The following is a 112,371-nucleotide window of genomic DNA, read 5'->3' as shown; positions in this document are numbered from 1 at the left end:
GCGCCGTCGGGCAGGAGCGACGGGCCGGACATCGTCCAGGCCAGCAGCGGCCCGAGCGCCAGCGCTGTGCACAGCCAGCCCAGGACGCTTCCGGCGAGCAGCACCACCGCGGTGCGAGGGGCGCGGACCAGGGCGGGCGCCGCGTGCCGCAGCACCCACGGTCCGGCCGCAGCCGACGCCGCCAGGGCGGTGACCAGCAGCACGACGAGGGCTCCCACGGTCACGAGGCGTCCCCGCTCTCGCGCTGCCGCAGGTAGTCGCGCAGCAGATCGAGGTCGGAGCTCGGGATCGTGTCGACGAAGTGCAGGATCGACGCGGCCCGGTCCCGGCTCGTCCCCAGCGCGTGCCGCATCAGCGCGGCGACGTGCTCCTCGCGCCCGGCCCGGGCCGTGTACAGCGTCGAGTGATGCTCTTTGCGGGCGGAGACCAGCTGCTTGCGGTCGAGGTTGGTCAGCACCGTGGCGATCGTCGTGTAGGCGAGGTCGCCGGGGAGCTGATTGATGATGCCGCGGATCGTGGCCGGCCCCTGGTCCCACAGCACATCCATGACCTGCGACTCGAGCGCGCCGAGCCGTGGCGGCTCCACCGGCCTGCTGCTTCCGTTCAATGAACTGTCTCCTTCTCACGAGCTGGGACCGGCCATGCCGAGCCGGCCGCTCCGGCGTTCGCCGGCGTCCGGCGTCGGGCCGTCGGGCCGTTGGCGGCCGGCGCCGCGGTCTGCGGCCACGACGACAGCGGGCCGGGGGAGGACGTCATGCCTCCATCATGCACGGGATCGACTATTAGGCATAGTCGACTATGTGCCATAGTAGGGCCGCCCACCACACGAACGAGAGGGACGTCTCATGTCTACGAGGACCCACCGCCGGACGAGGCGAGGCTGGGTGACGCCCGTCGCGGTTGCCGGTGTCGCGGCCCTGCTCGTCGCTCTGGTCGTCGCGCTGACGCGGACCGGCCCGGAGGCGGCAGGGGAGCCGGCGCCCGCCGGGGACGCGCCTGCGGTGATCGAGGAACCCCAGCAGTCGGACCAGCCCGACCTCACCTCCGCCGAGCGTCGGGATCCCGACGACCCCCTCGCGGCGGGACCGGTCGACGCGCCGGTGACGCTCATCGTCTTCTCCGACTACCAGTGCCCGTTCTGCGCCCGCTGGAGCCACGAGACGCTGCCGCTGATGATGGAGCACGTCGAGACCGGCGACCTGCGGATCGAGTGGCGCGACGTGAACGTCTTCGGGCCGGCTTCAGAGCGCGCGGCTCGTGCGTCCTATGCCGCCGCGCTGCAGGGGAAGTTCTGGGAGTACCACGACGCGCTCTTTTCGGGCGGGGAGAAGCGCGCTGAGGCAGAGCTGAGCGTCGTGGCGCTGACTGCCCTGGCGGGCGAGCTCGGTCTGGACCTCGAGCAGTTCGGCACCGACCTGGAGTCCTCGGCCGCGGCCACGCAGATCGACCGGAACGCGCAGCTCGGCCTGGACATGGGTGCCTTCTCCACGCCGGTGTTCCTCATGGGCGGGGAGCCGTTGGTCGGCGCACAGCCCTCGCAGGTGTTCGTCGACGCCTTCGAGCAAGCGCTCGCCGCGGCGGAGTGACCGGCATGGACATCGGGCTGCTCAGCGCCTTCGTCGGCGGGATCCTTGCGCTGCTGAGCCCCTGTGCGGCGCTGCTGATGCCGGCCTTCTTCGCCTCTACCGTCGGCGCGGGCCCGCGCCTGGTCGCCCATGGCGCCGTCTTCTACCTCGGGTTGCTGCTCGTGCTCGTGCCCCTGGGTGTCGGGGTAGGTGCGGTCGGAGGGCTCTTCGCCGCCCGTCGCCAGGAGATCGTGCTGGCCGCATCAGTGCTTCTCGTGGTGCTGGGTGTGACGCAGATGCTCGGGTACGGGTTCGACCCGGCCCGCCTGCTTCCGGGCGTCTCGACCCTCCAGACGCGTGCCCACGTCGCGACCGGCTGGGTCAAGACCCTGCTGCTCGGTGCTGCCAGCGGCGTCGCCGGGTTCTGTGCGGGCCCGATCCTTGGCGCCGTCCTGACGGTCGCCGCCGCGCGGGGTGACGCCGTCGCCGCCGGCGGGCTGCTCGCCGTCTACGGGGCCGGGATGGTCGCGCCGCTGCTGGTGATCGCCGCGCTGTGGGGACGGCTCGGCCCACGAGGCCGGAGCGCCCTGCGGGGACGGGTCTGCACGGTCCTCGGGCGCGAGCTGCACACGACTTCCGTGCTCACCGGGCTGCTGGTCCTCTGTGTCGGCGTGCTGTTCTGGACCACCAACGGACTGGTCGGCGCACCGGAGCTGCTCCCCGTCGACGCTCAGGCCTGGCTCCAGGAACGCTCGACCCTCTTGGCCGATCCCGTCCTGGACATTCTCGCGGTCCTTGCCGTCGCCGCCGCGATCATCACCGTGTGGTTCGTCCGTCGACGGAGGGGGCAGGGCCAGGCGACCGCTCATGGCGAGACGTCTGGCCAGGAGGCTCCGTGACCGCTCCCATGGCGCGGTCCAGGATCGTCGAGAGCGGCTGCGGCTGAGTGCTGGCGGTCCATGCGGTCAGCGCCGCCTCGACGCATCCCAGAGCCGCAGCGATCACGGCGTGCGTACGCGGGTCGGAGTCGTCGGCCGGATCGGCGCCGATGCGCCGTGCGATCTCCGGCCGGAGCAGCTCCTGCCAGTGCGCGTTCTTCTCCCGGTGCCGGGCGGCCAGCGCAGGCGTGCCCACGATCAGACGAGTGAGCCGCCGGGTGCGCTCGTCGTGGCCCTCGTACTGCTCGATCAGCGCGTCGAGAGCGCGTCGCATGGCGACCCATGGTGACTCGCTCGGCGGCCGGGCGGTGAGGGCGTGCTGCAGATGCTCGCCGGCGTCGGCCGTCTCGCCGAAGAGGGCGTCCTCCTTCGAGGGGAAGTATCGAAAGAACGTACTGCGTGAGATCTCGGCGGTCGCGCAGATGTCGTCCACGGTCGTCTCCTCGTAGCCGCGCTCGAGGACCAGGTCCTGGACGGTCGCCGCAACCTCGGCGCGCATGGCCTGACGTGCTCGCGCTCGCACGCCGCGCACAGCCTGATGGGGACTCATGGCTCAATGGTACTACCCGCCACTACTGGTACTGTGTCTCATGTTAGGAATTCAGTGTCGCAGAGAACGGAGAGCTCATGAGCGACAACAAGGTGATCGTCATTACAGGCGCGAGCGACGGCATCGGGGCGGCGGCCGCGCGGCGGCTGCACGGGGCTGGCCACACCGTCGTCGTCGTGGGCCGATCGGTGGAGAAGACTCGCGCCGTCGCCGACGAGCTCAAGGCCGACAGCTACGTCGCGGACTTCACCCGCCTCGACGACGTCGAGCGCCTCGCTGGGGAGCTCAGCACCGCCTACCCGCGGATCGACGTGCTCGCCAACAATGCCGGCGGGGTGTTCGGTACGCGGTCCAAGACGGTGGACGGCTTCGAGAAGACTTTCCAGGTCAACCACCTCGCGCCGTTCCTGCTCACGCGGCTGCTCCTGGATACGCTCATCGCGTCGCGGGCTTCGGTGCTGCAGACCTCCAGCACCGTGCGGTTCACGAAGGAGATCCACCTGGACGACCTCGATCACGACCGCGACTACGACCCGGTGCACGCCTACGGGGCGGCGAAGCTGGAGAACATCCTCTTCACGACGGAGCTGCACCGGCGCTACCAGGCCAACGGCCTCTCGGCGGCGTCCTTCTATCCGGGAAACGTCGCGACGAACTTCGCGTCCGACACGACCAGCCCGGTGATGCGTATCGTGCGGCGTCTCGGCCACCTCCCGGGCCTCGGGCGGTTGCTGCTGACCACGCCGGAGCAGGGCGCCGACCAGATCGTCTGGCTCGCAGAGGGAACCCCGGGCACGGACTGGCAGTCGGGCTCCTATTACTACAAGCGCGAGGCCACCACCCCTCGCAACCCACAGGCCCTGGACGCCGATCTCGCCCGGAGGCTGTGGGAGCGCTCCGAGGAACTGCTCGCGGGCCGGTTGCAGGCCCGCAGCTGAGCCGTGGTCGGTCCGCTTCGAGAATGCGATCAGGCACGCTCCGAGGCGCTGGACCATGCGCGATCGCATTCTCGAAGCGGACAAGTGCCGGGCGGTGCCACCGACGTGGTGAAAAGTGCACCAATACGCGGCATTTGTCGCTATCGTCACTTCCGTGTCAGAAGTCCTGGCCGAGCTGATCATGGAAGAGAACGATGACCAACTCGACTGCGCCTGCGGCAGACCCCGGCCTGGCGTTCGCCGGGTCGGGGTCCGGTCGGTCGCCGATGCGCCTGCACGACCCCGCGCAGCTCCCGCTCCTGGACGAGGTGCTCGCGGCACGCGACGTCGACGCCGCCTGGTCCGGGCTCCGGCGACGCTGGGGTGACGTCGCTCCGGTCGACCTGGGGTCCGGCGCGCGCGCCTGGCTGGTGACCGGGTATCAGACCATCGTCATGCTCGCCCGCGAGTCCGGCATGGTCACGACCGAGACGGACGCCTGGAACGGCGGGCCGGGGCGGTCGTTGCCCGCGCCCCTGCGGTCGTTGTTCCGGCCCTGGGCCGGACAGACGGTGGAGACGGTCTCCGGGCCCGTGCATGCTCGGCTGCGCCTCCCGCTGGACGAGGTGCTCGCTCTGGTCGACGGGGCCGAGGTCGCCCGGGTCACGCGAGCGGTGTGCGACGAGATCGTCGTGCGTTGGGGTGATCCGGCCCGGAACGACCCCGCGCACGAGGTCGACCTGATGCGCGAGTACGTGGCGCCGGTGACTCATCTCGTCTTCGGCGCCGTCCTCGGACTGGATCCCGCGACCGGCCGCCAGGTGTTCGAGCTCGCCGACGCCCTCGCGGCCGGGCACGGGGACGCCACGAGCATCGATGAGCTGAGCTTCCTGCTCGGTGGGCAGGTGCTGGGCCGCGATGCGAGCGGCGGCCCCACACCGGCCGGCCTGCTGGCGCAGCATCCGGCCTATGAGGGCGCCGACGAGGCGGTGCTCGGCATGCTCTCCCTGGTGACCGGCGCGAGCCGCGGCCTGCAGGCGTGGCTGGGACAGGCGCTGCTTCTCGCCCTGAGCGACGAAGGGTTCCTCAGGCGGCTGGCCGGCGGGAGGCTCGGTACCGACGAGGCGCTGGACGAGGTCCTGTGGAACGCGTCGCCGGTGACGGTCCTGGCTCCGCGGTTCGCCGTCAAGGACGGCCACCTGTTCGGCGAGACCGCGTACGTCGAGCGCGGGGACGCTGTCCTCCTGGCCGTCGGGGCGGCCGCCTCGGACCCGAGGATCCGTGGTAAGGGCACCTGGGACGGGCTCGGCAACCGGGCCCATCTGGCGTGGGGTGCGGGGTCGCACAGGTGCCCCGCACCGGGGCAGGCCCGCCTGATCGTCCGGACGGCGGTCGAGATGCTGCTTCGCCAGGTGGAACCCGTCCTGGCGACGGGCGTCGAGGAGATCCGCTGGGTCCCCGACGTGCGTTTCCGCCGTCCCCGGTCGCTGCCGGTGACCTTCCGTCCCACCGGCGCGGGCGGCTGACCTTGCCGTGACCGCAGTACTACTTCGATGACAACCCAGGAGAACCTTGTGAGCCGCACCCCCCGCACGACGCGTGTGCTGAACACCGTGCTTGCCCCCGTCGTCAGAGGGCATCAGGACCCTGCCCGGTCCTGGGCCAAGGCGGTCGCGCAGGTCGAGAAGGAGGCCGGCGCCGCCGACCGGCAGTTCGCCGACGACCTCGGCATGGTCGTCGAGGCGGCGGCCGAGATTCCCCGGCTGTCGCCGCTGGGCTGGTTCCTCATCATGAGCGACGTCAAGGGAAGGTACGCCAACCGGTTGCGGGTCGACCGTGTGCTGTCCGAGCACCCGGAGGTCGCGGACGAGCCGATCACCGCGCCCGTGATCGTGTGCGGGCTGCCGCGCACCGCGACGACCCTGGCACACCGGGTCCTGTCGGCCTCGCCGGACCACCGGGCCCCGCTGCTGTGGGAGATGCAGAAGACCGGCCTGGCGGATCCGCAGGCGGCTCAGAAGCTGATCAAGCAGCTGGAGCAGAGTGCCTCGATGATGGAACGGTTCGCGCCTGACATCCCGCACATCCACCCGATCAGCATCGACCGGCCGGAGGAGTCGATGTTCCTCCTGCCGCACGGGAGCCACTGGCCGATCCTGCACGGTCTTATGCCGTCCTACAGCGCCTGGGCGGCGGAGCGCGACGTGACGGGCGACTACGAGTACCTGAAGCTGGGGCTTCAAGTGCTGCAGCACGGGCGGGCACCCAAGCGATGGTTCTTGAAGTACCCGGCGCACCTGCAGGACATGGACACCATCAAGAAGGTGTTCCCGGACGCCACGTTCGTGTGGACCCACCGCGACCCCGTCACGGTCATCGGTTCGTTCTGCAGCCTCGTGGAGACCTTCTGGGGGATGTACCAGCACGACACCGACCGAGAGGTGATCGGGCGGTTCGCCCTGGAGCATCTGGTCGCCCAGGTCGAGCGTGGCCTGGAGCTGCGCAGGCAGCTGCCGCCGTCCTCGATCGTGGACGTGCCCTACCACCGGCTCAGTGCCGACCCGTTCACGGAGGTTCCCCGGCTGTACTCGGCGATCGGTGCCAACTGGAGCGCCGGCGACGAGGAGCGCCTGGCCGAAGTGATCGCCAAGCCGAAGGGCACCCCCTCCCACCGGTACGACGTGTCCAGCTACCTGGACCCGGCCGAGGTCGAGAGGACGTTCGCGTCGTACAACCGCCTGCTGGACCGGCTCGACCTGCGTGACGCGGAGCCGGCCGTGGAGCTGTGACTCGAGCAGCCGGGCCGCGGTCACGGTCTGTGTCGGAGTTGTTCCGTTTCTGTAGTTTTCAGCGGAAGGCTGCAGTCGGTACTTCTGAACCTTTCCGCGCACCAGTACGGTTGCGGACGTGACCAATCCAAGGGCTACCACAACGACCGTCGCGGAAGAGCCGTGGGACAGTGCGGACGGTGTTCTGCTGCGCGATGCCATGCAGGCCGAGCTCGCCGCCCGCTACGGCATGCCGGACCAGGAGACCGACAAGCCGACGGCGGAGACCGTCAGCGTGTTCCTGGTCGCCCGCGACCAGCAGGGTGGCGCGATCGGCTGCGGCGCTCTGCGCCTGCAGGACGACGGCACGGCCGAGATCAAGCGGATGTACGTGGATCCGGAGGCGCGGGGCACCGGTGCCGCCACGGGCATCTTGCGCGCGCTGGAGGACCACGCCCGGCAGCGTGGTGCTGACTCGGTAGTGCTCTCGACCGGTACCGAGCAGCCCGACGCGATCCGGTTCTACGAGCGCGAGGGATACCAGCTCTTCGACGGCTTCGGGCCCTTTGCCGGCCACCCGATGGCGAGGTTCTTCACCCGTCGGCTCGGCTGAGCCCGCCGATCTGGCGGAGGCTCGAGCTCCGGTCGGATCTCACGCTCGACACCGTGCGCCAGGTTCTCCAGGCCGCGTTCGGGTGGACGGACTCTCCCGAGCAGGACGTCCGTCTCGACGAGGTTCTCGGCGACCCAGGGGACGAGGTCGCGTATGTCTACGACTACGGCGACAACTGGCAGGTCTCCCTGCGCGCGGGTTCCATCCCAGGTTGCTGGAACTGCTCAACTTCCTCTCCGGCACCCCGGAAGCCCGCGATCTCGCCGCCCGACCGGCCGCGCTGCCCGCCGAGCCCTGGACACCGTCGGACGACGACCTGGTCGCAGGGCTGCGGCCCTGGCTGTGGCTCGTCCGCGAGACCGCGTCGACGACCGGCGGGATAGCGCTGACGAAGGCCGGCTACCTCCCGCCCGCGCACGTGACCAAGATCGCGACCCCTCCTGCCACGAATGGGGGACTGGCGCGGGCTCGCGAACCGCGGGGACCTGACCTGGCCCGTTGCGGAGTTCCGGGCGACCGCGGTCAAGAAGTTCGGCCTGCTGCGCAAGGCCAAGGGCCGCCTGCTGCTGACCAGAGCCGGCGCGGCGGTCGACGGCAAACCGGCCGCGCTGTTCACGCACCTCGCAGCCAGGATCGCCCCGCCGAGGGTCACGTCGGACACGTTCGCCGTCGATGCCGACCTGCCCGTCCTCGCCTATGCCACCGTCAGCTCCGGCACGGACCTGCCGGTGGAGACCATCGCACTGCACCGGCGGGCGGGGTTCTCCCCGCGGGCGGCACCGCAGCCAGATCAGCGCGGTGGCGAGTGCGCTGGCCGCCGGGCGCTCGCCGGTGACTCGCGCTTCGCGTAGTGCCTTCACCCCGGATATTCAGGACATTTTGTTGAGCTCGTAGTGACCGTCTGCCAGGCTCCTAGGGCAACCAGTCGCGTCATCCAGGGGGTACCTCGACATGGTTCGACGATGGCGGGTGACACTCATTCTGCTCGTACTCGCGGGCTGCGCAGGCACGGGTGAAGGTTCGCCCGAGGTAAGTCCGGACTCGATCGTCGTCGAGAGCTTTCCAGCCGAGGAAGTCCCCATGCGGCCACCGCCGCAGGGAGAAACTCACGCGGTCATCGACGGTGGGGTCGAGCCGGCGCGTCTTACCTTCACTGCCTGGGGTAGCCCCGGCTGCATGCGTTATCCCACGTCGGTCGCCTGGAGTGGCGAATTGGCACTCGAGATACAGACCGCACCGAGCGAGAACACCGAGTGCTCGGCGAACTACGAGCCGACGAGTCAGGTCATCGAGCTTCCGACCGGGCGTGCCGCGATCGAGGTAGCGGCCGTCGTAGTCGACGGCAAGGCAGTCCCGTTCACGTTCAAAGGAGAGCAATGAGACCCAGGCTACGCAGCGCAGGCATTGCACTTCTCAACTGTCTTTACCTGTGAACCGGCCCGGATTTGATGCCGCTGCTGTTTGAGTCCGAGAAGATGAGCAGCCTGCCGAGAAGATCGATCCCAGCCGCGTGCGAGGTGTGTACGACTCATGCGAGCGCCAGCGGGAGTACCCCACCTGACCGCAGCAGCGACAGCGATGGCCCGCCAGGAAGGCGTCTCGAAGGAGCCGGTGCGGCGTTGGCTGGCTCAGGCCGATGTCGACGACGGAACTCGGCCCGGCGTCACGAGCGAGGAGTCCGCCGACGTCAGACGCTTGAAAGCCGAGGTCAAGCGGTTGCGGGAGAACAACGAGATCCCGCTGAAGGCCTCCATTCTCTTCGCGGGGGATTTCGACCCCCGAACTGTTGATCGGCGCGTTCATCGATGAGATGCGGAGCGAGGGTCGCGCAGTAGGGGTATGCAGGCCCTCGCTCTCAAGGGTGTCGTCCGGGCGAGGGAGCTGCGCACCACCTTCTCGAGCGCGGACGGGAAACGTGCTGGTGACCTGCTGGGCCGCGATTTCACGGCCCCAGCACCGAACCCTGTGTGGGTTATCGACTTTACCTACGTCCGGACCTGGGTCGGGTTCGTCTGCGTCGCGTTCGTCCTGGACGTGTTCGCCCGGCGGATCATCAACGTCGACGAGACGACCGGCGGGCGCGGGTCTCCCCGCGGGCGGCACCGCAGCCAGATGAGCGCGGTGGCGAGTGCGCTGGCCCGCAGGGCGCTCGCCGGTGACTCGCGCCCGGCGTAGTGCCAACTCAGGGCGAAGTCGCCTCGATGCCTTGACCGCCGCGTACCGGCGTCCGTAACCTGATCCCGCACGGTGATGAATCGATTCATCACGATAGTCCGCGAGAGTGGTCCACCCGGCACAGTTCCTCGACGTGGAGGTACATCAGTGCAGCCGGAGACGACATCGACAGCGAAGCCGGTCTCGTTCCATCACCTGTTCCGACGGCACGGTCTGTTCCCACGGCCGAGCCGCACGCGGCGCACCATCCCAACGACGGGAGAACGAGATGCCACACAGGAACGAACAGGCGGTGAGCACGCGTGCCGGACGGTCGAGGAAGACGCTGGCGCTGCTTCCGATCGCTGCGCTGGCGCTGTCGGCGGGGGTGTCCCTCCCCGCGGCCGCGGGTGACGCGGCCGCGTCACCGTCGGCCGTGACAGCCACACCGACGGGATCGAGCTCCGCCTTCGTACAGGAGCTGGAGAGCAGGTACATCGACCCCGATCGCGTCTACAGCACGGACGTGCGCTGGTGGCTGGGCGACGCGTCGCACACGGACGAGACCCTGCTGGAGGAAGTCCAGGCGCTCTACGACGCGGGTTTCCGGGGCGTCGAGCTGTGCATGCAGGATGATGCCGCGGCCGCCGAGGGGGACTACGCCTATGGCACCGAGATGTGGTCCCACAAGTGGAACCTGATGATGAACAAGCTCCTCGACCTGGGCATGGGAGTCTATCTGACCTCTGGGACGAACTGGTCCACGTCCAACGTCTCCGGGCTCGACCCGACGAGCCAGGCGGCGATGCAGAACCTGACCCTCGGTACCGGCACCGTCGAGGCCGGCGAGACGCTGACGTCCCTGGTCGCCCCGGCCCAAGCGGATCGGCACGAGGGCGCCACGTTCGTCTCCGCGTACGCGTACCGGGTCGTGGAGGGTGAGACGGTCGACCCGGAATCCTTCGTGGACCTCTCACCGCAGGTGACCCAGGGCGCTGACGTCTGGGCCCAGAACCTCGACTGGACGGCGCCCGACGACGGCACGTACCGGGTGTTCGGCCTCTGGACGCAGGGCACCTTCCAGACCTCGAGCCCGTCCGCGGAGCCCAGCTATGCGACCAACTACTTCGACGAGCGCGGGGTGGAGGCTCTGAAGACCTTCTGGGAGGACCACTACCTCGCCGACCCCGCGCTCAGGGAGAAGATCCTGGACGGGGACGTCCAGCTGTTCATGGACTCGCTCGAGATGAGCACCGGGGACGGCTTCACCTGGTGGACCGAGGACATGGCCCAGCAGTTCCGCGAGCGGAAGGGGTACGACATCACGCCGTACCTCTTCCTGATCGAGGGGGTCGGCAACGTCTGGAGCAACCCGCACCACTCGGTGGCGACGGCCGGGAAGTACAAGCTGGATGGTGCCGAGGACCTGCGTCAGCGGGTCGTCAATGACTACCAGGACGTCCTGACCCAGCTGTATCGCGAGCGGATGCTGCAGCCGATGAAGACGTGGCTGAACTCCGTCGGCATCGAGACCCGGGCGCAGATCTCGTACGGTCAGCCGCTCGAGATGTCCGAGCCGTCGATGGACGTGGACTACCCCGAGACGGAGAACCGGAACCAGTACAACCAGATAGACATGTTCCGCTACTGGACCGGCGGCGCGAAGCTGGAGAACAAGGTGCTCTCCAGCGAGACCACGGCGCTCAGGTTCGGTGCGAATGCCACGCAGCAGCTGCGCCTGCAGGACGCGTACTCGCAGTTCGCCGCAGGGATCCAGCGCACCGTCTGGCACATCTGGAGCGCCGGCTACGGGTACAGCGGCTACGACTGGCCCGGGTACGAGGCCAGCCGCTTCAGAGGGTTCGCGCTGATGGCGGACCGCTTCCCCGCCGCCGAGACCTACGACGAGCTCAACGCGCACCTCGGTCGCGTGCAGCAGCTGATGCAGACGGGCGAGTCGCGCACGGACGTCGGGTTCGTCCAGCAGAAGTTCGTGCACGGCATGGCGTACGGCGGGGGCACCGGTGACGACAACCAGGCCATGAACTGGCAGCTCGCGCACCAGGGGCTGCAGTACCGCTCGACCGAGCTCCAGGACAACGGGTACACGTACGACTACTTCAGCCCGGACTTCCTGTTCGACGACGACGTGTCGTTCGACAAGAAGACGCAGACGATCGAGAAGGCCGGGTACAAGGCCGTCGTGCTGTACCAGGACTGGCTGGACATCGACGGCGCGAAGCGGATCCTGGACTGGGCGCGTAAGGGCCTGAAGGTCGTCATCCTGGAGGACGCCGCGTCGCGGACCCCGTTCAACGACGACCGCGACGACAAGCTGCGGCGCGTGATGGACAAGCTGAAGGGACTGGACACGGTCCGGGTCGCCTCGGTCGCGGACATGCCCGCCGGCGGCTACTTCAGCACGGACCCCGGCGGCTACGACGACAACGTCCTGGAACAGCTCCAGGACCTGGGGGTCGAGCCGTACAGCGGCTTCTCGGAGCCGAACCTGCAGCTGCTCACGCAGACGCGCCAGGACGACGACGGCAATCAGTACCTGTACGCCTACAACTACGACGACGGCTCCTACGCCCACAACTCGCACAAGGAGAGCGTCCGGAACGCCGAGATCGGCACGGACATCCAGACCGACATCGTGCAGGACGGGCTGTTCGTCCCGCACTCGATCGACGCGTGGACGGGCGAGGTGACCGAGCTCGCCGACTACCGGTGGGAGAACGGCAGGACGATCGTCCCGATCGACCTGGACTACAACGACATCAGGCTGCTGGCGTTCGAGAAGGTCGACGACGAGCGGTTGCACGTCGAGGCGACGAATGCCGACTCGGCCCGTGCGTCTTCCGACGGGGTAGTGGTCCGAGCCACGGAGAGCGGCGAGGTCACGACCGAGCTGAGCAGCGGCGCGTCGTTCGAGGACGTGGTCGAGGTGCCGGCCGCGTACGACATCGGCCACTGGGACCTGAGGGTGAGCTCATGGCGTCCGAACGAGGAGCCCGGCGATCTCGTCCGCACCGAGACGATCGGCGGACTGACGACGACGAACCGGAAGACCTCGACGGACATCACCCCGATCGACGTGGAGCTCGACACCTTGGCGACCTGGGACGAGATCCCCGAGGTCGGCAGAGCGGTGTCGGGGACCGGGCACTACGAGGCCACGTTCGAGTGGGACGCGGACGCCGCCAGCGGTGCCTATCTCGACTTCGGCGACACGCTCGAGTCGAGCATGGAGGTCTGGATCAACGGACGAAAGGTCGGCGGCGGCGTCTCCACGAACCCGACCAAGGTCACCCGTGATGTCGGCGGTGTCGACGGCCCGACCATCGACGACGGGACCGGCCGGCAGGTGCCGCTGGTGGGCGAGGAGCTTTACACCGGAGGGGTCAGCTGGATGAGGCCGCGCGCGGACGTGAGCGAGTACCTCGTGAACGGCGAGAACGAGATAGTCATCGACTACTACTCCGCGCTGTCGAACGTGCAGCTCGACCGCGGAGCGGCGCGCGTCACGGAGAACGCCAACGGCTGGTGGGGGTACCACATCGACTACCTGAGCTTCGGCCCGCGCCAGGCGAAGATCGTCCCCTTCGTGGAGGTCCGGTACGACGAGACCTCCCGGAGCGCGACGCCTCCGACCGGTCCTGAGCCGCAGTGACGGCCGGCGCGCCGCCCTGCTGAGGGCGGCGCGCCCCGCCGGCCGCCACCGTCGGGCCGCCAGCTTCTGTCACCATGTCGGTCATGACGGACGACGCCGGTTCCGATCGGGTGCCGCTCTGGCTCATCCCTCTGGTCATGGGCGGTCTCATGGTCCTCTTTGTCGTCGTCGGTCATGGGCTCTGGGAAGATTCCTTCCGGCTTCGTGCCGCGGCTCAGGGCACCGCCGGGACGGCCGGCACTGTCACGGTCACCGTCACGGTCACCGAGTCGGAAGCCAGAGGGGTCGGTTCCAAGCCCTGCCGAGGGACGTTCCGTCCGGACGGCGGCGGTCCCGAGCAGCACGAGGTCACGGTGACCACGGGACCGTCGGGCTGCGTCAGCGGCAGGGAGCTCAAGGTGCACCTGGTCGGCGACCAGGGCGTCCTGCTCGGAGCGCAGGACTGGCTCGCGTACCGAGCGTCCGCCGTCACCCTGTGGGTCTTCGTCCCGCTCGGTGGCGTGCTGGCGATCCTCGCTCTCAGGACCGAGCAGCGAAAGCGGGGCTGACTCGCGCGGCACAAGCCGTGGCGCAGCCGATCTGGGTCGTGACAACGAGCGCGTGGCCGGGTCGGTCAGTTCTTACCGCGGAGCTCGGCGAGTGCTTTGCCGAGTCGGCGGGCGCGGGTCTCCTCGGTCTTGGCGCCGTCGATCGACTGCGCGTGCGCCTTCTGCTTGCTGTAAGAAAGCTGGCCCCACGCTTCGGCGGCCGCCGTGTCGGTCGCGAGCACCTGCGCGAGCGCATCAGGAACCTCGACCGTGCGCGGCGCGTCGTCGAGTTCCAGGGTCACCTCGACCTCGTCGCCCGCACCTCTGCCGGTCGCTGCTCTGGTCTCGGAGTTGAACGAGATCAGGTACTGCCCGCCCATGGAGGTGATCGTGTTGCGGTAGGTGTATCCGCCGTCGATCGTCACGGTCACGGGCACACGCTTTCCGCGCTCGAACGAGCGAACGACTTCCTCCGGCACGACGATGCCGACGTTGTTGCCACCGCCGGGCCAAAGAGCGGTGCGGAACGTAGGCATGGTGATCTCCTTCTCGATCGGTTCGCAGACAACAGCAGTTTGCTGGACACAACGCTCTGCGGGCAATACTGTACCGTCTAGTTTTATGCGACGGAAGGCTCGTGATGTCGAAGGGAAGACTCGTGACCGGACCGGAGACTCAAGCGAATGCCGTGCGGCACGAGACCTTGGGCGGCAGTACCACGCTGCTCCTTCTCGCCGGGACGGTGGCAGGGCCGATCTTCGTGGTCCTTGCGCTCGCTCAGGCGGTGCTGCGTGAGGGATTCGATCCGCTGCGTCATGCGGTGAGCCAGCTCTCGCTCGGCGACGGCGGCTGGGTTCAGGTCGCGAACTTCGCCGTCACCGGGTTGCTGATGCTCGCCTGTGCGATCGGCCTGCGACGTGTCCTCGGCCGCGGGCGCGGTGGGCGGTGGGCGCCGGTCCTCATCGCGGTCATGGGGGTGGGCTTCGTGGTCGCCGCCTTCCTGCCGGCCGACCCCGGCAACGGCTTTCCTCCCGGTACGGGCTCGGAGGCCTCGTTCAGCGTGACGGGAATGCTTCACCTCGCGTGCGCCGGCATCGCGTTCATCGCCCTCATCGCAGCGTGCTTCGTGCTGGCGAGCCGGTTCTCCAGGATAGGCTGGCGTGGTTGGGCCAGTGCGGGGCGCACGAGCGGAGTGCTGCTCGCGATCGGCTTCGCCGCGGCGAACTCTGGTGTCGTCGGTGGGCCCCTCGCCATGTTCGTCGGAGTCGTCATCGCCTGGCTCTGGGTCGGCGTGTCGGCAGCGCGCCTCGCCCGGTGAGCGGTGAACGCGCTCGATCGGCATGATGAGGAGTTGGGACGGGTGATGGGAGGACGAGTGGACCTGCGCGAGGGCACTCGATCTGCTGACAAGCACCGCGCGATCCTTGAGGCGGCAACCGAGATCTTCCTCGACAGAGGATATGCCGGGGCCAGCATGGACGAGGTCGCCGCCCGCGCCGCTGTCGGCAAGCAGACGGTCTACAAGCATTTCGTCGACAAGCGTTCCCTCTTCACCGAGATCGTGCTCGGCACCACCAATCAGGTCGACGGCATGGTGCAGCTGATCGCCGAGACACTGTCCCGTACGGATCACGTCGAGCGGGAGCTCACGGCCCTGGCCCGCCGCTTTCTCCTCACTCTCATGGATCCTCAGCTACTGCGGCTGCGCCGGTTGATCATCGCCAGTGCCGGTCAGTTCCCCGAGCTGGGTCGTGCCTGGTACCAACAGGGTTTCGAGCGCGTGCTGGGGAGTCTCACGGACAGCTTCACCCGACTCGCGGAACGAGGGCTGATGAACGTGCGGGAGCCCGGACGCGCTGCCGACCACTTCGTCGGCATGCTCCTCTGGATCCCCCTGAACAAGGCCATGTTCATGGGCGAGGACAGGCCCTACACGACGGCCGAGCTGGAAGCACACGCCGACGCGGCCGTGCAGGCCTTCCTCGCGAGCCATGGCAGACCGTAGTCTCGCGCCATTGTGCCGTTGCCCGGTCAACCGGACTCCGCGGGCAGTGAATCGCCGCACGCTGTCCAGTACTGGTTTGTGTGAGCGGCAACTCGGGGTTCTGGTCGGCGCGCCGCGGCTTCACGGAGCGGTTCCCCGGAGGAACTGATCGACCGCGATCTCGACAAGCTCTTCCAGTCGTTCGGCGTCGATCAGCCCGTTGTTGACCAGCGTGGCGAGTCCGTTGATCGTCGCGTACAGGATGATTCCGATCTCCTCGACCGATCCCACCCGGAGGAGTCGCCGCTCCTGTCCTTCGCGGATCAGGTCGACGAGCGGCTCGAACGCGACCTCGGCCGAGCGAGGCACCCCTGTCCCTTCCGGCCGGTGCTTGGCCGCGTTCATCAGTTCCAGCAGGGCGCGGTTCTCCATCGCGAAGTGAGCGAACGCCGATGTCGCCCGCTGAACGCGGGCGGCGAAGTCCGGGTCGCCGCTGGCGACGGCGCGGCGGATCCGCTCGCCCAGGCGGGCGTACCCGTTCTCCGCGAGCGCGTCGAGCAGGTCCTGGCGTTCGGGGAAGTGTCGCCGGGGGGCGCCATGGCTGACGCCCACCTCCCGGGCGAGATCGCGCAGCGACAGCTGCGCAGCGCCATGGCTGCGCAGGCTGTGCTCGGCGGCTTCGAGGAGTGCGGCCCGGAGGTCGCCGTGGTGGTAGCGGCGCTGCTCGTTCTGCTCGCTCATGGGACACATCGTAGGCGGATATGTAGGCGTTGACAACACGGGTAGGCAATGCCTACATTCGTGCCGAGATCAAACGAAAGGAGCGCCATGCTTCTGCACGCCAACCCACACGAACCGACCACGAGCCTCGACATCTCCAGCCGCGACTTCTGGGCGAAGAGCCCGGTGGAGCGCGACGACACGTTCCGCCGGCTCCGTCTCGAGGCCCCCGTGAGCTGGCACCGGCCGATCGAGACCAGCCTGCCGCCAGAGGTCCACCGGCAGGCGGGGTTCTGGGCGGTCACGACGGCCGAGGACATCACCTACGTCAGCCAGCATCACACGCAGTTCAGCTCGGCATCCGGCACCGCGCTCCACCCGTACGAGTCCAACAGTGTGAACGGCGCGATCATCCTCGACATGGATCCACCGGTCCACACCGCCTATCGAAAGGTCATCAGCTCCGCGTTCACACCGAAGGCCGTCAGGCGGCTGAGCGCGCAGATCGAGACTCGTGCCGAGCAGATCATCGACCGCGTCGTCGGGGCGGGCAGCATCGACTTCGTCGAAGAGGTCTCGGCGAAGCTGCCGATGATGACCGTCGCCGACCTCGTGGGCATCCCCGAGCACCAGGTCGAGGCCTTCGCCGACGCGGGCAACCGGATAGTGCTGGTGCAGGAGCAGCTCGCCCAGTCTCCGGACGCCGAGTTCGCCGGCCTGCTCGCCGAGGCCGCGGGCGCACTCGCCGAGATCGCGTTCCCCCTGGCCGAGCAGCGCAGGAAGGACCCGAGGGACGACATCATGTCCGCCATCGTCCACGCCGACGTCGACGGGGTGCGGTTCGACGACGACGCGATCCTGAGCACGATGATCCTGCTGAGTATCGCGGGCAATGACACCACCAAGCAGACCACGACCCACACCATGATCCAGCTCGCCCGCGACGCCGAGCAGAAGGCGTGGCTGCTCGAGGACCTCGAAGGGCGAATGACCGGAGCGATCGAGGAGTTCGTCAGGCACGCCTCCCCGGTGATCTCCTTCACGCGGACCGCGACCGAGGACCTCGAGCTCCGAGGCCAGCGGATCCTCGCCGGGGACAAGGTCGCCATGTTCTACGCCTCGGGCAACCGCGACGAGCAGGTGTTCGAGGACCCGCACCGCTTCGACCTCTCCCGCGGGCGCTCCCCGCACGTCGGCTTCGGCGGGGGCGGCGTGCACTACTGCCTCGGCAACAGCGTCGCCAAGGCGCAGCTGCGTGCGCTGTTCACCCAGATCCTCACGAAGCTGCCCGACGTCACCGTCGGGGAGCCCCATCGATTGACCAGCGACTTCATCAACGGCTACCGGCACCTGCCAGTCGTCATCGGTGACGGGAGGTAACAGACCATGACCAGCACACGCATCGAGGTCGACCGAGCCCGCTGCACCGGCATCGGCATCTGCGAGTCCGTCCTGCCGGAGCGGTTCGAGGTCGACGACAACGGCGGCCTGACCGTCCACGACGAGACCGTCGCCGCCGAGGACCGTGACGACGTCGAGGAGGCGGTGCGTTCCTGCCCCGCCGCCGCCCTCAGGCTGACGACGGGAGAGGCGAGATGAACCGCGTCGTCGGGGGCTCGATCGAGGGAGGCGGCGACCTGGTCTGGGGCGTACACGACTCGTTCGTCGACTACGTCCGGGCCGTCGAAGGGCGAATCGGTGTGGAGGCTCCGGCGGCCCTCACCGCCGACGGTCGTTTCCGGTTCCCTCTCGTCGGTGTCGCCGACGGGGTGGCTTCATTCGCGGGCGGTGTGCGGTTCAGCGCCCACGGCGGCGCGCTCAGCCTGGCCCTCGAGGAGATCCGCATCGCCACGGCCCCGAACAGCGAGCTCGCGACGCTGTCCGTCAAGGGGACTGCCGCCACGAACTCGGAGGGCGGACGCCTCGCGTTCGCGCACCTGCTGCCGGACGGCGGCGCTGCGCTCAGTCAGGACGCGACCGTCGCGTTCGACTTCCGCTACGAAGCGGGGACCTCGTTGGCTCCCATCGAGCGTCAGTAAAGCGCTCTGCGCCATCGGCGCACCAAACCGGCGGCACGGTCACAGCCGCTCCCCACGCCGGCCGAGGCAGAAGGGCGGGCACACCGCCCTTCTGCCTCGAGGGGACCACCAGCTCCGGCCGACCACCAGCTCCGGCCGACCAGCGGCCGGCCACGAGATGGTCAGACGGTGGTGAACCCGCCGTCGATGAGGTAGTTGCTGCCGGTGATCATGGCGGCGTCGTCACCGGCGAGGAACGCCACGAGCGCGGCCACCTCCACCGGCTGGGCGAATCGGCCGACCGGAATCTCCGCCTTGGCCTTCTCTCCCTTCTCGCCGGCCCAAGCCGCCTTGCCGAGGGGGGTCTCGACGACCGTGGGCGACACGGCGTTGACGGTCACGCCGCTCCGTGCCCACTCGCGCGAGAGCACGTGGGTGAGGCCGATGATGCCGGCCTTGCTCGCGCTGTACGCGGCGTGCTGGTCGAGCCCGATGACCGCGGCCTGCGACGCGAGGTTGACGATGCGGCCGTAGCCCGCCTCGAGCATCTCCCGTGCGGCAGCCTGCGCCATGTAGAAGGTGCCGCTGAGGTTGACGTCCAGCGTCAGCTGCCAGCGGTCGGCCGGGACGTCGACGGCAGGGTCGAGCAGCGCCAGCCCGGCGGAGTTCACGAGGATGTGCGGCGTGCCGACGTGCGCGACCGTCTCCGCGATCGTCTCGGCCGCCGCGTCCGGCGCCGTCAGGTTCTTGACGATGCCGTGGTGCCCCGTGCCGGCGAGCTGGGCAGGAAGGTCGAGCACGCTGTCGTTGAGGTCGACGCCGACGATGCGGGCGCCGCGCTCGGCCAGATGCTGGGCGACGGTGTATCCGATGCCGCTGGCGGCGCCGGTGATGACGGCGATGCGGCCGTCGAAGGGGGACTCCATGGTTATGCCTCGTATTCCTCGATCGCGCGGACCTTTGCCCCCGAAGTGGTCTCCGGGTCGAACGTGTAGCCGAGCCATTCCTTGGCGAGTCGGCGTGCGAGCTCCAGGCCGATGACGCGTTCGCCGAGGCAGAGCACCTGGGCGTCGTTCGACAGCACGGCGCGCTCGACGGAGAAGGAGTCGTGGGCGGTGACCGCGCGGATCCCGGGAACCTTGTTCGCGGCGATCGCGACGCCGAGGCCGGTGCCGCAGACGAGCAGGGCCCGGTCGGCCTTTCCGGCCGCGATGAGCCGGGCGGCCTCGACGGCGATGTGGGGGTAGTCGGTGTGGCCGTCCGTCGCTACGCCGACGTCCACGACGGACGCGACGCGGGCGTCGGCCCCGAGGTCCTTCTTGAGGGCCTCCTTGTAGCGGTAGCCGGCGTCGTCCGCGCCGACGACCAGACGAAGCGTGGTGTCGCTCATCGGGCGTTCCTTTCTGCCAGTGGGTGGGGGGTCAGGAGAGCGCTCAGGGCGTCGACGACCAGCGCGAACGAGGTCGCGCCCGCGTCCGGGGTCCCGATGCTCTTGTCCGCGAGCGGCCGGGCACGTCCCTTCTTCGGAGCGAGGGGCGCGGTCGCGGTCGCGGCGTCCTTCGCGGCGTCGGCGGCGGATCGCCAGGCGACGTCGAGAGGCTCGCCGTCGGCCAGTGCGGCGTGGAGCGTCTCGCGGAACGGGACCGCCGCGTCGATGAGCGTCTTGTCGCCCACCTGTGCCTGGCCCAGCTCGAGGACGGCGTGGACGAAGGCGTCGACGGCGCGGGCGGCGTCGGCGGCGTCGTACCGGTCGGCGGTGTCACCGAGCGTGCTGCCCGCGGCCTCGAGGCCGGCGCCCCACAGCACGCCGGACGTGCCGCCCGCCTCGGCGGCCCAGGCGCGGCCCGCACTGCGCAGCAGCCAACCAGGGCCGGCGGTGTCGAGCGGTCGCGTGGCGCGGACCGCCGCATCGGCGCCCTTGACCATGCCGCGGCCGTGGTCCCCGTCGCCGGCGATCGCGTCGATGCGCCCGAGCTCGTCCTCGTGCGTCCCGAGGACCGCCAGCAGCTCCGCCAGCCCGGTCGCGACCAGGGGAGTGATCCGCGCGGCGGCCGCGCTGGGGGTCGGCGCGGCGGTCTCGCCGTCGGACGAGTCGCCGATGACGGCCGGGCGCAGCTCCTTGATCGCGGCGCGGTGCTTCCGGTAGCCGGGCGCATAGGCGTCCGCCCGCCAGGTGGACTCCAGCTCGTCGTCCAACCAGGTGAGAGTGAGTGAGCAGCCGCCCATGTCGAGGCTGGTCACGAGCTCACCGACCTCCGGCTCGACGGGGATGAGGCCGGCGCCGTCGAGCAGCTGTCGGATCTCGTGCCAGAGCAGGAACAGCTCCTCGTACTTGGTCGTCCCCAGGCCGTTGACGAGCACGGCGACGCGTTCGCCCGCCGGTTCACCTGCCGTGTCGGGCCGGTCGGCGAGGATGCCGTCGAGCAGCATGCGCGCGAGGTCGCGTGCGGGCACCAGCGAGGCGTCGCGGATGCCGGGCTCGCCATGGATGCCGAGGCCGACGCCCATGTGGCGGTCGGGCACGACGAACAGCGGGTCGTGGGCGCCCGGCATGGTGCAGCCAGAGAAGGCGACCCCGAACGTTCGCGTGGCGTCGTTCGCGGCCCGTCCGACACGCTCGACCTCGTCGATGTCCGCGCCGGCCGCTGCCGCGGCGCCGAGCGCCTTGAAGACGACGAAGTCACCGGCGATGCCGCGCCGCTCGTCCCGGTCGGGTGACGATGCGACGTCATCCGTCACGAGCACGATGCGGGTGTCGATGCCCTCCTGGCGCAGTCGCTCGGCGGCGATGCCGAAGTTCAGCACGTCGCCCGCGTAGTTGCCGAACGTGAGGATCACGCCGCGGCCCTGGTCGGCGGCCTTCGCGACGGAGTAGACCTGGGTCGCCGAGGGAGACGTGAAGATGTTCCCGACGACGGCGCCCGCGGCGAACCCGGGCCCGACCAGTCCCGCGAACGCGGGGTAGTGTCCCGATCCGCCGCCGACGACGACGGCGACGACCGGCTCGGGGCCGCGGTGGCTGATCACTCCGCCGGGAACTCCGCGAAGGCGGTCCGCGTAGAGGTCGGCGAACCCGGCGAGCTGCTCCTCCGCGAACTCGGCTGGGTCGTTGTAGAGGGTTGTCATGGGTGCTCCTTAGCGGGTCTGTCCGGGGAGACCCTCGTACGCGATGTTCCCGGCGTCGAGGTTCTCGTCGATCAGTGCGGGCAGCTCCTCGAGGAACGCCTCGCGGTCGGAGACGACGTTGGTCATGGCGTCCTCGACGTTCTCCGCGGTGACCGCCGGCATCGTGTACACGTACTCCGTGTCCACGTCCTCGCCGCGCGCGATGCGGGCGGCGACGGCGAGGCCCGTGGCGAGCTCCACGGTGCCGTGCTGGAGCGACGTGCCGATCAGCTCCCCGGACTCGACGGCGCGGAGGCCGTCCTCGATGCCGTCGATGCCGACCACCGGTACGTCCTCGATGCCGGCCTCGCGGAGGGCCTGGATGGCGCCGAGCGCCATGTCGTCGTTCTGCGAGATGACGCCGTCGATGTCGTCTCCGAACGCGGAGATCCAGTTCCGCGTGCGGTTGACGGCCTCGTCACGGCTCCAGTTCGCGGTGTCGTGCGCCAGCACCTCGATGCCCGGGTTCTCCGCCAGGACGCTGTCGATGCCTTCGCGGCGGTCGAGCTGCGGTGAGGAGCCGAGCGGGCCCTCGAGAATGACGACGTTGCCCTCGCCGCCGAGCGCGTCGACCATCTGGGTCGCTTCCTGCGCACCCGCTCCGACGTCGTCGGGCTGCACGCTCGCGGCGACCTCGACCCCGGAGAGGGACGTGTTCACGGCGACCACGGGGATGTCCTGTGCACGGGCGGCCTCGACCTGCGGCCCGAGCGCGTCGGCCTGCACCGGGACGATGATGATGGCGTCGACCCCCGCGCTGACGTACTGGTCGACCTGGTTGGCCTGCGTGGAGACGTCGCCACCGGCCGAGTTCCACTGCAGGGCGATGTCGTTGGCGGAGGCGTAGGCCTCCATGCCCTCGCGTCCCTGCGTGATGAACGACGACATGTCGTAGACGGTGACGCCGACGGTGACGGTGTTCGCCCCTGCGTTCGGGTCACCGGCGCCGCAGCCGGTCAGGGAGAAGGCCATGCCGACGGCGACCGAGGCCGAGGCGATGGTGGTGAGCGTGTGCTTCATGGTGCTGTGTCCTTCGTCGTTGAGGGGATTCGTATGGAATGCATCCGGGTACCCGGCTACTTGCGTCGTTTCGCGGCCCACACGTCGACGGCGACGGCGGCGACGATGATCACGCCCTTGATCACGTTCTGCCAGTAGGCAGGCACGAGCAGCAGGTCGAGACCGTTGTTGATGGTCTGGATCAGGAGCAGTCCGATCGCGGTGCCCCAGACCGTCCCGCGGCCACCCATGAGGCTCGCGCCGCCGATCACGACCGCGGCGATGGCGTCGAGCTCGTAGCCCTGCCCGAGGTTCGGGGCGCCCGTGATGACACGGGACGACAGCATGAGGCCGGAAAGGCCGGCGAGCAGCCCGCTGATGACGTAGACGCTGAACAGGATCCCCTTGGACCGCACGCCGGCGATCTCCGCGGCGAAGCGGTTGCCGCCGAGCGCGTAGACCCGCAGCCCGTACGCGGTGCGCCGCATGATGAACGCGAACGCGACGATCGCGACGATCATGAGGATGACGGGGACGGTGATCCCGCCGACGCTGGTGTTCGCGAAGACCCCGTAGGACGACGGCAGACCGTTGATCGGCGCGCCGTTCCCGATGACGTACGCGACGCCTGAGGCGAGCGTGAGCATGCCGAGGGTGGCGATGAACGGCGGCACGTTCAGCCGGCTCACGACCAGACCGTTGAGGGCACCGGCGACGAGGCCAGCGAGCACGGCGGCGCCCAGGGGATACAGCGGGTTGTCGCCCAGGTTCTTCGCGCTCCAGGCCGCGGCCATGGCGCTCGCCGCGATCACGCTGCCGACCGAGAGGTCGATGCCGCCGGTCAGGATCACCAGCGTCTGTCCGAGCGCGATGAGCGCGAACGGCGCGGCCGCGACGAGGATCGTCATCAGGTTGTCGGGGGTCGCGAACCGGGCGCTGCGGTAGGCGAAGAAGGCGATGATCGCCACCATGACCACGATCATGATGTGCCGGACGAGAAAGTTGCCGGCCGTGCCGGCCCAGTCACGTGCAGCGTGCGTCGTCGCGACGTCCGCACTGGAGGTTGTCATGATGCGTTCTCCTCGAGGATGAGACGGGTGTGCGCCTCCTGGCCGGAGGCGAGGCGGAAGATGACGTCCTGGACGTCGGCTGACGCGAGCTCCGCGCGCGTCAGGGAGCCGGCGACGGTGTGGTCGCGCAGCACGAGCGCACGGTGCGAGAGCGACAGGATCTCCGGCATGTCGCTGGAGGCCATGACCACGGCCATGCCCTGGCCGGCGAGCTCGGCGATGATGCGGTAGATCTCGGTGCGGGCGCCGACGTCCACGCCCCTCGTCGGCTCGTCGAGGAGCAGCGCGTCGACGGTGCCGGTCAGCCAGCGACCCAGGACCACCTTCTGCTGGTTCCCGCCGGACAGGTTCTCCATGTGCTGTCCGAGCCCGTCGCTCTTGAGATTCATCGAGCTCATCGCCGTGCCGATCGCGTCCGTCCGTCGGCGCTCGGCGAGAAGCCCGTACCGGGAGAAGGCGGCGATACGTGGCAGTGTCGCGTTGTCCAGCACGCTCATCGACAGCACGGCACCGGCTCCCTTGCGGTCCTCGGGCACGATCGCGACGTTGCGGCCGATGGCCGACCGGGGGTCGCCTGGCCGAAGCAGCGATCCGGCGACGGTGACCGTGCCCGCGAGCGGGCGCCGGATCCCGTAGATGCACTCGAGGAGCTCGGTGCGTCCGGCGCCGACCAGGCCGGCCAGCCCGAGGATCTCCCCTCGGCGCACGCTGAAGGAGATCGGTGCGGCGCCCGGGCTCACGACCACGTCGGTGACCTGCAGGACGACCTCGTCGCCGGGGGCCGGCAGCTCGGGGAACAGGTCCTCCAGCTCGCGGCCGATCATCGCGGTGACGATCTCGTCATCGGTGATGGTCGTCAGGTCCGCGTCCGCGACGAGCCCTCCGTCGCGCAGCACGACGACCCGGTCTGCCATCGCGCGGATCTCTTCCATCTTGTGGGTCGTGAACAGCACGGCGACGCCTTGGTCGCGAAGGCTCCTGACCACCTCTGCCAGCCGGGCGACCTCCCGTTCCGCGATCGCGCTGGTCGGCTCGTCGAGCAGCAGCACGCGAGCCCCACGGCTGGTCGCCTTGATGATCTCGATGATCTGGCGGACGCCGACCGGGAGCGAGCCCATGACGGTCCGCGGGTCGACGTCCAGCCCGAAGCCGGCGAGGTTGGTCCTGGTCTCGGCGATCATCGCCCGGCGGTCCAGCGTGCGCAGCGGCGTACGCAGCTCTCTGCCGACGAACAGGTTCTCGTACACGGTCAGCTCGGGGATCGAGGCGAGCTCCTGGGGCACGATCGCCACGCCGAGATCGGCGGCGGCCCGGATGCTGCCGGACGGCAGCGACTGCCCGCGTACCTCGACGTCGCCGGCCGTCGGCCGGTACTGACCCGAGGCGATCTTCATCAGTGTCGACTTGCCTGCGCCGTTCTCGCCGGCCAGGGCCGTGACCGACCCCGGTCGTAGCTGCAGGTCGATGCCTTTGAGGACGGGCACGCCGCCGAAGGCCATCTCGACGCCGCGGCACCGCAGCATCGGTATCTCAGGGGAGTCATCCACCACGGTGTCGGACAACGTCGGCTCCTTAGCTCGTGACATCGCCGGCACTGGCGACATCGCGACGATAAAGTGCCCGACAGCAGAATGCAAGTAGTGCTGCTCATGTGAGCACCGCGCTACAGTGAGCGACGTGGCGCACGGAAGGGCGCCGTCGGGGACCCGTGAGCGGTGCACTGCGCGTGGTTCGGGCGGCCCCCGCGGCGGACCGCGGGCCGAGTGCGGGCGCGAGGAAGCGTCGCGGACGGGCTGTGCCGTACGCGAGACCGTGCACCACGGGGCTATCGCGGCGTTGCGAGCTTCCGGGTCAGGCGGGCGTATCGGGTGCGCACCTCGGCCGTCCAGCACCTGTCGTCGGACGGCGTCTCGGCGGAGGTGAGCGGGACGCCCCACGACGGAAGCTCGCCGGTCAGTGCCCAGGCTGCCTGCCGGGCCGCCCCGAATGCCGCGTGCTCGCGCTGCTCAGGCCACAGGACGGGTCGGCCGAGAAGGTCGGAGATGGTGGCCCGCAGCTCCTGCGAGCGTGATCCGCCACCGACGACGAGCACCCGCCGGGGCTCGCCGAACGAGGCGACCAGGGCGTCGACGGCATCGGCGATCGCACAGCCCAGGCCGAGCAGGGTCGCGCGAGCGATCGTCGCGGGGTTCAGGGAGGTGCGGGAGAGGCCCTCGAACGCGCCCGCGCCGCGAGGTACGCGCGGGTTCCGCTCGCCGTCCAGGTACGGAGCGCAGAGGGCGCCGGCGGCGTCCGGCGGTGCGGAGCGGGCTAGCTCGCCGAGCCGCGTGATGCTGACGCCGAGCAGCCCCGCCGTTGCGGCGAGCACCCGGGCACCATTGAGCATCGCGACGATCGGGATGTGACCTGTTCTGGCATCCGCCATGCTGTCGATATAGCCGTTCGCGTCGTGCGAGGGCGAGCGGGACCGCATCGACACGGTAGCGCTGGTGCCGATCGAGATCACCACGTCGCCGAACTCGGTCTCCAGGCCGAGGTGCGTGGCGGCGTTGTCGCCGCACCCGGCGCCGACGACGAGCCCGGAGTCCGTTGTCCCCGCGGTCCCGTGGGGCGGGAGGATCTCGGGAACGTTCACGTCGTGTCCGAGGCTGTGTGTGATCAGCGCGTGGTCATAGGCTCCGGCCTTCGCCGACCAGTAGCCCGTCGCCGAGGCGTCCGAACGGTCTGTCGCCATCCTGTCGCTCGCCGCTCCGAGGAGCTTCCACGTGAGCCAGTCGTGCGGAAGGGTCACGCTGCTGACCTGCCGCGCCCGGGACGGCTCGTGCTCGCGAAGCCAGCGCAGCTTGCTGACCGGATGTGCCGCGTCCGGCAGCAGACCCACCGCGTCCAGCCAGGTCTGGTCGCCCAGCTCGTCCCGTAACCGGTCGGCGGCATCGATCGCGCGCAGATCGTTCCACAGGATGGCGTCGCGTACCGGAGCGCCGACGCGGTCCAGGAAGATCGTCGAGTGCTGTTGCGCCGTGATGCTGACGGCCGCGGCGCCGGTCGCACGGTCCGCGCCGACGCCTTCGAACGCGGACCACCAGCGGTCCGGCGAGACCTCGGTGCCGTCGGGGTGGGGGCGCGCGGCCGATCGTTCCAGCTCGCCCGTGACGGAGTCGACGACTACCAGCTTCGTCTGCTGGGTTGACGAATCGACTCCGGCGACCAGTCGTCTCGACATGATGGTCCTATCCGCCCAGGAGCCGGCTAGCCGTGTAGGAGTCGGTGACGAGCCCGGTCAGCAGCCGAGCGGTGAGCACCGCTCGGATCGCGCGGGTCTTCGTCGGGCCGCCTGCGATGGCGATCCGGGACTGGATCGCGCGCAGCTGTTTGTCGGTGACGGCGACGCAGCGTTCGTCGAGGTCGTGAACCACCTCTCCGGCGTCGGTGACGAGCGTGGCCGCGATCTCGGCGACGACCCCCCGGCGCAGGAGCCGCGCGCGGTCCTGGTCCGTGATGGCCGGGTTCATCATCATGAGCGAGTTCGGCGGGTCCCAGGAACCGATGGCACACAGGGCGACGGTGACCTCGTCGAACATCTCCACCGCGGCGGTCACGCCCGGCTGCCGGAGCACGCCGCCCGCGGTCTGTGCGTCGCTCATCACCAGCGAGGCGTAGATCGGCCAGGGCTGGACGTCCGGGAAGCTCGCCAGGCGGCGGATCACCTCGAGCCCGCTCTCCTGGATCGGCCCGGCGACACCGGCGAGCTGCACCACCACCCGGCAGGGGAGCCCTCTGATCTCGCGCGCCATCGCGTTGAGCGTGCGTCCCGACGTCAGCCCGAGGATGTCGTCCGGGCTGACCAGCTCGTCGATGAAGCTGGCGGCAGAGGTGCCGAGTGCCGCCTGCGCGGCCGCGTCGGAGTCGAACGGCACGTCGACAGCGATCGCGTGGTCCAGCCCGTAGCGGTTCTTGAGCTCCATGGACAGGTCGAGGTCCACCCCGGGCGTGCTCACGATCTCGAACCGGATGATCCCGCGCGACACCGCCTCGTCCAGCATCCGACCGACCTTGAACCGGCTGAGTCCCGTCTCGTTCGAGATCTCGACGCGCGACTTGCCGTTCACGTAGTGCTCACGCGCGACGTGCGCGAGCTGGACGCTCGACGGCTGACTTGCACTCACCACGGTCTCCTTCGTCTGCGTCTGCCATGTCGTGACCGACCCGCCTGCTCAGAATAGTGCGCGAGCGCTACTCTGAGCGCATCTGTTCGGTGTCCTGGACAGCGACGGTATGAACGGCGGCTGGCCACGTATCACCCAGACAGCCCGTACCCGGATAGTCCGTTATGCACCAGACTGTGGTGGCTACCACCAGACGTAGTGACCACGAGCAGAGGAGAGTCGTGAGCCGTCCCTCACGCACCACCCGAGTCCTGAACGCTGTGCTGGCCTTTTCCGTCAAGAGCCAGCGAGACCCCGCCGGGTCCTGGGCAAAGGCGGCCGCGCAGGTGGAGAAGAAGGCAGGTACCCAGGACCGCCCGTTCGCTGACGACCTCGGCAGGATCGTCGAAGGAGCGGCCGAGATCCCGCGGCTGTCGCCACTGGGCTGGTTCCTCATCTTCAACGAGGTTCAGGGGAAGTACGCCAACCGGCTGCGGGTCAACCGCGTGCTGTCCGAGCACCCGCAGGTTGCCGACGAACCGATCACAGCGCCGGTGTTCGTGTGCGGGATGCCGCGCACCGCCACGACCCTGGCCCACCGGGTACTTGCGGAGTCGTCCGACCACCGTGGCCCGCTGGCGTGGGAGCTGGCGCACACGGCTCTGCACGATCCGCGGAATGCGCGGAAGGTGGTCAAGCAGCTCGAGCTGGCCCTTTCCCTGATGGAACTGGTTGCACCGGGCCTTCAGGAAAAGCACCCGACCTATATCGACCGGCCGGAGGAGTCGGTGCTCTTCTTCGCGCACGGGGCCCACTGGCCGCTCCAGCGCGGGCCGATGCCCTCCTACAGTGCGTGGCTCGCCGACCAGGATGTGCGGTCTGAGTACGAGTACCTGAAGCTCGGGCTGCAGGTACTCCAGCACGGGCGCGAGCGTAAGCGGTGGGTGCTGAAGTACCCGGGGCACCTTGGCGACATGGAGACGATCAGGCAGGTGTTCCCGGACGCCAAGTTCGTGTGGACCCACCGCGACCCCGTCACGGTCATCGGCTCGTTCGCCAGCCTCCTGGAGACCCTGCAGGTTATGGTCCGGCATGAGGCGGACCCTGAAGTGATCGGACGATCCGCGTTGGATCATCTGGTCACCCAGGTTCAGCGCGGCCTCGAGATGCGTATGAGCCTGCCGCCGTCCTCGATCGTGGACGTGCCGTACCACAAGCTCAGCGCCGACCCGTTCACCGAGGTGCCTCGGCTGTACTCGGCGATCGGGGCGACGTGGACCACGCGCGACCAGGAGCACCTTGCCGACGTCATCGCCAAGCCGAAGGGCACTCCGTCCCACCGGTACGACCTGTCCCGCTACGTGGACCGCGCAGAGGTGGAGGCGGCATTCGCGCCGTACAACCGCATGCTGGACCGCCTCGACCTGCGCGACGCCGCCCCGGCCGTCGAGCTGTGACACGACGGGTGTGATCGCCGCGGCCGCTCTGCGCTGCTGGCTGGATGTCAGGAGGCCTGTGCGAGCAGGTGTGCGTTCTCCTGGTAGGCAGCGGTGAGCTTGACCCTGCTGAATCGCCAGCCGTTCTCGGTGCGCACTGCTTCGTTGTCGTAGAAGCCGACGACGAGCCAGCGGTTGGGTCCGCCGTCGGCGACCTCGTCCGGGACCCAGTGCTCGGCGCGCACGTGCGCGTGGGCTCGGGCGCGGTCGCCGTCGACGTCGATGACATGGCCGGTGATGGCATGGTGGGTCGCGACGAACGGGTCGAAGGACCCGCGGAGGATCTGGACGTAGTCGTCGAGGGCTGTCTCTGTCGGCGGGACGTCTGCGACGGACTGGAAGTCGACGACGAACGGGTCTGTGTGGACGAGGCGGGGCAGCTCGTCGAAGCTCTTCGTGTCTGCGATGTCGGCATAGCGGCCGAAGAGCTCGATGATCTCGCCGCGGTCGGATTCCAGGGTCATGAGTGGTGCCTTCTCTTCCTTGTCAGTGGTGCTGGGTCAGTGGTGCTGGGTCAGTGGTGCTGGCTGTTGAAGGGGAAGGTGGTGCCGGTCAGCTGTTCCGAGACGTCCCACAAGCGGCGGGCCGTGTCGGCGTCGCGCCCCCTCGCGGCGCGCCTGGCGGGCGCCGGTGCGCCGCGCAGCCCCAGCAGCCGGTCGGGGCCGATGTAGGCATCGCCGGGGACATCGGCGGTCGCGGCGTAGAGCGTCGGCAGGGCGCCGGCCTCTGCGGTGTGCGAGACCCTGCTCATCAGGGCCTTCTCCGCACGGAACCGCAGTCCTCGGCCGTCGGCGTTCATCAGGTTCGTCGTGGCGATGCCCGGATGGGCGGCGGTCGAGATCACCGGCGAGCCGGCAGCGGCCAGCCGCTTCTGCAGCTCATGGGCGAACAGCACGTTCGCGAGCTTGGACTGCCCGTACGCCGGGTATGCGCGGTAGCTCCGCCGCTGCCAGTTCAGGTCCGTGAAGTCGATCGAACCGATGAGGTGCGCGAGGGAGCCGACGGTCACGACCCGCCCGCGGACCTGGGGCAGGAGCAGGTTGGTCAGAGCGAAGTGCCCGAGGTGATTGGTCCCGAACTGCAGCTCGAACCCATCAGCCGTGCGCTCGAGCGGTGGCAGCGAGAGCCCCGCGTTGTTGATCAGCAGATCGATGGGCTCGGTGAAGGCGTGCGCGAACTCCCGGACGGACGACAGGTCCGCCAGGTCGAGGCGGCGCACCTCGGTGTGTCCGGCCATCGTGGCGGCCGCGGCGAGCCCCTTGTCCTGGTTGCGTACGGCCAGGACGACTCGCGCCCCTCGCTCCGCCAGGACGGAGGCCGCGACGCGGCCGATGCCGCTGTTGGCTCCGGTGATGACGACGGTGCGCCCGCCCATCGGCGGGACGTCGGTAAGGGTGAACGAAGTCATGGCAAAAATGTAGCCACTGACAACAGTGTTGTCAACGCCTACTTTGCTCGTGTGCTCTGTCGGCCATGAGTGACCAGTCTGAGCAGCGGCGATATCACCACGGGGACTTCGGGCCGCTCTGCTCGATGCGGCGGAGCAAGGTGGGGCATGGGCGTCGTCACCCTTGACTCGCCGCGGCGCAGACACACCGACGTGTAGTCCCGTGGACCCAGGCAAACGGAGACGAAGTGGGCCTGCAGTTAGGCCTACAGGCCGTCGTGCTGCGGTCTGCCGGAGCCATAGCGTGGGGCCTCGCGGTCGTCCCGCCGCGCCCCCGCCGAGGGTGCCGTACGCCGATGGCGGTGTACGCCGGCGCAGTCGCGGGAGCGGCCACGCCGTCCCTTGCGCGGCCTCGACCACGAACGGAGCTCTCAGCATGCATTCGCATCCGGCTGTACCGGTCGACCCGCGTCGTAGGCGTCGTCTGTTCCCAGGGCTCGTCGGGGCGGTCGTCGCTCTGGCCGTGCTCGCCACCTTCGCCCGTCTGGCACCGGTTGCTGAGGCGAGTGTCCAGCCGCCGACCCTGAGTCTTGCGTCGACCCTGAGTCTTGGCGGATTCACCATCAAGGCCTCGGCGGCCGAAGACCAGATGGCCCCGCCGATGCCTGAAGACCTGCGAGAGGGCGAGGACTACACGATCGAGTTCGATCTCGGGGACACCTCCAAGATCGACATGGATTTCCTCCGAAAGTACCTGGACGAGCTCGACGCACTGCCCCAGTTCAGCGATGGGGTCAACGAAGACGTCAGCACCCACAACACCGAAGATCCCAGACCGGAAGTCCCTGACTTCGACGCGGATATCAGCCTCGACGGCTCGGTGGTGACCGTCACTGTCGACGGCGACGACGTCCACACCTCGACGAACTGGTGGCAGGGCTTCATTGCAGGCATGGCCGGGGCCATCGCCGGTGCTCTTGCCGGGGGTGCCTGCGCCTTCCTCCTCGCGGAGTCCGGCCCTCTCATCGTCAAGAGGGTTTGCGGATTCGTCGGCGGGTTCATGGCCACCCTGGTCATCAATATGATTGCCATGGCGTTCGACGGAAAACTCCGTGACGCAAAAGCTTGGGGAAGTGCCTTGGGGCTCTCTCTCGGCGTGGGAATGATAGCGGCCGGGCTCGGCGACTTGATCGAGGGCGCTACACCCGAAGTCCTCGCCCAGATCAAGAGGGCAATCGGTTCGATGATGGAGCAGTTTCGCCAAGCCATCGGGCGCGCGGTTACTTGGGCCGGCGGGTACGGGTTGGTCGGGATCCAATTCATCTGGGATTTGATACAAAGCCTCAAGGGCAAGGTTGTAGGAGCCATCGAGAACTTCCATGCGATGTGCCAACCTCCGCCCCCGGACTACCTGGTCCCGGACGACTACCCCGGACCTCCTTACGAGCCGGTCCCCGACCACGGCGAATGGGTTGACGTCGACAGTGACGGCGCGCCCGATTATGTCGACAACGACGCTGACGGCACCGTCAGCGTCGGCGACGCTCTCGTCGTCGGCATCATTACCTACCATAATGGCGAGCCGATCTACCGGCTTATCGAGGTTGTTGGCGTCGACTAATTGTAGTTGCGGGCGTCAAAGAAGCCGGTTCGACCGCGCCCTTCTGGAGTGCTCGAACACAATCTACAGGGGTGTCGCGCATCATGTTTCTTGGAGCTGCAAAGAGAGCAAGGACCTGCCACGGGGCCGCGCCGTTGCGGGGCGAGAGATGCCCTACTTGCGGTCAGGCGGGACAGGCGGCCATAAACTACGTCGGCATGACCACTCTCGTCGTGCTGATCGTGGCGGCAGTGATGGTCGCGACCACACAGGTGGCGGCGAACGTCGAGGCACAGCTTCTGTGCGCGGTCGACTCGATCGGCGCGGAAGGCGGCGAGACCAGCTGCGGAGAGGCGGTGGACGAGAGGGGCCCGCAGGAGGATGAGGACCTCGCTGACTTGCCGGACCCCGAACCGCTGCGGATGTATCAGATAGAGGCCGGGGACGGACAAATCTATGACCTGGAGCTGAGCGGCGGTAACGAGTTCGATCTGTCCCTGGCGAATCTGGAGGGTGAGGGCGGCGATCCGGACGGTAAGGGCGTGAATGACCCGGAGGAGGACTCCGGTAAGGGCGTGAACGACCCGGAGGAGGACTCTGGCAAGGGCGTGATGGGGGACGAACTGACTTGCCAGTAGACCCACGTGGCGGGCGACGATGACAACGGGACATCGGGTTCATGGTCGACGCCCTCGTAGACGGTGCCTGGAAGTCTCGCCGGAGCACGAGCCGCTTACCGGACGAGCGAGGACGTCCAGGCATCCGGATGAGCGGCGTCATGTCATCGCGCCGAGCTGAGGTCCGATGGCCGCGAGCAGGTCCTGGGACGGGACGTCAGTTCTGCCCGTCGCGCTCGCGAATCGCCTGACGGTGGAGCTCCCGCGCGCTGTCGATGAGAGCCGCACCGTCAGGTCCCCACATCATCCGCATGATGCGACGCTCGTTCTCGGGCGCCTGCAGCTCACGGATCAGAGGCTGGGCTTCCGCGAGCGACTGCGCCGCTTCCGCGCGCTGCGCGCCGTCGAGGCCCGCACTGACTTGGATCCGTTCCGGGAAGGTCGCCAGGATCGGCGTGTGGAACTGCTCATAGACCTCCGCCAGCACGTCTACGGCGAGCTGCTGTGACGGGTGCCAGTTCCGTTTCATGGCGGCGTCCATGACCTCGTGCATGTTCTCACCGGTCTTCGGGAAGATGCTGCCGGTCTCGCTGCGCCCGAAGAGGTCCCAGTACTTGTCGTAGAGCGCGTCGAGCTCCGCCACGGTCCCCGGGATCTCTTCCTCGGCTGCGCCGACCAGACGCAGGTACGCGCCCATCTCGCGAACGTACTGTTCGCGCTGGTCGTCGGTCAGCGGCCGGGGAGCAGCGTCGCCGTGGTAAGCGAACTGCTCGTACATCCAGAGGATCGGATGCAGCTCGGTGATGGCCGCCCACATCGCGTCGCGCGGCTCGCTGGCCGCGTACCCACCGAGCTCAGGGGCGCCGACGTCGATGATGTCGCCCTTGACGTGCTGGTGGATCTTGTGCAGGTGCCCGGCCATTCGGGTCGCGGTCGGGGTGTCCCCGAGCCACATCGGCGCGTGCATCCCGGAGTTGCGCTGGGCACGCTCGAAACCGTCGAAGACGGTGTAGGTACCTGCGCGGCCCTTCCGGGAGATCGGGTCCTCGTCGCGGATCCCAGCCGAGATCGGCTTGTACAGGAGCTGAAGGGTCGCCTGCGCGACGGTCTCGAAGACGATCGTCGCGGGATGCAGCAGCACGTCCCAGACCACGCTGCCCGGACCGAAGACCCCGTGGTCGGGAGTCCCGTCGCTCTTCAGCGACCGCCCAGCGGGCACTGGCTCGCCGAACCGGCGCCAGCGCCTTTCGGTACCGAGCAGGCGCTCTTCGGTAACGACCTTGTCGACCTCGCCGTCGACCTCGGCATTCGCGCTCATCGCCGGACTCCTTCACCTCGCGGGCATAAGTTCCCGGGCGGGAACTGTTGTGCTGGCGAGGGTAGGAGCCGATCTCGTCGACGTCAACCGGCTGCCGGGGCATGCCAACGTCAGGCCCTGCGCCCGAGGTGATGCTCATTCGTCAGGCGGGAGCGAGCCCCTCGAGTCCGCGAACGAAGATCTCGATGGAGACGTCGAGCTGGCGCGCGTCGTAGGTGTTCGTCCACGAGCGTGCAGCTTCGCTCAAATATCGCGGGTTCTCTTCGGGGAGCTCGCGGAGCACTTCGTGCAGCCATTGATCGCGCATGCCGGCACCGCCCGTGGTCGTGAGTGCGACGCCCTGACCGTATGTGTCGCAGATGTCGCTCAGCATCGCGACCGCCCTCATGCCGGTTTCGAGGTCGAAGCCGGCTTCGACCAGCTTTGCGAGCACGGCCTCCGTGGCCGCGAGGAGCAGGGCGTCGGTCGACCGGGAGACGCGTACATGTCCGGCCAGGGAGCCGAGCGCGGCCACGGCCGCCGCTATGCCATACCCGTAGATCCGGCTCGCCTCACGCCAGTCGCTCTCGGCAGGGATGGTGACCGTGGCGAAGCTTCGCGCGAACGCTTCGCTCGCGACCAGCCGGAGCAGGGTCTCGCGATCCGACACATGGTGATTGACGGCTTTGCGATCGACCCCGAGCCGGTTGGCGACGGCCTGCATCGTCAGGTCTTCGGGGGCTATGGATGACGCGGCGCTGAGGATGTCGGAGAGGCTGAGGCCCGCCTTCACTCCCTGTGGGCGGCGCTTGGCGGCGTCGGCGTGTACGCGGGTCACCACTGACCTTCTTCCGTGGACAGGTGTGCATCTGTTGACGCACTTCGGGCAAGAGCCTAACCTTCTGCCATGTTCCCGCCCGGGAACAGCGGAGGTCTGGTCCGGCTCCGGGGGACCGTCGAAGGGAGAAGGCATGTGTGTCATCGAAGGGGACTGGTCCGTGGAGCTGAGCGCTCCGTCAGGCAGGCGGACAGCATGAACGTAGGTGCTACGCAGACCCGGGCGGCCGTGTTGCGTTCGCGGGCGGGAGAGTTCGACGTCGAGGCGGTCACGATCCAGGCACCCGCGCCGGACCAGGTACTCGTGCGGATCGTCGCCGCGGGAATGTGCCATACCGATTCCGTCGCACGTGCGATGGGCAGCTTCCCCATCATCCTGGGACACGAGGGCGCCGGTGTCGTCGAGGCTGTCGGAGCGGCGGTCACGAGCTTGCGGCCCGGCGATCACGTCGTCCTGACCTTTGACTCGTGCGGTGTGTGTACGGCGTGCCGCGACGGCCGGCCGTATCACTGCGCTGCGTTCGAGCTGCTGAACTTCGGGGGGCACGGACCGGACACCGAGCCCTCGGCTCGACTTTCCGACGGTGAGGGTGTCGCCAATCGTTGGTTCGGCCAGTCATCCTTCGCCGGGTACGCGCTCGCGAACGAGCGGAACGCCGTGAAGATCCCCGACGACGTCGATCTCGAGCTGGTCGGGCCGCTCGGCTGCGGGGTCATGACCGGTGCGGGATGCGTGCTGAACGTGATGCAGCTGCGCCCGGGTGACTCCGTGGCGGTATTCGGCGCCGGAGCCGTCGGTCTTTCTGCGGTCATGGCGGCCAAGGCTTCCGGTGCGGGCGAGATCGTCGCCGTCGACATCCACGAGAGTCGCCGTGCCCTCGCGCTCGAGCTGGGCGCCGACCGCGTCGTCGATCCCGGTGCCGACGGCGACCTTGCTACCCAGGTCGTCGGCGGCGGTGCCGCCTTCGACTTCTCCCTCGACACGACCGCACGCGGGGAGGTCATGGCGGCGGCGGTGGCGGTGGTCGGCCGTCCGGGGCTCGCGGTGCTGGTCGGAGCTGGTTTCGAGCCGCTCACCCTGGCTCCTGCGTCGCTTGCGGGCAAGTCGATCACTTACGCCTACATGGGCAATTCGAACCCGCAGGTGTTCATCCCGCGGCTCATCTCGTTCTGGCAGCGTGGCCAGCTCCCGTTCGACCGCCTCATCACCTTGTTCCCGTTCATGGACGTCAACCAGGCGGAGGCCGCCTCCGCGGCCGGTACCGCGATCAAGCCCGTCCTCGTGATGAACGGAGAGAACTGATGGCAGCTCAAGAGGTATCGCCCATCGCCGCAGCGCACGGCGCGCGAGCGGCCTTCACGTCCGGCCGTACCGCCGAGACGCGGTGGCGCCGCGACCAGCTTGCCGCTCTCGATCTGCTCCTGGCCGACAACGGCTCGGCGATCGAGGCCGCTCTGCAGTCCGATCTGGGCAAGCATCCGCTCGAGACGCACACCATCGAGATCGGCTCGGTCCGTTCTGAGATCGCCGTGACGCTCAAGAGCCTCGCCGAGTGGACGAAGCCGCGGGAGGTGGTGGCACCGGACTACCTGTTGCCCGCCACCGCGTCGACCGTCCTGCAGCCTCTCGGCACGGTGCTCATCATCTCCCCGTGGAACTATCCGGTGCACCTGCTCCTGATGCCGCTCGTGGGTGCGATCGCCGCGGGTAACGCCGTCGTCGTGAAGCCCAGCGAGCTCGCGCCGCAGACGTCGCACCTGATGGCGAAGCTGTTCCCGGCATACCTGGACTCCGATGCCGTCCGGCTGGTCGAGGGCGCCGTCGACGAGACGACGGAGCTGTTGGAGTTTCCGTGGGATCACATCTTCTACACCGGCAACGGCACGGTCGCGAAGATCATCATGGCTGCGGCGGCGAAGCACCTCACGCCGGTCACCCTCGAGCTCGGCGGTAAGTCTCCGGTCTGGATCGACGAGTCGGCCGATGTCGACGCCGCGGCAGGCTGGCTCGCCTGGGGCAAGCTCCTCAACGCGGGCCAGACCTGCATCGCGCCTGACTACGTGCTCGCCACGCCCGCTGTGGTAGATCCCCTCGTCGAGGCGCTCGTACGACACACCGCCGAGATGTACGGCGACGATCCGCACGCCTCGGCAGACTTCGGGCGCATCGTCAACGCCCGCCATGTCGACCGCCTCGCCGGGCTCCTCGGCTCAGGCGTCACCGTCATCGGCGGACAGTCCGACCACGAGGACCGCTTCGTCGCCCCGACCGTGCTGCGGGACGTGACCTTCGACGACCCCGTGATGAGCGACGAGATCTTCGGACCGATCCTCCCGATCGTTACCGTCGCCGACGCGGACGAAGCCATCGCCTTCATCAACAGCCGCGACAAGCCGCTCGCTCTGTACTGCTTCACCGAGCGTACGGACGTGCGCACTGCCTTCCTCGAGCGCACAGCATCCGGAGGGATCGCCATCAACGCCACGATGGCGCAGGCGGGCATCGACGGCCTCCCCTTCGGCGGGGTCGGAGCCAGCGGAACGGGCGCCTACCACGGTGAGCGCAGCGTTCGGGTGTTCAGCCACGAGCGGGCCGTCCTGCACAAGCTCGACGGCCCCCATCACGCGCAGGCCAGCTGGGCGCCGTACACCGACGAGAAGCAGCGCATGCTCCGCGGCCCGGTTTCCGGTGCCAGCCAAGAACCCTGATCCGACCGACACATCGAGAACCACGGAGACGACCCATGCCTCTGCACGCCACGCAGCACGAGCCGACAACGGCCTATGACATCTCCAGCAAAGAGTTCTGGTCCAGGTCCCCGGACGAGCGCGACGACGTCTTCCAGCGGCTGCGCACGGAGGCTCCGGTCAGCTGGCATCCGCCCATCGAGGCGAGCCTGCCACCTGAAGTGCATGGACAGGCCGGGTTCTGGGCCGTGACCAAGGCCGAGGACATCACCTACGTCAGCCAGAACCACGAGCTGTTCAGTTCGGCCCTCGGGTCGAGCGCGCTGTATCCCTACGGGCCCGACACCGGGTCGCGTGCGGTCATCCTGGACATGGATCCGCCGGTCCACACGGCGTATCGGAAGGTCATCAGCTCGGCGTTCACCCCCAAGGCGGTCGCGAGACTCAGCGGACAGATCGAGGCACGGGCGGAACAGATCGTCGACCGTGTGATCGGTGCGGGCAGCATCGACTTCGTCGACGACGTCGCCGCGAAGCTGCCGATGATGACCGTGGCCGACCTCATCGGCATCCCTGAGCACCACGTCGAGAGGTTCGCCGAGGCCGGCGACCGGATCGTCCTGCTGCAGGACCCGCTCGCCCTTCCCGAGGGCGTCGACCCCAACGAGCTGCTGGGCGAGGTCATGGGCACGCTCGGCGAGATCGGCTTGCCGCTGGCTGAGGAGCGTCGCAAGAACCCGGAGGACGACGTCATGTCGGCGATCGTTCACGCCGATGTCGACGGGGTCACCTTCGACGAGCAGGCGATACTCAGCGTGATGACTCTGCTGAGTGTCGCCGGCAACGACACAACCAAGCAGACGACGACCCATGCGGTGATCCAGCTCGCCCAGAACCCGGATCAGAAGGCATGGCTGCTCGACGACTTCGAGGGCCGCATCGCGGGCGCGACCGAGGAGCTCATCCGCCACGCGTCACCGATCATCTCCTTCGCGCGCACCGCGACCGAGGATCTGGACCTCGGCGGTCAGCGGATCCTCGCCGGTGACAAGGTCGGCATCTTCTACGCCTCCGGCAACCGCGACGAGTCCGTGTTCAAGAACCCGCGCCGATTCGACCTCTCTCGCGGGCGCAGTCCGCACGTGGGCTTCGGCGGCGGCGGCGTGCACTACTGCCTCGGCAACAACGTCGCCAAGGCTCAGCTCCGCGCGCTGTTCAAGCAGATCCTCACCAAGCTGCCCGACATCGTGGTCGGCGAACCCGAGCGGCTCAACAGCGACTTCATCAACGGCTATCGGCATCTGCCGGTCGTCATCAGCTAGACAGGAGCCCATGAGATGACCACGCAGCGCATTGTCGTCGACCGGAACCGTTGCACAGGCATCGGAATCTGCGAGTCGATCTTTCCCGAACGGTTCGAGGTCGATGATGACGGCACTCTGATCGTGCACGACACCGTCGTCACCGCGGAGAACCGCGCCGGGGTCGAGGATGCCGTGCAAGCATGCCCCGCGGCCGCCCTGTCACTCGCCTCCAGGGACGAAGAGTGACCCTCGTCGTCGTCGGCAGCTCGCTCGCCGGCCTCCGCGCCGTCGAGGCAGCACGCCGCGAGGGCTTCGCAGGAGAGATAGTGCTCATCGGGGCGGAGAGACACCTCGCGTACGACCGGCCCGCTCTGTCCAAGGCGTATCTCGTCACAGGCGAGCCGGTTCGGCACTTTCAGACCGTGCAGGTGCTCCGTGATGACTTGCAGGTCGACGTCCGGCTCGGGGTGACGGCGACCGGTCTCGACCCTGCAGCCAAGATCGTGCGCACCTCGACCGGCGTTGTCCCGTATGACACCCTCGTCATCGCGACCGGTGCGGCTCCGCGTGTGCCGCCTGACATTCCGGCCCTCGACGGTGTCCTCGCGCTCCGCACGATGGAAGACGCCGCCGCACTGCGCGAGCTGCTGCACCCGGGCACCCGCGTGCTCGTCCTGGGCGCGGGCTTCATCGGCTCCGAAGTAGCGTCGTCGTCCCGGCAGCTCGGTGCGGTTCCTACGGTCATCGACTCGGCCCCCGTACCACTGGTCCGTGCGGTCGGCACCGACATCGGTAGAGCTCTGGCGTCTCTCCACATGCGCAACGGCACTCCGCTGCGTCTGGCGACGGCGGTGGAAGAGTTCATCGGACGTGACCGCGTCGAGGGTGTGCGCCTGACGACTGGCGAGATCCTGCCGGCAGACCTCGTGGTGGTGGGAGTGGGTGCCGCGCCGGCGACCGGCTGGCTCACGGAGTGCGGGATCGAGCTGGACCCACGAGATCACGGCATCGTGTGTGACGCGTACCTCCGCACGTCGCTTCCTGATGTCTTCGCGGCCGGGGACGTCGCACACTGGCCCAACGCCGACCTCGGGGCGACGATGAGGCTCGAGAACTGGACGAATGCCTCTGCCCAGGGCGCTCACGCCGGCACCAACGCTGTCACCCCCGACGCAATGACCCCGTACCGCACGGTGCCGTACTTCTGGAGCGACTGGTACGGCCAGCGGATCCAGTTCGTGGGAACCGGAGCCGGTGACGACGTCGAGTTCGTCTCGGGCGGGCCTGACGAGGAGCGTTTCATCGCGGCCGTCTGGCAGGGCGACCGCTTGGTGGGAGCCGCCGCGCTGAACGAACCGCGAAAGGTCATGAAGCTCCGTCGCCTGATCGCGCTGCGTGGGACCCGGCAGGACGTCCGGGAGCTCCTCGACCCGGTCCCGCAGGCGGTCGGCTTCGCCGGCCGCGAGGAGTCCCTTCCGTCCGTCTCGGGCACAACCTCTGAAAGGCGCCAGTCATGACGCAACCGAACAAGAACGAGCTCATGGTCGTCTCCGGGGCCGCGACGGGCATCGGGGCTGCGACGGCACAGGAGCTCGCCGCGATGGGATACCACGTCCTTGCTGGAGTGCGCACCGATGGTGAGGCGGACGGCGTCCGGGCCCCAGGTGTCGAACCAGTGACCCTGGACATCACCGTCCCGGAGCACATCGAGTCCATCGCGGAGCGCATCGCGGACGACCCGGAGGAGCGACCGCTGCGCGCCGTGATCAACAACGCGGGGATCGAGATCAACGCCCCCGTCGAAGTGCTGCCGCTCGATCTGTGGCGCAAGCAGTTCGAAGTCAACCTGTTCGGGCATGTCGCCGTCATCCAGGCACTCCTGCCGTTCCTCCGGACGAGTCGAGGCAGGATCGTCAACATCAGCTCGGTGGGTGGAGCCGCCGCACTCCCGATCTTCGGCGCGTACGCAGGAACCAAGTTCGCACTGGAAGCAGCGAGCGACGCACTGCGTCGAGAGGTCACAGCGCAAGGCGTACAGGTCGTGGTGGTCCAACCCGGTGGAGTCAGGACCGAGATGGCCGCGCACAGCGGAAAGATCTCCCTCGAACGCGCCGACAAGCTGAGCGTCGAGCACCAGCGCCTGTACGGCGACCTCATCAAGTCAACGGTCGCCGCGAACACTGCCTTCCTGAAGCGCGCTCTGCCCGCTGCGAGAGCCGGAGTCAAGATCGCCAGAGCAGCCACGACGGCCCGCCCCCGGGCGAGATACACGCTCGGCATGGACGCTGCCTTCACCATCCCCCTCGCTCGCGTCCTTCCTGCCCGCCTGATGGACAGGGTGCTGTCGGCGAGTCACCGGTCCCAGCGGAACACGTCCTCGCACTGACACTCACGATGCACTGACACGCACGATGCGCTGACACGCACGACGAGGAGCTGAATGATGGATATCGGGCTGCACTACTTCACCTTTACGCATCCGGAGTGGGAGACCACCCTGGCTGACCGCCTCACCGAGACCGCGCAGATCGCTGACGAGGGCGGTGTGAACCTGCTGACGGTCATGGACCACTGGTTCCAGATGCTGCAGTCGGGCGGACCGTACGAGCCGATGCTCGAGGGGTACACCTCGCTCGGGTACCTCGCCGGCGTGACGAAGAACGTCCGGCTGAGTCTCTTGGTCACCGGGGTCACCTACCGGCACCCTGGGCTCCTGGCCAAGACGGTCTCCACGCTGGACGTGCTCTCGCGAGGGCGCGCGATGCTGGGCATCGGGGCGGCCTGGTACGACCGTGAGCACGCCGGCCTCGGTGTGCCGTTCCCGCCGATCGCGGAGCGTTTCGAGCGTCTCGAGGAGACCTTGCGGATCTGTCGGCAGATGTGGTCGGACAATGACGGAGCCTTCGACGGCAAGCACTATCAGCTGGCGGAGACGATCAACCTCCCGCAGCCGCCGCGCGGTACTGTCCCGGTCATGATCGGCGGGGGAGGTGAGCGCAAGACGCTGCGGCTGGTGGCCCGGTACGGGCAGGCGTGCAACCTGTTCGGCGGGCCGGGCGAGGAGGCGTTCGAGACGGTCAGGCACAAGCTGAGGGTGCTCCGGACGCACTGCGAGACGCTCGGCACCGACTACGACGCGATCGAGAAGACGATGATCTACCAGGGCGACGTGCTCGGCGATGTCGATGCCTTCCTCACGGACATGGACCAGTACAAGGCACTGGGTATCTCGCTGGTCGGTCTCATGCCGACGCCGTACGAGAACCCGGTCCCTTGGGCGACCGGACTCGTCGAGGACGTCGTGCCGCGGCTGAACCAGGTCTGAATGGTCGAATCGATGACGATCATGCCCGGGCGCGGCCGGCGATCATCGCAGGCACCGCCATCGCCACCGATGTGATGAGCACGACTGCCCCGGCCAGTGCCCCGTACACCGGCCAGTCGATCGCCAGCGCGAAGCGGCCGAGCATGCCGTAGGTAACCCCCACGAGCGCCGGAACTACGGACAGCGTGCCGAGTGCCAGGGCCGTGACCATGACGAACAGCGATTCGATCGTGATCATCGACGTCAGCTGGCGGCGGGTGGCGCCGATGCGGCGCAGGAGGGTGAGCTCGGGCTTGCGTGCGCTGGTGACCATGGCCAGGGTGTTCGCGGCGGCGATCGCGATGAAGAGGATGAGGACGAGCAGCAGGATCGCCCCGAGCTCTTGCTGCGATGCCGCACCGGCCACCGCCTCTTCGACGTAGTCGTCCACGGAGAGGGTCTGCAGCCCGGGGGGCGTCAGGTCAGCAGGCCCTTGCACGAGCAGCAGGTCTGCGGCTGCCGGCCGGTCGGAGCTGGGCAGCGACGATTCGTCGATGATGTAGTCGCCGAAGCCCAGGCCCCGGTCGTAGACGGCCACGATGGTCGGGGTGAGTACGGCGCCTTCGTCGAACCGTAGCTCCACGGTGTCGCCGACGCTCTTGCCGGTAGCGAAGATGCTCTCGCCGCTGACGGCGATCGTGTCGGGGCTGGTGAGGTCGTCCAGGGAGCCGGCGGTGATGCCCACGTCGAGCAGGTCCGGCGTGCCGCCGGACACGGCACGGAGGGCGGTCGGCTCCCACGAGAGGCCGCCCAGGTCCTCGTCGGGGTCGACCTTGACCTCTGCGGGCACCGTCGAGCTGGTGACCACCGCGCGGACGCCCGGGGTGGACGCGACGGCGTCCGCCTGCTCGGTCGTCACGCCGTCGGGGGAGGTGATGACGACGTCGGCACCGAGGCCGGCGCGCAGCTGCATGCCGGCGGCGTCGACCATGCTGCCGTTGACGCCGGTCTGCACGGTGCCGAGCGCCAGGAAGAGGGCGAGCGGGATGATCGCTGCGGTGAGCCGGCGGGAGAAGCCACGGCTGTTGACGAGGGCGAGCGTCGTGGCCGCGTTGCTCGAGGAACGGGTGGCGTCGGCTGCCCGGCGGGCGATCGCGGCGACGATCGCCGGGCCGGCCACGGCTGCGGCGCTGATGAGCAGGAAGGCGGACGTCGCTCCGGTAGCGCTGCCGAGCGTGCCGGGCACGATGAACGGCGTACCGGCCACGAGGATGCCCGAGGCGAGCAGTGTGATGGCCGCCGTCCGCCGTCCTCGGGAGAGGCGGGACGACTCGGCCGAGGCGCCGCGGACGGCCGCGGTCGGGCTGATCTTCGTCACCTTGCGGGCCGCGAGCCGCGCGGCGAGCAGTGCCGTCGGGAACAGCAGGAGCAGCGACCCGATCACGGGGAGCGGCGAGATCGTCAGCTCGAGCCCGCCAGGCACGATGCCACCGGATTCGAGCACGGGCGTGAGCAGCTTCGCAGCGAACAGTCCCGGGACGGCGCCCAGCGGCGCCGCCAGGGCGAAGACGATCGCGACCTCGGCCGTCACCATCGAGCGCACCTGCGCGGTGGTGGCTCCGACGGTGCGCAACAGCGCGAACTGCGCGTTCCGCTGGCGCAGTGCGGCAGAGAAGGTGGAGGCGACGACGAGCACGACGACGAGGACCGCCGTGCCGGCGAACGAGGCGGCCACGGTCGTGAGCAACGGCGCGTCACCGCGCAGGCCGCTCTCCACGAGCACGCCGTTGGCGGAGAGCAGGGCGGCGGCGGACAGGGCGATGAGGAAGCTGCCGATGAAGCTGGAGCGATTGGCGCGTACTGCTGAGCGGGCGAAGAACCACATGGCGTTACCGTCCTAGCTCGACGAGGCGGGCGGCGATCTGGCTCGTGGTCGGCGCCGTGAGCTCGCCGGCCAGTCGTCCGTCTGCCAGGAAGAGCACTTCGTCTGCGGTCGCTGCTACGTGCGGGTCATGGGTGACGAGCACCAGGGTCTGCGCGAAGCGCTTGGCGGCTCCGCGCAGCACGTCGAGCACCTGTTCGCCCGTGCGGCGGTCGAGAGCGCCGGTCGGCTCGTCGGCGAAGACGACGGTGGGCCGGGTGATGAGTGCGCGGGCGATGGCGACGCGCTGTGCCTGGCCTCCGGACAGCTCGCTCGGCAGGCGCTCGGTCATGCCCGTCAGCCCGACGGACTCGATCAGCGCCTGCTGCCACTGCTCATCGGGGCGTCGGCCGTCGAGCAGCAGCGGCAGCCGGATGTTCTCGCCGACGGTGAGGTGGCCGATGAGGTTGTACGACTGGAAGACGAAGCCGATGTGGCGCCGGCGAAAGCGGGTGACGGCATCTGCTGAGAGCTCGGTGATGTCGGTGTCGCCGATGAACACCTGGCCGCTGGTGGGCGTATCGAGCCCCGCCGCGAGGTTGAGGAAGGTCGACTTGCCCGAACCCGAGGGGCCCATGATCGCGGTGAAGGCGCCGGGCCGGACAGCGAGCGATACGCCCTGAAGAGCGACGACCTGCTCGGGGCCGTTCGGGTAGGTCTTGGTGAGGTGGACAAGGTGGACGGCGGAGTCGAGCCGCGGCGGGCCGGCAATCGTGGTCGAGGTCATGAGGAGACTTTCTGTGAGGGGAATCCTTCCTCTCTCGACGGTAGGCACGGGCCGGCATCCGCTCTACGAGCCTTCGGCCCAACTCTCGATCTTGCATCTTCCGATGCAAATCTGAGAGCTCGGCCCCTCGCTCGGCGGCTACGGCGGAGACACAAACAGCCGGACCCACGAAATCGTGGATCCGGCTGTTCGGGGATGCCGTGCGGCATCACAGTGTCGGGCTGACAGGATTTGAACCTGCGACCCCCTGACCCCCAGTCAGGTGCGCTACCAAGCTGCGCCACAGCCCGCGGCGTTCCCGAGCACGCTCGGAAGTACCGGTTTCGACCCCGTAGGGACGACCGAAATACTACCCCACCTCAGGCCGTGTGCCCGACCACGGGCGGACGTCGGAGAGATCCCCGCGGTTACTCTTGGCGCCGTGCACCACTCACCGGCCGCAGGCGTCCGACGTATCGACTACTTTCCCTGGGAGTACGACCCCACGTCCCCGGAGGCCGAGGCGCAGGCAGCGCGTCAGCTCGACCTGGCGGCCGACGGGGCGAGGTTCGGCGAGGGCGTCTTCATCGCCCAGAACGCGGCGGTCTTCTGCGACCAGCTCTCCATCGGCGATCGCAGTTACGTCGGGGCGCTCGCCTACGTCACGGGTGACCTGACGATCGGCGCGGACTGCTCGATCAACCCCTACGCCGTGGTCCGTGGCGAGATCCGGATGGGCGACGGCGTCCGGATCGGTGCCCACAGCTCGATCCTCGGGTTCAACCACCGCATGGCCAACGATCTGCCGATCCATGAGCAGGGCACCTGGAGCAAGGGCATCACGCTCGGTGACGACGTCTGGATCGGATCCAACGCCACGATCCTGGACGGGGTCACGGTCGGCGACCACGTCATCATCGGTGCCTCCGCGGTCGTCACCAAGGACGTGCCGGACTGGGCGGTCGTCGCAGGCAACCCCGCGCGCGTCATCCGCGACCGGCGCGCGGAGACCCGGGCCGCCCGCGACCACGATCTCCGGGCGGAGCTCCACGACTTCGCAGCGCGGGCCCGGGAGCAGGCCGGCGACCTGCTGGCCCGCTGCTACGAGGACGGGCGCTTCGTCGACCGCCCGTCGGCGTCCGCGGGGAAGCAAGAGCCGGCCATCCGCCCCTGGGCGGACGCCGTCGAGATCGCCGACGTCCTGCTCGGCACCCCGCCACCGGGGTTCGACGCCGCAGACCTGATCCGGCGGCTGACCGCCCGGCAGGACCCGGCGACCGGGCTCATCCCGGCAGGCGACATCTCCGACCAGGGCCTGGCGCTGCCATCGACGTCGGACGAGCCCCTCCTCGCCACGGACGGCGGCGCGAGCTATCACGTCCTCAGCGTCGGCTATGCGGTCCGGCTGCTCGGCGGACGGCTTCCGCACCCCGTGCGCGCCGTGCACGAGCTGGGCGAGCACGAGGTCATCGCGTCCCTCGAAGCGCGCGACTGGGGCGCACAGGCGTGGGGGAGCGGGGCCGCCGTCGACTCCCTCGCCACCGCGTGCGCCCTCAACATCACCGACTTCTCGGCGGACCTGGCCGACGGCGGCGTCGGCCCGGTCTACGGGCTCCTGGGCTGGCTGTCCGCGCGGGCGAACCCCGAGACGGGCCTGTGGGGTGCGCCGCAGCCCGCGCCCGGACCGCGCTGGCTGCAGGCCGTGAACGGGTTCTACCGCTTGACCCGCGGGTCGTACGCCCAGTTCGGCCTACCGCTGCCGTACCCAGAGGCGGCCGTCGACACCGTGCTGGAGCACGCGAGCGACCCGTACCTCAGCACGCCGGAGGGTTACACCGCCTGCAACGTCCTCGACGTCATCCATCCGCTCTGGCTCGCGGCCAAGCAGACCGGGCACCGGCGCACCGAGGGCAGCGCGTGGGCGCACGACCAGCTCCAGCGGGCGCTCGGGAGCTGGTCGGACGGCGAGGGCTTCGCCTTCGCGCCACGCAGCGAGGGCCCCGACGGCGTCGCAGGCCTCCAGGGAACCGAGATGTGGCTGACCATCGTCTGGCTCCTGGCCGACTACCTCGGCCTGTCGGACATCCTGGGCTACCGGCCGCGCGGGGTGCACAGCCCGGACCCGCTGGTCCGGCTGGCGCCGGCCGACGAGCGCTGACACTCAGGGAGCGACGGTTTCGGCGGCCGCCGTCGACCCGCGGACGACGAGCGTCGTGGCGAGCTCCTCACGCGGCGCCTCGCGGGGCGGTTCGGCGCTGATGCGCAGCAGCATCCGCAGCGCTGCCTCGCCCATCTCGGCGATCGGCTGACGCACGGTGGTCAGCGCGGGGCTCACCCATTGCGCCTCAGGCAGGTCGTCGAAGCCGACCACGCTCACGTCGTCGGGGATGCGGAGCCCGAGGGCGGCCGCGGCGTCGTACACACCGAGCGCCATGGTGTCGGAACAGGCGAAGACCGCCGTCGGCGCCGGCGTGCCCCGCAGCAGCTCCGTCGCCAGCTCGGCGGCGCTCGCGCGCTGCCAGCCGGTGTGGGCGACCCGGCCGTCCGGAAGCTCGAGCCCGGCCTGCGTGACGGCGGACCGGAACCCGTCGACCCGCGCCTGGCTGTAGAGATGCGTGCGCCGCCCGGCGAGCACGGAGAGGCGCCGGTGCCCCAGCGAGAGGAGGTGCTCGGCGGCGGCCCGCCCGCCGGCCCAGTTCGCCGCACCGACACTGGCGACCGTGCTCGGCGGCTGGGTCACCGGGTCGAGCAGCACGATCGGTACCTGTGCCGCGGCCAGCGTCGCGAGCTGGTCGCTCGTCGTGTCCACGAGCGCGAGCACGGCGCCCCGCAGCCGGCGCGCGAGCAGGCGCGTCAGCCAGGCGTCGTCGGGCGGCCGCGCCACGGAGACGACGATGTCGACACCCGCGCCCTCGGCGGCGCGTTCCACGCCGCTGAGGGCGCGGTTGGCCCAGGTGCCCTCGACGCCGCTGAGCACCAGGTCGACGAACGGGGAGCGTCCCCCGCGCGACGGCGCGTCCCGGCCGGAGCGGCCGCGATACCCGAGCTCCTCGACGATCCGCATGACGCGCGCGCGGGTATCGGTCGAGACGTCCGACCGGCCGCTCAGGACCTTCGAGACGGTGGGCGTGGTCGTGCCGGCGGCCTTCGCGACGTCCGCGAGCGTCGTCCGACGTGAGTTCGGCATACGGGCGACGCTAGCCCCAGCGATGAAAGTTGCGCAACTATTTGCCCCTTGTTCTCACCGGTTGACTCCTGTATTAAAGGGGAGCGGTGCGGCAGTGGCCTGAATGTTGCGCAACTTTGGGAGAGCGACGAGATGACAACTTCGAGGACGAAGCGAGCCCTGATCGTGCGCGGCGGATGGGACGGGCATCAGCCCGTCGAGACGACCGACTCGTTCCTCCCCTTCCTCGGCGAGCACGGGTACGAGGTCCGGGTCGAGGACGAGACGACCGTCTACACGGACCCGGAATACATGGCCGGTGTCGACGTCGTCATCCAGACCAACACGATGAACACGATCGCCGGTGACGAGCTTCGCGGGCTGATCTCGGCCGTGCGCGCCGGCACGGGGCTGGCCGGGTGGCATGGCGGTATCGCCGACTCCTACCGGAGCAGCTCGGACTACCTCCAGCTGATCGGCGGGCAGTTCGCCTGCCATCCGCCGAAGGCCGCCCCCGACGGGCTGGCGGGCGAGGCCGCCGACAACTTCGTGCGGCACACGATCGACATCGTGCCCGAGCGGGCAGCGCACCCGATCGTCGCGGGGATCACCGACTTCGAGTTGACGACCGAGCAGTACTGGGTGCTGTCCGACGACTACAACGACGTGCTCGCGACCACGACGCTCGCCGCCCGCGACTTCGACCCGTGGCACCGGCCCGTCACCTGCCCGGCCGTCTGGACCCGCCTGTGGGGCGAGGGTCGCGTCTTCGTCTCGACGCCGGGTCACGACCTGGCCACGGTCAGCGACCAGAACGTTCGCACGATCATCGAGAGGGGCATCCTGTGGGCCAGCCGCTGAAGGTGGGGATCGTCGGCCTCGGGGCCATCTCCGGGGCGTACCTGGCCACGTTCGAGCGGCTGGAGGCTGTACGGCTCGTCGCCGTCGCCGACCTCGACCCGGCTCGTGCGGCGTCGGTCGCCGCCGAGCGGGGCGTGCGGGCGCAGACGGTCGACGAGCTGACGACGGACCCCGACGTCGACCTCGTGCTGAACCTCACGACTCCCGCCGCCCATGCCGAGATCGCCCTGCGCGCCATCGCGGCCGGCAAGGCCGTGTACGGCGAGAAGCCCCTCGCGGTGACGCTCGACGACGCCCGCGCCGTGCTCGAGGCGGGCCGTACGGCAGGGGTGCGGGTGGGGTGCGCGCCGGACACCGTGCTCGGGACGGGTGTCCAGACGGCGCGGAAGGCCGTCGACGACGGGGCGATCGGTGAGCCGGTCGCGGCGACGGCGATCATGGTGACGCCGGGCCATGAGCGCTGGCACCCCAACCCGGACTTCTACTACCGGTCCGGTGGCGGCCCCCTGCTCGACATGGGCCCGTACTACGTGACCACGCTGGTCACCCTGCTCGGCCCGGTGGTGTCGGTGGTCGGCGCCGCGAGCCACACGAGGGCGACCCGGGAGATCGGCTCGGGCGACCGGGCGGGACAGGTCATCCCGGTCGATGTCGACACGCACGTGACCGGCGTGCTCCGGCACGCGTCGGGGGTGCTGTCGACCCTGGTGATGAGCTTCGACTCGGTCGCCACCCGGGCCTCGCAGATCGAGGTCCACGGCCAGGCGGGCTCGCTCGTCGTCCCCGATCCCAACCGTTTCGACGGCGACGTGCAGCTGCACGAGCTGGGCGGCACCTGGCGGACCCTGCCGCCCGGCGCCGGCTACCGGGACGCGGCCCGCGGGTACGGGGTCGCCGACCTCGCGGCCACGCCACCGGGCGTCGCCGCGCGCGCGAACGGCGAGGTGGCGTACCACGTCCTCGACATCATGACCGCGCTGCTCGCCGCCGCCGACACCGGCACGACGGTCAGCGTGAGGAGCACCTGCGACCGGCCGGCGCCCGTCCCGCTGTCGGCCGCGCCGGCCGCGCACGTCCCTCGTTGACCCCGGGCGCCGCCGGGCTCAGTGGGCCATGCTGCGCCGGAACGACTGGACCGCGAGGTCGGCGGCGACGTGCCGGGGCAGGTCCTGGTTGCTGACCTCGGCGGCGGTGTAGAGCAGCGAGTAGAACACGGCGATGGCCCACGACGTCGGGAGCTCCTCGGCGATCGTCCCCTCGGCCCGGGCGCGGTCGACGAGCGCGCGCATCCCGTCGTCGCCGTCGTCCTCTGCCCAGTGCGGGTTGCCGGTGAACCGGTGGGGGTCCGAGAACAGGAAGATCACGCGGTCGCCGATCTCGACGCCGGTGCGCAGGTGCTGCTCGAGGGTGTCCATCGCGGAGGCGCCCGCGGTGACGCGGTCCTCCAGTGTCGCCAGCAGCGCCAGCGAGTCGAGCAGCAGGGCATCCACCAGGGCCTGGCGGTCGGTGAAGTAGCGGTGCAGCGTCGAGCGGCTGACCTCGGCCCGCTCGGCGATCGCGCTGAGCGACGCCGAGAAGTCACGCGCCCAGACCGCCGCGGCCGCGTCCAGCACGGCCTGCCGCGTACGGGCGCGCGCTCCTCGCTCGATCTGCTCGGTCGTCACCAGGCCGAGGGTATGCGGTCGGCCTGGGTGGCACAATTCAGTTGCTTCATGCGACAGACGTGTCGCAGAATGAGTCGCGCGTGTACGAACGGCTCGCGCTGACCGAGTGGATGGGGCAACGACGTGGAGCGGTCCACCAAGGACAAGGCGGGCATCCTCTGGGCCTACGCCCGCCCGCACAAGGCGGTGCTGATCGTCGCCCTCGTCCTGGGTGCGGTGGCGACCGCTGCCGAGCTGGCGACGCCGCTCGTGACCAAGGCGGTGCTCGACGGGCTCGAGGCGTCCGCCTCCCTGCGCACCCCGATCACGATCCTCGGGGTCCTGCTGGTCGCCGGGACCGTCATGGGGCTGGTCCAGGGCATCATGCTCGGCACGCTGGCCGAGCGGATCATCCTCGCGGCCCGCACCGGCCTCGTCCGTCACCTGCTGCGCGCCCGGGTCCCCGAGGTCACCGCCCGCCCGCCGGGCGAGCTCGTCACGCGCGTCACGTCGGACACCCTGCTCATCCGCGAGGCGACGACGTCCAGCGTGGTGAACTTCGTCAACGGCGTCATCGGTCTGGTCGGCGCGATAGTGCTCATGGCCTACCTGGACGTCGTGCTGCTCGGCGTCACGCTCGTCGTCCTGGTGCTCGCGGGCATCAGCGTGGTCGCGCTGATGCCGCGGCTGTCCAGGGCGCAGCAGGAGGCGCAGGAGCACGTGGGCGCGCTCGGCGGGCGCCTCGAAGGGGTCGTCCGGGCGCTGCGGACCGTGAAGTCCGCCCGCGCGGAGTCGCGCGAGACGGCCCGGGTCTCCGAGCACGCCGAGGCCTCGGCCCGCAGCGGCATCCGTGCCGTCAAGCTCGAGAACGTGTCCTGGACGATCACCGGCGTCGCGGTCAACCTGGCCGTGATGCTGCTGCTCGGCGTCGGGGCCTGGCGGGTCTCGACCGAGGCGATCACCGTCAGCACGCTCGTGGCGTTCCTGCTGTACGTGTTCCAGCTGATGATGCCGGTCATGCTCCTGACGATGGCGATGACGTCGCTCCAGTCCGGGCTCGCGGCCGCCGCGCGGATCGCCGAGGTCGAGGAGATGGAGCTGGAGACGGACGACGGCGCCGCCGGGCCGGGTGCGCGCGGCGGCCGTGGGGGAGCCGCCGGCGTCGACGTCGAGCCGCCTGTGCTGCGGCTGCACGACGTCACCTATCGCTACGCCGGGGCGGACGCCGCCGCGGCGCCGGCGCTCGACGGCGTGAGCCTCGACGTGCCGCGGCGTGGCCACACCGCGATCGTGGGTCCCTCGGGTGCCGGGAAGACGACGATCATGTCGCTGCTGCTGCGGTTCCTCAGCCCCGTCGGCGGCCGGGTCGAGCTCGACGGGCACCCCTACGAGCACTGGAGCACCGACGAGATCCGGTCCCGGATCGCCTACGTCGAGCAGGACACGCCGATCGTGCCAGGCACCCTGCGGGAGAACCTCGCCTATGCCAGGCCGGACGCCACCGACGCCGAGATCCGGGCCGCCGTCGACGCCCTGCGGCTGACCGAGCGGGTGGCGGTGCTGCCGGACGGCCTGGACACGGAAGTGAACGCGTCGCAGCTCTCCGGGGGCGAACGGCAACGGGTGGCGGTGGCGCGTGCGCTGGTCGCCCGGCCGGAGATCCTGCTGCTCGACGAGGCGACGGCGCAGCTCGACGGCCTCACCGAGGCGGCGCTGGCCGCGGCGATCCGGGACGTCGCGGGCACCGGCGCGGTCGTGACCATCGCGCACCGGATCTCGACGGTCGTCGACGCCGACCAGATCGTGCTGCTCGAGCACGGCCGTGTGCGTGCGGTCGGCCGGCACGCGGAGCTGCTCGAGGTCGACGAGCTCTACCGCGAGCTCGTGGCCGCGCTGCGCCTTGACACGAACGTCGCCGCGCCCACCTCATGAGAAAGGGCGCCGTCCACCGTGGACGGCGCCCTTCGTCGGTCTCCGTTACTCGCCGTCCTCCCACTCGTCGATGGCGTCGTCCATCGAGCCGTTGAAGTCGGCTACCTCGGCGTACACGCCGGGGCTGCCGGGCACGGCGCAACCGTCGCCCCAGCTGATGATGCCGACCAGGATCTGGCCGCCGTCGTCGTCCGGCGCCATCAGAGGACCGCCGGAGTCACCACTGCACGTGTCGACGCCGCCGTTCTCGAGGTCGCCCGCGCACAGCATGGTCTGGGCGTCGAACTCGCCCGGGTAGGCGTCGGAGCAGGCCCCGTCGTCGACGAAGGGCAGCTCGACCCAGCGCGCGACGGTCGGGAAGCCCTCGCCCGTCTCGCCCCAGCCGACGGCCTCGAGGGTCTCGAACTCGGCGGGGTCCACGCCGACCTCGATCGGCTCGACGTCGACCGGCTCGTCGAGCAGCAGCAGCGCCCAGTCGTTGGCGCCGTCGACCGGCTCGCCGTAGTCGTGGGCGATGTGCAGGTCCGCGACCTCGGTCTCGACGAGCTCGTCCGACTCCAGGTCGACCGAGCCGGAGAAGACCACGAGCGCCTCGGGGTCGTCCGCCACGTCCTCGACGCAGTGCGCGGCGGTGAGGACGACGGACTCGGTGATGACCGAGCCGCCGCAGAACTGCCGGTCCCACGGCGTGCTGTCGCCGGTGGAGCCGACCCCGACGAGCCAGGGGTACTGACCCTCCTCGGCGGGCTGGCCGCCGACGACCAGGGGGCGGACGTCGTCGTCACCGGTCGCCGCCTGGGCGCTGGCGGCGAGTCCGGTCCACGCGAGCGTCGCAGCGGCGAGGCCCGCGCCGACGCGGATCATGCGATTTCGCTTCATGTCCACTGTGATCCTTTCGGGGTGGAGGTGAGGAGCAGGCCGTCTGGCCGTCCGTGCCGAAAGGTAGCCAGTCCGTCCCGGGACCCGTCCCGCTGCGTCCGTACTCAGCTGTCTCTTCGGCGCGCCTATCGAACAGCAGTGCTATATGATGGTGCTATGACGCGAAGCGGTGAGGTGCCATCCCGAACGGCCGACGGGCCTGACCCGTCCGTGCCGTTCGACGGCGTCACCACCGACGTGGCCGGTGTCCGGGCGGTCCGCGACCTGTTGGCGGGGATGATCCTGCCAGGCGGCACCGACACGGCCTCGTCCGTCTCGAAGCAGGTGCGGTCGCAATGGGTGGATCTGCTCGGGGAGCTGGAGGCGGTGAAGGACGCCGTGACCGCGACCCAGGCGCGGTTGGCTGTCGCGCTGTCGGAGGCGACGAAGGCCGAGGAGGCCAGGCTGGGCGTCCGCGCGGAGCGGCGGGGGCGCGGTGTGCCGAACCAGGTGGGTCTTGCGATGCGATGCAGCCCGCACGCGGCGGGCTCGTTCCTCGGTACGGCCCGGGCGTGGGTCACGGAGATGCCGTTCACGTTCGACGCGCTGCGTACGGGCGTGCTCTCGTCGTGGCGCGCCACGCTGCTGGTGCGGGAGACGGCGCACCTCTCGGCCGAGGACCGGGCCCGGATCGACGAGGAGATCTGCGGGCCTGCCGGTCTTGCGGAGCTGGCCCGGATGGGGACCAAGCGGCTGGTCGCTCGCATCAAGGAGCTGGCGTCGCAGCTGGACGTGCACGCGTGTGTGCGGCGGAACGCCAAGGCCGAGGCAGAACGTTCGGTGTCCGTGCGTCCGGCGCCCGACCTGATGGTGTACCTCACCGCGCTGGTCCCGATGCGGCAGGGGGTGCAGGCCTACGCGCAGCTCAAGGCGCACGCCGACGCCGCCAAGGCCACGGGTGACGAGCGTGGTGCCGGGCAGATCATGGCCGACACCCTGATCGAGCGGGTCACCGGTCGAGAGCCCGGACACGCGGACGATGTGCCGGTCACGATCAACCTGCTGGTCTCTGACCGGACTCTGCTCGCTGACGGTGACCAGCCCGCCGTCGTGCTGGAGGGCGCTCCCGCAGGGGCGGGCGCCGTGCCGGCTCCGGTGGTACGAAGCCTGGCCGCACACGGGATCGATGCGGACGCGGCGTGGCTCCGTGCGATCTATGTCGACCCGCGTGGGCGTCTGCTGGCGACGACGTCGGCGTCCCGGTTCCACCCGCAGGGCCTGGCCGCGCTGCTCCGGGCCCGGGAACAGGGGATCTGCGGCACGTCGTGGTGCGACGCGCCGGTGCGGCACATCGACCACGTCACGCCGCACGCAGCGGGCGGCCGGACCAGCTTCGACAACGGGCAGGGGTTGTGCGCCCGCTGCAACCACGCGAAGCAAGCGCCCGGATGGGGGCAGAGGGTCACCGAGGTCGACGGCCGGCACGCCGTGGAGACGGTCACCCCGACGGGGCACACGTCCGTCTTCGTCGCGCCCGCACCGCCGGACCCGGTGCGAGAGCCGGACCCGGACAGAGAGCCGGACCCGGTGAGAGGGGAGGTTCGAGACCGTGCCGCGCAACCGGCACCGCCCTGGACCCCAGCTGTCGGCGTGTCCGGTCCCGGGGCCGGACGACTCCCACGCAGCCGGTACAGCATCGGCTGCACCGCCCCGCGTCCCCGTGGCGCGATCGCCTACCGCCCACCAGGGCACGGGCAGCCGGCCCGTCCCAGGTACCAGCGGCGGTCCCGGCCCGATCTTGCCTGGGCGCGGTAGCGTCTGCTGCATGCGTCTGGGAGTGCTCGACATCGGTTCCAACACGGGGCACCTGCTCGTCGTCGATGCCCATGGTGGCGCGGCGCCGCTGCCTGCGTCGTTCCACAAGGAGCCGCTGCGGCTCGCCGAGCACCTGGACGACCAGGGCGCCGTCGGCGAGGCGGGGGTAGAGGCCCTCGTGGAGTTCACCGCACAGGCCCTGCGGGTCGCCGAGGAGCGGGGCTGCGCCGAGACGCTGGCGTTCGCGACGTCCGCCGTGCGCGACGCCGTGAACTCCGAGACGGTGCTCAAGACGGTGCTCGACCGCACGGGGGTGCGGCTCCAGGTGCTCAGCGGCGAGGACGAGGCCCGGCTGACGTTCCTGGCCGTGCGCCGGTGGTTCGGCTGGTCGGCCGGACGGCTCGCCGTGTTCGACATCGGCGGTGGCTCCCTGGAGATCGCCGGCGGCGCCGACGAGGCGCCCGACACCGCGTGGTCGCTCCCGCTCGGGGCGGCCCGACTCGCCCGCACCCACTTCGGGAGCGTGCCCGACGCCGACGCGCTCCGGGCTCTGCGCCGCGACCTGCGCGCCGGCATCGCGCAGAACGCCGGGAGCCTGCTGCGCGGCGGACGGCCCGACCGCGCGGCCGCGACCTCCAAGACCTTCCGTTCCCTGGCGCGCATCTGCGGAGCGGCCCCGGCCGGTGACGGACCGCTGGTGCGCCGGGTGCTGTCGCTCGAGACTCTCCGCGAGCAGATCGGTGAGCTGACCCGCATGGCTCCCGACGACCTGGCCCGGCTGCCCGGCGTCTCGTCGAGCAGGACCCACCAGATCGTTCCCGGTGCGCTCGTCGCCGAGGCCTGCATGGACGTCTTCGACCTGGCCGAGCTCGAGATCTGCCCCTGGGCGCTGCGCGAGGGTGTGATCCTCGAACGGCTCGACCTGATGCCGCACATCAGCGTCTGACCGCAGGCAGGCGCCCCCCGGTGCGAGTTAGCGTGGGGACCAGGGTGCTCACGGACGCGCACCTGCCGAGGCGGGGTGACGACGATGCCGAAGTACGTGTACCGGTTCGACGAGGGGCGCAAGGACCAGCGCGACCTGCTGGGCGGCAAGGGCGCGAACCTGGCCGAGATGACGCGTATCGGTCTGCCCGTGCCACCGGGTTTCACGATCAGCTCCGAGGCGTGCCGTGCCTACATGCGCGACGGGCACCTGCCGCCCGGGCTGCGCGTCGAGGTCACCACGGCGTTGCGGCAGGTCGAGGACGCCCTCGGACGCCGGCTCGGCGCACCGCGGGACCCGCTGCTCGTCTCGGTACGTTCGGGCGCCAAGGTCTCGATGCCCGGCATGATGGACACGGTCCTCAACGTGGGGCTCACCGACGCCTCCGTACAGGGCCTGGCGGACATGTCGGGCGACGAGCGGTTCGCCTGGGACTCCTACCGGCGCCTGGTGCAGATGTTCGGCGCCACGGTCCTCGGGATCGATCCCCGCCCGTTCGGCGAGGCACTCGACGCCCGCAAGGCAGCGGTCGGCGCCGTGTCCGACGTCGACCTCACGGCCGACGACCTGCGCGGGCTCGTGGACGAGTACCTGCAGATCGTGCGGACGACGTGCGGCCGGGAGTTCCCGCAGGACCCGCGCGAGCAGCTCGACCTGGCGATCGATGCGGTGTTCGGCTCGTGGGACACCGAGCGCGCCCGCCTGTACCGGCGTCGTGAGCGCATCCCGGACCGCCTCGGCACCGCGGTCAACGTCATGGCGATGGTGTTCGGCAATCTGGGTGCCGACTCGGGAACCGGCGTGGCGTTCACGCGCGACCCCTCGTCCGGGCACGCCGGCGCGTACGGCGACTACCTCCCCAACGCCCAGGGCGAGGACGTCGTGGCGGGGATCCGCAACACCCTCACGCTCGACGACCTGCACGCGCGGGACCCGGCGTCGTACGACGAGCTCCTCGCGGCGATGCGGCGCCTGGAGACCCACTACCGCGACCTGTGCGACATCGAGTTCACGATCGAGCGGGGCCGGCTGTGGCTCCTGCAGACCAGGGTGGGCAAGCGCACGGCGGGTGCGGCGTTCCGCGTCGCCGTGCAGCTCGTCGACGAACACCTCATCACCCTCGACGAGGCGCTCGCGCGCGTCACCGGGGAGCAGCTCGGGCGGCTCCTGTTCCCGCAGTTCGACCGTACCGCCGGCGCGCCGCTGCTCACCCGAGGCCTGGGTGCCTCGCCCGGGGCGGCCGTCGGCGAGATCGTCCTGGACAACGCACAGGCGATCGAACGCACCCAGGCGGGCGCGCAGGCCATCCTCGTGCGGCGGGAGACCAACGCGGACGACCTGGTCGGGATGATCTCCGCCGCCGGGATCCTCACCGCTCGCGGCGGCAAGACGTCGCACGCCGCCGTCGTCGCGCGCGGGATGGGGAGGTGCGCGGTGGTCGGGGCGGAGGCGCTCGACGTCGACGAGGTGCGTGTCGACGACGCCGTGCTGCGACCGGGCGACGTCATCGCGCTCGACGGTACGACGGGCGAGGTGTTCCGCGGTGAGGTGCCCGTCGTCGACTCCCCGGTCCTGCGGTACGTCGCGGAGGGGCTCGACGCCGGCCTGCGGTCCGCCGCCGACGACGGCGTGCGCGAGCTCGTGCACGCCGTGCACCGCCTGCTGACCCACGCCGACTCCGTGCGTCGCCTGCGGGTGCGTGCCAATGCCGACACCGCCGACGACGCGCGCCGTGCCCGGGCCCGCGGCGCCGAGGGCATCGGGCTGTGCCGCACCGAGCACCAGTTCCTCGGTGAGCGTCGCCGCCACGTCGAGCAGGTCGTCCTCGCCGGGGGTGAGGACGAACGGCAGGCCGCCCTCGCCGCCCTGCTGCCGCTGCAGCGCGCGGACTTCACCGACCTGCTCGAGGCCATGGACGGCCTGCCCACGACGATCCGGCTCCTCGACCCGCCGCTGCACGAGTTCCTGCCCAACCTCACGGAGCTGTCGGTGCGGGTCGCCCTGGCGGAGCAGCGTGGGCAGGTCGACGAGCACGACGTGCGGCTGCTCGCGGCCGTACGCCGCACGCACGAGCAGAACCCGATGCTGGGGCTGCGCGGGGTCCGGCTCGGGCTGACGGTTCCCGGCCTGTTCGCGGTGCAGGTGCGCGCGATCGCCGAGGCGACGGTCGAGCTGCGCCGCGCAGGACGTGACCCGCGCCCCGAGATCATGGTGCCGCTCGTCGGCTCGGCGCGGGAGATGCAGCTCGTGCGGGTCGAGACGGAGAGGGTGCTCGCGGAGGTCGCCGCGGGCAGCGGCGAGCGGCTCAGGATGCCGATCGGGTGCATGATCGAGCTGCCGCGTGCCGCGCTCACCGCGCAGCGCATCGCGACCCAGGCGGACTTCTTCTCGTTCGGGACCAACGACCTGACGCAGACGACGTGGGGATTCTCGCGGGACGACGTCGAAGGCAGCTTCTTCCCGGCCTATCTCGACAACGGGGTGCTGACGGTCTCGCCGTTCGAGACGCTCGACGCCGACGGCGTCGGGGCGCTCGTCCGCGCCGGTGTCGAGAGCGGCCGGTCGGCGCGTCCGGACCTGCACTGCGGGGTGTGCGGTGAGCACGGGGGAGACCCCGAGTCGATCCACTTCTTCCACCAGGTGGGCCTCGACGACGTGTCGTGCTCACCCTTTCGGATCCCGGTCGCGCGGCTCGAGGCCGGCCGGGCGGCCGTGACCGTCGGCGACGACGCCACCGTCTAGCCCGCTCTCGGCGTCGGGCAGCCGGTGGTGAGGAAAAAGCGCCGCGAACGTAACTCCGCGGCTCGCGGCACGAAACCCGCCTTCGCGAGTCTCCCGTCATGACCCATGTGCAGCCAGCAGACCTTGTGACCCGCATGATCGACGCCGGTGAGGCGAAGGTGCACCTCTCGGCGAGGGACACGCTGATCCGCGCCTTCATGGGCGCGGCACTGCTCACGATCGCCGCGGCGTTCGCGGTCACGGTCTCGACCCGGACGGGCGAGCCGCTGCTCGGCGCCGTCCTGTTCCCCGTGGGGTTCGTCATGCTCTACCTGCTCGGGTTCGACCTGCTCACCGGCGTCTTCACGCTCGCGCCGCTGGCGTGGCTGGCCAAGCGGCCGGGGGTCACCGTCGGCGCGGTGCTGCGCAACTGGGGCCTGGTGTTCGTGGGCAACCTGGCCGGCGCGATCATGGTGGCCGTCCTGATGGCCGTCTACTTCACCTACGGCTTCTCGACCGAGCCCAGCGAGGTGGGCCAGGCGATCGGCGTGATCGGCGAGGGGCGCACCGTCGGTTATGCCGACCACGGCGCCGCCGGCATGCTGACGCTGTTCGTCCGCGGCGTGCTGTGCAACTGGATGGTGTCCACCGGCGTGGTCTTCGCGATGGTCTCGACCAGCGTGACCGGCAAAGTGGTCGCGATGTGGATGCCGGTCATGCTGTTCTTCTACATGGGGTTCGAGCACTCGATCGTGAACATGTTCCTGTTCCCGTCCGGCCTCCTGCTCGGTGCCGACTTCACGGTCGTGGACTACCTGGTCTGGAACGAGATCCCGACGGTGATCGGCAACCTCGTGGGCGGGCTCACCTTCGTCGGGCTCGTCATGTACGCCACGCACGCCCGGACGGCGCCGAGCCGGCGCCCCGCCGTGGCCGGAGCTGTCGCGGAACCCGTGGTCAGCGAGCCGACGGCGGACCGGGAGCGCGAGCTGGTCTGAGTCCGTCGCCGCCGGGCGGATACTGGCGGTATGCCGGTTGTCTCCAACCCCGTCGAGCGTCTGCGTGCCCGGGTGGGTGACGCGCTCTTCCAGCGGGTCGCGGGTCCGGGCGGGTACGAGGCCCGCGACCGGATCCACCGCACGCCCGGACCCCGCTGGTTCCCGCCCGACAGCCCGATCCAGCGGGTCCACGGCGACTCGGCGACCTTCGTCGGCGGGCTGCGGGCGCTGCTCCTGCAGTCGCTGCACCCGCTCGCGATGGCGGGTGTGGCCGGCCACTCCGGCTACCGCGGCGACCCGTGGGGCCGTCTCGCCCGCACGTCCACGTTCCTCGCCTACACGACGTTCGCGACGGCGGAGCACGCCGAGGAGATGGTGGACCGGGTGCGCACCGTCCACGCCAGGGTGCGGGGCAAGGCGCCTGACGGTCGCCCGTACCGCGCGAGCGACCCGCACCTGCTCACGTGGGTGCACGTCGCAGAGGCCGACTCGTTCCTTGCCGCCCACCAGCGCTACGGCGTCCGGCCGCTCGATCCGGACGAGGCGGACCAGTACGTCGCCCAGTCCGGGCGCGTGGCCCGCGCGCTCGGCGCCGAGCAGGTCCCGGAGTCGGTCGCCGAGCTGGCCGAGTGCATCGAGTCGTACCGGGGCGAGCTCGAGGTCACCCCGGCCGCCGTCGACACCGCACGCTTCCTGCTGCGCGAGCCGCCGCTTCCCCGGCCGGTGCGGGCGCCCTACCGGCTGCTCGCGGCGGGAGCCGTGGCGCTGCTGCCCCCGTGGGCTCGTGCGCAGCTCGACGTCGACACGTGGTTCAGCCGGAACTGCGGCGGACCGGCCGGGGGAGTCGCCATCCGGGCCGTGCGCTGGGGGATGGACTCCGTCACGGGACAGGGCCGCAGGTACTAGCGGTCGAATCGTTCCGGCGCAGATGTGTACGGTCGTACATTCCCTGCGTACGATCACCCCCATGGCCGACCCGTACCGCCGTGTCCGACTGTCCCTGTTCGCCCTGACGCTCCTGACCGGGATCGGCCTGTCCTCCTGGGTGACCCGCACGCCCGCGGTGCGGGACGCCGTGGACGCGTCGACGGCCGGGATGGGCCTGATCCTCTTCGGGCTGTCGGTCGGGTCGATGGCCGGCGTCCTGTCGGCGGGTGCTTTCGTCCGCCGCCACGGTGCCCGGCCCGTGATCGTGGTGGGCGCCGTGCTCACCGTCCTCGGCATCGCGGTGATCGGCCTGGGCGCCGGCGCGTCGACGGCGTGGGGCGTCTTCGTCGGGCTCCTGCTCGTCGGGCTCGGCGGCGGGCTGGGCGAGATCGGCCTCAACATCGAGGCGGCGGCCGTGGAGACGGCCACCCGACGGCCCGTGCTCCCGCTGCTGCACGGCTGCTTCAGCCTCGGCACCGTGGTGGGGGCGCTCGCGGGGATCGGGCTGACGGCGCAGCAGTTCCCGGTCTTCTGGCACCTGCTGGCGGTGACGGCCGTCATGGCCGCGCTCGCCGTGTGGGCGTTCCCCGGTATCCCCGCCGGTACGGGCCGGGTGCCCGGCCGCGGGCCGGCGCGTGCCCGGCCGGTCGCCGGCGGTCCGCGGACCCGCGCGCGCCGTCCCAGCGTGTGGCGCGACTCGCGGCTCCTGCTCATCGGCGTCGTCGTGCTGGCGATGGCCTTCGCCGAGGGGTCGGCCAACGACTGGCTCCCCCTGCTCATGGTCGACGGGCACGGGGTCTCCGCGACCAGCGGTTCGCTGGTCTACGCGGGCTTCGCGCTCGCTATGACGGTCGGCCGCTTCGCCGGCGGCCCCTTCGTGGTCCGGTACGGACGCGCGACCGTCCTGTCGGTCAGCGCCGTCGGTGGGGCGATCGGCGTCGCGGGCGTCGCCTTCGCGCCCAACCCGGTCCTGGCGGGGATCGCCGTCGCGCTCTGGGGGCTCGGTGCCTCGCTCGGGTTCCCGGTGGCGATCTCGGCCGCCGGCGACGACCCCGAGCGCGGCGCCGAGCGGGTCAGCGCCGTCGCGACCAGCGGCTATCTCGCGTTCCTCGTCGGGCCGCCGCTGCTCGGGTTCCTCGGGGAGCACGCGGGGCTCCGGCAGGCGATGCTCGTGGTCATGGCGCTGCTCGTCGTCGCGGCGATCGCCGCGCGGGGCGCCAGGTCGCGGCCGACCCCCGTCGACGAGCCAGTGGAGCCGCGCCCCGTGGCCTGAGGTCTCTATCCGGCGGCGCCTTCCGCGCCGTGCCCGTCCTCGTCCCCGCGGACGGCGCCGCAGCGCCAGCAGGGGCCGGCGGGGTCCTCGTTGAGGGCGCCGCAGTCGGGGCAGACCTCGGACAGCCAGCAGGCGGCGTCCCCGCCGTCGGGCACGGGCACCCGGGTGTGCGGTCGGTCCGCCGGGTCGGCGTCTGACACTGGCCCTCCCTCAGGACGTCGTGCGCTGGTGCGAGGTTAACGCCGACGGGGCCGCCCCGGCCAGCGCGTCGCCCTTGCTTAACCGAGGCGTTCACGGCAGAGTCTGTCGTGACGCACCTCACACCGTCGTGAGGGGCGTCGCCAAAGGAGGTGCCGAATGACGACCACCGAATTTGCCATGTTGCGCCGCTCGATCGAGCAGCTGCGCCAGAGCGTGTCCGGAGTGCGCATCGCCTTCGGCGACGGGCCGGAGGTGCGCCGGCTCATGAACGACCTCGAGCGGCTGGAGATCGACGCGACGGAGCTCGCGTCGGCCGAGCCACTGCGTCCGACGAACAGCCGCGTGCCCGAGCACGTCGTCGTACCGGACACCCCGCTGGACGAGGCGATGTTCAGCGATGCCGACGACGAAGGGCTCGGCGGCTACCACGGCGACCGGTCGTGACGGCGCCCGCCCGGAGCACCGGCTCACGAGGTGTCGACAGCCCGGGCCGCGCAGCGATCACGGCACGGACGCTGCGGTCGGACCGGTGGTGGCTGCCGCCCGCCGCGACGACCGTGGGGCTGCTGATCTTCATCGTCTACGCGACGGTGCGGGCGTTCCAGCAGCAGTACTTCTTCGCCGACGAGCGATATCTGACGCCGTTCTACTCGCCGTGCGTGTCGCTCGGGTGCGCGTCGGAGCCGGGCGCGTCGCACTTCGGGATGTTCCTGCCGGACCACCCGCTCATCCCGTACGCGGCGCTCACGCTGCCGTTCCTGCTGCTCTTCCGGCTGACCTGCTACTACTACCGCAAGGCCTACTACCGGTCGTTCGCGCTCTCGCCGGCGGCGTGCGCGGTGCCCGAGCCGCGCGGGACCTACACGGGCGAGACGCGTTTTCCTCTCGTCATGCAGAACGTCCACCGGTACTTCTTCTACCTCGCCGTGATCATCTCGCTGATCAACACGTACGACGCCGTCGTCGCGTTCCGGCACCCGACCGACGGGTTCGTCGTGGGCGTCGGCAACCTCGTGCTGCTGGTGAACGTCGTGCTGCTGTGGTGCTACACCGCGTCGTGCCACTCGTGCCGGCACGTGATGGGCGGCCGGCTCACCCACTTCTCGAAGCACCCGGTGCGCTACCGCCTCTGGACGTGGGTGTCGGCGCTCAACACGCGGCACGCGACGTTCGCGTGGATCACGCTCGCGACCCTCATCCTGACCGACCTGTACGTGGCGCTCGTCGCCAGCGGAACCATCACCGACCTGCGCCTGGTCGGATGACGCCCAGCGGAAAGAGAGCCCGGCCTTGACGGAGATCGAACGGCACGAGTACGACGTCCTGGTCATCGGAGCCGGGGGTGCCGGGCTGCGCGCCGCGATCGAGGCGCGTGAGCGTGGTCTGCGGGTCGCGATCGTCTGCAAGTCGCTGTTCGGCAAGGCGCACACGGTGATGGCCGAGGGCGGGTGCGCCGCGGCGATGGGCAACGTCAACGACAACGACTCCTGGCAGGTGCACTTCCGCGACACCATGCGCGGGGGCAAGTTCCTGAACAACTGGCGGATGGCGGAGCTGCACGCCAAGGAGGCGCCCGACCGCGTCTGGGAGCTGGAGACGTACGGCGCGCTGTTCGACCGCACGAGCGACGGGCGGATCAGCCAGCGGCACTTCGGCGGGCACACGTACCCGCGCCTGGCGCACGTCGGCGACCGGACCGGGCTCGAGCTGCTCCGCACCATGCAGCAGCGCATCGTCGCGCTGCAGCAGGACGACCACGCCGAGACCGGCGACTACGAGGCCCGGCTGCGCGTGTTCGCCGAGTGCACGGTCACGGAGCTGCTGACCGGCCCCGCGGACGACCCGGACCGGCCCGGAGCCGTCGCCGGAGCGCTCGGGTACTGGCGGGAGTCAGGCCGGCTGGTGCTGTTCTCGGCGCCCGCCGTGGTGCTGGCCACCGGCGGGATCGGCAAGTCCTTCCAGGTGACGTCGAACTCCTGGGAGTACACGGGCGACGGCCACGCCCTGGCGCTGCGTGCCGGCGCGGAGCTCATCGACATGGAGTTCGTCCAGTTCCACCCCACGGGCATGGTGTGGCCGCCCAGCGTCAAGGGCATTCTCGTGACCGAGGGCGTGCGGGGTGACGGCGGTGTGCTCAAGAACTCGGACGGCAAGCGCTTCATGTTCGACTACGTCCCGGACGTGTTCAAGGGGCAGTACGCCCAGTCCGAGGACGAGGCGGACCGCTGGTACGACGACCAGGAGAACAACCGCCGCACGCCCGACCTCCTGCCCCGCGACGAGGTGGCCCGGGCGATCAACACCGAGGTCAAGGAGGGACGCGGCTCGCCGCACGGCGGCGTCTACCTCGACATCGCGAGCCGCATGAAGCCTGAGGAGATCAAGCGGCGCCTGCCGTCGATGTACCACCAGTTCAAGGAGCTGGCCGACGTCGACATCACCGCCGAGCCGATGGAGGTCGGCCCCACGTGCCACTACGTGATGGGCGGTATCCGCGTCGACCCGGACACCGGGCAGTCCCGCGTGCCGGGGCTGTTCGCTGCGGGGGAGTGCGCCGGCGGGATGCACGGCTCCAACCGGCTCGGCGGCAACTCGCTGTCCGACCTGCTGGTGTTCGGCCGGCGCGCGGGCCTCGGCGCCGCCGACTACGTGGCCGGTCTGCCCGGCCGTCCCGTCGTCCAGCCGGCGGACGTCGATGCTGCGGCGCAGCTGACGCTCGCGCCGTTCGACCCGCCGTCGGCCAGTGGCGGCGAGAACCCCTACACGCTGCACGCCGAGCTGCAGCGGATGATGAACGACCTGGTCGGCATCATCCGGACGGAGTCGGAGGTGCGGGAGGCGCAGGTGCGCCTCGGCGAGCTGCGCGCACGGGTGCGGCAGGTCTTCGTCGAGGGCCACCGGCAGTACAACCCCGGCTGGCACCTCGCGCTGGACCTCCGGAACATGCTCGTGGTGAGCGAGGCCGTGGCGTCGTCGGCCCTGCTGCGCACCGAGAGCCGCGGCGGGCACACCCGCGAGGACCACCCCGGGCTGAACCCGGAATGGCGCCACCGGGTCCTCGTCACGCACCTCGCCCGCGACGGTGAGCATGAAGACCCGGTGCTGCCGCCGATCGTCGTCGAACCGGCCGAACGGGTCGCGATGCGCGAGGACCTGCTCGCGCTGTTCGACCTCGCGGAGCTCGAGAAGTACTACACGCCGAGCGAGCTGGCGGCGCACCCCGGGAATCAGCCGGCACCAGAGGGAGGGACCGCATGAGCTACACGGGCACGTTCCGGATCTGGCGCGGCGACACCGACGGCGGAGCGCTGACGGACTTCGAGGTCGAGGTCAACGAGGGCGAGGTGGTGCTCGACGTCCTCCACCGGCTGCAGGCCACCCAGGCGCCGGACCTCGCGGTGCGGTGGAACTGCAAGGCGGGCAAGTGCGGGTCGTGCTCGGCGGAGATCAACGGGAAGCCGCGCCTGCTGTGCATGACGCGGATGTCGGTGTTCCAGCCCGGCGACGTCGTCACCGTGACGCCGATGCGCACGTTCCCGGTGATCCGCGACCTCGTGACGGACGTGTCGTTCAACTACGCGAAGGCCCGCGAGATCCCGTCGTTCACCCCGCCCGCCGACCTGGCGCCGGGGGAGTACCGCATGGCGCAGGCCGACGTCGGGCGCTCGCAGGAGTTCCGCAAATGCATCGAGTGCTACCTCTGCCAGGACACCTGCCACGTGGTGCGCGACCACGAGGAGAACAAGGAGTCGTTCGCCGGGCCGCGCTTCCTGATGCGGATCGCCGAGCTGGAGATGCACCCGCTCGACGTCGCCGACCGGGTGCCCGCGGCGCAGGAGGAGCACGGGCTCGGCCAGTGCAACATCACGAAGTGCTGCACCGACGTGTGCCCGGAGGGCATCAAGATCACCGACAACGCGCTCATCCCGATGAAGGAACGCGTGGCGGACCGACGCTACGACCCGCTGGTCTGGCTGGGCCGGACGATCTCGCGCCGCCGGGGCTGAGGCCGGCCCCGCCGCCCCCCGCGAGGGGAGCGCCGGGGCCGAGGACGGTCTGCGCTGTGGACGGTCTCTGCTGGGGGAGCGTGAGACCGGTTCAGCTCTGCAGCTTGCGGGGCCGCCGGGTCAGCAGCGGGTCGTGGCTCCGCGGCCGGCCGACGGGCTGGACCGCCTCCAGGGCACTGTCCAGCATGTCGTGCGTGACGGCGGCGCCGTGCTCACTGGCCCGCAGCGCTGCCATCACCTGGTCGGCCGCCAGCCGCAAGGAGACGCCGGCCCCCTTGGCCGCGGCGACGAGAGCGTCCGTGGCCGCGGCCTCGTCCACGCCGCGCACCGCGACGATCACGCCCTTGACCTGCTCGATCATGGCCTGGCTGACGAAGGCGCGGTTCACCACGCCGTCGGACCGGCGGGCCAGCGCTTCCTTCTGCACCGGCGTCACGTCGACGACGTAGCCGACCAGCTCGGGCGAGCGGCCAGGTGGTCCCTGCGAACCCTGGCCGGTCACGACGACCGAACGGGTCCTGCCCTTCCGGTCCACGATCCGGTGCGCGCAGGCGAACGGACGGCCGAGGCGCAGGGCCTCGCCGGCGGCCCGGACCACCCGGCTCCGGTCGTCGGGGTGCTTGCGCGAGCGGAGCGCCTCCAGGCCCGGCTCCACCTCGTCGCGCCGCCACCCGTGCATCGTGTAGACCTCGTCGGACCACCACCAGGTCCCCGAGGCGAGCTCGACGCTGTAGCGGCCGACGAGAAGGTTGGTCCCCAGGCCGAGGGCGCGGGACAGGTCGCCTGCCGAGAAGCCGGGCGAGGGAGGGGCGAGCTCGCCTCCTGCGTCGTCCACGAGGGTCGGCTGGGGCTGTGTGAAGGATGACATGTAGACCTCCCAGATCCGATTCGGACCTGGAGCCGCTTCATGACCCCGAGATGTCGAGTGTAGAGCCGTTCGGACGATTCGGACAGCCCGCCGGCCCGGACGCGCTGTGCTGGTGACCTGCCGGTGACCCGTCCGGCCAGGTCACGTCGGCGTGTCGTCGAGTGGGACGAGCAGCGCCGACGCACCCTCCTTCCAGCGGCTGAGTGCGAAGGTGCCGACGTCGCCATCGATGGCCAGACAGGCGGCGGCGCCGAGCAGGACGTCGTCCAGCAGCCCTGGCTGCTGCTCGACGAGGCGGCCCGCCAGGTCCCGTGCGGCGATCTGCTCGTGCACCGAGTCGGCCTCCACGTGCTCGTCGAAGTAGCGCGTCGTACCGGCGTCGTGCCCGAGCCGCCGGAACCCGTCGCCGTACAGCCTGCTCGGGATCGACGACGTGATCTCGTACGCGGCCAGGTGGCCGACGATCGCCCCGCGGAGCCGGCGGTGCAGCGCGAACAGCGACATCGTGTTCAGCGAGGCGAGCACCGGCGTCGGCACCGCGTCGATGTACCGGCCGTAGGTGTCGTCGAGGCCGGCGCCGCGCATCGTGTGCGCGAACAGCTCGGAGTGCAGGCGGCCCGGCTGGCCGCCGCCGTACTCGTCCGCCTGGATCTCCACGAGTGCGGCCTTGGGGATGCCGTGCAGCCGCGGGATCGCCCACGTGTGCGGGTCCGCCTCCATCAGCTGGTAGATCGACCGCAGGACCAGGAACTCGCGGGCCTGCCGAGCGTCTGCGCGCCTGGCGACGTAGCGCGCGAGGCTCGGCCCGCCGTCGGCGTCCGCCAGCTCGAACAGCCGCCGCGCGACGCCCGTGGCGTCGGCCTCGTCGCACGGCGGCCGCCCCGCCCGGGCGCGCACGGCCGCCTCGAACGGCCGCTCGATCGCCTGCCGCACGGCCAGCAGCGCCGGCTCCCACTCCCACGCGTCGTCGATCCCGTCGACACCCCGGTGGTGCAGCTCGTACAGGATCGTGAGCGCGAGCTGCAGGTCTCCGTCGCCCAGGACGCCGTCGCTCGGCTCGGCGTCGGGGCCGGCGCCGCCGTGCGGGCCGGCGTCGCCGTGCGGGCCGGCCGTGCCGCACAGGGCACGCGCGACCGCCTCGCGCGCGGGTGCGAGCCGGTCGTGAGCGTCGTCGGTGGGCGGTCCGGCGGTGAGCCCCGCGAGCAGTGCGGCGCTCAACGGGCCGCGCGGACGGGGGAGCGGGAGGCGGGCAGCGCCGTCGGACGGCCGCCGGACGGCGTCGTCGGTCGACGCGGGTTCCCGCACGGGGGTTGAGGTCATGTGGAGCCTCCTGGTGTGCACCGGCCGCGCCCCTGCTCGACGCCGCGCCCATCGTGGGCACGAAGTGGTCGGCTCGCAAGGCTTGTGCTCCGGCCGATCAGCTGGCCGATCAGCTGGCCGATCGCTCTGGTCGATCACGGTCGGGTTGCGAGTGCCACCCGGCGTCTTACGTTGGGGCCGAGGTCAGGAAGAGGCCGCACCGGTGGAGCAGGGCCACCGTGGCTCGTGCTCTGCGAACCCGCCTGGTTGGTACCGGGCGTGGACGACGACAGGAGTCGACCATGAGCGAGACGAATGTTCCGTACGGCACAGGGGCCGGTTCGCAGCGAGCCTGGGCCCCCGGCGGTGCGGAAGGCGACACAGGCAGAGACACGGGCGTCAAGGAGCGGGCCCGGGAGGCGGCGTCGCAGGTCGGCGACGCAGGCCGGGAGACCGCCCACGACGCGAAGGAGCGGGCACGCGACGTCGCCCACGAGGCGAAGGACCGCACCCGCGGGTTGATGGATCGCACGCGCACCGAGCTCAGCTCCCAGCTGGAGTCCCAGCAGCACCACCTCGCGGGCGGGCTCCGATCGCTGGGTGACGAGCTGAACCAGATGGCCGACGGGACCCAGGACCCGGGGTACGCGACCGACCTGGTGCAGCGCGCGGGCCACGCCAGCGGCCACGCCGCCCAGTGGTTCGAGGACAGGCAGCCCACCGACGTCCTGCACGAGATCGAGGACTTCGCCAGGCGCCGGCCGGGCATGTTCGTCCTCATGGCCGCGGGAGCCGGCCTGCTGGTCGGGCGGTTCCTGCGCGGGGCGAAGGACGCGTCCGGTGACGACGACGAGGCGGCCCGGCGGGATCCGGGCACGTACGCGGCGACACCGGGCGGTCCGTACGGAGGCACGTACGGCGGCACGTCGGCGGGCACCTCGCGTGGCACGGACGCCGGCGGCCTGAGCGGCACCGGCGCGGGGGCCGTCGGGTCCGGCGCGCAGGGTGGTGAGCCCGACATCGGACGAAGCGGTGGGTTCCCGGCCCTGGCCAACGACAACCTTCCGCAGGACCCGCAGGTGCCGACCACCGCGGGCGAGACGCCGCCGGCGTTCCCGCCCACGGCGCCTGACGGGACCCGACCGCAGACCACCGGGGGTGAGCACGATGTCGAGCGACCGTGACCCGTTCGCCGCGTCCGGCGCGGCACCGGCACAGCCCGTGACGACCAGCAGGGGTCAGGAGCCCCTGGGCGCCGCAGGAGTGGGCGCGACTGAAGCTGGCCGGCCCGCCCGGGGCGGCGACCAGAGCGTCGGCGAACTCTTCAGCGAGGTCAGCCGAGACCTCTCGACGCTGATCCGGCAGGAGGTCGAGCTGGCGAAGGCCGAGGCGGCGCAGTCCGCCAAGCGAGCAGGAAAGGGCGCCGGGATGTTCGGCGGCGCCGGGGTGGCGGGCCACATGGTCCTGCTGTTCCTGTCGCTCGCGCTGTGGTGGGCGCTCAGCTACCTCATGGGAGGTGGCTGGTCGGCGCTCGTCGTCGCCGCGGTGTGGGCCGTGATCGCGGCCGTGCTCGCCGCTCGCGGGCGCAGCGAGATCAAGTCGATGGAGGGCCTGCCGCAGACGGCCGACTCGGTCAAGAAGATCCCCGACGCACTGCGAGGACACGAGGAGAGGAACTCATGAGCACCAGCGATCCCGACGAGATCCGGGCGAACATCGAACGCACGCGTGACGAGCTCAGCTACGACGTCGACACGCTCGGCGACCGGGTACGCCCCAGCAACGTCGCGCAGCGTCAGAAGGACAAGGTGCGGTCCCGCATGTCCCAGGTCAAGGACAAGGTGATGGGTACGGCGCACCACACGAGGGAATCGGCCAGCGGCACGGCGCACCACGCGGCTGACCGCGGACGCGAGAAGGCGGCATCGGCCGCCGACTCGGCCCGGCACACCGCGTCGTCCGTCGCCGACTCCGTCGGCTCCGCACCGCGCGCGATGCGGGAGCAGACGCAGGGCAGCCCGCTCGGCGTGGGCCTGGTGGCCTTCGGCGTCGGCCTCGCGGTCGCGTCCCTCATCCCGTCGAGCCGCACCGAGCAGCGTGCGGCGACGGCCGCCCAGGAGAAGGCCGCACCGCTCGTCGACGACCTCAAGTCGACGGCGAGCGAGGTCGCGGACGACCTCAAGCAGCCCGCGAGGGAGAGCATGGAGGCCGTCCGGGACTCCGCGAAGGGCGCAGCGCAGTCGGTCGGCGAGCACGGGCGTGAGGCCGCGGCGGACGTCCGTTCCCGCACGACCGGGAACGGCTGACACCGGGCGTCGCCCTCCGCCGTCGGCCGGTGCCGGTGCCGGCGTTCCCGGCCGGCACCGGCCGACCCGTCCTGGGGAGATGACATGACCGACATCAACGACGCGGCCGACCGGGCCGACGCGCCGGCGCCCGACGACCGGCGCAAGCCGGACGCACCGCAGGCCCTGCACCGCACGACGTGGATGTACGTCCTGCGGAACACGGTGCGGCAGTTCTCGCGAGACCAGTGCCTCGACCTCGCCGCCGCCCTGACCTACTACGCCGTGCTCGCGGCGGCGCCCGCCCTGCTGGCGCTGGTCTCGGTGCTCGGCCTCGTGGGCAGTGGTGGCCAAGCGGTCGAGCGGGTGATCGGCACCATGGAGGGTGTCGTGCCGCCGGACGTGCTGGCGGTCGTCGGACCCCTCATCCAGAACGCCGCCGGGGCGGGCGGCGGTGCCGGGCTCGCTCTCGTCCTCGGTATCGTCCTCGCCCTCTGGTCGGCCTCCGGGTACGTCGGCGCCTTCGGGCGCGCGATGAACCGGATCTACGAGATCGACGAGGGCCGCCCGGTGTGGAAGCTCCGCCCGGTGATGCTGCTCGTCACCCTCGTGGCGGTGGTGATCGCCGCCCTGATCGTCGCGTCGCTCGCGCTCAGCGGACCGGTCGCGCGCGCGGTGGGCGATGCCGTCGGTCTCGGCTCGACCGCCGTGACGGTATGGAGCATCGCCAAGTGGCCGGTGGTGCTGCTCCTGGTCGTGGTGCTGGTGGCGATCTTGTACCGCGTCACGCCGAACGTACGACAGCCCAGGATGCGGTGGCTCAGCGTCGGCGCCTTCGTCGCGATCCTCGTGTGGGCGCTGGCGTCCGCCGCGTTCGGCCTCTACGTCGCGACGTTCGCCAGCTACGACGCCACGTACGGGTCCCTGGCCGGGATCATCGTGTTCCTGCTGTGGCTGTGGATCACCAACCTCGCCCTGCTCTTCGGCGCGGAGCTGGACGCCGAGCTCGAGCGCGGTCGCGAGCTCCAGGCAGGCATCGCGGCGGAGGAGTCGTTGCAGCTACCACCCAAGGACGCGCGGGCGAGCGAGAAGCGGGCGGTGAAGCGCCAGAAGGAGGTGGAGCGCGGCCGGGAGCTGCGGTTCGCGGCTCACCGGTCCGGCGGGGGCGAGCACCCCGGCGACGGTGACGGCCGGGGCGCCGTCGGCCTCGTGGACCGCGCCCACCCCGCCGGCCCCGGCGACACCCGACCCACCGGGGGCAGCACTGACCACCGAGCCTGAAGGGGGCGGCATGACGACGTCGGACAACGCCCGGACCACGCGCCCTGAGGAGGTGACCGTCACGGCCTGCCCCGACGGGCCGCTGCTGGTGCGCGGCCCCGCGGCGATCCTGGGCCCCGACGGGGAGCCCGTGCCACGCAACCGGGCGACCGTGGCACTGTGCCGCTGCGGCGGTACCGCCATCGCGCCCTGGTGCGACGGGACGCACAAGGTGAACGGCTACCGCTCCGACGGGTGATGCCGCGGCGCTGCTCGGCGCTGCTCGGCGCTCCGGCGCGGGCAGCCGTGCTGGCCCTCGCGCCGTGCGCATCTCGCGGGTGGACGCGTGTGCGCTCATGCTGGCGGTATGCCAGGCGCTACCGTCCACCGTGTGAACCGGTCCAGAGACGGCGGCCGCACGGTCGTCGGGCACGTCCGCGCGCCGCTCGACGCAGACCGCGCGGTGGTCCTGGTCCACGGCGTGGGCTCGTCGGCGCGGGCCTTCCAGAAGCTGGCCGACCACCTCGTGGCGCACGGCGAGGTGCACGCGGTCGACCTGCCCGGCTACGGCGCGTCCCAGCACCTGAACCACGACATCACGATCCCCGAGCACGCTGCCGCCGTCGCGCGGTACGTGCGGGAGCACGTGCTCGACGCCGGGCTGCCCGCCCCGGTCGTCGTGGGCCACTCCATGGGCGCCCAGGTGGTGGGCCAGCTGCTCGCGGACCACCCCGACGTCGCGTCGGCGGGCGTCCTCATCGGCCCGACGGCGGAGCCCGGCACGCGCAGCGTCCGCGGCCAGGCGGCACGCCTGGCGGTCGACGCGGTCGGCGAACGGCCGCGCACCATCGGAGTGCTGCTCGTGGACGCCCTGGTGCGGTGCAAGGTCTCGTACTACCTCGCGCAGCTGCGCCACGTCATCGAGTACCGGGTGGAGGACGTCCTGCCCCGTTCCACCGTCCCGGTCGTCGTGGTCCGGGGTGAACGCGACCCCGTCGCGCCGCCGGACTGGGTCGAGCTGCTCGCGGCCCGGGCGCCGTTCGGCAGGCACCGCACCGTGCGGGGCCGGCACCACTCCATGGACTCGGACCCTGCCGGCGTCGCCGAGATCGTGCTCGAGGCGTGGCGCTCGGCGGGACGGGGCATCGGGTGACCGAGCGACGTCGCTCACCCGGCGGCACGCTGGCCCGGCTCGGCGCGTGGGCCGCCGACTACGCCTGGGCCACCGACCGGCAGCTGCGCCACCTCGTCCGGCGTCCGGCGCTGCCCACGACTGGCGGTTCGGACGGTGGTTCGGACGGTAGCCGCGCGCCCGTCGTGCTCCTGCCCGGTATCTACGAGACGTGGGAGTTCCTGGGTGCCGTGGCGACGGCCCTCGCCCGCGCGGGACACCCGGTCCACGCGGTCCCGGGCCTGAAGCACAACGCACGGCCCGTCCCCGAGGCGGCCGACGTCGTGATCGAGCACCTCGAACGGACAGCGCTGAGCGGTGCCGTGCTCGTGGCGCACAGCAAGGGCGGTCTCATCGGCAAGCGCGTGCTGCTCTCGCCCGCGAGCGAACAGGTGCTCGGCATGGTCGCCATCGCCACACCGTTCACCGGCTCGCGCTGGGCGCGGTACATGTTCTCGCGGGCCCTGCGCTCGTTCGACCCGCGTGACCCGGTGCTGCTGGCGCTCGCGGGCGAGATGCTCGTCAACGAGCGCATCACTGCCGTGTTCCCCCGGTTCGACCCCCACATCCCGGAGACCGGCCGGCTCGAGGGGGCGCGGAACATCGAGCTCCCGCTGTCCGGCCACTTCCGGCCGCTCGGGCATCCGCTGCTCGTCGACACGGTCGTGCGTGAGGTGGCACGGGTCGAGACGGAGCACGCGGTCGGCTGACTCGGGCCGGCCGGCTGTGGGCGACCCCTACACCATGCACGCCATCCTCGGCGTGTCGCGAGCATGGTGTTGGGGTCGATGACCCCGGTCGGTTCCTGTTCGCCGGCCCGCGCATGGTCCACTGGGAGTGTGCTCACCGTCCGCCACCGCTCGCCGCGCCGGCTCGACGTCGCCCTGACGCTCGGAACGCTCGGGCACGGGCCCGCGGACCCGACGTTCCACCGGGGAGCCGACGGGACGGTCTGGCGCACGTCGCTGCAGCGCACCGGCCCCGTGACGCAGCGGTTCGTCCCTGCCGGGCCGCACGAGGTGGTGGTGCACCTGTGGGGCGCCGGCGCCACGGAGGCCGCCGGGGCCCTGCCGACCTTGCTCGGCGAGGACGACGACACCACGGGGTTCGCGCCCCCGCCGCAGGTCCGCGACGCACATCGCCGGGCGGCGGGGATGCGGATGGCGCGGACCGGCCGGGTGCTGGAGGCACTCGTGCCCGCCGTGCTGGAGCAGCGCGTACAGGTCGTGACCGCCCACCGGGCGTGGCAGTGGTTGGTGCGGCGGTACGGCACGCCGGCACCGGGCCCGACGCCGCCGGACCTGCCGGGTGGGCAGCGTGGCGGGCTCCGGGTCGTGCCGGACGCGCGCACGTGGACCCGGGTGCCCGTGTGGGACTGGCACCGTGCCGGCGTCGACCCTGGACGTGCCCGCACCGTGGTGCGCTGCGCCCTGGTGGCGCCGCGGCTCGAGGAGGCGTGCGCGATGGCGCCCGCCGAGGCGCGGGCACGGCTGGAGAAGGTGCAGGGCGTCGGGGTGTGGACGTCGGCGGAGGTGGCGCAGCGGGCGTTCGGCGACGCGGACGCCGTCTCCGTGGGCGACTTTCACCTGCCGGCGGCCGTCGGCTGGGCGCTGTCCGGAGAGCGCACGGACGACGAGGGCATGCTGCGGCTGCTGGCGCCGTACGCCCCGCACCGGCACCGGGTGGTCCGCCTGCTCATGATCGACGGGCGCCACAAGGCGCCGCGTCGTGGGCCGAAGCTGCCCATCGCGGACTACCGGGCCTGCTGAGCGGGCGCCGCTCACCGAGGTCGGCAGTTGGCATCGAGGTCGGTACAGGCCTGTGCCGACTTCGATGCCAACTGCCGACTTCGAGGCGAGCGACCGACCTCAGCGACGCGTCCCGAGGCCGACAGCACCGGCACGGACGCGGCACGGACGCGGCCCGGTCGCGGCGGACGGCGGCGGCCGCCCACCCAGGTTCCGCTACGACATCCAGCGCACACCTGCCGGGAGGGTGAACGACTGCTCGCCCGCCCCGGCGAGCAGCCGCATCAGCCCGCGGGCGGCGGGTGACAGCGGGCGCCGCGGGTCGTGGACGAGGCAGATGTCCCGCTCGACCACGGGATCGACGAGCGGCCGGGCGACGACGTCGACGAAGGCCATCATCGGCAGCACCAGGCCCGGCACCGCCGAGACACCGAGCCCCGAGGCGACGAGCCCGGCGACCGCGACGACGTTGCGGGCCTCGGTCACCAGGCCGGTCCGGATTCCCCGGCGCACCAGGACGCCGTCGACGTACGACCGGATGCTCGAGATGCGCTCGAAGGCGACGAACGGCTCCCCGGCGAGCTCCGCCCAGGTGATCTCGTCGGCGTCGGCCAGCCGGTGGCCCGCCGGCATGACGCACATGAACCGGTCGGCAGCCACGTGCCGCACCGCCAGCGACGCGGGGACCGCCGTCGACACGGTGGCGGCGAGGTCCACCGCGCCGGTGGCGACCAGGTCGAGCACCTCCTCCGAGAAGCCGTCGTGCACCGACACGGCGACCTCGGGATGGTCGAGCCGGTAGGCCGCGAGCACCGCGGGCAGCAGGGAGGCCGCGAGGGACGGGAGGGTCGCCACCGAGACCGAGCCGCGGGTCCCGGCCAGATACCCCTCGAAGTGGTTGAGGGCGGTGTCGAACTCCGTGATGAGCCGACGGGCGGTCACGAGGAGCTCCGCACCGTCCACCGTAGGGTGCACCGACCGGGTGGTGCGGTCGAAGAGCGGGACGCCGATGCGGTGCTCGACCTCCTGGACGGTACGGCTCAGCGACGACTGCGCCACCCGCAGCTCGCGTGCGGCGGCGGTGTAGCCCCCGGCGTCCGCCACCGCGACGACCACGCGGAGGTGCCGGAGCGTCAGATCAATGCCCATGACGCATCAATGTATCGGGAACTGGTGTTGGACTGCGGTCGGTCGGCCCCGACACACTCGTCTGGTCGCCGCTCTCCGCGGCGCCTCCATCCAGATACAAGGGTGTATCGATGATCTCGTTACTGGGCTTCCTGACCGTCACGGTCATCCTGGTGCTGCTCCTCACCAACCGGGTCACCGCCGTCGTCGCGCTCGCCGGCGTTCCCGTCGCGACGGCCCTCGCGGCCGGCTTCACACCGACCGAGATCGGCGGGTTCGTCGCCGAAGGGCTCGGCGGCGTCGTCGGCGTGACCGCGATGTTCATCTTCGCCATCGTCTACTTCGGCCTCATGCGCGACGCCGGGATGTTCGACCCGGTCATCCGCAGGCTCGTCGCGTTCGCGGGCAACGCCCCGGTGACGATCTGCCTCGCCACCACGGCGCTCGCCATGGCGGCCCACCTCGACGGCGCCGGCGCCACGACGTTCCTGATCACGATCCCGGCCATGCTGCCGCTCTTCGACCGGCTCGGGATGAGCCGGCTCGTGCTCACCACCTGCGTCGGGCTCGGGGCCGGCGTGATGAACCTCGTCCCGTGGGGCGGCCCCACCGCCCGGGCCGCCGCGACCGCCGGCGTCCCGGCCAACGAGCTCTGGGTCCCGCTCATCCCGGCGCAGATCGCCGGCGCGATCGCCGTGCTGGCCATCGCCTGGTTCCTCGGCACGCGGGAGCAGCGCCGACTCCGGTCGGGCGTGGGCGCCGTGGCCGGCGCGCCGCTCGCGGCCGTCGGTGCACCGGGCGCGTCGGGCGGCGCGGGGAGCGGTGGTCGGGCCGGCGGGACGACGTCGGACGGCGATGCCGCGCGCACGCCCGGGCCCGGGTCGGCGTCGTCCGAGCCGGAGGCCGCCGGTGCGGAAGACACCGCCGACCTGCGGCGTCCGCGGCTGCTCTGGTTCAACGTCGCACTGACGGTGGCCCTCATCGCCGCGCTGATCGCCGCCGTCGCCCCGCCCGAGGCGCTGTTCCTCGTCGGCGTCGTCGTCGCGCTCGTGGTGAACTACGCCGGCCTGGCCCGGCAGACCGCGCGGATCGAGGCCCACGCCAAGGGCGCGATGCTGATGGCCACCACGCTCCTGGCCGCCGGGGTGTTCCTCGGCATCCTGGAGGGCAGCGGCATGATCGAGGCCATGGCCACGACGGCCGCCAACGCGCTGCCCGACGGCGCGGCACCGGCGCTGCCCCTGATCGTCGGCCTGCTCGGTGTCCCGCTCAGCCTCGTGTTCGGGCCGGACCCGTACTACTTCGGCGTGCTCCCGGTCCTGATCGGGGTCGGCGAGCAGGCCGGGATCTCCGGTGCCGACCTCGCTCAGGCGTCGATGCTGGGCGAGGAGACCGTCGGCTTCCCGATCAGCCCGCTGACCGGCTCGTTCTACCTGCTCGTCGGGCTCGCCGGCGTCGACATCGGCAAGCACATCCGCCACCTCATCGGCTGGGCCTGGCTGGTCTCCGTGGTGATGCTCGTCGTAGCCGTGGCCACCGGCGTGATCCCGCTGTGGGCGACATGACGGGCGCGACGGTCCGGCTGGGCGCCGGCGCGGGGTTCGCCGGCGACCGGATCGACCCCGCCCTGGAGCTGGCCCGGCACGGCGAGCTCGACTACCTCGTGTTCGAGTGCCTCGGCGAGCGGACGGTCGCCGCGGCGCAGATGCGCCGGCTGGCCGACCCGTCCACCGGGTACGACCCGCTGCTGGCCGCCCGCATGCGAGCGGTGCTGCCCGCCGTCGGCCTCGCCACGGACAGCGGCGGGACCCGGACCCGCATCGTGACCAACTCCGGCGCCGCCAACCCGCTCGCGGCAGGCCGCCGCGTCGTCACGATCGCCCGCGAGCTGGGGAGGGCGGCCCGCGTCGCGGTGGTCACCGGCGACGACGTCCTCGACGTCGTACGACGCCTCGACCCGGTCGTCTGGGAGACCGGCGAACCGCTGTCGGCCGCCCCGGAGGAGCTGGTCTCCGCCAACGCCTACCTGGGCGCGGACGGCGTGCGGCGCGCCCTGGAGCAGGACGCCGACGTCGTCGTGACCGGCCGCGTGGCCGACCCGGCGCTCTACCTTGGCCCGCTCCTCCACGAGTTCGGCTGGGCCGAGGACGACTGGTCGGCGCTCGCCGCGGGGACCGCCGTCGGCCACCTGCTCGAGTGCGCGGGACAGCTGACCGGCGGCTATTTCGCCGACCCGGGCACCAAGCACGTCCCCGGCCTGGCCCGCCTGGGCTTCCCGTTCGCGGACGTGCGGGCCGACGGCACCGCCCGGCTGGGCAAGCTCCCCGGGAGCGGCGGCACGCTGAGCACCCGCACGTGCACCGAGCAGCTGCTCTACGAGGTCGAGCGGCCGGACGCCTACCTGACACCGGACGTGACCGCGGACTTCACGTCGGTGCGGTTTGCCGCCGACGGCCAGGACGCCGTCCGCGTCACCGGAGCCACGGGTGGTCCGCGGCCCGACGAGCTGAAGGTCACGCTGGGCTTCCGCGGCGGCTGGCAGGGCGAGGGTCAGATCAGCTACGCCGGTCCGCGCGCGCTGGCCCGCGCGCAGCTCGCGGGCGAGATCGTCCGGGAACGGCTGGTGGACGTCCACGGTCTCGCGCCCGACGCGATCGGGATCGAGCTGATCGGTGCGGGAGCCGCCTTCCGCGGCCTCGCGCCCGAGACCGAGCCGCTCGAGGTCCGGCTACGGGTCGCGGCCCGTGGGGCCGACGCCGACCAGGCGTACGCCGTCGGCTGGGAGGTCGAGGCCCTGTACACCAACGGCCCGGCCGGTGGCGGTGGCGCCCGAAAGAGCGTCGAGCAGACGGTGCTGGTCCGCTCGTGCCTGGTGCCGCGCGCGCTGGTCGCGCCGTCGGTGACGGTGCTGGAGGCGTGATGACACCTGGAGACCTGATGCCGCAGCTGCTGGTCGACGACCTCGCCGACGTCCGCGCGGGCGACAAGGGCGACACCCTCATCCTCGCCGTGCTCCCGCGCGTGGCCGCCGACTACCCCGTCCTGGAACGGGCACTGACCGCCGCGGCGGTGGGCCGGCACTTCGGTGGCGCTGACGACGTCACGCGGACCGCACTCCCGCACCTGCCCGCGCTGGTGTTCCGGCTCCCGACGCTCCTGCGCGGGGGCGTCACCGGGTATCTCGGGCTCGACGGCCACGGCAAGACCCTCGGATACCACCTGCTCATGCTTCCGATCGCGACCTGAGCTGCGGGGCTGGCCCGGCTTCGCTGGTCGCTCACGTGAGCTCCCGCGGTCCCACCTGGCGGATCGCCTCCAGCGGGTAGGGCGTCGCCCGGCTCTCCCGCCGGAACTGGCGGTAGAAGTCCCCCATCACCGCGGCGACCGGTGCGTGACGGACCAGGGCTGCCGCGGCCGCCGCTGGAGCGCCACGCGGGGGCACGCCCTGGGCGCACGAGCGCACGAACGCCCTGCGTTCCTCCGGTCCGAACCCGTACAGCTCCACGGCCAGCCAGTTCACGAGGTGCGTGACGGCGTAGTGCCGGTCGTAGCCGCTGTGCTCGGCGAAGAAGTCGGCCTCGCCCGGGGTGAGGTCGAAGCGGGAGGAGATCGCGAGACCGTAGTCGGCGAAGAAGAGCCGACTGCCGTCGGTCAGGATGTTCTCGAAGTGGGCGTCGAAGTGGAGCAGCCCACGGGCGTTCATGAACGAGATGCCGGCTGCCAGCTCGTCGTCCACCATGGCGCAGGCCCGCTCGGCGGCCTCGCCACCGGCCTCCAGCTGGACGCCCAGCCAGTCGTGCAGGTTCTGCGGGATGTACTCCAGGAACAGCATGATGCTCGCCGAGGACTGCTGTACGGCCTCGATCCGGCGGCGTATCCCCGAGCCGCCTCCCCAGTAGGCGACGGCTCGTTCGACATCGGCCAGCTCCTCGGGAAGGGGCTGGCCGGAGTCCGGAAGCACCCGCCAGTGGTGCATCAGGGGGAAACCCTCATGGTCCCCGGCGATCACCCAGCTCGTCGTCATGACCTGCACGGCCAGCTCGCGCCAGGCTCCGAACCCTGGGCCGCCGATGCTGCCGACACCGTAGTGGCAGAAGCTGGGCAGCCCGAAGAGATTCGCCGTGGAGCGGACGTTCTCCGGCCGTCGCTCGAGATCGGTGAGGCGCACCTGCTTGACGAAGACCGGGTTCCCGTCGACCTCCAGCAGGACGGTCTGCCCGCCGATGCCGGAACCGATCGGTGTGCCGGCGTCCACGAGCTCGCGCAGCCTCCGGTCGCTGCACAGCGACAGCGCTGTGGAGACGGCTCCGTGGGTGGCCAGACGAGCACCGCGGGACATGCCAGGGTTCTTCAACTCCGCCTCCATCCGGACGCCCGCCACTCGTGCGAGCTCTTCAGCAGGCACCGGGGCAGGAGCGGCAACCAGCCTCTCACGTGCGTTGATGGTGCTGATTCCGTCCTGCCCCTCCAGCCGGTCGTGCGCTCGACCTCAGAGCGTGGCCAGCACGTCCGTCAGCTCCGCCACCGACGGGATCACGTGGGTGTGCGGCGCCGTCGCGAGCGTCTCCCGCGGCACGCCGCCGCTGAGCACGCCGACCACGACCCCGGCCCCGGCGTTGGACCCGGCCTCGAGGTCGAGCACCGTGTCGCCGACGGTGAGGACGTCGGCCGTCCGGAGCGCGCCCGTGCGTTCCATCGCACGGTGGACCATGTACGGCGCGGGCCGGCCGGCCGGCACGTCGTCGGTGCAGACGACGGCGTCCACCGTGCCGTCCTGCCAGCCGAGCCGCTCCAGCAGGAGGTCGGTGACCTCCGCCGAGAATCCCGTGGTCAGCGCGATCTTCGCGCCGCGGTCACGCAGCGCGGCGAACGCCTCGACCACGCCGGGCATCGGTACCGGCGGCGTCGTGTCGTACGCCTCGCGGAGCAGGCGCTCGAAGTCGGCGAACGCCTTCTCGACGGCGGTCGGGTCGCCGCCCAGCGTGAGCAGGGCGCGGATGGCGGTGCGCTTGTCGGCGCCCATCCAGTGCGCGACGTCGGAGACCTCCGCCGTGCTGCCGTGCCGACGCACCGCGTCGTGCAGCGCACGGTAGACGGCGCCGCCTTCCTGCACGGTGGTGCCGGCGATGTCCAGTGCGGCGAGAGTGATCATGAGTGATTCCTTCCGGAGGGGTCGCGCGAGTGTGGACGCACGACGGGTGAGTAAGACTCAGGCGGGCGGTCAGCCCGTGAGCCCGGCCCGGTCGAGCACCTGGGCCGCGAGGCCGAGGCCCGTCGTCATCCCTATCCCGGTGGTGACCATCGCGACGTGCACCCCCGGCTCGGGCTCGGTGACCAGGAACTCGTCGGGCGCCGTCGCGTACGTGCCCTGCCAGCGCTCGACGACGTCGAGGCCCGTACCGGCCGCCGTGCCGAGCAGGTCGGCCGTCAGCCGCAGCAGCACGGTGTAGCCCTCCTCGTCCTGGAACACCGGCGCGTCGACCGTGCGGAGGTGGGTGTCGCCGACGATCAGCGTCCCGTCCGGCTGCGGCGTCAGCATCAGGTTGACGTCCCAGGCCGCCGCCTCGGGATCCGTTGCTGCGAGCTCGTCGGCGACCCGGGCTACGGAGGGGCAGGCGGCGAAGCCCGCGTACCGGACCATGGACCAGCCGGTGAGCACGGGCCCGGTGAACTCTGGCCCGGTCGACCCTGTGGGCCCAGCCCCGGCACCAGCCGGCCGGACCCGGAGCATGTGCAGGCGGCAGCGCCGCAGCTGGGCTTGTGCGGCGACGTCGGGCAGGAGGCGGTCGAGGTCGTGGTGGGCGGCGATGACGACGACGTCCGCTTCGATAGGTCCCGCGGTGGTCTCGACGCGGCCGGTGCCGACCGCACGGGCCGCCGTCCGCCAGCGGAAGGCCACGCCCTGGCGCTCGAGCCAGGCGGCGAGTGCCGGGGTCGCGGTCCGGGGGTCGACCTGGAGGTCCAGCGGCAGGTGCGCGCCGCCGACCACCGGTTCCGGGCGGACCGGTGCGGCCGCTCGGGTCTGGGCGGCGTCGAGCAGGGTGACCTCGTCGGTGCCGCGCTCGGCGGCGAACTCTTCCAGGAGCCGTAGCTCGGCGCTCGTCCGGGCGACGACGTGCGTGCCGGTCCGCGAGACGGCGAACCCGGCGGCCGACCCGAGGGACAGCCAGCGCTCGCGAGCCGCGAGAGCGTACTCGCGGGCCGGCCCCGACTGGGCGGTGACACCGGCGTGCCCGAAGTTCTGCACGGACGCACCGACCACCGAGGCGGCCTGCTCGACGACCGTGACGCGGTAGCCGCGCCGATGCGCCTCGGCGGCCGCGCCGAGACCGACCACGCCGGCGCCGACGACCACCACGTGCGCTGCCGCAGGGACTGGACGGGAGCTGTTCACTGGAGGTCCTTCCGACGGGGGATCAGGATCCGGGTCGAGTGCCGGGCGGAGTGCCGGGTCGAGCACGAGTACGAGTACGAGTTCATGCGGGAGCCATCTGGTCGGGTTACGGTCCGCGAGTGACCAAGTCGACCGAGATCGTCCGGGTGCTCGCCGAAGAGCTCGCCGACGTCCCGCCGGGTACCCGGGTCGCGTCGGAGGCGGAGGTCGGCCAGCGGTTCGGCGTCGGCCGGGCGGCGGCTCGCGCTGCCCTCGGGGAGCTCGAGCGCCGGATGCTCGTGAGTCGCATCCAGGGCGGCGGCACCTTCACGCGGCGGCGCGTCGACTACCTCGTCGCGCCCGGCAGGGCTCCGTCCTGGAGCCGGACGATCCGGGAAGCGGGGGCGACACCGCGCACCGTCGTGCTGGCGTGCGACGAGGTCCCGCTGCCGCCGCTCGTGGCGGAGGCGCTCGCGACGGAGCCGGGGGAGCCCGGCTTCCGCCTCGTGCGCCGGTCGTTCATCGACGGCATGCCGGCCGCGTGGGGCGTCGAGTGGCTGACGATGGCGCTGGTGCCCGAGCTGCCGGCCGCGCTGCGGCACGAGGAGTCGCTGGACGCGATCCTGCGCGAGGTCGCCGGCGCGCGGCCGGAGCGTGCGTGGACACGGGCCAGCATGGAGTCCGCCCCCGACGACGCGAGCGCCGGTCTCGGCTGCCGGCCGGGCGACCCGGCCTGGCTGATCGCGAGCCTCGCGCGCGACGGCGCGGACGGGCCGCCGCTGCTCTCGACGGAGCGCTGGGTGCGCGCGGACGCCGTCCGCGTGATCGTGGAGCTCGGTGCCCACGGCACGGCGCCTCACGGGACCACCGCCGCGCGCGGCGCGACGCCGGACGGACCGGTGAGCAGCCGACCGACCTGAGACAGCCCGACGGCGGGCGTGACGAGCTCGTGCCACGGCACCGTGTCGCGTGTGCGGGCGAGCAGGTCCAGGGCGGCACGCAGGTGCCGGGGCTCGTAGTTGTGCACGCCCGCGATCGTGAGCCAGCCGCGCACCACACGTTCCGCGTCGAGCGGGACGGACGGCGCGGGCGCGACGGAGCCGGCCAGCACGAGCCGCCCGCCGACGTCGAGGGCGTCGAGACACCTGGCCACCGCCGAGCTCGCCCCGGACAGCTCGATCGCGACGTCGACGGGGCCGAGGGAACCGGAGCCGTCCGGCGCGTCGACACCGTGCGTCGAGGTGGCGCCGAAGCGCACCGCGAGGTCCAGCCGTGCGCGGTCCGGATCGGTGACCAGGACCTGCGCTGCCCCCGCGGCGCGTGCGGCGGCCACCGCGGTGATGCCGAGCATGCCCGCGCCGCTGATCAGGACGCGGCGTCCGGTGAGCGGCCCGGCGGCCTCGATGGTGGCCATGACGGTGGCGGTGGCGCAGCCCGCGGGGGACGCGAGCTCGTCGGGCAGGGTGGCCGGCACGCGGGCGATGGTCGCGCCACGCGGCAGGACGATGTGCTGCGCGTAGGTGCCGCTGAGCGGCCAGGCCGACGCGAACCCCTCGTGCCCCACCTTGCGCACCGCCCGGCACTTCGCGGTACGGCCGGCGGCGCACCGGTCGCAGGTACCGCACGCGACGGTCACGCCCCACACGACCCGGTCGCCCTCGGCGAGCGGTCGGCCGTCGCGCGCGCCGTTGGCAGCAGCGGCGGCCCCGCCGGGACCGGTCGCGACGACGTCGCCCACCGCCTCGTGCCCGAGGACCGACGGAACCGGCGCCGCGCGCCGTCCGGACACGGAGTGCCGGTCGCTCCCGCAGACCGTCGCGAGCCGGATGCGGACGAGCACCTCACCGGGACCCGGTTCGGGAAGCGGCACCTCGACGAGCCGGACGGCGTCGCCGCCCTCCCACAGTGCCACGGTGGTCCGGCCCGTTGCCGGTGTGTCAGTGGTCAGGTCAGTTGTGCGCGGATCCACCCGGAGAGCCTTTCGATGAGCAGGACGACGACGAACACCAGCAGCACGATGCCGCCGACCACCTCGAACCGGAGCGTGCGCACCGCCTCGAACAGCAGGAAGCCCACGCCGCCCGCACCGACGATCCCGAGGATCGTCGAGGTCCGGATGTTGACGTCGAGCAGGTAGAGCGTCGAGCCGACGACCGACGGCATGCTCTGGGGCAGGACCGCGGCGAAGAGCACCTTCCACCAGCCGCCCCCGACGGATCGCACCGCCTCGGCGGGCCCTGCGGGGATCTCCTCGACGGCATCGGCGACCAGCTTGCCGAGGAACCCGATCGAGCCGATGCCGAGCGCGACGGCACCCGCGACCGGACCGAGCCCGACGGCGGCGACCAGGATCACCGCGAGCACGAGCTCTGGGATCGCCCGGACGACGAGCACCGTCGTGCGGGCAGCGGCATGGACCACGGGGTGCGGCGCCACGTTCCGGGCCGCGAGCAGGCCGAGCGGGAGCGACAGCACGACGCCGATCGCCGTCGCCACGAGCCCGATGGCGAGCGTCTGGAGGAGGGCCTCCCAGAGCACCGGCCCGAGCGACGTGAGGTCCGGCGGGAAGGTGCGGCCGGCGACCCCTAGCAGGTCGGGCACGGACGTGACCAGGGCGACCGGGTCGATGCCGAGGCGGACGAACGCGAACGCCGTGAGGGCGACCGCCGCTGCGCCGGAGACGAACCGCACCACGCGGTCGCGCTCGAAACGCGGGTTGCGGGGTGCCAGCAGCGCCCGGCGGACCGCCATCGAGAGCAGTTCCATGGCCGCGACGACCACGAGGATGATCCCGACGATGCCCAGCGCCTTCGGATACACGAGCCCGCGCAGGGCGTCCTGCAGGGCGAACCCGATGCCGCCCGCGCCGACGAAGCCGAGCACGACGGACGTGCGCAGGTTGATGTCGACCCGGTAGACGAACGCCGAGATCCACGCGGGCACCACCTGGGGCACCACCCCGTTGAGCAGCTCGCGCAGCGGGCCGACGCCGACGCTGCGCACGGCCTCGCGCGGGCCCTGGTCGGCGTCCTCGATCGCGTCGGCGAAGAGCTTGCCGAGCATGCCGACGGAGTGGAGCGCGAGGGCGAGCACGCCAGGCAGCACGCCGAGCCCGAGCGCGCGGACGAACAGCACCGCGAACACGAGGTCGGGCACCGCGCGGCAGAACGTGATCACGCCGCGTGCGATGGTGGCGACGGCGGGGTGCGGCGTCGTCGTCCGTGCCGCGAGGAACGCGAGGGGGACCGACAGGAACGTCGCGAGCACCGTCCCGAGGAACGCCATGAGGACGGTGTCGAGGGTGAGCGCGGCGATGCGCGCGGGGTCGTCGACGCGTGGCGGGAGCATCCGTTCGACGAGCGACGCGACGTCCGCACCGCCCGCGATCAGCGTCGGCAGGTCGAGGCCGATCGACGACGCCGCGACGAGCGTGAGCAGCACCGAACCGCCGGCGATCCAGCGGAGCGCGCGCTGCTGCGGCGTGGGCGGCAGGGGGAACCGGCCGCCGATGCGGTGCTGGGCACTGCGGTGCTCAGTATTGTGGTGCTCGTTGCCGCGGTGCTCGTTGCCGCGGCGCTCTCGGGTGGCCGGCGCGTTCACGCCGGGGCTCCCGCCGGCTCGACGCGCCGGTAGATCGACATGGCGTCGTCCCTGGTCAGACCCGCCGCGGGCCGGTCGAGGACCTTCTCCCCGCTGCGCAGGCCGACCAGCCGGTGTGCCCAGCCGAGCGCCAGGTCCACCTGGTGCAGGGTGCACACGACGGTCAGCCCTTCCTCGGCGCACACCCGCACGAGGAGGTCCATCACCGCACCCGCGTTCTCCGGGTCGAGCGACGCGACGGGCTCGTCGGCCAGCACGAGCTGGGGGCGCTGCATGAGCGTCCTGGCGATCGCGACGCGCTGCTGCTGACCGCCCGAGAGGGTGTCGGCGCGCTGGTAGGCATGGTCCGCGAGGCCCACCCGCTCGATGTGGGCCAGCGCCTCCTCCCGCATCCTGCGCGAGTACGTGGTGACGCCGTACCGGGGACCGCGGACCCGCCCGAGCCCACCGATCAGGACGTTCTCCAGGCAGGTGAGTCGGCCGACCAGGTTGAACTGCTGGAAGACGAAGCCCACCTCGGTGCGCAGCCGGCGCAGCTCGCGCCCCGACGCGCGGTCGACGCGCGTGCCCGCCACGGTGACCTCGCCGTCCGTGGGCCGGTGCAGGCCGTTCAGGCAGCGCAGGAGCGTCGACTTGCCCGAGCCCGACAGGCCGAGCAGCACGAGCAGCTCGCCACGCGCCACGTCGAGGTCGACGCCCGCCAGCGCCGTCGTCCCGTCGAACTCCTTGGTGAGGCCGCGCACCCGGACGACGGGCTCTGCGCCGGCGGGCTGCACGGTGTCGGGCTGCACGGTGTCAGGTTGCACGGTGTCGGGCTGCACGGTGTCGGGCTGCACGGTCAGCCCGCGCACTTGTCCGACTTGGTGAGCGTGCAGACCTCGCGGGTCCCGTCGTAGTCCGCGTCCTTCGCGGGCGCGAAGCCCCAGGCGTCCTCGTCGGTGAGCAGGCACTCGCCGTCGCAGTAGCCCTTCGACAGCAGGTACTCCGAGTTGGCCTTCTCCGTGATGAGGGTCGTGAGCTTCGCGTTCACGTCCTCGCCGAGCGCGTCGTTGCCGACGAAGAGCGAGCCCGAGATCTTGGGCGAGCGCCAGACCTCCCTCAGGTCGCCGTCGGCCAGCTCGCCTGCCGCCGGAAGCGTCTCGGTGACCATGGACTCCATGGCGAAGCCCGCCTCGCAGTCGCCGGCGGCGACACCGAGCGCCGAGGCGTCGTGCGCGCCGGCGTAGAGGGGCTGGACACCCGCCGCGACGTCGGCCTCCTTGCCGGAGGCGATGACGCCCGCGTCGATGAGGCCGGCGCTCGGGTACAGGAAGCCCGACGTCGAGCCGGGGTCGACGAAGCACACGCTGCGCCCGGCGAAGTCCTCGAGGCTTTCGATGTCGCTGTCGCCGGGGGCGATGCCGAGCGAGTAGTAGCCGGGCTCCGCGTCCTTCGCCTCGATGGCCGCGCCGAGGGGAGTGATCGCCGCGTCGTTGTGCGTGGCGATCACGTACGCGAACGAGCCGAGGAACGCGAGGTCGACCTTGTCGGCGATGAGCCCCTCGATGACGCCCGCGTAGTCCGAGGCCTGGCTCACCTCGACGGTCGCGCCCGTCTCCTCCTCGAGCATCGCGACGATGGGGTCGTATCCGGCGGCGAGATCCGTCGAGTTCTCCGCCGGGATCGCGGCCAGCCGGATGACCGACGGGAAGCCCTCGGCGGTGGTGCTCTCGGCCGCGGCCCCGGAGCCGCCGGCACACGCGGACATCGTCAGCGCCGTCGCCGCGGCGAACGCCGCTGCGGCGAGGGTCGTGGTGTTCTTCATCATCTCTCCGGTCGTAGCCGTTCTGGCGGTGCCCCGTACGGGCGCCGTCGCCGAGTCTGTGAGGGTGGGGAGAACCGCCGGCCCTGCCGTGGTGAACGGCGGATGAACTGTCGTTCACCGTCCCGCCAGGTCGTCCGGACAACATGGGGCGGTGAACCACGCGACGAGCGCGCCGCGGGCCGGGCGCCCGCCGCCTGCTGTGCCTGCTGTGCCTGCTGTGGCGGCCGTGCGGCAGCTGGGCTGGCCGCTCGGGGCGACGCCGGGGGACTGGACCCTCGCGGGTGTCACCGCCGTCCTCCCCGACCGGGTGGTCGACGACGCCTGGGTCGTCGCGCGAGAGGGCCGGATCGTCGAGGTGGGCCCGCGTCCGCCCGGCGCACGTGCCGACCTCGACGGACGCGGAGCCCTCTGCCTGCCCGGCCTCGTGGACGTGCACACCGACGTCCTCGCCCACGAGCGCAGGCCGCGCCCCGGCGCCGACCTCCCGCTCGACCTCGCCGTCCGCACCGCCACCGAACGCCTCGCCGGTTGCGGGGTGCTCACCGCGTTCCACGGCGTGCCCTTCGGCGCGCACACGCCCGTCGGACTGCCCGCCGGCCGACCCGGACCCGAGGACCTGCTCCAAGCGCTCCAGGCCCCCGCGGCCCGGGCGTCCGGCACGCGCGTGCTGCACCGGCTCGACATCCGCAGCCCGGCGGCGCTGCCCGAGCTGGAGGCGGCGCTCGCGCACGCCTCGCCCGACGACATCCCGCCCCTGGTCTCCCACGAGGACCACACCCCGGGGATCGGGCAGTACGCCGACCCTGCGGCCATGGAACGCTTGCTCGTGGGCCGGGAGGGCTTCTCGTCCACCGACGCGCGCACCCACGTCCAGAGATGGCGCCGGGAACGGGAGGCCCGGTCCGACGTCGCCGCCGCGACCCTCACCCGGCTCGGCGAGCTCGCCAGGGCGGGCCGCATCCGCCTGGCCGGTCACGACCCCGAGTCCGATGGCGACATCGAGGCGCTGGTGGCCAGGGGCGGCGTCGTCGCCGAGTTCCCGACGACCGTCGAAGCGGCCCGCGCCGCGCGTGCCCACGGGCTCGCGATCGTGGCCGGCGCGCCGAACGCCGTGCGCGGCGGCTCGCACACCGCCAACGTCTCGGCGCGCGAGCTGGTGGCCCTCGGGCTCGTCGACGCGCTCGCGTCCGACTACGTGCCTGCCACGTTGCTGGCCGTCATCGAGGTGCTCGTCCGTGAAGGGCTGCTCGACCTGCCGCGCGCCGTAGCCCTCGTCACCTCAGGCCCGGCGCGTGCGGCAGGGCTGGCCGACCGAGGATCGCTCGTCCCGGGCATGCGGGCCGACGTCGTCCTGGCGCGGACCGTCGCCCGGTGGCCGTCCGTCGTCGCGACGCTCCGGGCGGTGGACTGGTGACGGTGCCCCCGCCAGTTCGGCCGGTTGACCGGCGTCCCACGTGAGTTCGGTCGGTTGGGATGAGATCGGTCGAACGATTGACCGATTTCATCCCAACCGACCGAACTCGCCGCGCGCTGCCGGCAACCGGGCTCACTCGGTCTTGACCACCCCGGTGCTCGACGGATCGCCGTCGCGCGCCGCGGCAACCACGTGGCCCGTGCCGAACTGCCGGGACAGCGCCCCCCGCAGCCGTTCCCGCCCCGGGAGGTGTCCGTCCCTGTCCCGCCTGCCCGGCGTGGCCGGCACCGGAGTCACGGCCAGGCGCGCTCGCTCCGCGTCGTCGACCGGCCGATGGATCTCGGCGTACCCGCCGTTCGGCATCCGGACCACCCGGCCCGTCTCGTGCCCGTGCAGCGCTGTCTCGCGATCCTTGCGCTGCAGGCCGATGCACAGGCGCCGGGTGACCTCGAACGCCAGCGGGGGACCGAAGACCAGCGCGACCTGGAGGGTCGTGATGATCGTCTCGAACGGCACGCGGAACTCGGTGGAGACGATGTCGGCGCTCGCCGCGCCCCACAGGATGCCGTAGAAAAGCGCCCCGGCCACGCCGATCCCGGTGCGCACAGGGACGTTCCTCGGCCGGTCGAGCACGTGGTGCGGCTCGCCGTCCTGGTTCACCCACGCCTCGAGGTACGGGTAGACGATCAGGAGCGCGAAGTACCCGCCGATCACGACCAGGGGCACCAGCGTCGCGAACGTCCACGTCCAGCCGCCCCACTCCGTCTCCCAGCCGACCGGGACCAGCCGCAGGGCACCGTCGAGGAACCCCATGTACCAGTCCGGCTGGCTCCCCGCGCCGACCTCGCCAACGGACGCCGGGCCATAGGACCAGACCGGGCTGATCGTCGAGGTAGCACCGAGCAGCACGAGCACACCACTGGTGAGGCCGACCAGCCCGGCGGCGTGGAGGGCGGCGTCGGGCCAGAGGCGGAGCCCGAGCGAGGGCGCGGGCAGTGCCGGCTGCGGCTGCCCGTGCCGGACGGCGAGCGCCGCGCGAGCGGCGAGCACCACGACGAGCAGCCCCGGGGCGACCACGGCGTGCACGGGATACAGGTTCTCGATGATCTGGCCGGGGAACGGCCCGCCGAACATCAGGTTCGCCGTCCACGTGCCGATGACGGGGATGCTCAGGACCACACCCTCCACGATGCGCAGGCCGGTGCCCGACAGCATGTCGTCCGGCAGCGCGTAGCCGCTCCAGCCGGCGAGCAGGACCAGGATGAAGGCTCCGACCAGCAGGACCCAGCTCAGCTGCCGCGGACGGCGGAACCCGCCGGCGAAGAACGTGACGAGGAGCTGCACGATCATCGACGCCGGCATGATCAGCGCCGCCCAGTGGTGCGTCTGGCGCACCAGGAGACCGCCGGTCTGCTCGAACGAGATGCGCATGGTCGAGGCGAAGGCCTCGGTCACCGTCGCGCCCTGGAGCGGTCCGTAGGGGCCGTCGTAGGTGACGAGCTCGTTCGACGGCGTGTACCAGGTGGCCAGCAGGATGCCGGTCAGAGCCAGCACGAGCAGGCACGCGAACGTCACGACGCCGAACAGGTTTGACCACCGCAGGTGTACCCGCCGTCGGGCGAGGTTCGACGCGCGCGCGTCGAGCCGGGCAAGGGCAGCCCGCGGGCGACGGCGGTCCTGCTGGTCCCGGTGGTTCTGCTGGTTCTGCTGCCGCCGGAGGCGGTGACCGTCAGCCCGCATCGCGCACCACGCTCAGCTCGGGCCTGCCGTGCTGCGCGGGCGGGGCGGCGGGGTGGTCGCCGTCGGACCCGGCGAACGGGTCGCCACCGGCGAGAAAGGCCGCGCGCGGACGCTGCACCGTGGAGAGCGGGATGATGTCCCGGCCGAAGAGCACGGCCGACACCCAGACGAGCAGCACGCGGACCTTGCGTTCCCACGTCGGGACGGCGAGGACGTGGTAGCCCCGGTGCATGAGCCAGGCCGGGAAGCCCGTGACGACCAGGCGGCGGTACTGGAAGATCCCGTGCCCGATGCCGAGGGTCGCCACTGTGCCGAGGCTGTGGTGGAGGTACTGCCGTGGCTGCTTGCCGTGCAGGTCGGCGACCAGGTTGGCGGCCAGCAGCTTGCCCTGGCGAACCGCGTGCTGTGCGTTGGGCACGGTCCGCGTGCCGGGGACGGCCGAGGCCAGGTCGGGGACGGCGGCGTTGTCGCCGGCGGCCCACGCGTGCGGCACCGGTGCCTCGGAGGTGCCGGCCCGGAGGTCGGCCCGGACGCGGACCAGACCGCGCTCGTCGACCGGGAGGTCGGTGTTGCGCGCGACGACGGGGTTGCTGCCGTTGCCGGCGGCCCAGATCAGCAGCCCGTTGCCGTACGACTCGCCGGTGGACAGCATGATCCGCCCGTCGGTGGCCGAGACCACCTGGGTGCCGAGGTGCACGTGCGCACCGCGCTTCTCCAGGTGTCGCACCACCCAGCGGCCGGGCTCGTCGGTGACCTCGGGCAGGATGCGGTCGTTCGCGTCGACAAGGTGGAAGCCCAGGTCGTCGCGGCTGAGCTCCGGGTAGGCGCGCAGCATGCTTGTGGCCAGGGACAGCAGCTCGCCGAAGACCTCGACCCCGGTGAAACCGCCGCCGACGACGGTGACCGTCAGCAGCCGACAGCGCTCGGCGCCCGGCGGGAGCAGCGCGGCACGGTCGAAGGCGGTCAGGAGCTGGTCCCGGATCGCGACGGCCTCCTCGACGTGCTTGAGGCCGATCGCCTCCTGTTCGATCCCGGGAACCGGGAACGTACGGGTCACGGCGCCGGCGGTGACGACGATCGTGTCGTACTCGATCTCGCGGAGGGCGCCGTCGTTGGTCCGGACGGTCGCGGTGCGGTGCGAGTGGTCGATCGACGTCGTGTGCCCGGCGATGACGGTCGTGCGGTGCAGGTGCCTGCGCAGCGACACCATGACGTGCCGTGCCTCGATGGAGCCGGCCGCGACCTCGGGCAGGAACGGCTGGTAGGTCATGTAGCCGTGGGGGTCCACGAGGGTGACGTCCGCCTCGCCCCGGCGGAGCTTCTTCTCCAGTCCCCACGCGGCGTAGAAGCCGGCGTAGCCGCCGCCGACGATCAGAATCTTCTCCATGACAACCTCCTGGTGGTCTTACCCTTCCGACAATGCGGTGCGCTGAGATGTGACGTGGTGGTGGTCACAGCGCGCCGGCTGTCGGAGGGCGACCGTGGGAGGGTGGGCCGAGGCGGGCGGAGGCGGGCGGAGGGTGCTACGCCGCCGGGTCGAACGGGATGCCGGCCGGCTTCATCCGCTCCAGCCACCCGGTGAAGTCGCCGTCGTCGATCTTGATGGTCGCCCCGCCGAAGTCGGCGGTCATGAGGCGGTCGCGCAGCGACGCGCTGGGCCAGCCGTCCCAGCCGACGACCGGCGGGTAGCGCCAGTCGCCGTAGTGGTTCTCCGGCGGGTCGTCGTTTCCGTTCGCGAGGCGGAACAGGTGGGTGCTCAGCCCGTCCTTGTGGAAGACGATCTTGGGGTGCGAGCCCTCGAACAGTACGTCGGACCGGGGATAGGTGGCCGACCCGCTGTGCTCGGTGATCGAGACGTGCTCCACCTGGTTCGAGCCCTGGTCGACCCACACGACCACGTGCTCCCAGTCGTGCTTGTGGCTGCCGATCGCGATCGGGCCGGCCATGGTCTGGTCCTTCTCGAAGTAGCTCGCGTACATCACGGCGCACCAGCCGTTGTTGCACTTCTCGCGCGAGTAGGTCTGCGAGTTGTCCAGGTCCCACTGGTCGCGGCAGTTCCCGTTGACGGCTCCGCCGATGTCGAGGCCTGGCGCGAGGGTGCCGTCCGGTCCGATGGCGGGCGTCGCGTAGCAGCCGTCGCCGTCGTAGTCGTAGGCGGGAGAGAAGGTCTGCTCGGTGCTGGAGGCGTTCTGCGGCAGGTTGGGCGGCGGGTCGGCGTGTGCGACGGCGGCGTGCGCGACGGCTGCCGGTGCGGTCAGGGCGAGCGCGGCGACCGCGAGCGTCGCTGCGACACGGGTGGGCGTGGGGCGGGTAGACGTGCGTGGGGCAGCCGTGCGTCGGGTAGATGTGCGTCGGGTAGCCGTGCGTCGGGTAGCCGTGCGTCGGGTAGCCGTGCGTCGGAAGGTCCGGCGGGGAAATCGGGATGCGGTGCTGGGCGGACGGTCCATGACTGACCTCTCCTGTGCCGGCGGCCCTGGCCCCGACGTGCTGGTGCCTGACGGGTACGGCCGACGGCGCATGTGTCGCGAGCGGGTGAAAATTAGGTCAGGTGGATGCTATGGCCGGGTCATGTTCTGGGCAACGGTTCTGGGCCATGGTTCTGGGCGATGGTTCTGGGCAGTGATTTCGGGCGCTGATTCCGGACGCTGGTTCCGGGCAGTGAGCTCGCGGAGCACCGGTGACCGCTGACGTGGGACGCGGGTGGTGTGTCGTCTTCGGATGACGACATGGCCGGCGTCGCACTACCTTGAGGCATGACGAGCGCGCACCCGCCCGTACCGGGTGGCCCCGATCCTGCCGGGCCTGAGCATGGCGCCGGTGCCACCCTCACTCCGGGCTTTCGCGGACGGGCGCGCCCCGAGGGTGTGACGCTGCCGGCGGGGCAGTACGCGGAGGACGGTTTTCCTGTCCTCTCCGCCGGCCCCACGCCCAACGTCAGCCCCGCGACGTGGAGCTTCACGGTCACGAACGAGGCCGGTGCCACGAGGTCCTGGACCTGGGCGCAGCTCATGGCCCTGCCCCAGGACGAGCCGACCGCCGACATCCACTGCGTCACGCGGTGGTCCAAGTTCGGCACCCGCTGGCGTGGCGTCTCCCTCGACGTCCTGCTCGCCGAGGTGGAGTCCACCGCGGACTTCGCGATGGTGGGCTCGTACGGCGGATACACCACCAACCTGCCGGTCGCAGACCTGCTGGGCGGCAAGGCATGGATAGTGCACACCTTCGACGGTGCGCCGCTGCACGCCGAGCACGGCGGCCCGGCACGGCTGCTGGTGCCGCACCTGTACTTCTGGAAATCGGCCAAGTGGGTGCGCTCGCTCACGCTCATGCCGGTGGACCGGCCCGGCTTCTGGGAGAAGCTCGGCTACCACGACCTCGGCGACCCTTGGCGTGAGCAGAGGTACCAGGGTGACTGAGGTGCCGCTGTGACTGAGGTGCCGCTGTGACTGAGGTGCCGCTGTGACTGAGGTGCCGCTGTGACTGAGATGCCGCATTCGGGAACTGGTCCCGTCGAGGAGCAGGGCGCCCGGCTCGGTGAGCGCTACGCGGTACGGTCCGGCTGGCAGGTCGCCACCCTGGTGGAGCGGCGAACCGAGAGCCCGTCCGCCGCGACCCTCGTGCTCGACGTCCCCGACTGGCCGGGTCACCAGGCCGGACAGCACCTCGACCTGCGCCTCACCGCGCCCGACGGCTACACCGCCGAACGGTCGTACTCCGTCGCGAGCGGGCCGACGGCGGCCGGCACCAGCCGGGTGGACGTCACCGTCCAGAGGGTCCGGGGCGGCGAGGCGTCCCCGTACCTCGTCGACGAGTTCCCGCTCGGGTCCGCGATCGAGGTGCGCGGACCCATCGGCGGCTGGTTCGTCTGGGACCCGGTGACCGACGCCGGCACGCCGGTGCTGCTCCTGGCCGGAGGGTCGGGCCTGGTACCGGTGATGGCCATGGCCCGGGCCCGGCGCGAGGCCGGAGACAGGACGCCGGTCCGCCTGATCTACTCGGTCCGGACGGCGGAGGACCAGCTGTATCCGGACGAGCTGGAGGCGCTCGCGGCCCGCGCTGACGGGTTCGAGACCCGTACGATCTTCACGCGGGCCGTGTCGCTCACCGAGCTGCGCGGGCCGCGGCGCCTGACCTCCTCGGAGCTGGCGACGTGGGGCTGGCCGCCAGAGCTGGAGCCGCGGGTGTACGTCTGCGGTCCTACGGGATTCGTCGAGGCGGTCTCCCGCATGGTCGTGGCCCAGGGCCACGACCCGGCCCGGGTCCGCACCGAACGCTTCGGCCCGGCGGCAGACTGAGCGCCGAGCCGTGGCGAGCGGTCCTGGGTGAGCAGTCCTGGGTCAGCGGTCCTGGGTGAGTGGTCCGTGGCGGCCGGTTGAGGGCGACTGGTTCTGGGTGAGTGGTCCTGGGTGAGTGGTCCGTGGCGACCGGTTCTGGGCGACCGGTTCTGGGCGACCGGTTCTGGGGGACCGGTGCAGTGAGAGAGTCCGGCGCGGTGGGGCCTCAGGAGAGTTCCCCGTCCACCGTCGGTCACTGGGTTCCGTGCCACATGGGCTGGAGGACCGGACCGCCGTCGGGCAGCCGGACGGGCTCGCCGTGGTCCTGGAAACCGTGCCGCGCGTAAAACCTCTGGTTCCGCGGGGTCGAGGCCTCCAGGTAGACCGGAAGGCCGCGGTCACGTGCACGATCGAGGCCGTAGCGGAGGATGGCGGCCCCAGCGCCGTGTCCACGGTGGCGAGGGAGGGCCGCCATGGCCGACAGATAGACGTGCGGTACGGCGGGATGCCGGGAACCCGTGGCTGACAGGACGGCGAAGAGACGCCGGGAGACCGGCCGGTCGTCGTCGGGAAGCTCGGGGACCGGCGGTGCGCCGTCCAGATCTGCCCAGACGGAGCCCGCGACGGGCTCCCCGCCGGGGAGGAACGCGACGACGAGCTGCCCGGCGTCGACGGCCGCCCGAAGCGACGAGGTGAAGAGCTCACGGGTGCGTTCGTGCCGTCTCTCGGGCTCGGGCTCGACCCACGCCGAGACTGCTTCGTCGGCGAAGGCCTCGACGCACATGGGCAGTACCGCGTCGAACTCCGGGGGTCCGGACGGACGGATGGTCAAACGAGGCATCGACATACCCCCCAGGCTCGTGCACGCCGCGCGGCTGGTGGAGTACTTTCGTCGCACGAACGCGCGCGACGAAACTGTCGACGAAGTTCCGGCGAATCAAGAGCCGAGACCACTGCGGAGACGGTGCGAGCGCTGGTTCGGAGGAGGGTTGAATTTGGCTCCGGACGACGGTGCGGACGGCGCGGGTCGTGCGGACCACGGTGGGCGACGGTGCCGGCGACGGTGCCGGCGACGGTGAGCGACGGTGCCGGCGACGCTGCAGACGCTGCGAGCGGCGGGGGAGCGGAGCAAGGAGGGCGGAACATGACGTGCGTGGAGTGCGGGCAGGAGCTTGGGCAGGTGGCCCGCTCCGGTCGGCCCCGTCGCTACTGCTCCCGGTCCTGCCAGTCGCGGGCGTACCGACGGCGCCGGGACCAAGGCCGGCTCACGGCTCCGATGTCGCGGCCCGCGGCTGGCTCCGGTGCCGGACCCGGTGCCGGACCCGGTGCCGGACCCGCGGCTGGACCCGCGACGGGCCAGGCTGCCGACCACCGTGCCGGACCCGCGACGGGCCAGGCGGCCGACCACGCTCACGGCGATCTGATCCGGGTGGCCATCGCCCTGGCTGACGCCGACGGGATCGCGACGGTGACCCTGCGCACCGTTGCTCAGCACGCCGGAGTGGCACTGCCCGAAGCGCGCCGGGCGTTCGGCAGCCGGGACGGTCTTGTGGCAGCGGTGGTGCAGCAGCTTTTCGTCCGACCGCAGCGCGCCGCGCCGTCGTCCGTGAGCCCGGTCCGGACGCTCACCCGCCTTGCCGAGGAGGAGTGGGCGGCGTACCGGTTGCATCCGTGGCTCGTGTCGCTGGTCGCGACCAGCCGCCCGCCCCTCGTCCCCGCTGTGCTGGATGCCGCGCGGGCGAGTACGGAGGCGTTCGTGGCGCTCGGCCTCGATCCGACGGCGGCGCTCGGCCGATACATCGCTCTGAGCGGATACGTGCAGGGCATGGCACTGCTGCTCCTGGCCGAGCGCGAGGAGACAGCACACTCGGGGACGGCCTACCGGGCCTGGTGGTCGGAGGAGGCGCGGCGGCTCGACCGCACGGGCATGCGCCGTCGGCACCCGTGGCTCGAGGCGACGAGCGGCGGGAGGCTTCCACACGCGTTCGGCGCCGACGTCGACACCTGGTTCCGAGACGGTCTGGGCCGGGTGATCGCCGGACTCGTAGCGACAGAGCGTGAGGGGACACGCTAGTGGGTCCTGGCTTACGAGCAGCCTTCTACGGACGCGGGATCCGGTGCGCGAGGTCTTCCGGAGGGGCTCGGTGCGGTGACGGCCGTGGTGTGGCCCGGTCATGTGCGGGCACTGGTGGTGTGGAGAGGGTGGCCGTTGCGGTCGGTGAAGTGCCAGCCGTTGTCGTAGTGCATGGTGATGCCTTGGCTGTCGACGAGGTCGTGGTGGTGCCAGCAGAGGAGGGCGGCGTTGCTCGCGCTGGTCTCGCCGCCGTCGGCCCAGTGGCGTAGGGCGTGGTGCACCTCGCAGCGCGATGGTGGTTGGTCGCACTGTCCCAGGACGCAGTGTCTGTCGCGGGCGATGACGGCTCGTCGTAGCTGTCCGGTGACGGTGCGCTGGGTGCGGCCGACGTCCAGGATCTGGGAGTCGGGTCCGAACACGATGCGGGTGATCTGGCTGTCGCACGCGAGGCGCCGCAGGAGGCTGGCCGGGACGGGATGGTTGGTCTCGGTGAACACGGCGGGTGTCTTGATCGTGGGCACGCCGATCCCGTCGAGCCCGGCCACGCCCCCGGTACCCGTTCCGGACATACCTGGGCTGCCGGTGCTGGTGCCGCTGCCGGTGCCGCTGCCGCTGCCGGTGCCGCTGCCGGTTGCTGTGCTGGTGCCTGTCGTGGGCCGGGCGGTGTTGATCTGGTTCTTCGCTGCCAGTGCTTGGAGCTCGGTCCAGGACACGGTCACCGACAGGTGGGGGCGCACGGCCGCACCGGTGCCGGTGTGGCCGTTGTCCAGCACGACGCGGGCGATGTCGGCCAGTGCCTGGGCACGGCGCTGTCCGGGGGTGCGGTCATCGCCCGTGGCCGGTGCGCCCATGACCGACCCGACCGCGGTAGTCAGTGCCTGGCCGTGCTCCTCGGTGAGGAACCCGGACAGGTGATACCCGCCCAGCGTCGGCGAGACGTCCAGGTACTCACGGTCCTTGGCCTTGGCGTAGCCACGCTCGTCGGCCTCCGGGTCGGCGTGGCGGGCGAAGTAGCGCACCAGGCCCCGGAACCGGTCCGGTCCGTTCTCGCTCGACCAGTCCAGCAGCTGCTCCTCCCACGTCGGCGAGCCGACCGCCGGCACGGCAGAGCCGTCCAGCGTCGGGCCGTCGATCCCGGGCGCCTCGCCATCGTCCCCGCCCTTGGTCTCCCCGTCGATCGCACCGTCGGCGTCTGTGCCCTCAGTGCCCTCAGTGCCCTCTACACCGTCCGGGGCCCGTCCGTCCGGACCCGGTTCTGTCGCGGCCGGTTCGATGGTGGCCAGGTCCACCGCCGGGGCCCCGAGAGCCTGGGTCCGCTCGGGGCTGGTGGTCGCGACCTCGACCAGAGCCCGTACCTTGTCCTGGCTGATGTGTCCGGCGAGTGCCTTGGTCAGGGTCGCGGGCAGGTGATCACGCAGTGCCCGGGCGGTACGGACGTCCCGCTTCGCGGTCGCGGTCTGCACGTCTTCGTTGCGGGCGAGCCAGACCGCGAACGTGCGAGCACCGGACTGCGCCCAGAGCCCCGCGGCCTCGATCCGGGGCAGTACCGACCACCGCACCGCATCCAACCGGGTGCCCGCCACGCGCAACCGCGCCGACACCGCCACCAGGCGCGTGGCCGGCATCGGCCCGCGCGAAGCCAAACCAGCACTAGGACCAGTGCCAGCACCAGCAGCGAGGCCGGCACGAGCACCATCCAGCGCCTCGGGACTGACGGTGTGGGCGAGCTCGTCCAGCAGGTTCTCCAGATCGGTGAGGACGCACTCGACAGGGCGCTGAACATCGCCGTCGTCCTGATCTGCTGCCACGGTCCCACCCCCTCGATCCGTCCGTCGCAGCGCGGAGCGCCTTCCACACCCCACGTCTGCGTGCTCCGATTCTATCGAACAAAGGTCCGCATGGATGGCTGAACTCTGAATCTGTGGATAACCGTTCGTGCCTCAGCGGGACCAGGCGAGCAGCCACAGGTCCGTGCGAACGCGACGTCAGAAATCCGCCAGCATGCTCGCGGTCGGTCGGGCGAGAATCCGTACGTGATCGCTGAAGCGCAGGGAATCCGCATCCGGCACCGCGGGTTGGAACCGCAGGTCCATCCGACCGCCTACATAGCCCCGACGGCCACGCTGGTCGGTGATGTCCGCGTGGGGCCGAGGGCGCGGGTGATGTACGGCGCGGTGCTCGATGCCGAAGGGTCTCGGATCGAGGTCGGGGAGGCGGCGGTGATCTGCGAGAACGCGGTGTTGCGCGGGTCTGCGGTCGCCGGCGATCAGCCGGTGCTGGTCGGCGACCACGTCTTCGTGGGGCCGCAGGCCACGCTGCTGGGCTGCGAGGTCGGCAGGTGTGTCTACGTGGCGACCGCGGCGACCGTCCTGCAGCGCGCACGGTTGGGGGCCGGCTCGGTTGTCGCGGTCGGTGCGCTCGTCCATGCGCACACCGTTGTGCCGGACGAGTACTTCGTGCCGCCGCACACCGTGGCGCTCGACGAGCCGGTGCGGCTGCTCGCGCCCGGAGATCCAGGTCTGGCCGAGGCCGTCGCGCGGGTGGGCTTCGCGCGGGTGGCGTTCGGCGTCGACGCGGAGTGGACCGACCGGATCAGCCGGTACGAGCGCATCGCGGAGGTGCGCGTCGCCGAGCTCGGCGCGCACGCGGACGATGAGGTGCTGAATCCCGGCTAGGGCCGCGTCAGCGACCCTTGTGCTGCGGTGCGGTGACGTGCCGTCCGGATTCCACTCCGACGTGTGCGTCCGGCGAGCTCTGCCAGTGGCAGAGCGAGACGTTCACCCTGGTCGGCGGCCGTGTGGGACAGCGGCTACCGCTCCCCGCGGGCCAGCTTCGACGGCCACCAGATCGCCCGTCCGATGTCGTAGCCGAGGGCGGGGACGAGCAGCGAACGGACCGCGAAGGTGTCGAGGAGGACGCCGAAGGCGACGATGAAGGCGAGCTGCGCGAGGAACAGCACCGGGATGACCGCGAGCGCCGTGAAGGTGGCCGCGAGCACCAGGCCTGCCGAGGTGATGATGCCCCCGGTCAGCCTGAGCCCACGCAGCACGCCCTCGCGTGTGCCGTGCGTGATCGACTCCTCGCGGACCCGGGTCATGAGGAAGATGTTGTAGTCGATCCCGAGCGCGACGAGGAAGACGAAGCCGAACAGCGGCACCGCCGGATCCGCGCCGGGGAACCCGAGCACCTCGTTGAACACGAGAGCCGCCACGCCCATCGCGGTCCCGAAGGACAGGACCGTCGTGAGGATCAGCAGGACCGGCGCGAGCACCGCACGCAGCAGCAGCATGAGGATCAGGAGAATCACGACGAGCACGATCGGCACGATGAGGGCACGGTCGCGGATCGACGCCTCGTTCGTGTCGAGGTCGGTGGCGGACTCGCCGCCCACCAGGGCCTCGGGAACGACGTCGGCGTAGGCGGTGCGCAGGTCGCGGACCGTCTGTTCGGCGGCGGCAGAGTCCGCGGCGTCGTTCGGGGTGCCCTGGAGGAGCACCGCGCCGTCCGAGACCACCGGTTCGGGCGCGACGGGTTCGCGTGCGGCCGGGGCCGACGGTGCCGGGGCCGACGGCGTCGGGGCCCCGGACGGCGCCCCGTCCGAGCTGCCCGGCGCGCCGAACGCCTGGATGCCCTCCGCGGTCACCGGAGCGGTCCCGCTCGGGGTCTCCGCCGTGATCGCCACCCGGGCGATCCCGTCCTCGTCGAGCAGGACGTCGGCAGCGCGCTGCAGCTCGTCCTCCGGCGCGACGACGTAGACCGGGCTACCCGAGCCCGCAGGGAAGTGCTCCGCGAGCCGATCCTGCCCGGTGCGCGCCTCGGAGACGCCGAGGACGAGCTCCGACTGGGGCACACCCGTCGCCTGGAGCTGGGTGATCCCCACGCAGCCGAGGGTGAGGACCGCCGTCGTCGTCACCCAGATGGTGCGCGGCCTGGCGCGGATCCCGCGGGAGAGCCGGCCCCACACGCCGTCGACCTGGGCGCCGGCTCGTGCGGCCTCCGGGTCGTAGCTGGGCCGGCGGGGCCAGAACGCCGCGCGGCCGAGAGCGAGCAGCAGGGCTGGAAGCAGGGTGAGCGCAGCGAGCATCGCGAAGAGGATGCCGACGGCGGCGACCGGACCGAGTGCGCTGTTGGAGCGCAGCTCGCTCAGCAGCAGACAGAGCAGGCCCGCGATGACGGTGCCGCCCGAGGCGAGGATCGGCTCGACCGACCCGCGCAGCGCACGCACGGTGGCGGTCCACCGGTCCGGTGTGTGGACCAGCTCCTCCCGGAAGCGCGCGACGTACAGGAGGGCGTAGTCGGTCGCCGCTCCGATGACGAGGATGAACAGGATGCCCTGCGTCTGCCCGCTGAGCAGCAGCACCCCGGACCGGGCGAGGTGCCAGACCGTCAGGAGCGCGAGGCACAGCGCGAACATGCTGGTCGCGAGCACGGCGAGCGGGAGCAGCAGCGAGCGGTACACGGCGACGAGGATGACCAGCACCGCCGCGAGGGCGACGCCGAGCAGGATGCCGTCGATACCGGCGAACGCGGACACCAGGTCGCTGGAGAAGCCGGCAGGCCCCGTGATGTACAGGTCGACGCCGTCGGGCAGGCCGCTGCTGAGGGTGTCCCGGAGCTGCGCCGTCGCCTCACCGAGGTCGGCCGATCCGGACAGCGGTACGAACGACTGCGCGGCGGCGCCGTCCTCGGCGGGGATGGGCGGGGAGACGTCGCCGTCGACGACCTCCAGGTCGGCGACCGCCTCGAGCTGCTCGCCGATGGCGGCGAGGTCGTCGTCGGTGAGCTCGCCCGAGGTACCGGGAGCCGTGCCGTCGGGAGCCGTGCCGTCGGCGGCCGTGCCGTCGGCGGCGACGAAGACGACGATCGCGGGCACCGCGTCACCCTCGGTGAAGCCAGAGAGCCGCTCCTGCACCTCGGTCGCCTCGGCGGTGGCGGGCAGGTAGGCGGTGCGGTCGTTGGAGGAGACCTCGTCGACCCGGCCGAAGTACGGGCCGCCGATCGCGGCGCCCACGAACCAGACGATGATGAGGACGGCCGGCAAGGTGACCCGGAGCCAGCGTGGCACGCGCGAGCCGACGGTCACGAGGCGCGCTCCCAGCTCGCCACGTCGCCGGGTACGGCGACGAACAGGGGGTGGGGCGCCGGCGAACCGGTCGAGACGAGACGGGCGTGGTGGGCGGGGGAGCGGACGGCGAGCTTGTGCAGGAGGTGCTTCCACTCCAGGTCGAGCTGCCCGGTGGTCACGAAGATCCTGGGCGTGTCGTGGACGTGCTGCTCCAGGGGCTGCGCGATCCGCTGTTCGTCGAACTGGTACCCGCGCCGCATCGCCTCGTCGTGCAGGCCGTGGAGGTACGCGGAGATGGCGGCCGCGGGCTGCGGGTGCTCCCGGAAGCGTTCGAGCTGCGGGTGCGCGGTGTAGCCCCGGGTGCGGCCGAGGAGCACCGCCTGTGCCAGGAGCGCCTCGCGCCAGCATGCGACGAGTCCCTGTCGGTCGAGCAGGGCAGGGTCGAGGGACCAGAGCCGCATGCGGCAGGACCTCCATCTCCGGTCGTCGTGGCACGCCGATGTGTCAGCGGGATTAGCTAGCCAGGCTATATTCAAGCATATGACGCAATTAGCTGAGCGGAGTACCATCCGAGCGTGAGCCCCGAACCCGTGCCGCGCGACCAGGACGAGCCATCGATGATGGACCCGCGAGTGCTGGATCCCGAGCAGGAGCTCGTGCGCCGAGCGGGTCTGGACGACGGCGACGTCGACCAGGTGGTCGGTGTCCTGGAGGCGCTGCGCCGCTGGCGCGAGGCCGAGCGCCGCATGAGCGAGGCCTCGCGGCGCTACATGAGGCTCGGTGAGACCGACATGCGGGCGCTGCGCTTCATCCTCGCTATGCAGAACCATGGGCGCGTGGTGACACCCGGAGCGATCGCCGAGCACCTGGGCATCACGACGGCGTCGACCACGAAGCTGATCGACCGGCTGGCGGCGGGCGACCACGTGCTGCGGTTTCCGCACCCCTCCGACCGGCGCAGCCTCGCGATCGAGGTCACCGAGGACACGCGCCACGCGGCGCGGCAGGCCGTGGGCCGCACCCACGCCCGCCGGTTCGACGCCGCGGCACGCCTGACGCCGCAGGAGCGCGAGATCGTCACCCGGTTCCTCGACGACCTGGCGGGCACGGCCGAGGACCAGGACGTGAGCCCCGAGAAGCCCCGGGACCAGGGCGCGGCGCCCCAGTGATCCTGGCCTGACGCGGCAGTCCTGGCCTGACGCAGTAGTCCTGGCCTGACGCGGTGGTCCCGGCCTGACGCGGTAGTCCTGGCCGGGCGCTCAGAGAGCTCGCGGGCCCAGGGCCGACAGCACGGCCGCGAGGGCGCGGATGCCCGCGTTCTCGTTCTCGGTCCGCCAGATCGGGCCCCAGCTGGTCGTCCAGTCCTGGCGGAACGGTCGGTAGGTCACATCGGGGCGCAGGTGGTAGCGGGCGGCGTGGCCGCTGAGGGGCTGCGCGATCTCGCCGCTCGCGATCGCGTCGAAGACCTGTTCCACGTCCCCGGCCACCGGGCCGCGGCCGATGTCGCGCCCCCTGGGCGTCCGGAACGGGTTGAACACGCCGATGTAGTCGAGCGGCAGGGAGTCGGCGGTGTCGATCACCGCGAAGGCGGCGAGGTCCTCCAGGTTGACCGCATCGCGTGCGGCGAGGTCGTGGTCGGGAGACAGCGCCACGACCATGGGCTCAGTGAACATGACCGGCCCCGCGGTGAGATCGGGCTCGGCCACGGGCAGCCAGCCGATGAAGACGTCGATGTCTCCCCGGCGCAGCACGTCGAGGGCTTTGCTGAAGGGCTGGTAGCGCACGCGGAGGTCCCAGTCGGGATACTCCGCGCGGAACGCGTCCCAGAAGGGACGTAGCTCCAGGGAGTTGCTGGCGGTGGTCCCGACGCGCAGGACGCCGGCCCTGCCGCTCGCGATCAGGCGTGCCCGCTCCGTGCTCTCGTTGATGCCCCGCAGGAGCGGGCGCAGGTCGTTTCGCAGACGTTCACCCAGGGGCGTGAGGCGCACGACACGGCTCGTGCGGTGGAACAGCAGCGCGCCGATGCTGCGCTCGTGCTTCTTGATGGCTTGGCTGACCCGGGCCTGCGACAAGTGCAGACGATCCGCGGTGCGGCCGAAGTGGAGCTCCTCGGCGAGGGTCAGAAAGATCTCGATCTCTCGGAGCTCCATGGTCCTCCTGTCGATCAGCGGAAGTGATCGCTGCTATGCGAGTTTCACCGTTGATGGGTGGTTTGTCGGGATCAAGGATAAGCGCGGCGGCCAGGACACGTCCGGTCCGGGTCGCCTCCCACTCATCGAAACGGAGTCATCATGAGCGTGCTTTCCTCCTCCACCCCACAGGCAGCCGATCGCGACGAGCTGCAGCGAGTCATCGACAAGTTCGTCGACTCAGGTTTCATCGGGGTCCAGCTGCGCGTCCACGACGAGCAGGGTGACTGGACGGGCGTCGCCGGGCGTCGGTCCCTGGACGACAGCACCCCGCCCCCGCCCGACGGGCACGTCCGGATCGGGAGCAACACCAAGACCTTCGCCGCGACCGTCGCCCTGGCCCTGGTGGGCGAAGCCCTGCTCGAGCTGGACGCGCCGGTGCACGACCGCCTGCCTGAGCTGGAGCTGGACCAGCGGATCACGCTGCGGATGCTGCTCCAGCACACCAGCGGCGTCTTCAACTTCACCGGCGAGTACTACGAGGACGGCACCTTCGTGCCGGGTATCCCCGCAACGACGTCCGGCAAGGAATGGGTGGACAACCGGTTCCAGTCCTACGCGCCGGAGGAGCTCGTCGGGGTCGCGCTCTCCAACCCGGCACGGTTCGAGCCGGGCACGGACTGGAGCTACTCCAACACCAACTATGTACTGGTCCGGCTGCTGATCGAGCGGGTCACCGGCCGCTCGCTCGCCGAGGAGATGCACCGGCTGATCCTGGGACCGCTCGGCCTGAGCGGAACCGTGGTGCCGGGTACCTCGAAGGAGATCCCCGCGCCCCACACCCATGCCTACTACCGGTACGACGACGGCGGCGAGGAGACGACGACGGACGTCACGCGCCACAACCCGTCCTGGATCGCCACCGGCGGCGACATGATCTCGACGACCAAGGACCTGCACACGTTCATCTCCGCGCTCGTGCGCGGAGAGCTGCTGCCGGAGCACCTGCTCGCCGAGATGTGCACACCGCATCCCAAGGCGGGCTACGGCCTCGGTGTGTTCGTCCAGCCGACAGGCGACGGCGGCACCGTGATCACCCACAACGGCGGCATCGCGGGCCACGCGGCCCTGATGTACAGCACGCCGGACGGCAGCCGCACGGCGACAGCGGCAGTGAACTACGTGGACGACGCCGCGCTGTCGATGGGCGTCGCCTTCCAGGAGGCGACCCAGGCGCTCGTCGGGACGGTCTTCGAGGCGACGGCCGCCTCCTGACCGACTGGACCGACTGACCGACTGGACCGACTGACCGACTGACCGACTGACCGGCCGCCCGGCGCGCGGCCGCACCGCCCCGACGCGCGGCCGCACCGCCCCGGCGGGCGTCTACCCAGCGATCTGGCCCCGAGATCACGTGTTTTCCGGGCGGGATCGCTGGGTAGACGCACGTCAGAGTTCGGCGGACCTCCCACGGCACCTCCTCGTCCGAGCGGGCGGGTGAGTTCTGGTGTGGGCATGGCGAACCGGTTCGACCCGTCTGCCTGCCAAGATGCTTGGTTCGAAGGAATTGCGAGGCAACTGTCCAAAAAGTTCGATCTTGCGGTTCATGGATCGGTGCGGTTAGAGTCGAACCGGTTCGCAATGGAAGCGGGCCTGCGCGAGCGACGACGCCGGGCACGCGCACAACGCAGAGCGCGGCAGAACGAAGCACGCGCAGCATGCAAGCACGACAGCAACGCAAGCACGACGGCAACGCAAGGAGGCGTAAGTGGCCACCATCGGGGATGTCGCCCAGGCGGCAGGGGTATCGCGCAGCACGGCGTCGTACGCGCTGTCGGGCAAGCGCGCGATCTCGGCGGACGTGCGCCGGCGCGTCGAGGACGCCGTCCGGCAGCTCGGCTACACGCCGAACGCCGGGGCACGAGCGCTCGCCACGTCGCAGACGATGGTGATCGGGCTGCTCGCCCAGTTCCTCGAGGACGAGTTCGCCCCCGCGATGCTCCAGTACATGCTGGGCGTCTCGAACACGGCCCGCGAGCTGGGTTACGACATCCTGCTGGTGTCCGACGCCGACGGCACGCGCGCCCTGCGCCGCATCACCGACTCGCGCATGGTCGACGGCATAGTGCTGCTCAACGTGGCCGAGCGGGACGAGCGACTGCCGATCCTGCGGTCCGCCGCGCAGCCCGGTGCGCTGGTGGGTCTGCCCGCCGACTGCACCGGCGTGGACGTCTTCGACCTCGACTTCGAGGAGGCGGGCCGGCTCATGGTGGACCACCTGCACCGCCTCGGACATCGCGAGGTGGTTCTCGTTTCCCAGCCGGAGCACGTGATCGAGCGCGGCGGCGCCTACGTGTGGCGCCTGCAGAACGCCGCCCGCGAGGCGGCCAGGGCGCGCGGCATCACCCTGCACACCGTTGCCGCCTCGTCGCACCAGCCCGACGTCGGCCAGGACCTGAACGCCCTGCTCGACGCGCACCCCGGCGTCACCGGGCTGCTGATCAACAACGAGGCCGCGGCGGCAGCGCTGCCGACCGTCCTGCACGAGCGCGGGCTGACGGCGCCCAGCGACCTGTCCGTCGTCGGACGGTACTCGGACGAGTTCGCCCGCACCTTCTCCCTGCCCTACTCCTCGATCGAGAGCGCCCCCGACCGGCTCGGCCGCATGGCGGTGCGGCAGCTCGTGCGCCGCATCGAGGGCGAGGTGGCAGCCGACGAGCCGCACGTCGTGCGGTTCGTGACCCCCGAGCTGGTCGACCGCGGCAGCACCGGCGTACCCCGCCCGGCCTGACCGCGCCCGACCGTCCGGCGCACCCGGCAGCACATCCAGCACACCCCGCGCCCCACCCAGCAGCCCACCCAGCAGCACCGGCACGCACAGCACCCCCAGCCGGCCGACGACGCAGTCGGACCGGACCAGTTCAAGGAGGAACCATGCACCACACCGTGCAGCACCCGCGGCGCAAGCCCGCCACAGGCCTCGCGGCGGTCGCCGCGCTCGCCCTGGTCGGCGTCCTCGGCGCCTGCTCGTCGGGCGCCTCGGCCGGCGAGTCCGGTGGCGATGACAGCACCTACACCTGGTGGGACCCGTACCCGCAGCACGACGACGCGTCGGACTGGGCAGGTCGCGTCCAGGCCTGCGGCGAGGAGGCCGGGGTCACCATCGAGCGCACGGCCTACGACACCACGGCGCTGACCAACCAGGCGCTGCTCGCCGCGCAGGAGGGCACGTCCCCCGACGTCATCCTGCTCGACAACCCGGCGGTCTCCACCCTCTCGGACACCGGCATGCTGACCACGGTCGACGAGCTCGGTCTGGACACCTCCGCGATCGACGAGAACCTGCTCGCGGCCGGCGTCGTCGACGGGGAGACGTACGGCATCCCGATCGGTGCCAACACGCTGTCGCTCTACTACAACGCGGACATCCTGTCGGAGGCGGGCGTCGACCCGGCCTCGGTGACCGACTGGGACTCGCTCACGTCGGCCCTGCAGTCGGTCACGGACGACGGCGCCAAGGGCATCACCTTCGCCGGCATCGGCACTGAGGAGGGCTCGTTCCAGTTCCTGCCCTGGTTCTGGGGCGCGGGGGCCGACCTGCGCGACCTCGACTCGCCGGAGGCCGTCGCGGCGCTCGAGCTGTGGACGGGCTGGCTGGAGGACGGCTACGCGCCCAACTCGGTGATCAACAACTCCCAGAACACCACGTGGGAGGAGTTCCTCACCGGGGACTTCGGCTTCGCCGTGAACGGCACCTGGCAGGTGGACAGCGCGGCCGGCGCTGACTTCGAGACCGGCGTGATCCAGCTTCCCGGGCGCGACGGCGGCGTCGCACCAGCGCCGACGGGCGGCGAGTTCATCCTGGCGCCGGCCCAGGAGGACACGGAGCGCTACGACGTCACCCGCCAGATCGTCGAGTGCATGACGACGCCGGAGGGCTTCGTCGAGACCGCGAACACCTTCGCGTACTACGTACCGCCGACGGCGGACGGGCAGGCCGCGCTGCTCGAGGAGAAGCCGGAGCTCGAGCCGTGGGTCGAGGCAGTGCGCAACGCCAAGGGCCGCACGAGCGACGACCTCGGCGCCGACTACCCGGTGATCTCCGAGGCCCTCTGGACGGCAGTCCAGAACGCGCTTTCGGGCGCAGCGACGCCGGAGGAGGCGCTCGAGACGGCCCAGACGGAAGCCGCCGAGTCCACAAGCTAGCCCCCGCCCGTCGTTGAGTGCTGGGTATTTGCGCCGTAAACACCCCTCGAACCGCAAATACCCAGCACTCAACTTGAAGACCTAAGGACGTTTTGATGACCACCATCGAGGCCACGGCCACGGCCGGAGCATCGCCCGGCGTGGACCGGCAGCCGACGCCGCGCCGGCGCCGCGGCCCCGCTGCCTCCCAGTGGGCCGCTGTCGGCTTCGCCGCGCCGCTGCTCGTCTACCTGATCCTTTTCTACGCCTACCCGCTCGTACGCAACATCGACCTCAGCGTCCACGACTACACGATCCGCGCGTTCGTCCAGGGCAACGCCGAGTTCGTCGGGTTCGAGAAGTACGCAGAGATCTTCAGCTCGGCGACGTTCCCGACGGCGCTGTGGAACACCGCCGTCTTCACCGTCGTCTCGATCGTCTTCCAGTACGCGATCGGGCTCGCGCTGGCCGTGTTCTTCCGGTCCGGTTTCCGGCTGTCCGGCCTGCTGCGCGCGATGTTCCTCGTGCCGTGGCTGCTGCCGCTCATCGTGTCCGCCTCGACGTGGGCGTGGATGCTGAACAGCGACAACGGCATCGTGAACTCGGTGCTCGCGGCGTTCGGCGTCGGGCAGATCAACTGGCTCACCTCCCCGGACACCGCGCTGCTGTCGGTGACGATCGCCAACATCTGGCTCGGCATCCCGTTCAATCTCGTGATCCTCTACTCCGGGCTGCAGAACATTCCCGGCGAGGTGTACGAGGCCGCGTCGCTCGACGGCGCGGGCCCGTGGAAGCAGTTCTGGAGCATCACTTTCCCGCTGCTGCGCCCGGTGTCGGCCATCACGCTCCTGCTCGGGCTGATCTACACGCTCAAGGTCGTGGACGTCATCTGGATCATGACGACGGGCGGCCCCGGCGACGCGTCGACGACGCTCGCCATCTGGTCCTACCGGGAGGCGTTCGGGACCGGTCAGCCGGACTTCTCGCCCGCCGCGGCGGTCGGCAACCTGCTCATCCTCATCGCCCTCGTGTTCGGATTCCTGCACCTGCAGCTCCAGCGCCGTCAGGAGGACTCATGACCGGCCCCCGTCCACTGAGAAGGACACTGCAGAAGCCCTGGTGGAAGACGGTCCTCGGCCTCGTCCTCACCGCGTTCATGCTGTTCCCCGTCTACTGGATGGTGAACGTCTCGCTGACGCGGACCAGCGACCTGCGGGCCGACCCGCCGCACTGGTTCCCCTGGGACCCGACGTTCGAGGGGTACACGGCGGTGTTCCAGCAGCAGCTCCCGGCGCTCGGGACGAGCCTGCTGGTCGGGCTCGGCTGCGTGGCGCTCACCGTGGTTATCGCCGCGCCCGCCGGATACGCCCTCGCCCTGCTGAACCTCCGCGGCGGCCGCACGCTGAACTTCCTGCTGCTGGTCGCGCAGATGATCCCGGCCGTCGTCATGGCGATGGGCTTCTACGCGGTCTACAACAGCCTCGGCCTGCTCAACACCGTCGGCGGGCTGATCGTCGCCGACTCGACCGTCGCGGTGCCGTTCGGTGTGCTGCTGTACACGGCGTTCATGTCCGGCATCCCGCGTGAGCTGCTCCAGGCAGCGCGGGTCGACGGCGCGGGCGCCTGGCGCACCTTCCGCTCGATCGTGCTGCCGGTGAGCCGCAACTCGACGCTCACGGTCGCCCTGTTCGCGTTCCTGTGGGCGTGGTCGGACTTCATCTTCGCCTCGACCCTGAACCGCAACGGCGAGCTCATCCCGATCACGCTCGGCATCTACAACTACATCGGCAACAACACGACGCAGTGGAACGCCATCATGGCCACCGCCGTCGTCGCCTCGGTGCCCGCGGCGATCCTGCTCGTCGTGGCCCAGCGCTACGTGGCGGCGGGCGTCACGGCCGGCGCGGTCAAGGACTGACGAAGGAACTCCGTGACACATCACCTCTCGACGCCGACGGCGTCACCGGTCGTGCCCCGGGGCCCGCGCCGCGGGCTCGGCGTCGGCGAGCTGCGGCTCGACGGCGGCTTCTGGGGCGCGCTCCAGGAGACGAACACGGACGCGACGCTGCGGCACTGCCTCGACTGGATGGAGCAGCTCGGCTGGCTGGCCAACTTCGACCGCGTCGCCGACGGCGCCACCGGTGGGCACCGCCCGGGCTGGCAGTTCTCCGACTCCGAGGTCTACAAGCTGCTGGAGGCGCTGGCCTGGGAGAACGGCCGCACCGGCGACGCGGAGGCCGACGGGCTGCTGCGCAAGGTCGTGGACCGGGTGGCCGCCGCACAGGACGAGGACGGCTACCTGAACACGTGCTTCGGGCACGCGGGACAGGCCGGCCGGTACACCGACCTCTCGACGGGCCACGAGCTGTACTGCACGGGCCACCTGCTGCAGGCGGCGGTCGCCCGGGTGCGGACAGTCGGACCGGCGGGGGACGAGGACACCCTGGTCGGGGTGGCCCGCCGAGCCGCGGACCACGTGTGCCGCGAGTTCGGTGCCGACGGCCGGGGCAGCGACGGGCGGGACGGCATCTGTGGCCACCCCGAGATCGAGGTCGGCCTCGCCGAGCTCGGCCGCGCGCTCGGCGAGCCGCGGTACACGGAGCAGGCGCGGCTCTTCGTCGAGCGGCGCGGGCACGGCACCCTGGCGCCGATCGCCCTGCTCAGCCCGGCGTACTTCCAGGACGACGTGCCGGTGCGCGACGCCGACGTCTGGCGCGGGCACGCGGTACGCGCCCTCTACCTCGCGGCCGGGGCGGTCGACGTCGCGGTGGACTCCGGCGACGACGGGCTCCGTGCCGCCGTCGAGCGGCAGTGGACGCGCTCGGTGGAACGACGCACCTACCTCACCGGCGGCATGGGGTCGCGGCACCAGGACGAGGGCTTCGGGGACGACTGGGAGCTGCCGCCCGACCGCGCCTACTGCGAGACGTGCGCGGGCGTCGCCTCCGTCATGGTCTCCTGGCGCCTGCTGCTCGCCACGGGCGACGTGCGCTACGCCGACCTCATCGAGCGCACCCTCTACAACGTCGTGGCGACCTCGCCGCGCGCGGACGGGCGCGCCTTCTTCTACGCGAACCCGTTGCAGCAGCGCGAGCCCGGCGCGGACGTGCGGCCCGACGCCGTCAACCCGCGCGCCGAGGGCGGCGTGCGCGCGCCGTGGTTCGACGTGTCGTGCTGCCCCACCAACGTGGCGCGCACGCTCGCGTCGTGGCAGGCGTACGCGGCGTTCGTCGACGAGGCACCGGGTGAGGCGGTCGTGACGCTGGCCCAGTACGCGGCGGGCGATCTTCGGGTCGCGCTGGACGACGGCGGCGAGCTCGCGCTGCGGATCACCACCGGCTACCCGTACGACGGGCAGGTCCGGGTCGAGGTGACCGGCGTGCCCGAGCGGCCCGTGCGCCTGCGCCTGCGCGTACCGCACTGGTCCGACGGCGCCACGCTCACCGGCCCGGACGGCTCGGTCACCGCCGTCGGACCAGGGTGGGCCGACGCCGGTACAGCATGGGGGCACGCTGCGGAGCGGGGACGGCCTCGCTCTGTGCCGGCGGCACGATGTCGTCGCGGCCGCCGTGCACGACGGTGACCGGGACCTGCGTAGCGGCCA

Annotated in this window: 108 protein-coding genes and 1 tRNA gene (1 of these 109 only partly in view); 66 read left to right on the top strand and 43 right to left on the bottom strand. The window is 71.1% G+C overall.

The features are described from left to right. The 3 genes in view from AB0F40_RS04430 to AB0F40_RS04420 are tightly spaced (each overlapping or abutting the next) and all read right to left on the bottom strand, a layout consistent with a single transcriptional unit that may run on beyond the window. A protein-coding gene (locus AB0F40_RS04430) for a M56 family metallopeptidase (RefSeq protein WP_357464605.1) crosses the window boundary here: on the bottom strand, window positions 1-224 show its 5' portion. It extends 676 nt beyond the left edge of the window; only the first 224 of its 900 coding nucleotides appear in the window; the start codon lies at window positions 222-224; its stop codon lies beyond the left edge, outside the window. Then, on the bottom strand, window positions 221-607 hold the full coding sequence (locus AB0F40_RS04425) for a BlaI/MecI/CopY family transcriptional regulator (RefSeq protein ID WP_357464603.1): 387 nt from the start codon (window positions 605-607) through the stop codon (window positions 221-223). Before AB0F40_RS04425 ends, AB0F40_RS04430 begins: the two co-directional genes overlap by 4 nt. Continuing rightward, entirely contained in the window at window positions 604-756 is a 153-nt protein-coding gene (locus tag AB0F40_RS04420; protein ID WP_357464601.1) for a hypothetical protein, read from the bottom strand. Before AB0F40_RS04420 ends, AB0F40_RS04425 begins: the two co-directional genes overlap by 4 nt. A gap of 89 nt (window positions 757-845) precedes the next feature. Here AB0F40_RS04420 and AB0F40_RS04415 point away from each other — a divergent pair, with 89 nt between their 5' ends. Both AB0F40_RS04415 and AB0F40_RS04410 read left to right on the top strand, forming a co-directional pair. Beyond that, a complete protein-coding gene (locus tag AB0F40_RS04415; protein ID WP_357464599.1) occupies window positions 846-1,586 on the top strand; it encodes a DsbA family protein in 741 nt (246 codons plus the stop codon). Window positions 1,587-1,591: 5 nt separating this feature from the next. Then, on the top strand, window positions 1,592-2,464 hold the full coding sequence (locus AB0F40_RS04410; RefSeq protein ID WP_357464597.1) for a cytochrome c biogenesis protein CcdA: 873 nt from the start codon (window positions 1,592-1,594) through the stop codon (window positions 2,462-2,464). Here the strand turns inward: AB0F40_RS04410 and AB0F40_RS04405 are convergent. Continuing rightward, window positions 2,382-3,053: a TetR family transcriptional regulator gene (locus AB0F40_RS04405; protein ID WP_357464595.1), complete on the bottom strand. Its 672-nt coding sequence runs from the start codon at window positions 3,051-3,053 to the stop codon at window positions 2,382-2,384. The genes AB0F40_RS04410 and AB0F40_RS04405 overlap by 83 nt on opposite strands. A gap of 77 nt (window positions 3,054-3,130) precedes the next feature. Between AB0F40_RS04405 and AB0F40_RS04400 the strand changes: the two genes are divergently transcribed. From AB0F40_RS04400 to AB0F40_RS04350, 11 genes are all read left to right on the top strand, one after another. Further along, entirely contained in the window at window positions 3,131-3,991 is an 861-nt protein-coding gene (locus tag AB0F40_RS04400) for an SDR family NAD(P)-dependent oxidoreductase (protein WP_357464593.1), read from the top strand. A gap of 194 nt (window positions 3,992-4,185) precedes the next feature. Beyond that, the gene (locus AB0F40_RS04395) at window positions 4,186-5,496 is read left to right on the top strand and encodes a hypothetical protein (RefSeq protein WP_357464591.1); all 1,311 of its coding nucleotides are present in this window, start codon (window positions 4,186-4,188) and stop codon (window positions 5,494-5,496) included. A gap of 48 nt (window positions 5,497-5,544) precedes the next feature. Next, window positions 5,545-6,759 carry a sulfotransferase gene (locus tag AB0F40_RS04390; RefSeq protein ID WP_357464589.1) on the top strand — a complete coding sequence of 405 codons (1,215 nt, stop codon included), beginning with the start codon at window positions 5,545-5,547 and terminating at the stop codon, window positions 6,757-6,759. A 118-nt stretch (window positions 6,760-6,877) separates the two neighbouring features. Beyond that, complete coding sequence (locus AB0F40_RS04385) at window positions 6,878-7,351, top strand: GNAT family N-acetyltransferase (protein ID WP_357464587.1); 474 nt, start codon at window positions 6,878-6,880, stop codon at window positions 7,349-7,351. Continuing rightward, window positions 7,276-7,734 (top strand): plasmid pRiA4b ORF-3 family protein, encoded by a 459-nt coding sequence (locus tag AB0F40_RS04380; protein WP_357464693.1) that lies wholly within the window; start codon window positions 7,276-7,278, stop codon window positions 7,732-7,734. The genes AB0F40_RS04385 and AB0F40_RS04380 overlap by 76 nt, the downstream gene beginning before the upstream one ends. Before the next feature lie 66 nt (window positions 7,735-7,800). Beyond that, the gene (locus AB0F40_RS04375) at window positions 7,801-8,202 is read left to right on the top strand and encodes a hypothetical protein (protein WP_357464585.1); all 402 of its coding nucleotides are present in this window, start codon (window positions 7,801-7,803) and stop codon (window positions 8,200-8,202) included. A 118-nt stretch (window positions 8,203-8,320) separates the two neighbouring features. After that, entirely contained in the window at window positions 8,321-8,731 is a 411-nt protein-coding gene (locus AB0F40_RS04370) for a hypothetical protein (protein ID WP_357464583.1), read from the top strand. 198 nt (window positions 8,732-8,929) lie between these two features. Next, on the top strand, window positions 8,930-9,160 hold the full coding sequence (locus AB0F40_RS04365) for a hypothetical protein (RefSeq protein ID WP_357464581.1): 231 nt from the start codon (window positions 8,930-8,932) through the stop codon (window positions 9,158-9,160). Between the two features lie 30 nt (window positions 9,161-9,190). Beyond that, a complete protein-coding gene (locus AB0F40_RS04360) occupies window positions 9,191-9,526 on the top strand; it encodes a hypothetical protein (protein ID WP_357464579.1) in 336 nt (111 codons plus the stop codon). A 292-nt stretch (window positions 9,527-9,818) separates the two neighbouring features. Next, on the top strand, window positions 9,819-13,178 hold the full coding sequence (locus AB0F40_RS04355) for a glycosyl hydrolase (protein WP_357464577.1): 3,360 nt from the start codon (window positions 9,819-9,821) through the stop codon (window positions 13,176-13,178). Between the two features lie 83 nt (window positions 13,179-13,261). Beyond that, window positions 13,262-13,726 (top strand): hypothetical protein, encoded by a 465-nt coding sequence (locus AB0F40_RS04350; protein ID WP_357464575.1) that lies wholly within the window; start codon window positions 13,262-13,264, stop codon window positions 13,724-13,726. Between the two features lie 65 nt (window positions 13,727-13,791). Here the strand turns inward: AB0F40_RS04350 and AB0F40_RS04345 are convergent, their stop codons facing one another. Then, window positions 13,792-14,307, bottom strand: coding sequence for a YdeI/OmpD-associated family protein (locus AB0F40_RS04345; RefSeq protein ID WP_357464573.1), 516 nt, complete (start codon window positions 14,305-14,307; stop codon window positions 13,792-13,794). 38 nt (window positions 14,308-14,345) lie between these two features. Between AB0F40_RS04345 and AB0F40_RS04340 the strand changes: the two genes are divergently transcribed. Together AB0F40_RS04340 and AB0F40_RS04335 are read left to right on the top strand one after the other, a co-directional pair. Beyond that, complete coding sequence (locus AB0F40_RS04340; RefSeq protein WP_357464571.1) at window positions 14,346-15,023, top strand: DUF998 domain-containing protein; 678 nt, start codon at window positions 14,346-14,348, stop codon at window positions 15,021-15,023. 3 nt (window positions 15,024-15,026) lie between these two features. Then, the gene (locus tag AB0F40_RS04335; protein WP_357464569.1) at window positions 15,027-15,710 is read left to right on the top strand and encodes a TetR/AcrR family transcriptional regulator; all 684 of its coding nucleotides are present in this window, start codon (window positions 15,027-15,029) and stop codon (window positions 15,708-15,710) included. A gap of 120 nt (window positions 15,711-15,830) precedes the next feature. On the opposite strand, the gene AB0F40_RS04330 is transcribed toward AB0F40_RS04335, so the two are convergent. Further along, window positions 15,831-16,430: a TetR/AcrR family transcriptional regulator gene (locus AB0F40_RS04330; RefSeq protein WP_357464567.1), complete on the bottom strand. Its 600-nt coding sequence runs from the start codon at window positions 16,428-16,430 to the stop codon at window positions 15,831-15,833. Between the two features lie 87 nt (window positions 16,431-16,517). Here AB0F40_RS04330 and AB0F40_RS04325 point away from each other — a divergent pair, with 87 nt between their 5' ends. The 3 genes from AB0F40_RS04325 to AB0F40_RS04315 are packed head-to-tail and all read left to right on the top strand — an operon-like array spanning window position 16,518 to window position 18,448. Further along, entirely contained in the window at window positions 16,518-17,789 is a 1,272-nt protein-coding gene (locus AB0F40_RS04325; RefSeq protein ID WP_357464565.1) for a cytochrome P450, read from the top strand. A 6-nt stretch (window positions 17,790-17,795) separates the two neighbouring features. After that, window positions 17,796-18,008, top strand: a complete 213-nt coding sequence (locus AB0F40_RS04320; RefSeq protein ID WP_357464563.1) for a ferredoxin — start codon at window positions 17,796-17,798, stop codon at window positions 18,006-18,008. Continuing rightward, entirely contained in the window at window positions 18,005-18,448 is a 444-nt protein-coding gene (locus AB0F40_RS04315; RefSeq protein WP_357464561.1) for an HtaA domain-containing protein, read from the top strand. Before AB0F40_RS04320 ends, AB0F40_RS04315 begins: the two co-directional genes overlap by 4 nt. A 161-nt stretch (window positions 18,449-18,609) precedes the next feature. On the opposite strand, the gene AB0F40_RS04310 is transcribed toward AB0F40_RS04315, so the two are convergent. From AB0F40_RS04310 to AB0F40_RS04275, 8 genes are all read right to left on the bottom strand, one after another. Next, window positions 18,610-19,353, bottom strand: coding sequence for a GolD/DthD family dehydrogenase (locus AB0F40_RS04310; RefSeq protein WP_357464559.1), 744 nt, complete (start codon window positions 19,351-19,353; stop codon window positions 18,610-18,612). A gap of 2 nt (window positions 19,354-19,355) precedes the next feature. Continuing rightward, window positions 19,356-19,817: a ribose-5-phosphate isomerase gene (locus AB0F40_RS04305; protein WP_357464557.1), complete on the bottom strand. Its 462-nt coding sequence runs from the start codon at window positions 19,815-19,817 to the stop codon at window positions 19,356-19,358. Next, window positions 19,814-21,553, bottom strand: a complete 1,740-nt coding sequence (locus tag AB0F40_RS04300) for a dihydroxyacetone kinase family protein (protein WP_357464555.1) — start codon at window positions 21,551-21,553, stop codon at window positions 19,814-19,816. Before AB0F40_RS04300 ends, AB0F40_RS04305 begins: the two co-directional genes overlap by 4 nt. A gap of 9 nt (window positions 21,554-21,562) precedes the next feature. Beyond that, on the bottom strand, window positions 21,563-22,612 hold the full coding sequence (locus tag AB0F40_RS04295) for a substrate-binding domain-containing protein (RefSeq protein ID WP_357464553.1): 1,050 nt from the start codon (window positions 22,610-22,612) through the stop codon (window positions 21,563-21,565). Window positions 22,613-22,668: 56 nt separating this feature from the next. Continuing rightward, window positions 22,669-23,661, bottom strand: a complete 993-nt coding sequence (locus AB0F40_RS04290; protein WP_357464551.1) for an ABC transporter permease — start codon at window positions 23,659-23,661, stop codon at window positions 22,669-22,671. Further along, entirely contained in the window at window positions 23,658-25,223 is a 1,566-nt protein-coding gene (locus tag AB0F40_RS04285; protein WP_357464549.1) for a sugar ABC transporter ATP-binding protein, read from the bottom strand. Before AB0F40_RS04285 ends, AB0F40_RS04290 begins: the two co-directional genes overlap by 4 nt. A 263-nt stretch (window positions 25,224-25,486) precedes the next feature. Then, a complete protein-coding gene (locus tag AB0F40_RS04280) occupies window positions 25,487-26,884 on the bottom strand; it encodes an FGGY family carbohydrate kinase (protein ID WP_357464547.1) in 1,398 nt (465 codons plus the stop codon). A 7-nt stretch (window positions 26,885-26,891) separates the two neighbouring features. Then, window positions 26,892-27,827: a sugar-binding domain-containing protein gene (locus tag AB0F40_RS04275; RefSeq protein ID WP_357464545.1), complete on the bottom strand. Its 936-nt coding sequence runs from the start codon at window positions 27,825-27,827 to the stop codon at window positions 26,892-26,894. Window positions 27,828-28,048: 221 nt separating this feature from the next. Here AB0F40_RS04275 and AB0F40_RS04270 point away from each other — a divergent pair, with 221 nt between their 5' ends. After that, complete coding sequence (locus tag AB0F40_RS04270) at window positions 28,049-29,263, top strand: sulfotransferase (protein ID WP_357464543.1); 1,215 nt, start codon at window positions 28,049-28,051, stop codon at window positions 29,261-29,263. Window positions 29,264-29,310: 47 nt separating this feature from the next. Here AB0F40_RS04270 and AB0F40_RS04265 read toward each other — a convergent pair whose 3' ends face one another. Further along, a complete protein-coding gene (locus tag AB0F40_RS04265; protein ID WP_357464541.1) occupies window positions 29,311-29,766 on the bottom strand; it encodes a nuclear transport factor 2 family protein in 456 nt (151 codons plus the stop codon). Between the two features lie 50 nt (window positions 29,767-29,816). Continuing rightward, complete coding sequence (locus tag AB0F40_RS04260; protein WP_357464539.1) at window positions 29,817-30,710, bottom strand: oxidoreductase; 894 nt, start codon at window positions 30,708-30,710, stop codon at window positions 29,817-29,819. A gap of 502 nt (window positions 30,711-31,212) precedes the next feature. On the opposite strand from AB0F40_RS04260, the gene AB0F40_RS04255 reads away from it, so the two are divergent. After that, window positions 31,213-32,310, top strand: coding sequence for a hypothetical protein (locus tag AB0F40_RS04255; protein WP_357464537.1), 1,098 nt, complete (start codon window positions 31,213-31,215; stop codon window positions 32,308-32,310). Window positions 32,311-32,507: 197 nt separating this feature from the next. After that, window positions 32,508-32,927, top strand: a complete 420-nt coding sequence (locus AB0F40_RS04250; protein ID WP_357464535.1) for a hypothetical protein — start codon at window positions 32,508-32,510, stop codon at window positions 32,925-32,927. 196 nt (window positions 32,928-33,123) lie between these two features. On the opposite strand, the gene AB0F40_RS04245 is transcribed toward AB0F40_RS04250, so the two are convergent. Both AB0F40_RS04245 and AB0F40_RS04240 read right to left on the bottom strand, forming a co-directional pair. Further along, complete coding sequence (locus AB0F40_RS04245; RefSeq protein WP_357464533.1) at window positions 33,124-34,224, bottom strand: oxygenase MpaB family protein; 1,101 nt, start codon at window positions 34,222-34,224, stop codon at window positions 33,124-33,126. Window positions 34,225-34,366: 142 nt separating this feature from the next. Next, entirely contained in the window at window positions 34,367-35,041 is a 675-nt protein-coding gene (locus AB0F40_RS04240) for a hypothetical protein (protein WP_357464531.1), read from the bottom strand. 195 nt (window positions 35,042-35,236) lie between these two features. Between AB0F40_RS04240 and AB0F40_RS04235 the strand changes: the two genes are divergently transcribed. The 7 genes from AB0F40_RS04235 to AB0F40_RS04205 are packed head-to-tail and all read left to right on the top strand — an operon-like array spanning window position 35,237 to window position 42,357. Continuing rightward, on the top strand, window positions 35,237-36,343 hold the full coding sequence (locus tag AB0F40_RS04235; protein WP_357464529.1) for an NAD(P)-dependent alcohol dehydrogenase: 1,107 nt from the start codon (window positions 35,237-35,239) through the stop codon (window positions 36,341-36,343). Further along, window positions 36,343-37,749: an aldehyde dehydrogenase family protein gene (locus AB0F40_RS04230; RefSeq protein WP_357464527.1), complete on the top strand. Its 1,407-nt coding sequence runs from the start codon at window positions 36,343-36,345 to the stop codon at window positions 37,747-37,749. Before AB0F40_RS04235 ends, AB0F40_RS04230 begins: the two co-directional genes overlap by 1 nt. Before the next feature lie 35 nt (window positions 37,750-37,784). After that, window positions 37,785-39,050 carry a cytochrome P450 gene (locus AB0F40_RS04225; RefSeq protein WP_357464525.1) on the top strand — a complete coding sequence of 422 codons (1,266 nt, stop codon included), beginning with the start codon at window positions 37,785-37,787 and terminating at the stop codon, window positions 39,048-39,050. Window positions 39,051-39,065: 15 nt separating this feature from the next. Beyond that, window positions 39,066-39,278 (top strand): ferredoxin, encoded by a 213-nt coding sequence (locus AB0F40_RS04220; protein WP_357464523.1) that lies wholly within the window; start codon window positions 39,066-39,068, stop codon window positions 39,276-39,278. Next, on the top strand, window positions 39,275-40,549 hold the full coding sequence (locus AB0F40_RS04215; protein ID WP_357464521.1) for an FAD-dependent oxidoreductase: 1,275 nt from the start codon (window positions 39,275-39,277) through the stop codon (window positions 40,547-40,549). Before AB0F40_RS04220 ends, AB0F40_RS04215 begins: the two co-directional genes overlap by 4 nt. Next, a complete protein-coding gene (locus AB0F40_RS04210; RefSeq protein ID WP_357464519.1) occupies window positions 40,546-41,418 on the top strand; it encodes an SDR family NAD(P)-dependent oxidoreductase in 873 nt (290 codons plus the stop codon). Before AB0F40_RS04215 ends, AB0F40_RS04210 begins: the two co-directional genes overlap by 4 nt. Before the next feature lie 57 nt (window positions 41,419-41,475). Next, on the top strand, window positions 41,476-42,357 hold the full coding sequence (locus AB0F40_RS04205; RefSeq protein WP_357464517.1) for an LLM class F420-dependent oxidoreductase: 882 nt from the start codon (window positions 41,476-41,478) through the stop codon (window positions 42,355-42,357). 19 nt (window positions 42,358-42,376) lie between these two features. On the opposite strand, the gene AB0F40_RS04200 is transcribed toward AB0F40_RS04205, so the two are convergent. The 3 genes from AB0F40_RS04200 to AB0F40_RS04190 all read right to left on the bottom strand — a co-directional run bounded on the left by AB0F40_RS04200 (window position 42,377) and on the right by AB0F40_RS04190 (window position 45,274). Then, window positions 42,377-44,221: an ABC transporter permease gene (locus AB0F40_RS04200; protein ID WP_357464515.1), complete on the bottom strand. Its 1,845-nt coding sequence runs from the start codon at window positions 44,219-44,221 to the stop codon at window positions 42,377-42,379. 4 nt (window positions 44,222-44,225) lie between these two features. Continuing rightward, the gene (locus AB0F40_RS04195) at window positions 44,226-44,984 is read right to left on the bottom strand and encodes an ABC transporter ATP-binding protein (RefSeq protein WP_357464513.1); all 759 of its coding nucleotides are present in this window, start codon (window positions 44,982-44,984) and stop codon (window positions 44,226-44,228) included. A gap of 216 nt (window positions 44,985-45,200) precedes the next feature. Next, window positions 45,201-45,274: transfer RNA gene (locus tag AB0F40_RS04190), tRNA-Pro, on the bottom strand. A gap of 131 nt (window positions 45,275-45,405) precedes the next feature. On the opposite strand from AB0F40_RS04190, the gene AB0F40_RS04185 reads away from it, so the two are divergent. After that, window positions 45,406-47,121 carry an acyltransferase gene (locus AB0F40_RS04185; protein WP_357464511.1) on the top strand — a complete coding sequence of 572 codons (1,716 nt, stop codon included), beginning with the start codon at window positions 45,406-45,408 and terminating at the stop codon, window positions 47,119-47,121. A gap of 3 nt (window positions 47,122-47,124) precedes the next feature. On the opposite strand, the gene AB0F40_RS04180 is transcribed toward AB0F40_RS04185, so the two are convergent. Continuing rightward, entirely contained in the window at window positions 47,125-48,150 is a 1,026-nt protein-coding gene (locus AB0F40_RS04180) for a substrate-binding domain-containing protein (RefSeq protein WP_357464509.1), read from the bottom strand. A 132-nt stretch (window positions 48,151-48,282) separates the two neighbouring features. Here AB0F40_RS04180 and AB0F40_RS04175 point away from each other — a divergent pair, with 132 nt between their 5' ends. Both AB0F40_RS04175 and AB0F40_RS04170 read left to right on the top strand, forming a co-directional pair. Continuing rightward, window positions 48,283-48,990 carry a ThuA domain-containing protein gene (locus tag AB0F40_RS04175; protein WP_357464507.1) on the top strand — a complete coding sequence of 236 codons (708 nt, stop codon included), beginning with the start codon at window positions 48,283-48,285 and terminating at the stop codon, window positions 48,988-48,990. After that, on the top strand, window positions 48,975-50,075 hold the full coding sequence (locus tag AB0F40_RS04170; RefSeq protein ID WP_357464505.1) for a Gfo/Idh/MocA family oxidoreductase: 1,101 nt from the start codon (window positions 48,975-48,977) through the stop codon (window positions 50,073-50,075). The genes AB0F40_RS04175 and AB0F40_RS04170 overlap by 16 nt, the downstream gene beginning before the upstream one ends. Window positions 50,076-50,093: 18 nt before the next feature. Here AB0F40_RS04170 and AB0F40_RS04165 read toward each other — a convergent pair whose 3' ends face one another. Further along, on the bottom strand, window positions 50,094-50,654 hold the full coding sequence (locus tag AB0F40_RS04165) for a helix-turn-helix domain-containing protein (RefSeq protein ID WP_357464503.1): 561 nt from the start codon (window positions 50,652-50,654) through the stop codon (window positions 50,094-50,096). Window positions 50,655-50,777: 123 nt separating this feature from the next. Between AB0F40_RS04165 and AB0F40_RS04160 the strand changes: the two genes are divergently transcribed. Continuing rightward, window positions 50,778-52,565 carry an ABC transporter ATP-binding protein gene (locus AB0F40_RS04160; RefSeq protein ID WP_357464501.1) on the top strand — a complete coding sequence of 596 codons (1,788 nt, stop codon included), beginning with the start codon at window positions 50,778-50,780 and terminating at the stop codon, window positions 52,563-52,565. Between the two features lie 45 nt (window positions 52,566-52,610). Here the strand turns inward: AB0F40_RS04160 and AB0F40_RS04155 are convergent, their stop codons facing one another. Further along, window positions 52,611-53,444 (bottom strand): serine protease, encoded by an 834-nt coding sequence (locus AB0F40_RS04155; protein WP_357464499.1) that lies wholly within the window; start codon window positions 53,442-53,444, stop codon window positions 52,611-52,613. A gap of 276 nt (window positions 53,445-53,720) precedes the next feature. Here AB0F40_RS04155 and AB0F40_RS04150 point away from each other — a divergent pair, with 276 nt between their 5' ends. The 6 genes from AB0F40_RS04150 to AB0F40_RS04125 all read left to right on the top strand — a co-directional run bounded on the left by AB0F40_RS04150 (window position 53,721) and on the right by AB0F40_RS04125 (window position 62,142). Beyond that, the gene (locus AB0F40_RS04150) at window positions 53,721-55,238 is read left to right on the top strand and encodes a DUF222 domain-containing protein (RefSeq protein ID WP_357464691.1); all 1,518 of its coding nucleotides are present in this window, start codon (window positions 53,721-53,723) and stop codon (window positions 55,236-55,238) included. Between the two features lie 10 nt (window positions 55,239-55,248). Further along, a complete protein-coding gene (locus AB0F40_RS04145; protein WP_357464497.1) occupies window positions 55,249-56,184 on the top strand; it encodes a Ppx/GppA family phosphatase in 936 nt (311 codons plus the stop codon). Window positions 56,185-56,268: 84 nt separating this feature from the next. Beyond that, window positions 56,269-58,965 (top strand): pyruvate, phosphate dikinase, encoded by a 2,697-nt coding sequence (gene ppdK, locus AB0F40_RS04140; protein ID WP_357464495.1) that lies wholly within the window; start codon window positions 56,269-56,271, stop codon window positions 58,963-58,965. Window positions 58,966-59,063: 98 nt separating this feature from the next. Next, window positions 59,064-59,942: a formate/nitrite transporter family protein gene (locus AB0F40_RS04135; RefSeq protein ID WP_357464493.1), complete on the top strand. Its 879-nt coding sequence runs from the start codon at window positions 59,064-59,066 to the stop codon at window positions 59,940-59,942. A gap of 30 nt (window positions 59,943-59,972) precedes the next feature. Beyond that, window positions 59,973-60,848 carry an oxygenase MpaB family protein gene (locus AB0F40_RS04130; protein ID WP_357464491.1) on the top strand — a complete coding sequence of 292 codons (876 nt, stop codon included), beginning with the start codon at window positions 59,973-59,975 and terminating at the stop codon, window positions 60,846-60,848. A gap of 61 nt (window positions 60,849-60,909) precedes the next feature. Continuing rightward, window positions 60,910-62,142, top strand: coding sequence for an MFS transporter (locus AB0F40_RS04125; RefSeq protein ID WP_357464489.1), 1,233 nt, complete (start codon window positions 60,910-60,912; stop codon window positions 62,140-62,142). A gap of 5 nt (window positions 62,143-62,147) precedes the next feature. Here the strand turns inward: AB0F40_RS04125 and AB0F40_RS04120 are convergent, their stop codons facing one another. After that, window positions 62,148-62,342 (bottom strand): hypothetical protein, encoded by a 195-nt coding sequence (locus tag AB0F40_RS04120; protein WP_357464487.1) that lies wholly within the window; start codon window positions 62,340-62,342, stop codon window positions 62,148-62,150. A gap of 157 nt (window positions 62,343-62,499) precedes the next feature. Between AB0F40_RS04120 and AB0F40_RS04115 the strand changes: the two genes are divergently transcribed. From AB0F40_RS04115 to AB0F40_RS04100, 4 genes are read left to right on the top strand one after another with little or no spacing between them, the layout of a single operon-like run. Continuing rightward, window positions 62,500-62,787 (top strand): hypothetical protein, encoded by a 288-nt coding sequence (locus AB0F40_RS04115; protein ID WP_357464485.1) that lies wholly within the window; start codon window positions 62,500-62,502, stop codon window positions 62,785-62,787. Continuing rightward, window positions 62,784-63,608, top strand: coding sequence for a hypothetical protein (locus AB0F40_RS04110; RefSeq protein WP_357464483.1), 825 nt, complete (start codon window positions 62,784-62,786; stop codon window positions 63,606-63,608). Before AB0F40_RS04115 ends, AB0F40_RS04110 begins: the two co-directional genes overlap by 4 nt. A gap of 25 nt (window positions 63,609-63,633) precedes the next feature. Then, on the top strand, window positions 63,634-65,601 hold the full coding sequence (locus AB0F40_RS04105; protein ID WP_357464481.1) for a fumarate reductase/succinate dehydrogenase flavoprotein subunit: 1,968 nt from the start codon (window positions 63,634-63,636) through the stop codon (window positions 65,599-65,601). Then, a complete protein-coding gene (locus tag AB0F40_RS04100) occupies window positions 65,598-66,350 on the top strand; it encodes a succinate dehydrogenase/fumarate reductase iron-sulfur subunit (RefSeq protein WP_357464479.1) in 753 nt (250 codons plus the stop codon). Before AB0F40_RS04105 ends, AB0F40_RS04100 begins: the two co-directional genes overlap by 4 nt. Before the next feature lie 91 nt (window positions 66,351-66,441). Here AB0F40_RS04100 and AB0F40_RS04095 read toward each other — a convergent pair whose 3' ends face one another. Both AB0F40_RS04095 and AB0F40_RS04090 read right to left on the bottom strand, forming a co-directional pair. Beyond that, the gene (locus tag AB0F40_RS04095) at window positions 66,442-67,218 is read right to left on the bottom strand and encodes a PAS domain-containing protein (RefSeq protein ID WP_357464477.1); all 777 of its coding nucleotides are present in this window, start codon (window positions 67,216-67,218) and stop codon (window positions 66,442-66,444) included. A 141-nt stretch (window positions 67,219-67,359) separates the two neighbouring features. After that, the gene (locus AB0F40_RS04090; protein WP_357464475.1) at window positions 67,360-68,538 is read right to left on the bottom strand and encodes an iron-containing redox enzyme family protein; all 1,179 of its coding nucleotides are present in this window, start codon (window positions 68,536-68,538) and stop codon (window positions 67,360-67,362) included. Between the two features lie 281 nt (window positions 68,539-68,819). Between AB0F40_RS04090 and AB0F40_RS04085 the strand changes: the two genes are divergently transcribed. The 8 genes from AB0F40_RS04085 (at window position 68,820) to AB0F40_RS04050 (ending at window position 75,002) form a co-directional block, all read left to right on the top strand. Beyond that, a complete protein-coding gene (locus tag AB0F40_RS04085; RefSeq protein ID WP_357464473.1) occupies window positions 68,820-69,701 on the top strand; it encodes a hypothetical protein in 882 nt (293 codons plus the stop codon). Further along, window positions 69,685-70,200, top strand: coding sequence for a phage holin family protein (locus AB0F40_RS04080; protein ID WP_357464471.1), 516 nt, complete (start codon window positions 69,685-69,687; stop codon window positions 70,198-70,200). The genes AB0F40_RS04085 and AB0F40_RS04080 overlap by 17 nt, the downstream gene beginning before the upstream one ends. Next, on the top strand, window positions 70,197-70,823 hold the full coding sequence (locus tag AB0F40_RS04075) for a DUF3618 domain-containing protein (protein WP_357464469.1): 627 nt from the start codon (window positions 70,197-70,199) through the stop codon (window positions 70,821-70,823). Before AB0F40_RS04080 ends, AB0F40_RS04075 begins: the two co-directional genes overlap by 4 nt. Before the next feature lie 84 nt (window positions 70,824-70,907). Then, a complete protein-coding gene (locus AB0F40_RS04070; protein WP_357464467.1) occupies window positions 70,908-72,083 on the top strand; it encodes a YihY/virulence factor BrkB family protein in 1,176 nt (391 codons plus the stop codon). A gap of 10 nt (window positions 72,084-72,093) precedes the next feature. Then, entirely contained in the window at window positions 72,094-72,321 is a 228-nt protein-coding gene (locus tag AB0F40_RS04065) for a CDGSH iron-sulfur domain-containing protein (protein ID WP_357464465.1), read from the top strand. 132 nt (window positions 72,322-72,453) lie between these two features. Continuing rightward, the gene (locus AB0F40_RS04060) at window positions 72,454-73,215 is read left to right on the top strand and encodes an alpha/beta hydrolase (protein WP_357464463.1); all 762 of its coding nucleotides are present in this window, start codon (window positions 72,454-72,456) and stop codon (window positions 73,213-73,215) included. Continuing rightward, complete coding sequence (locus AB0F40_RS04055) at window positions 73,212-73,943, top strand: alpha/beta hydrolase (RefSeq protein WP_357464461.1); 732 nt, start codon at window positions 73,212-73,214, stop codon at window positions 73,941-73,943. The genes AB0F40_RS04060 and AB0F40_RS04055 overlap by 4 nt, the downstream gene beginning before the upstream one ends. A 129-nt stretch (window positions 73,944-74,072) precedes the next feature. Further along, window positions 74,073-75,002, top strand: coding sequence for a DNA-3-methyladenine glycosylase 2 family protein (locus AB0F40_RS04050; RefSeq protein ID WP_357464459.1), 930 nt, complete (start codon window positions 74,073-74,075; stop codon window positions 75,000-75,002). Window positions 75,003-75,197: 195 nt separating this feature from the next. Here the strand turns inward: AB0F40_RS04050 and AB0F40_RS04045 are convergent, their stop codons facing one another. Next, window positions 75,198-76,130, bottom strand: coding sequence for a LysR family transcriptional regulator (locus AB0F40_RS04045; RefSeq protein WP_357464457.1), 933 nt, complete (start codon window positions 76,128-76,130; stop codon window positions 75,198-75,200). A 110-nt stretch (window positions 76,131-76,240) separates the two neighbouring features. Between AB0F40_RS04045 and AB0F40_RS04040 the strand changes: the two genes are divergently transcribed. Genes AB0F40_RS04040 through AB0F40_RS04030 form a run of 3 tightly spaced genes read left to right on the top strand, consistent with a single transcriptional unit; the run spans window position 76,241 to window position 79,355 of the window. After that, window positions 76,241-77,674, top strand: a complete 1,434-nt coding sequence (locus AB0F40_RS04040) for an SLC13 family permease (protein ID WP_357464455.1) — start codon at window positions 76,241-76,243, stop codon at window positions 77,672-77,674. Next, window positions 77,671-79,029 carry an acyclic terpene utilization AtuA family protein gene (locus AB0F40_RS04035; protein ID WP_357464453.1) on the top strand — a complete coding sequence of 453 codons (1,359 nt, stop codon included), beginning with the start codon at window positions 77,671-77,673 and terminating at the stop codon, window positions 79,027-79,029. The genes AB0F40_RS04040 and AB0F40_RS04035 overlap by 4 nt, the downstream gene beginning before the upstream one ends. Beyond that, window positions 79,029-79,355, top strand: a complete 327-nt coding sequence (locus tag AB0F40_RS04030; protein WP_357464451.1) for a hypothetical protein — start codon at window positions 79,029-79,031, stop codon at window positions 79,353-79,355. Before AB0F40_RS04035 ends, AB0F40_RS04030 begins: the two co-directional genes overlap by 1 nt. Window positions 79,356-79,386: 31 nt before the next feature. Here AB0F40_RS04030 and AB0F40_RS04025 read toward each other — a convergent pair whose 3' ends face one another. The 3 genes from AB0F40_RS04025 to AB0F40_RS04015 all read right to left on the bottom strand — a co-directional run bounded on the left by AB0F40_RS04025 (window position 79,387) and on the right by AB0F40_RS04015 (window position 82,503). Next, entirely contained in the window at window positions 79,387-80,514 is a 1,128-nt protein-coding gene (locus AB0F40_RS04025) for a protein kinase family protein (protein WP_357464449.1), read from the bottom strand. 84 nt (window positions 80,515-80,598) lie between these two features. Next, complete coding sequence (locus tag AB0F40_RS04020) at window positions 80,599-81,261, bottom strand: phosphonatase-like hydrolase (protein ID WP_357464447.1); 663 nt, start codon at window positions 81,259-81,261, stop codon at window positions 80,599-80,601. A 69-nt stretch (window positions 81,262-81,330) separates the two neighbouring features. After that, on the bottom strand, window positions 81,331-82,503 hold the full coding sequence (locus AB0F40_RS04015; protein WP_357464445.1) for a TIGR03364 family FAD-dependent oxidoreductase: 1,173 nt from the start codon (window positions 82,501-82,503) through the stop codon (window positions 81,331-81,333). A gap of 119 nt (window positions 82,504-82,622) precedes the next feature. Here AB0F40_RS04015 and AB0F40_RS04010 point away from each other — a divergent pair, with 119 nt between their 5' ends. Next, window positions 82,623-83,402 carry a GntR family transcriptional regulator gene (locus tag AB0F40_RS04010; protein ID WP_357464443.1) on the top strand — a complete coding sequence of 260 codons (780 nt, stop codon included), beginning with the start codon at window positions 82,623-82,625 and terminating at the stop codon, window positions 83,400-83,402. Here AB0F40_RS04010 and AB0F40_RS04005 read toward each other — a convergent pair. The 4 genes from AB0F40_RS04005 to AB0F40_RS03990 are packed head-to-tail and all read right to left on the bottom strand — an operon-like array spanning window position 83,339 to window position 87,886. Further along, window positions 83,339-84,451: a zinc-binding dehydrogenase gene (locus AB0F40_RS04005; RefSeq protein WP_357464441.1), complete on the bottom strand. Its 1,113-nt coding sequence runs from the start codon at window positions 84,449-84,451 to the stop codon at window positions 83,339-83,341. The genes AB0F40_RS04010 and AB0F40_RS04005 overlap by 64 nt on opposite strands. Then, a complete protein-coding gene (gene phnE, locus AB0F40_RS04000; protein WP_357464439.1) occupies window positions 84,427-86,082 on the bottom strand; it encodes a phosphonate ABC transporter, permease protein PhnE in 1,656 nt (551 codons plus the stop codon). Before phnE ends, AB0F40_RS04005 begins: the two co-directional genes overlap by 25 nt. Continuing rightward, window positions 86,079-86,933, bottom strand: coding sequence for a phosphonate ABC transporter ATP-binding protein (gene phnC, locus AB0F40_RS03995; RefSeq protein WP_357464437.1), 855 nt, complete (start codon window positions 86,931-86,933; stop codon window positions 86,079-86,081). The genes phnE and phnC overlap by 4 nt, the downstream gene beginning before the upstream one ends. Beyond that, a complete protein-coding gene (locus AB0F40_RS03990; protein ID WP_357464435.1) occupies window positions 86,921-87,886 on the bottom strand; it encodes a phosphate/phosphite/phosphonate ABC transporter substrate-binding protein in 966 nt (321 codons plus the stop codon). The genes phnC and AB0F40_RS03990 overlap by 13 nt, the downstream gene beginning before the upstream one ends. Before the next feature lie 151 nt (window positions 87,887-88,037). Between AB0F40_RS03990 and AB0F40_RS03985 the strand changes: the two genes are divergently transcribed. After that, window positions 88,038-89,300 carry an alpha-D-ribose 1-methylphosphonate 5-triphosphate diphosphatase gene (locus AB0F40_RS03985; RefSeq protein WP_357464434.1) on the top strand — a complete coding sequence of 421 codons (1,263 nt, stop codon included), beginning with the start codon at window positions 88,038-88,040 and terminating at the stop codon, window positions 89,298-89,300. A gap of 132 nt (window positions 89,301-89,432) precedes the next feature. On the opposite strand, the gene AB0F40_RS03980 is transcribed toward AB0F40_RS03985, so the two are convergent. The 3 genes from AB0F40_RS03980 to AB0F40_RS03970 all read right to left on the bottom strand — a co-directional run bounded on the left by AB0F40_RS03980 (window position 89,433) and on the right by AB0F40_RS03970 (window position 93,487). Continuing rightward, window positions 89,433-91,040 carry a cytochrome b N-terminal domain-containing protein gene (locus AB0F40_RS03980; RefSeq protein WP_357464432.1) on the bottom strand — a complete coding sequence of 536 codons (1,608 nt, stop codon included), beginning with the start codon at window positions 91,038-91,040 and terminating at the stop codon, window positions 89,433-89,435. Continuing rightward, the gene (locus AB0F40_RS03975) at window positions 91,030-92,427 is read right to left on the bottom strand and encodes an FAD-dependent oxidoreductase (RefSeq protein WP_357464430.1); all 1,398 of its coding nucleotides are present in this window, start codon (window positions 92,425-92,427) and stop codon (window positions 91,030-91,032) included. Before AB0F40_RS03975 ends, AB0F40_RS03980 begins: the two co-directional genes overlap by 11 nt. A gap of 136 nt (window positions 92,428-92,563) precedes the next feature. Continuing rightward, complete coding sequence (locus AB0F40_RS03970; RefSeq protein ID WP_357464428.1) at window positions 92,564-93,487, bottom strand: NPP1 family protein; 924 nt, start codon at window positions 93,485-93,487, stop codon at window positions 92,564-92,566. 306 nt (window positions 93,488-93,793) lie between these two features. Here AB0F40_RS03970 and AB0F40_RS03965 point away from each other — a divergent pair, with 306 nt between their 5' ends. Together AB0F40_RS03965 and AB0F40_RS03960 are read left to right on the top strand one after the other, a co-directional pair. Beyond that, a complete protein-coding gene (locus AB0F40_RS03965; RefSeq protein ID WP_357464426.1) occupies window positions 93,794-94,456 on the top strand; it encodes a sulfite oxidase-like oxidoreductase in 663 nt (220 codons plus the stop codon). A gap of 69 nt (window positions 94,457-94,525) precedes the next feature. Continuing rightward, window positions 94,526-95,335 carry a ferredoxin reductase gene (locus tag AB0F40_RS03960; RefSeq protein WP_357464689.1) on the top strand — a complete coding sequence of 270 codons (810 nt, stop codon included), beginning with the start codon at window positions 94,526-94,528 and terminating at the stop codon, window positions 95,333-95,335. A 232-nt stretch (window positions 95,336-95,567) separates the two neighbouring features. Here AB0F40_RS03960 and AB0F40_RS03955 read toward each other — a convergent pair whose 3' ends face one another. Then, on the bottom strand, window positions 95,568-96,155 hold the full coding sequence (locus tag AB0F40_RS03955) for a GNAT family N-acetyltransferase (protein ID WP_357464424.1): 588 nt from the start codon (window positions 96,153-96,155) through the stop codon (window positions 95,568-95,570). A gap of 303 nt (window positions 96,156-96,458) precedes the next feature. On the opposite strand from AB0F40_RS03955, the gene AB0F40_RS03950 reads away from it, so the two are divergent. Further along, the gene (locus AB0F40_RS03950) at window positions 96,459-97,388 is read left to right on the top strand and encodes a TetR/AcrR family transcriptional regulator C-terminal domain-containing protein (RefSeq protein ID WP_357464422.1); all 930 of its coding nucleotides are present in this window, start codon (window positions 96,459-96,461) and stop codon (window positions 97,386-97,388) included. Window positions 97,389-97,486: 98 nt separating this feature from the next. Here AB0F40_RS03950 and AB0F40_RS03945 read toward each other — a convergent pair whose 3' ends face one another. After that, window positions 97,487-99,196 (bottom strand): DUF222 domain-containing protein, encoded by a 1,710-nt coding sequence (locus tag AB0F40_RS03945; RefSeq protein WP_357464420.1) that lies wholly within the window; start codon window positions 99,194-99,196, stop codon window positions 97,487-97,489. A 225-nt stretch (window positions 99,197-99,421) separates the two neighbouring features. Here AB0F40_RS03945 and AB0F40_RS03940 point away from each other — a divergent pair, with 225 nt between their 5' ends. Beyond that, the gene (locus AB0F40_RS03940) at window positions 99,422-100,063 is read left to right on the top strand and encodes a hypothetical protein (RefSeq protein WP_357464418.1); all 642 of its coding nucleotides are present in this window, start codon (window positions 99,422-99,424) and stop codon (window positions 100,061-100,063) included. Window positions 100,064-100,197: 134 nt separating this feature from the next. On the opposite strand, the gene AB0F40_RS03935 is transcribed toward AB0F40_RS03940, so the two are convergent. Together AB0F40_RS03935 and AB0F40_RS03930 are read right to left on the bottom strand one after the other, a co-directional pair. After that, window positions 100,198-102,471: an MMPL family transporter gene (locus AB0F40_RS03935; protein WP_357464416.1), complete on the bottom strand. Its 2,274-nt coding sequence runs from the start codon at window positions 102,469-102,471 to the stop codon at window positions 100,198-100,200. Then, window positions 102,468-102,914 carry a pyrimidine dimer DNA glycosylase/endonuclease V gene (locus tag AB0F40_RS03930; protein ID WP_357464414.1) on the bottom strand — a complete coding sequence of 149 codons (447 nt, stop codon included), beginning with the start codon at window positions 102,912-102,914 and terminating at the stop codon, window positions 102,468-102,470. Before AB0F40_RS03930 ends, AB0F40_RS03935 begins: the two co-directional genes overlap by 4 nt. 114 nt (window positions 102,915-103,028) lie before the next feature. On the opposite strand from AB0F40_RS03930, the gene AB0F40_RS03925 reads away from it, so the two are divergent. Beyond that, on the top strand, window positions 103,029-103,622 hold the full coding sequence (locus tag AB0F40_RS03925) for a MarR family transcriptional regulator (RefSeq protein WP_357464412.1): 594 nt from the start codon (window positions 103,029-103,031) through the stop codon (window positions 103,620-103,622). Window positions 103,623-103,712: 90 nt separating this feature from the next. Here the strand turns inward: AB0F40_RS03925 and AB0F40_RS03920 are convergent, their stop codons facing one another. After that, window positions 103,713-104,603, bottom strand: a complete 891-nt coding sequence (locus tag AB0F40_RS03920; protein ID WP_357464410.1) for a LysR family transcriptional regulator — start codon at window positions 104,601-104,603, stop codon at window positions 103,713-103,715. A gap of 141 nt (window positions 104,604-104,744) precedes the next feature. On the opposite strand from AB0F40_RS03920, the gene AB0F40_RS03915 reads away from it, so the two are divergent. From AB0F40_RS03915 to AB0F40_RS03890, 6 genes are all read left to right on the top strand, one after another. Further along, on the top strand, window positions 104,745-105,857 hold the full coding sequence (locus AB0F40_RS03915) for a serine hydrolase domain-containing protein (RefSeq protein WP_357464408.1): 1,113 nt from the start codon (window positions 104,745-104,747) through the stop codon (window positions 105,855-105,857). A gap of 493 nt (window positions 105,858-106,350) precedes the next feature. Continuing rightward, the gene (locus tag AB0F40_RS03910) at window positions 106,351-107,373 is read left to right on the top strand and encodes a LacI family DNA-binding transcriptional regulator (protein WP_357464406.1); all 1,023 of its coding nucleotides are present in this window, start codon (window positions 106,351-106,353) and stop codon (window positions 107,371-107,373) included. Window positions 107,374-107,516: 143 nt separating this feature from the next. Further along, window positions 107,517-108,788 carry an extracellular solute-binding protein gene (locus AB0F40_RS03905; RefSeq protein WP_357464404.1) on the top strand — a complete coding sequence of 424 codons (1,272 nt, stop codon included), beginning with the start codon at window positions 107,517-107,519 and terminating at the stop codon, window positions 108,786-108,788. Between the two features lie 95 nt (window positions 108,789-108,883). Continuing rightward, the gene (locus tag AB0F40_RS03900) at window positions 108,884-109,846 is read left to right on the top strand and encodes a sugar ABC transporter permease (RefSeq protein ID WP_357464402.1); all 963 of its coding nucleotides are present in this window, start codon (window positions 108,884-108,886) and stop codon (window positions 109,844-109,846) included. After that, entirely contained in the window at window positions 109,843-110,685 is an 843-nt protein-coding gene (locus tag AB0F40_RS03895) for a carbohydrate ABC transporter permease (RefSeq protein WP_357464400.1), read from the top strand. The genes AB0F40_RS03900 and AB0F40_RS03895 overlap by 4 nt, the downstream gene beginning before the upstream one ends. 12 nt (window positions 110,686-110,697) lie before the next feature. Next, a complete protein-coding gene (locus AB0F40_RS03890; protein ID WP_357464398.1) occupies window positions 110,698-112,350 on the top strand; it encodes a beta-L-arabinofuranosidase domain-containing protein in 1,653 nt (550 codons plus the stop codon). Window positions 112,351-112,371: the final 21 nt, after the last annotated feature.

This window comes from Promicromonospora sp. NPDC023987, assembly GCF_040639055.1.
Classification (GTDB): domain Bacteria; phylum Actinomycetota; class Actinomycetes; order Actinomycetales; family Cellulomonadaceae; genus Promicromonospora.
This window is presented reverse-complemented; position numbering and strand designations above follow the sequence as displayed.

Bases quoted from the DNA above. Each gene is read 5' to 3' on its own strand.
- AB0F40_RS04420 (WP_357464601.1), bottom strand. From the start codon at position 756: ATGACGTCCTCCCCCGGCCCGCTGTCGTCGTGGCCGCAGACCGCGGCG.
- AB0F40_RS04415 (WP_357464599.1), top strand. From the start codon at position 846: ATGTCTACGAGGACCCACCGCCGGACGAGGCGAGGCTGGGTGACGCCC.
- AB0F40_RS04410 (WP_357464597.1), top strand. From the start codon at position 1,592: ATGGACATCGGGCTGCTCAGCGCCTTCGTCGGCGGGATCCTTGCGCTG.
- AB0F40_RS04405 (WP_357464595.1), bottom strand. From the start codon at position 3,053: ATGAGTCCCCATCAGGCTGTGCGCGGCGTGCGAGCGCGAGCACGTCAG.
- AB0F40_RS04400 (WP_357464593.1), top strand. From the start codon at position 3,131: ATGAGCGACAACAAGGTGATCGTCATTACAGGCGCGAGCGACGGCATC.
- AB0F40_RS04395 (WP_357464591.1), top strand. From the start codon at position 4,186: ATGACCAACTCGACTGCGCCTGCGGCAGACCCCGGCCTGGCGTTCGCC.
- AB0F40_RS04375 (WP_357464585.1), top strand. From the start codon at position 7,801: ATGGGGGACTGGCGCGGGCTCGCGAACCGCGGGGACCTGACCTGGCCC.
- AB0F40_RS04365 (WP_357464581.1), top strand. From the start codon at position 8,930: ATGGCCCGCCAGGAAGGCGTCTCGAAGGAGCCGGTGCGGCGTTGGCTG.
- AB0F40_RS04360 (WP_357464579.1), top strand. From the start codon at position 9,191: ATGCAGGCCCTCGCTCTCAAGGGTGTCGTCCGGGCGAGGGAGCTGCGC.
- AB0F40_RS04350 (WP_357464575.1), top strand. From the start codon at position 13,262: ATGACGGACGACGCCGGTTCCGATCGGGTGCCGCTCTGGCTCATCCCT.
- AB0F40_RS04340 (WP_357464571.1), top strand. From the start codon at position 14,346: ATGTCGAAGGGAAGACTCGTGACCGGACCGGAGACTCAAGCGAATGCC.
- AB0F40_RS04330 (WP_357464567.1), bottom strand. From the start codon at position 16,430: ATGAGCGAGCAGAACGAGCAGCGCCGCTACCACCACGGCGACCTCCGG.
- AB0F40_RS04325 (WP_357464565.1), top strand. From the start codon at position 16,518: ATGCTTCTGCACGCCAACCCACACGAACCGACCACGAGCCTCGACATC.
- AB0F40_RS04320 (WP_357464563.1), top strand. From the start codon at position 17,796: ATGACCAGCACACGCATCGAGGTCGACCGAGCCCGCTGCACCGGCATC.
- AB0F40_RS04315 (WP_357464561.1), top strand. From the start codon at position 18,005: ATGAACCGCGTCGTCGGGGGCTCGATCGAGGGAGGCGGCGACCTGGTC.
- AB0F40_RS04310 (WP_357464559.1), bottom strand. From the start codon at position 19,353: ATGGAGTCCCCCTTCGACGGCCGCATCGCCGTCATCACCGGCGCCGCC.
- AB0F40_RS04305 (WP_357464557.1), bottom strand. From the start codon at position 19,817: ATGAGCGACACCACGCTTCGTCTGGTCGTCGGCGCGGACGACGCCGGC.
- AB0F40_RS04300 (WP_357464555.1), bottom strand. From the start codon at position 21,553: ATGACAACCCTCTACAACGACCCAGCCGAGTTCGCGGAGGAGCAGCTC.
- AB0F40_RS04295 (WP_357464553.1), bottom strand. From the start codon at position 22,612: ATGAAGCACACGCTCACCACCATCGCCTCGGCCTCGGTCGCCGTCGGC.
- AB0F40_RS04290 (WP_357464551.1), bottom strand. From the start codon at position 23,661: ATGACAACCTCCAGTGCGGACGTCGCGACGACGCACGCTGCACGTGAC.
- AB0F40_RS04280 (WP_357464547.1), bottom strand. From the start codon at position 26,884: ATGTCGAGACGACTGGTCGCCGGAGTCGATTCGTCAACCCAGCAGACG.
- AB0F40_RS04265 (WP_357464541.1), bottom strand. From the start codon at position 29,766: ATGACCCTGGAATCCGACCGCGGCGAGATCATCGAGCTCTTCGGCCGC.
- AB0F40_RS04260 (WP_357464539.1), bottom strand. From the start codon at position 30,710: ATGACTTCGTTCACCCTTACCGACGTCCCGCCGATGGGCGGGCGCACC.
- AB0F40_RS04250 (WP_357464535.1), top strand. From the start codon at position 32,508: ATGACCACTCTCGTCGTGCTGATCGTGGCGGCAGTGATGGTCGCGACC.
- AB0F40_RS04245 (WP_357464533.1), bottom strand. From the start codon at position 34,224: ATGAGCGCGAATGCCGAGGTCGACGGCGAGGTCGACAAGGTCGTTACC.
- AB0F40_RS04235 (WP_357464529.1), top strand. From the start codon at position 35,237: ATGAACGTAGGTGCTACGCAGACCCGGGCGGCCGTGTTGCGTTCGCGG.
- AB0F40_RS04230 (WP_357464527.1), top strand. From the start codon at position 36,343: ATGGCAGCTCAAGAGGTATCGCCCATCGCCGCAGCGCACGGCGCGCGA.
- AB0F40_RS04225 (WP_357464525.1), top strand. From the start codon at position 37,785: ATGCCTCTGCACGCCACGCAGCACGAGCCGACAACGGCCTATGACATC.
- AB0F40_RS04220 (WP_357464523.1), top strand. From the start codon at position 39,066: ATGACCACGCAGCGCATTGTCGTCGACCGGAACCGTTGCACAGGCATC.
- AB0F40_RS04210 (WP_357464519.1), top strand. From the start codon at position 40,546: ATGACGCAACCGAACAAGAACGAGCTCATGGTCGTCTCCGGGGCCGCG.
- AB0F40_RS04205 (WP_357464517.1), top strand. From the start codon at position 41,476: ATGGATATCGGGCTGCACTACTTCACCTTTACGCATCCGGAGTGGGAG.
- AB0F40_RS04200 (WP_357464515.1), bottom strand. From the start codon at position 44,221: ATGTGGTTCTTCGCCCGCTCAGCAGTACGCGCCAATCGCTCCAGCTTC.
- AB0F40_RS04195 (WP_357464513.1), bottom strand. From the start codon at position 44,984: ATGACCTCGACCACGATTGCCGGCCCGCCGCGGCTCGACTCCGCCGTC.
- AB0F40_RS04180 (WP_357464509.1), bottom strand. From the start codon at position 48,150: ATGCCGAACTCACGTCGGACGACGCTCGCGGACGTCGCGAAGGCCGCC.
- AB0F40_RS04175 (WP_357464507.1), top strand. From the start codon at position 48,283: ATGACAACTTCGAGGACGAAGCGAGCCCTGATCGTGCGCGGCGGATGG.
- AB0F40_RS04155 (WP_357464499.1), bottom strand. From the start codon at position 53,444: ATGAAGCGAAATCGCATGATCCGCGTCGGCGCGGGCCTCGCCGCTGCG.
- AB0F40_RS04150 (WP_357464691.1), top strand. From the start codon at position 53,721: ATGATCCTGCCAGGCGGCACCGACACGGCCTCGTCCGTCTCGAAGCAG.
- AB0F40_RS04145 (WP_357464497.1), top strand. From the start codon at position 55,249: ATGCGTCTGGGAGTGCTCGACATCGGTTCCAACACGGGGCACCTGCTC.
- ppdK (WP_357464495.1), top strand. From the start codon at position 56,269: ATGCCGAAGTACGTGTACCGGTTCGACGAGGGGCGCAAGGACCAGCGC.
- AB0F40_RS04135 (WP_357464493.1), top strand. From the start codon at position 59,064: ATGACCCATGTGCAGCCAGCAGACCTTGTGACCCGCATGATCGACGCC.
- AB0F40_RS04130 (WP_357464491.1), top strand. From the start codon at position 59,973: ATGCCGGTTGTCTCCAACCCCGTCGAGCGTCTGCGTGCCCGGGTGGGT.
- AB0F40_RS04125 (WP_357464489.1), top strand. From the start codon at position 60,910: ATGGCCGACCCGTACCGCCGTGTCCGACTGTCCCTGTTCGCCCTGACG.
- AB0F40_RS04115 (WP_357464485.1), top strand. From the start codon at position 62,500: ATGACGACCACCGAATTTGCCATGTTGCGCCGCTCGATCGAGCAGCTG.
- AB0F40_RS04100 (WP_357464479.1), top strand. From the start codon at position 65,598: ATGAGCTACACGGGCACGTTCCGGATCTGGCGCGGCGACACCGACGGC.
- AB0F40_RS04095 (WP_357464477.1), bottom strand. From the start codon at position 67,218: ATGTCATCCTTCACACAGCCCCAGCCGACCCTCGTGGACGACGCAGGA.
- AB0F40_RS04090 (WP_357464475.1), bottom strand. From the start codon at position 68,538: ATGACCTCAACCCCCGTGCGGGAACCCGCGTCGACCGACGACGCCGTC.
- AB0F40_RS04085 (WP_357464473.1), top strand. From the start codon at position 68,820: ATGAGCGAGACGAATGTTCCGTACGGCACAGGGGCCGGTTCGCAGCGA.
- AB0F40_RS04080 (WP_357464471.1), top strand. From the start codon at position 69,685: ATGTCGAGCGACCGTGACCCGTTCGCCGCGTCCGGCGCGGCACCGGCA.
- AB0F40_RS04075 (WP_357464469.1), top strand. From the start codon at position 70,197: ATGAGCACCAGCGATCCCGACGAGATCCGGGCGAACATCGAACGCACG.
- AB0F40_RS04070 (WP_357464467.1), top strand. From the start codon at position 70,908: ATGACCGACATCAACGACGCGGCCGACCGGGCCGACGCGCCGGCGCCC.
- AB0F40_RS04065 (WP_357464465.1), top strand. From the start codon at position 72,094: ATGACGACGTCGGACAACGCCCGGACCACGCGCCCTGAGGAGGTGACC.
- AB0F40_RS04045 (WP_357464457.1), bottom strand. From the start codon at position 76,130: ATGGGCATTGATCTGACGCTCCGGCACCTCCGCGTGGTCGTCGCGGTG.
- AB0F40_RS04040 (WP_357464455.1), top strand. From the start codon at position 76,241: ATGATCTCGTTACTGGGCTTCCTGACCGTCACGGTCATCCTGGTGCTG.
- AB0F40_RS04035 (WP_357464453.1), top strand. From the start codon at position 77,671: ATGACGGGCGCGACGGTCCGGCTGGGCGCCGGCGCGGGGTTCGCCGGC.
- AB0F40_RS04030 (WP_357464451.1), top strand. From the start codon at position 79,029: ATGACACCTGGAGACCTGATGCCGCAGCTGCTGGTCGACGACCTCGCC.
- AB0F40_RS04020 (WP_357464447.1), bottom strand. From the start codon at position 81,261: ATGATCACTCTCGCCGCACTGGACATCGCCGGCACCACCGTGCAGGAA.
- AB0F40_RS03990 (WP_357464435.1), bottom strand. From the start codon at position 87,886: ATGAAGAACACCACGACCCTCGCCGCAGCGGCGTTCGCCGCGGCGACG.
- AB0F40_RS03980 (WP_357464432.1), bottom strand. From the start codon at position 91,040: ATGCGGGCTGACGGTCACCGCCTCCGGCGGCAGCAGAACCAGCAGAAC.
- AB0F40_RS03975 (WP_357464430.1), bottom strand. From the start codon at position 92,427: ATGGAGAAGATTCTGATCGTCGGCGGCGGCTACGCCGGCTTCTACGCC.
- AB0F40_RS03970 (WP_357464428.1), bottom strand. From the start codon at position 93,487: ATGGACCGTCCGCCCAGCACCGCATCCCGATTTCCCCGCCGGACCTTC.
- AB0F40_RS03965 (WP_357464426.1), top strand. From the start codon at position 93,794: ATGACGAGCGCGCACCCGCCCGTACCGGGTGGCCCCGATCCTGCCGGG.
- AB0F40_RS03960 (WP_357464689.1), top strand. From the start codon at position 94,526: ATGCCGCATTCGGGAACTGGTCCCGTCGAGGAGCAGGGCGCCCGGCTC.
- AB0F40_RS03955 (WP_357464424.1), bottom strand. From the start codon at position 96,155: ATGCCTCGTTTGACCATCCGTCCGTCCGGACCCCCGGAGTTCGACGCG.
- AB0F40_RS03950 (WP_357464422.1), top strand. From the start codon at position 96,459: ATGACGTGCGTGGAGTGCGGGCAGGAGCTTGGGCAGGTGGCCCGCTCC.
- AB0F40_RS03930 (WP_357464414.1), bottom strand. From the start codon at position 102,914: ATGCGGCTCTGGTCCCTCGACCCTGCCCTGCTCGACCGACAGGGACTC.
- AB0F40_RS03920 (WP_357464410.1), bottom strand. From the start codon at position 104,603: ATGGAGCTCCGAGAGATCGAGATCTTTCTGACCCTCGCCGAGGAGCTC.
- AB0F40_RS03915 (WP_357464408.1), top strand. From the start codon at position 104,745: ATGAGCGTGCTTTCCTCCTCCACCCCACAGGCAGCCGATCGCGACGAG.
- AB0F40_RS03905 (WP_357464404.1), top strand. From the start codon at position 107,517: ATGCACCACACCGTGCAGCACCCGCGGCGCAAGCCCGCCACAGGCCTC.
- AB0F40_RS03900 (WP_357464402.1), top strand. From the start codon at position 108,884: ATGACCACCATCGAGGCCACGGCCACGGCCGGAGCATCGCCCGGCGTG.
- AB0F40_RS03895 (WP_357464400.1), top strand. From the start codon at position 109,843: ATGACCGGCCCCCGTCCACTGAGAAGGACACTGCAGAAGCCCTGGTGG.